General features: G+C 21.5%; 66 protein-coding genes and 2 other RNA genes. 26 read left to right on the forward strand and 42 right to left on the reverse strand.

Annotated features, from left to right (window positions below):
• From N3A58_03715 to miaB, 12 genes are all read right to left on the reverse strand, one after another.
• Positions 1–1,331, reverse strand: a 1,331-nt coding sequence (locus N3A58_03715) for a hypothetical protein (GenBank protein MCX8058504.1), incomplete at its 3' end; no start/stop codon positions are given.
• Positions 1,328–4,180, reverse strand: a complete 2,853-nt coding sequence (locus N3A58_03720; GenBank protein ID MCX8058505.1) for a tetratricopeptide repeat protein — start codon at positions 4,178–4,180, stop codon at positions 1,328–1,330. The genes N3A58_03720 and N3A58_03715, both read right to left, overlap by 4 nt.
• Complete coding sequence (locus N3A58_03725) at positions 4,155–6,638, reverse strand: ATP-dependent Clp protease ATP-binding subunit (protein MCX8058506.1); 2,484 nt, start codon at positions 6,636–6,638, stop codon at positions 4,155–4,157. The genes N3A58_03720 and N3A58_03725 overlap by 26 nt, the downstream gene beginning before the upstream one ends.
• Positions 6,639–6,720: 82 nt before the next feature.
• Positions 6,721–7,416 carry an ABC transporter ATP-binding protein gene (locus N3A58_03730; protein MCX8058507.1) on the reverse strand — a complete coding sequence of 232 codons (696 nt, stop codon included), beginning with the start codon at positions 7,414–7,416 and terminating at the stop codon, positions 6,721–6,723.
• Entirely contained in the window at positions 7,409–8,707 is a 1,299-nt protein-coding gene (locus N3A58_03735) for an FtsX-like permease family protein (GenBank protein ID MCX8058508.1), read from the reverse strand. The genes N3A58_03730 and N3A58_03735 overlap by 8 nt, the downstream gene beginning before the upstream one ends.
• Before the next feature lie 163 nt (positions 8,708–8,870).
• Positions 8,871–9,071: a hypothetical protein gene (locus N3A58_03740; protein ID MCX8058509.1), complete on the reverse strand. Its 201-nt coding sequence runs from the start codon at positions 9,069–9,071 to the stop codon at positions 8,871–8,873.
• A 175-nt stretch (positions 9,072–9,246) separates the two neighbouring features.
• On the reverse strand, positions 9,247–10,464 hold the full coding sequence (locus N3A58_03745) for a LysM peptidoglycan-binding domain-containing protein (GenBank protein ID MCX8058510.1): 1,218 nt from the start codon (positions 10,462–10,464) through the stop codon (positions 9,247–9,249).
• 120 nt (positions 10,465–10,584) lie between these two features.
• On the reverse strand, positions 10,585–12,672 hold the full coding sequence (gene recG, locus N3A58_03750) for an ATP-dependent DNA helicase RecG (protein MCX8058511.1): 2,088 nt from the start codon (positions 12,670–12,672) through the stop codon (positions 10,585–10,587).
• Between the two features lie 51 nt (positions 12,673–12,723).
• Positions 12,724–13,206: a hypothetical protein gene (locus N3A58_03755; GenBank protein MCX8058512.1), complete on the reverse strand. Its 483-nt coding sequence runs from the start codon at positions 13,204–13,206 to the stop codon at positions 12,724–12,726.
• 21 nt (positions 13,207–13,227) lie between these two features.
• Positions 13,228–14,325 carry a hypothetical protein gene (locus tag N3A58_03760; GenBank protein ID MCX8058513.1) on the reverse strand — a complete coding sequence of 366 codons (1,098 nt, stop codon included), beginning with the start codon at positions 14,323–14,325 and terminating at the stop codon, positions 13,228–13,230.
• 19 nt (positions 14,326–14,344) lie between these two features.
• Positions 14,345–14,674: a hypothetical protein gene (locus N3A58_03765; GenBank protein ID MCX8058514.1), complete on the reverse strand. Its 330-nt coding sequence runs from the start codon at positions 14,672–14,674 to the stop codon at positions 14,345–14,347.
• Positions 14,655–16,028, reverse strand: coding sequence for a tRNA (N6-isopentenyl adenosine(37)-C2)-methylthiotransferase MiaB (gene miaB, locus N3A58_03770; protein ID MCX8058515.1), 1,374 nt, complete (start codon positions 16,026–16,028; stop codon positions 14,655–14,657). Before miaB ends, N3A58_03765 begins: the two co-directional genes overlap by 20 nt.
• 126 nt (positions 16,029–16,154) lie before the next feature.
• On the opposite strand from miaB, the gene N3A58_03775 reads away from it, so the two are divergent.
• On the forward strand, positions 16,155–17,099 hold the full coding sequence (locus tag N3A58_03775; protein MCX8058516.1) for a hypothetical protein: 945 nt from the start codon (positions 16,155–16,157) through the stop codon (positions 17,097–17,099).
• A gap of 80 nt (positions 17,100–17,179) precedes the next feature.
• On the opposite strand, the gene ssrA is transcribed toward N3A58_03775, so the two are convergent.
• From ssrA to N3A58_03810, 7 genes are all read right to left on the reverse strand, one after another.
• Positions 17,180–17,531, reverse strand: a transfer-messenger RNA (tmRNA) gene (gene ssrA, locus N3A58_03780).
• Between the two features lie 253 nt (positions 17,532–17,784).
• Entirely contained in the window at positions 17,785–20,232 is a 2,448-nt protein-coding gene (leuS, locus tag N3A58_03785; GenBank protein ID MCX8058517.1) for a leucine--tRNA ligase, read from the reverse strand.
• A gap of 137 nt (positions 20,233–20,369) precedes the next feature.
• A complete protein-coding gene (locus tag N3A58_03790; protein MCX8058518.1) occupies positions 20,370–22,472 on the reverse strand; it encodes a transketolase in 2,103 nt (700 codons plus the stop codon).
• Between the two features lie 170 nt (positions 22,473–22,642).
• Complete coding sequence (gene glnA, locus N3A58_03795) at positions 22,643–24,076, reverse strand: type I glutamate--ammonia ligase (GenBank protein MCX8058519.1); 1,434 nt, start codon at positions 24,074–24,076, stop codon at positions 22,643–22,645.
• A 388-nt stretch (positions 24,077–24,464) separates the two neighbouring features.
• Positions 24,465–26,096, reverse strand: a complete 1,632-nt coding sequence (locus tag N3A58_03800) for a Na+/H+ antiporter NhaC family protein (GenBank protein MCX8058520.1) — start codon at positions 26,094–26,096, stop codon at positions 24,465–24,467.
• Between the two features lie 73 nt (positions 26,097–26,169).
• Entirely contained in the window at positions 26,170–28,122 is a 1,953-nt protein-coding gene (locus N3A58_03805) for a DUF115 domain-containing protein (protein MCX8058521.1), read from the reverse strand.
• Positions 28,123–28,159: 37 nt separating this feature from the next.
• On the reverse strand, positions 28,160–29,566 hold the full coding sequence (locus N3A58_03810) for a peptidylprolyl isomerase (GenBank protein MCX8058522.1): 1,407 nt from the start codon (positions 29,564–29,566) through the stop codon (positions 28,160–28,162).
• A gap of 141 nt (positions 29,567–29,707) precedes the next feature.
• Here N3A58_03810 and N3A58_03815 point away from each other — a divergent pair, with 141 nt between their 5' ends.
• From N3A58_03815 to N3A58_03855, 9 genes are all read left to right on the forward strand, one after another.
• Complete coding sequence (locus tag N3A58_03815) at positions 29,708–30,607, forward strand: tetratricopeptide repeat protein (protein ID MCX8058523.1); 900 nt, start codon at positions 29,708–29,710, stop codon at positions 30,605–30,607.
• 23 nt (positions 30,608–30,630) lie between these two features.
• Positions 30,631–31,638 carry a rod shape-determining protein gene (locus tag N3A58_03820; protein ID MCX8058524.1) on the forward strand — a complete coding sequence of 336 codons (1,008 nt, stop codon included), beginning with the start codon at positions 30,631–30,633 and terminating at the stop codon, positions 31,636–31,638.
• 5 nt (positions 31,639–31,643) lie between these two features.
• Positions 31,644–32,495, forward strand: a complete 852-nt coding sequence (gene mreC / locus N3A58_03825; GenBank protein MCX8058525.1) for a rod shape-determining protein MreC — start codon at positions 31,644–31,646, stop codon at positions 32,493–32,495.
• Complete coding sequence (gene mreD / locus N3A58_03830) at positions 32,492–33,007, forward strand: rod shape-determining protein MreD (GenBank protein ID MCX8058526.1); 516 nt, start codon at positions 32,492–32,494, stop codon at positions 33,005–33,007. The genes mreC and mreD overlap by 4 nt, the downstream gene beginning before the upstream one ends.
• Before the next feature lie 25 nt (positions 33,008–33,032).
• Positions 33,033–34,844 (forward strand): penicillin-binding protein 2, encoded by a 1,812-nt coding sequence (mrdA, locus tag N3A58_03835; protein MCX8058527.1) that lies wholly within the window; start codon positions 33,033–33,035, stop codon positions 34,842–34,844.
• Positions 34,837–36,165 (forward strand): rod shape-determining protein RodA, encoded by a 1,329-nt coding sequence (gene rodA, locus N3A58_03840; GenBank protein MCX8058528.1) that lies wholly within the window; start codon positions 34,837–34,839, stop codon positions 36,163–36,165. The genes mrdA and rodA overlap by 8 nt, the downstream gene beginning before the upstream one ends.
• A gap of 121 nt (positions 36,166–36,286) precedes the next feature.
• Entirely contained in the window at positions 36,287–38,773 is a 2,487-nt protein-coding gene (locus N3A58_03845; GenBank protein ID MCX8058529.1) for a DUF2344 domain-containing protein, read from the forward strand.
• Positions 38,774–38,831: 58 nt separating this feature from the next.
• The gene (locus tag N3A58_03850) at positions 38,832–39,446 is read left to right on the forward strand and encodes a hypothetical protein (GenBank protein ID MCX8058530.1); all 615 of its coding nucleotides are present in this window, start codon (positions 38,832–38,834) and stop codon (positions 39,444–39,446) included.
• A gap of 75 nt (positions 39,447–39,521) precedes the next feature.
• Positions 39,522–40,169: a hypothetical protein gene (locus N3A58_03855; protein MCX8058531.1), complete on the forward strand. Its 648-nt coding sequence runs from the start codon at positions 39,522–39,524 to the stop codon at positions 40,167–40,169.
• A 58-nt stretch (positions 40,170–40,227) separates the two neighbouring features.
• Here the strand turns inward: N3A58_03855 and N3A58_03860 are convergent, their stop codons facing one another.
• The 15 genes from N3A58_03860 to N3A58_03930 all read right to left on the reverse strand — a co-directional run bounded on the left by N3A58_03860 (position 40,228) and on the right by N3A58_03930 (position 54,249).
• Positions 40,228–40,911: a response regulator transcription factor gene (locus N3A58_03860; protein ID MCX8058532.1), complete on the reverse strand. Its 684-nt coding sequence runs from the start codon at positions 40,909–40,911 to the stop codon at positions 40,228–40,230.
• Positions 40,901–42,868, reverse strand: a complete 1,968-nt coding sequence (locus N3A58_03865) for an ATP-binding protein (protein MCX8058533.1) — start codon at positions 42,866–42,868, stop codon at positions 40,901–40,903. The genes N3A58_03860 and N3A58_03865 overlap by 11 nt, the downstream gene beginning before the upstream one ends.
• A complete protein-coding gene (locus N3A58_03870; GenBank protein ID MCX8058534.1) occupies positions 42,868–43,569 on the reverse strand; it encodes a hypothetical protein in 702 nt (233 codons plus the stop codon). The genes N3A58_03865 and N3A58_03870 overlap by 1 nt, the downstream gene beginning before the upstream one ends.
• On the reverse strand, positions 43,545–45,197 hold the full coding sequence (locus tag N3A58_03875; protein ID MCX8058535.1) for a hypothetical protein: 1,653 nt from the start codon (positions 45,195–45,197) through the stop codon (positions 43,545–43,547). The genes N3A58_03870 and N3A58_03875 overlap by 25 nt, the downstream gene beginning before the upstream one ends.
• The gene (locus N3A58_03880) at positions 45,172–45,774 is read right to left on the reverse strand and encodes a hypothetical protein (GenBank protein MCX8058536.1); all 603 of its coding nucleotides are present in this window, start codon (positions 45,772–45,774) and stop codon (positions 45,172–45,174) included. The genes N3A58_03875 and N3A58_03880 overlap by 26 nt, the downstream gene beginning before the upstream one ends.
• 4 nt (positions 45,775–45,778) lie before the next feature.
• Positions 45,779–46,765, reverse strand: coding sequence for a VWA domain-containing protein (locus N3A58_03885; GenBank protein ID MCX8058537.1), 987 nt, complete (start codon positions 46,763–46,765; stop codon positions 45,779–45,781).
• Between the two features lie 14 nt (positions 46,766–46,779).
• Complete coding sequence (locus N3A58_03890; protein ID MCX8058538.1) at positions 46,780–47,763, reverse strand: VWA domain-containing protein; 984 nt, start codon at positions 47,761–47,763, stop codon at positions 46,780–46,782.
• On the reverse strand, positions 47,760–48,599 hold the full coding sequence (locus tag N3A58_03895; GenBank protein MCX8058539.1) for a hypothetical protein: 840 nt from the start codon (positions 48,597–48,599) through the stop codon (positions 47,760–47,762). Before N3A58_03895 ends, N3A58_03890 begins: the two co-directional genes overlap by 4 nt.
• Before the next feature lie 17 nt (positions 48,600–48,616).
• A complete protein-coding gene (locus N3A58_03900; protein MCX8058540.1) occupies positions 48,617–49,450 on the reverse strand; it encodes a DUF58 domain-containing protein in 834 nt (277 codons plus the stop codon).
• Between the two features lie 27 nt (positions 49,451–49,477).
• The gene (locus tag N3A58_03905; GenBank protein ID MCX8058541.1) at positions 49,478–50,452 is read right to left on the reverse strand and encodes a MoxR family ATPase; all 975 of its coding nucleotides are present in this window, start codon (positions 50,450–50,452) and stop codon (positions 49,478–49,480) included.
• Between the two features lie 13 nt (positions 50,453–50,465).
• Complete coding sequence (locus N3A58_03910; protein ID MCX8058542.1) at positions 50,466–51,143, reverse strand: C40 family peptidase; 678 nt, start codon at positions 51,141–51,143, stop codon at positions 50,466–50,468.
• 105 nt (positions 51,144–51,248) lie between these two features.
• Positions 51,249–51,767, reverse strand: a complete 519-nt coding sequence (gene thpR / locus N3A58_03915; GenBank protein MCX8058543.1) for an RNA 2',3'-cyclic phosphodiesterase — start codon at positions 51,765–51,767, stop codon at positions 51,249–51,251.
• 103 nt (positions 51,768–51,870) lie between these two features.
• Positions 51,871–53,187, reverse strand: a complete 1,317-nt coding sequence (locus N3A58_03920) for a radical SAM protein (protein ID MCX8058544.1) — start codon at positions 53,185–53,187, stop codon at positions 51,871–51,873.
• A 108-nt stretch (positions 53,188–53,295) separates the two neighbouring features.
• Positions 53,296–53,664, reverse strand: coding sequence for a response regulator (locus N3A58_03925; GenBank protein ID MCX8058545.1), 369 nt, complete (start codon positions 53,662–53,664; stop codon positions 53,296–53,298).
• A 12-nt stretch (positions 53,665–53,676) separates the two neighbouring features.
• Positions 53,677–54,249, reverse strand: coding sequence for a CheB methylesterase domain-containing protein (locus tag N3A58_03930; GenBank protein MCX8058546.1), 573 nt, complete (start codon positions 54,247–54,249; stop codon positions 53,677–53,679).
• Between the two features lie 149 nt (positions 54,250–54,398).
• Here N3A58_03930 and N3A58_03935 point away from each other — a divergent pair, with 149 nt between their 5' ends.
• The 5 genes from N3A58_03935 to N3A58_03955 all read left to right on the forward strand — a co-directional run bounded on the left by N3A58_03935 (position 54,399) and on the right by N3A58_03955 (position 60,648).
• Positions 54,399–55,925 carry a hypothetical protein gene (locus N3A58_03935; GenBank protein ID MCX8058547.1) on the forward strand — a complete coding sequence of 509 codons (1,527 nt, stop codon included), beginning with the start codon at positions 54,399–54,401 and terminating at the stop codon, positions 55,923–55,925.
• Positions 55,915–56,727, forward strand: coding sequence for a hypothetical protein (locus N3A58_03940; GenBank protein MCX8058548.1), 813 nt, complete (start codon positions 55,915–55,917; stop codon positions 56,725–56,727). The genes N3A58_03935 and N3A58_03940 overlap by 11 nt, the downstream gene beginning before the upstream one ends.
• 26 nt (positions 56,728–56,753) lie before the next feature.
• Positions 56,754–58,823, forward strand: coding sequence for a putative glycoside hydrolase (locus tag N3A58_03945; GenBank protein MCX8058549.1), 2,070 nt, complete (start codon positions 56,754–56,756; stop codon positions 58,821–58,823).
• A 108-nt stretch (positions 58,824–58,931) separates the two neighbouring features.
• Positions 58,932–59,495 carry an AmmeMemoRadiSam system protein A gene (gene amrA / locus N3A58_03950; protein ID MCX8058550.1) on the forward strand — a complete coding sequence of 188 codons (564 nt, stop codon included), beginning with the start codon at positions 58,932–58,934 and terminating at the stop codon, positions 59,493–59,495.
• Positions 59,496–59,580: 85 nt separating this feature from the next.
• Positions 59,581–60,648 carry a hypothetical protein gene (locus N3A58_03955; protein MCX8058551.1) on the forward strand — a complete coding sequence of 356 codons (1,068 nt, stop codon included), beginning with the start codon at positions 59,581–59,583 and terminating at the stop codon, positions 60,646–60,648.
• A gap of 97 nt (positions 60,649–60,745) precedes the next feature.
• Here the strand turns inward: N3A58_03955 and N3A58_03960 are convergent, their stop codons facing one another.
• A complete protein-coding gene (locus N3A58_03960) occupies positions 60,746–61,054 on the reverse strand; it encodes an STAS domain-containing protein (GenBank protein ID MCX8058552.1) in 309 nt (102 codons plus the stop codon).
• 274 nt (positions 61,055–61,328) lie between these two features.
• Here N3A58_03960 and N3A58_03965 point away from each other — a divergent pair, with 274 nt between their 5' ends.
• From N3A58_03965 to N3A58_04000, 8 genes are all read left to right on the forward strand, one after another.
• Entirely contained in the window at positions 61,329–62,492 is a 1,164-nt protein-coding gene (locus N3A58_03965; protein MCX8058553.1) for a methyl-accepting chemotaxis protein, read from the forward strand.
• Positions 62,489–63,442, forward strand: coding sequence for a TIGR01212 family radical SAM protein (locus N3A58_03970; protein ID MCX8058554.1), 954 nt, complete (start codon positions 62,489–62,491; stop codon positions 63,440–63,442). Before N3A58_03965 ends, N3A58_03970 begins: the two co-directional genes overlap by 4 nt.
• A gap of 92 nt (positions 63,443–63,534) precedes the next feature.
• Positions 63,535–65,211 carry a hypothetical protein gene (locus N3A58_03975; GenBank protein MCX8058555.1) on the forward strand — a complete coding sequence of 559 codons (1,677 nt, stop codon included), beginning with the start codon at positions 63,535–63,537 and terminating at the stop codon, positions 65,209–65,211.
• Positions 65,212–65,236: 25 nt separating this feature from the next.
• Positions 65,237–66,247, forward strand: coding sequence for a dipeptidase (locus tag N3A58_03980; GenBank protein ID MCX8058556.1), 1,011 nt, complete (start codon positions 65,237–65,239; stop codon positions 66,245–66,247).
• 83 nt (positions 66,248–66,330) lie between these two features.
• The gene (locus N3A58_03985; protein MCX8058557.1) at positions 66,331–66,810 is read left to right on the forward strand and encodes a ferritin family protein; all 480 of its coding nucleotides are present in this window, start codon (positions 66,331–66,333) and stop codon (positions 66,808–66,810) included.
• Positions 66,811–66,838: 28 nt separating this feature from the next.
• Positions 66,839–67,318, forward strand: a complete 480-nt coding sequence (gene nuoE / locus N3A58_03990) for an NADH-quinone oxidoreductase subunit NuoE (protein ID MCX8058558.1) — start codon at positions 66,839–66,841, stop codon at positions 67,316–67,318.
• 191 nt (positions 67,319–67,509) lie between these two features.
• Complete coding sequence (locus tag N3A58_03995) at positions 67,510–69,351, forward strand: 4Fe-4S binding protein (protein ID MCX8058559.1); 1,842 nt, start codon at positions 67,510–67,512, stop codon at positions 69,349–69,351.
• Between the two features lie 72 nt (positions 69,352–69,423).
• Positions 69,424–72,615 carry an FAD-dependent oxidoreductase gene (locus tag N3A58_04000; protein MCX8058560.1) on the forward strand — a complete coding sequence of 1,064 codons (3,192 nt, stop codon included), beginning with the start codon at positions 69,424–69,426 and terminating at the stop codon, positions 72,613–72,615.
• Positions 72,616–72,713: 98 nt separating this feature from the next.
• Here N3A58_04000 and N3A58_04005 read toward each other — a convergent pair whose 3' ends face one another.
• Together N3A58_04005 and ssrS are read right to left on the reverse strand one after the other, a co-directional pair.
• Complete coding sequence (locus tag N3A58_04005) at positions 72,714–74,375, reverse strand: nucleoside kinase (GenBank protein MCX8058561.1); 1,662 nt, start codon at positions 74,373–74,375, stop codon at positions 72,714–72,716.
• Between the two features lie 126 nt (positions 74,376–74,501).
• Positions 74,502–74,691, reverse strand: a non-coding RNA gene (gene ssrS / locus N3A58_04010) — 6S RNA.
• Positions 74,692–74,913: 222 nt separating this feature from the next.
• Here ssrS and N3A58_04015 point away from each other — a divergent pair.
• Genes N3A58_04015 through N3A58_04025 form a run of 3 tightly spaced genes read left to right on the forward strand, consistent with a single transcriptional unit; the run spans position 74,914 to position 76,726 of the window.
• On the forward strand, positions 74,914–75,264 hold the full coding sequence (locus N3A58_04015) for a transcriptional regulator (protein MCX8058562.1): 351 nt from the start codon (positions 74,914–74,916) through the stop codon (positions 75,262–75,264).
• 5 nt (positions 75,265–75,269) lie between these two features.
• Entirely contained in the window at positions 75,270–75,782 is a 513-nt protein-coding gene (locus N3A58_04020; protein ID MCX8058563.1) for a DUF4416 family protein, read from the forward strand.
• A gap of 20 nt (positions 75,783–75,802) precedes the next feature.
• The gene (locus tag N3A58_04025; GenBank protein MCX8058564.1) at positions 75,803–76,726 is read left to right on the forward strand and encodes a prohibitin family protein; all 924 of its coding nucleotides are present in this window, start codon (positions 75,803–75,805) and stop codon (positions 76,724–76,726) included.
• A gap of 12 nt (positions 76,727–76,738) precedes the next feature.
• Here N3A58_04025 and N3A58_04030 read toward each other — a convergent pair whose 3' ends face one another.
• The 5 genes from N3A58_04030 to N3A58_04050 form a co-directional block, all read right to left on the reverse strand.
• Positions 76,739–77,065: a hypothetical protein gene (locus N3A58_04030; protein ID MCX8058565.1), complete on the reverse strand. Its 327-nt coding sequence runs from the start codon at positions 77,063–77,065 to the stop codon at positions 76,739–76,741.
• A 122-nt stretch (positions 77,066–77,187) separates the two neighbouring features.
• On the reverse strand, positions 77,188–78,822 hold the full coding sequence (locus N3A58_04035; GenBank protein ID MCX8058566.1) for an ATP-binding protein: 1,635 nt from the start codon (positions 78,820–78,822) through the stop codon (positions 77,188–77,190).
• A complete protein-coding gene (locus N3A58_04040; GenBank protein ID MCX8058567.1) occupies positions 78,823–79,491 on the reverse strand; it encodes a response regulator transcription factor in 669 nt (222 codons plus the stop codon). It lies immediately after the preceding gene.
• Between the two features lie 139 nt (positions 79,492–79,630).
• Positions 79,631–82,321 (reverse strand): transporter substrate-binding domain-containing protein, encoded by a 2,691-nt coding sequence (locus N3A58_04045; protein MCX8058568.1) that lies wholly within the window; start codon positions 82,319–82,321, stop codon positions 79,631–79,633.
• Positions 82,322–82,527: 206 nt separating this feature from the next.
• The coding region (locus tag N3A58_04050) for an ATP:cob(I)alamin adenosyltransferase (GenBank protein ID MCX8058569.1) at positions 82,528–82,736 on the reverse strand (209 nt) is incomplete at its 5' end.

An 82,736-nucleotide genomic window follows, 5' to 3' on the forward strand; every position in this document is an offset into this window, starting at 1 on the left:
TTAAAAATATTTAAAATTGGGAAATTATAAATCAATTTATCTCCAAGATTAAGAATTAAATTATTTTTAATATAAAAATCTTTTTTTTCATTAAAATAAAAATAAAATTTTAAATCAAATGATAATAAATTCAAATTTTCTATTTGAATAATATTAAAATAGCTAAAATTATTAATATCTAATATATAAGTTTGAGGAAAATTTTTATAAGAAATCTTCATATTAAAAGAAAATATACTAAAATCTATATTTAAAGTTAAAATAAAACTATAAAATTTTGAAATTGTTTTTAAGTTATTTAAATTTAAAAAACTAACATTATAAAAATAATCATTAATATTAGTTAAATTGTTATTATCATCATCAGAAGATATAAATTCAAAAAAATTAAATGGATAAAGCCTATAATATTGGTTTATATATACTAAATTAAAATTTTTTGATATATTAAATTCAAAAAAGTTATTATTTTTATTGGTAATTTTAAAATAAATCATACCCTCAAAATCAATACCACCATTTGATAAATAATAAGGTGAAAATTTTATATCAAAATATGTATTTTCATTTATATAATAGATACCTTCTATAAAAAAACTTATTAATAAATTTTTAAAAATAAAATAAATAAAACTTGTACCTGCATTAATATGCTCAAAATATTTTTTATAAACTATAAATAAATTATAATAATTTGAAAAATTATTTTTAAAAAAATCAAATCTTAATATTAACAAATTCTCATAATCTATTAAATTAAAATTATTATTAAAATAAAATAAGTTAAAATATGATGAGTTGTTTTTAAAAACTTTTGAATATAGAGTAAAACTATTGTTAAAAGTTAAGATATTATTATTGTTTGAATTATTAGATAAAATTTTTGTGGATAATAAAAAATCATTAAAAATATTATTTTGCTCTAACTCTATATATAAAGGGTTTTTCCTTATATCAAAGATTAAATTTAAAATATAATTTCTCATTAAAAAAATTGTATCAAGATAAAAATAATAAGAATTTAAGAATATATAAGAAAGTTGAAAAATACTTCTATAAAACTTAGTTGAAAATGAAAAAATATTTATATTTAGCTGTTCATCAGATTCAATAAAATTTTCTTTTAATTGTAAATCTTGTATTAAAAGTTCATCATCTATCGGAGCAAATTCTAACTCAATATATTCCAAAGTTGGAACAAATATTTCAATTTTTTCTATATCTATAGTCTCTTGCTCGCCACTCTCTTGACCAAATAAATTCGTAAAAATAAAACTATTAAATAAAAAAATAATAAAATAAATCAAAATAAGATAAAATTTTTTTTTCATAATAAATTTTTCTTAATTATTTCAATTATAAATGAATCTTTCAAATATTTATTAAAATCATTATATTTGTTTGATTTTACATAACCTTTTTTTTCAAGGAAATAAAGATAATAATAGACTATTTCATTTTCAGGACTCAAATTAAAATCAATAATAGCTTCAAAAACTTTATATGCATTATTGTAATCTTTTTGTTTATAATAGAAAAGAGCAAAAAAATACCTTGTCCAAAAAGAGATATAATTATCTTTGCTCTGTATATTTGACCTAAATTCTTTTGTAAATTTTTCAAAATTGTTGTTATAATAAAACTCATTTATATAAATTGCTAAAAAATATGTTCTATTACTTATTTTATTTTGAATAAAATAATATAATATATTTTTAAAAGTCTCTTCTTCTATTAGATCAAATTCTTTAAGAAAATATAGATAAATAAAACTTATATATTTTATTTCTTCAGATTTATTATTATAAATGTTAAAAATTCCTTTTTCTTTAATCTTTTCAATATTTTTTAATTTCAAATAAATGTAAAAAAGAAAGTTATTAATTACAAATTCATTATATTGTCTATTAATTAAATCCTCAAGTATTAATGCTGAATTTTCAAGTAAATTTAATTCATAAAGTATATTTGCTTTATTAAACAAAATATTATTTTTAGAATCTTTATCTTCCACATAATTTAAGCAATAATCAAGATAAATAAGAGCTTTATCTAATTCTTTTTCTTTATAATAATAAGAATATATAAGATAGGATGCATCAAAAATTAACTTCTTATTTTCAAATTTTATTAATGAATTAAAATAATTTACAAAAACATTATCCTTAATTAAAATATTTAACTCTACTAAATAATAGTAAATTAAATCTTTTTTATAATTTGAATCTATGTTTAGAGCCTTTTTTAATTCACTTAAAGCTTTTTCATAATTTTTTAAATTATAATAAATTAAATATTTCTTTATTAATACATCAACTTGTATTTCACTTTCTGAATTACTATTATAAATAAGATCACAAAACTCTAAAGCTTTTATATAATTTTTTGTATTAATATAAGAATCTATAATATAAAAAGCAAGCGAATAATTTTTGTCTATCTGTAATACTTTCTCCTTATACAAAGCTGCTGCTTCATTTATATTTTTTTTACCTATAATTTTTATTGAAGAATATATTACATTTATATATAATTGATCCTCCAACTTAACTCCATTCAAACATTTTTTAATAGAATTATAAGCTATATCATATTTCTTTAAATTATAAGATACAATTGAATGATAGTATAAAATCTCATAATAAATTGGTGAAGAAGGATTATTTTCAATAAAATTAGAAAATAATGTAAAAGCTTTATTAAGATCGTTTTTTTCAATATAGTAAAAACAAATTAATTTTATTGAAAGATCATAAAAAAGATCTCTTCTTTTTGCTTTTTCAATAGCATTATTTAAATAAACTATAGCTTCTTCATGCTTACCAAGTTCATATAAAGAATAACCTAAATAATAATTTAATTTATAATCATTTTGATTAATTTTATAAGATTTTAGAAAAAATTCTAAAGATTTTTCGAAATCTTTTTTTAAAGCAAAAACTCTTCCTAAGTTATATAAAATTTCATAATTATTCTCATAAAACTCTTTATTATTTAAATAATGTGTTTCATATATAGTTTGGAAAAAATCAAAGCTCAAATTATTATAAATCAAATTAAGAGCATAATTAAATATTTTTTCTTTATTTTCAATATTATTAATATATTTTAATATTAGATTAAGTTTTTCTTTATAATCATTTTCAAAATTTAACATATAAATTAAAGAGTTATAAGCAAGCATTTTATCATTAGTTTTATTTATGCAATTTTCAAAATAAATTTTGGCAAGATCTTTGTTGTCTTCAAGTCTTCCCAAATAATAAAAAACATAATCTATATTTTCGAAAGAAGGATTATTTAACAGAATATACTCAAAATATATCTTATTTCCAGTAATTTTTCCTAAGTAATAATATGAATAAAAAAAATATTCAGATTTAGGATAATTTTTTATTATTATATTAAATTCATCTTTAGCTTCTTTATATTTCTTTTGTTTATAGTAGGACTTCCCTAAATAATAAATAGTGTCATCAATAAGGTCACTTTCTGCGTATTTTAATAAGAATCTTCTAAATTCAATTTCAGCTTTATCAAATAAGGATAAATTAAAATATAGCCTTCCTAGAGTAAAAGATAAGTAAGGTTTATAAATTTCATCATTGCTATTTATACCTTTGTTTAAAAAGTAAAATGCAAGATCAAACTCTCCTATTTGAATTAAGGAAATGGAAAAATAATAGTAATACTTTCCAATTTCATTAATTTTATCTTCAAACTTAGAAATCTTATTAAACCATATGGTTGATTGTTTATAGTCTTGAAAAAAAAATGAAATAACTCCTTTATAATATTCACAATATTCATAATATAGCTTAAAGTATTCTTCTTTTATTTTTTCAAAATAACTTTTTGATAAATCAAAATTTCCAAGATAAAAATTTGAAACACCAAGTAAATAATAATAAAAATCTTTTTCTTTATCTGAAAGTGTCTCAAAATATATTTGTGAATTGACTATAACCAAACAATTTAATATAACTTTATAAAATAACTTATTTTTAAAATAAAAAAGAATCTCTTCTTTATTATAATTTAAATATTTATCTTGATTACTAAAATCATTACTTAAAAAATCATAAGCTAAAATATTAATTCTTATTAAAATAAATAAGATAAATATAATAGATAAAATAATTAATTTATGATTTTTACTTCTGTAATACTTTTTTACCATTTTTCTCAGATTTTTTTACATCTTCTATCTTAAATTTCAAAAGGCCTTTTTCACTAAAAAATTTTACAATACTATCTTCTTTTGCTTCACCTTTAAGGATTAAATCTGATAAAAGATCTTCTATTTCTTTTTGAATCAGTCTTCTCAAAGGCCTAGCTCCATATTTAGAATCAGCTCCTTTTTCAATTAAATAATCTTTTGCTGAATCACTTATTTCTATTTTAATTTTATAATTTTTCAAAGTAGTTTGAACTTCTTCAATCATAATATCAATGATTTTATAAAGGTGTTCTTTTTCAAGAGGATGAAAAATAATAAAATCATCTACTCTATTTAGAAATTCAGGATTAAAACTTTTCTTTAATTGATTTAATACTTTAGATTTAATATCTGCATAATTTAATTTATTATCTTCTCCAATATTGAATCCTGGAGCTTTATAACTTAATATTTCCTTAGCTCCAATATTAGAAGTCATTATTATAATTGTATTCTTAAAATCAACCCTATGACCTAAATTATCAAATAATTCTCCTTCTTCAAGAACTTGAAGCAACATATTAAAAAAATCAGGATGAGCTTTTTCAATCTCATCAAAAAGAATTAAAGAATATGGTTTTCTTCTTACTTTTTCTGTAAGTTCACCACCTTCTTCATAACCAATATATCCAGGAGGGGCTCCAACAAGTCTAGATACATTATGTTTCTCCATAAAATCTGACATATCAATTCTAATTAAAGCTTCTTGTGTTCCAAATAAAAATTCAGCAAGTCTTCTTGCTAATTCAGTTTTACCTACTCCTGTTGGCCCGAGAAAAATAAAAGATCCAATAGGTTTTTTTAATTTTTTAATTCCTAATCTTCCCCTCTTTATTGCTCTTGAAACTGCCTCAATAGCTTCATCTTGACCAACAACAAACTTTTTCAAAATTTCTTGCATTTTAACAAGTCTTTCTGTTTCAGATGTCTTTAATTTTTCAACATTAATGCCAGTCATTCTTGAAACTACTTCTGCAACTATATCCTTAGTTACAATATTATGTTCTTTATCCATTACTTTGCTTATTTCCCAGTTAGATTTTAATAAAATATATTTGTTATAATAATAGTTTAATTTTTCTTGTATTTGAGGTAATTTCTCATATTCTTTATTTCTGAAATAGTTTTCTTTAAGCTCTGTTAATCTCTTCATTTCTAATCTTATATCTTGTAATTCATTAGGTGGAATATTATAAATTATATTTATATATGAACCAGATTCATCTAAAATATCTATTGCCTTATCTGGAAGAAATCTATCATTTATATATTTTTTTGATAATTCAACAATATATTTTAAAACTTCCTCACTATATTTTACTTTATGATAATCTTCATATTTAGATGCTATACCTTTTAATATTTCAAGTGTTTCTTCTTCAGATGGTTCATCTATAACTATAGGCTGAAATCTTCTTTCTAAAGCCTGATCTTTTTCAATTCTCTTTTTATATTCATCAAAAGTTGTTGCTCCAATAATTTGGACTTCTCCTCTGGCAAGAAAAGGTTTCAACATATTTGAAGCATCAATAGCCCCTTCAGCACCACCAGCTCCAACTATAGTATGAATTTCATCTATAAATAATATACAATTTTTTGTTTTAGAAAGTTCCGATAATATTTTGCTCATTCTCTCTTCAAATTCACCTCTATATTTGGTACCAGCAACTATAGTTCCCATTTCCATCTTTAATATTCTTTTATTAAAAAGATTTTTAGGAACCTGTTCTGCTATAATCCTTTGTGCTAAACCTTCTACAATTGCTGTTTTACCAACTCCAGGATATCCTATTAATATAGGATTATTCTTCATTCTTCTTGAAAGAACTTGAATAACCCTTTCTATCTCTTTTTCTCTTCCAATTATCGGGTCAAGTTGTTCAAGCCAAGCTAGTTCTGTTAAATCCTTACAAAACCTATCCAAAACCATAGTAGAAATATTTGATTTTGGTTTTTTCTTTATTTTTGAGTAAGGATCATTTCCAAATTTTTTTAATATATCAGTAACCTTTTCTTCTGTAATGCCATATCTCATAAATATATCATATAAATCAGTTCCTTTTGAATTATATATAATTGAAATCAATAAGTGTTCAGGTGTAATCTGGTGATCATTAAACTTTTGCATTACAGTTTTAGAATATTTTAAACAAGCATTAGCATTAGCATTAAAATCATAATTTGATAATGGCGAAATTACAGGTGCTCTTGCAATAGTTAATGAAACTTCCTTTTCAAACTCATCCATATTATCTTGAACGATATTGCTTATCAAAAAGTAAGCAAGCCCTATCTTTTCTCTTATTATACCAAGAATAAAATGTGCAGGAGTAATTGCAAGAGAGTTTAAATCAGTTGCAATTTTTTTAGAAATTTTTAAAACTAAATTTTGTAGATCTTCTGAAAATAATTCTTCCATTAATATTCCTTTTTTATATTAATTTATCTTTCTATTAAAATATAACAAAATAATATTTTTTTGTAAAATCATAAAAATAGATTTAATATTCAACAAATTTATAGTTTTCTATTTTAAATTTATAGTCACATTGTGCAGCAATACTTAAATCATGAGTAACAATTATCAATAATTTATTTTTTTTTCTCACAATATTTAACAAGAGCTCTATTATAGTACTTCTATTTTTAACATCTAAGTTTCCTGTTGGCTCATCAGCAAGTATCACATCTGGATCATTAATTAATGCTCTTGCTAATGCTATCCTTTGTGCTTCACCTCCAGAAATTTCAGTAATTTTATTTTTCTTTAAATGACTTATATTTACTTCTTCCATTAATTGCAACGCTCTTTCATAAGCTATATTCTTTTTTATGCCCTTTTTCAAAGCTGGTAAAATTATATTTTCTATAATATTCAATTCCGGAAGAAGATAAAAAGATTGGAAAACATAGCCATAATTTTCATTTCTTAATTTTGATAATGCATATTCATCTAGCTGATTAATTTCATATTTTTCTTTAAATATTATTTTCCCCCTATCAATATAATCAAAACCAGAAACTAAATTTAAAAAAGTTGTTTTACCACTTCCAGAAACTCCAGTTATTGCATATGTAAAATTATTAAAAAAAGAAACATTTAAATTTTGAAATATTGTTATTTCCTTATCAAAAATAAAATAACTTTTATCAACATTCTCAATTTTTAATATCGGAATATTATTAATTTTATTCATTATGAATAACCTCTTTCGGTTTTAAAGAAGCAGCTTTTTTTGCTGGTAGATAGCTAGATATTAAAATTACAATAGTTGAAAAAAATATAATTGAAAAAACTTCAAAAAACTTTACTTTAACAGGAACTTTTTCAAAATAGTAAATTTCTCTAGAAAAAATTTGAAATTTTGGAATATAATATTTTATGTTAAACAATGTTAAAATCTCATTAATAAAACCTATAAAATTATTTATGAATTTTTCTAAAATATTAAAGAATAAATCAAGATTTTTTGTCAATAAAAGCCCAATAATTAAACCTATAGATACACCAACAATAGCAATAATCAAACCATAATATATAAATATTGATTTTATGTCATCAGGACTAAAACCTAATGCCTTTAGAATTCCTATTTCTTTTCTTTTTATCATTATTAACATTATTTGAGAGGATACCATATTAAAAGCAGCTACTATTATGATTAAAAAAATTATAAAAATTAATAAATTTTTTTCATTTTTAAAAGCTTCATATAAACTGCCCATGTAGTCCATCCAAGTTAAAGCTCTATACTCAAAACCATACAATTTCAATATTTCATTTTTTACATAATTCACATTTTTTAAATCATCAACAATAATGCTTATAGAGTAACAAGATTTTTTATCTAGATTAAGAATATATTGCGCAAGTTCAATAGAAGAATAAAAAATAGAAGAATCAACAGGATAGAACCCTGTCTTAAATATTGCATGAGCCTTAGTAATTTTAAATCTTGGAATTATATTATTACCTGTAATACTATATAGAGCAATATTTGAATTTAAATTGAAGTTTTTTAAATAAGCAAATTCACTACCAATAATTAGTATATCTTCTCTTTTATTTAAATTTCCCTCTTTAATTATAAAATTTTTTTTAAAAAATTCTGAATTAAAATAATCTTTTCCATAAGCTCGTAATAAAGTACTACCAATATTGCCATCTATATTATAGAGAATAGGAGTTTCAATAACTGGAAAAGCTAACTTTATATTTTCTATTTTATATAATTGGTTAATAATTTGTTCATAATTATCAATTTTTTCATCAAAAACTTTTTTTAAGGTTATATGAAATGATTGTAAACTTATTGTTTTTTCAATTGTATTGTCTTGAAATCCATTCATAACAGATACTACTGTTATTAAAACTGCTATACCAAGAATAACACCTACAATTGAAAAAATGGTAAATATAGAAAAAAAACCTTTTTGCTCTTTACCTGAAAGATATCTAAAAGTTAAAAAAATATTAACTTTATCCATATAAACCTTCTAAATAAAAATTTACCATTTAATTAAAATATATCAATTTATCAATAAAATAATTATATTTTATTTAACAGCATAGAAATCCTTCAGATTAATAATAAATTCTTATTTTAGATTATCAAATTATATAATGAAAAAACTAGAAAAAAAGAAAAATCTAAAATGTTTCATCAATATTTTGAGTACCACAAATTGGACAATGTATTATGAAATTTTCTCCTTCGAATTCTTCAAAATCATAATCATCCAAATCTTTATAAATAATCCATTTATAGCCACATTCATTACAAAAAAGGTGAATTTCATTCTTTACTGTATTTTCATTTAACCTTTTCCCCAACTCATATATTTTTCCCATTTTTTACCCTTTTAAAATTAACATATTACTATATAATAATATAGCCTATTTTATAATAAATTCAACACTTCAATATAAACCTTTGCCCACTATTGTATTTATATAAATATTATTAATTACAAACTAAATTAAAAATATATCTTAATCATCATAAATAAAATTTTATACTTTTTTATTAATCACTACTTAATTCTGGAATTAAAAATACTTGGCCAGGGAAGATTAAATCAGGATTTGAAATCTTATCTATATTTGCAATCCATATTAAAGGCCATAAAAATGGATTTTTATAAAAATATTCAGCTATTCTCCATAAACAATCTCTTCTTGCAGGATTTAATTTTACAGTATAATATTTCCCTTTTCTTTCGATAGTTCCAAAAAACTTAACACTTTTCATTAATATTTCTTTACAAATATTTATAGTGTCTATAAACTTTTTTTCCTTATAAAAATTTTCAGCTAATTGATATTTGTTCAATAAATCTTTAAATAATTCTTTTTCTTCAGAAGAAAATCCTTTCTCTTCCATTGCAAGATTATCTAATAATACTTTTGTTTCAAATAAATATCTTTGAGCTTCAATATCTTGAATTAACAAAAGCTTATCTTTTGTTGCTTGCTTTAAAGAATTTCCGAGTACTACTGCTGAATCAATCAAATCTTTAGCAGTAATATAATCGTTTTTTCTAATAGAATCTTCTAATGATCTTAATAAATTTTTAAATTTATCATAATCTTCTTTCAAATATAAATATGATTGTAATTCAAAAATTTCATCATTAAGTGCTAAAACTTCTCCGTATTTAAGCATCACATAATTTTTATAAGATTCCATAGTATTATATATTTGATTAGCTTTATTTATAGCTTCCTGGTATGAAACTATTGCATTAGCATAATCTTTTTTTTCTTCATACATCTTAGCTTTTTTAGTTAATTCTTCAATTTCTTTAAATTCTAGAGAAAAATTTTTCACATCTTTATAATCTTCTATTTTCTTTTTTTCTTCTTCAAGCTTCTTAGAAAGTTCTGCAGTTTTCGCTTTTCCAATTTCATTATAAGCAAATTCAGCTTTTGTTCTTGCTTTAGTAATAACTTCATTAAATTTTTGCATATTTCCTTCATTAAAATACTTTAATGCTTCCTGATAAACTTCTTTTGCTTCTTTGTATGATGTGTCTTGATCAGTAGCTCCTAGCTCTTCTGTTTTTACAATAATTGATTTAACTTCATCTAAAAGTTTTTTTGCTTCTTCCTTATTTGGTTCTTCTTTTTTCTGTTCTTCAACTTTTTGTTCTTGTTTTACTTCGCTTTTCTTAGTCTGACAAGATGTGAAAATTAATAAAAAAGAAATTATTATTAAAATAAATATCAACATTTTTTTATTCATATTTTCCCTCTTAATTTTTTTTTATTATAATTTTTATGTTAATTAAATTTTTCTTTCCATTATATTAATATGGTTTTTAATAATTTCAACTTTAAAAAATTATTTTTCTTAAAAATTTTGTTAACCAGATAAAAGATAATATGGATCAAAACTTTCATAATTAATTAAAAATTCTTTTAAATTTTTTACTTCATCATTATCTAATTCAGGATATTTTTCAATCAAATCTTTTGCATCATTAGCTGCTACTTTTAAAATTTTACTATGTTCTATGATATCTGCAACTTTAAACTCAAGTTTTCCAGATTGTTTTTCACCAAATATTTCTCCTGGCCCCCTTAATTTTAAATCAAATTCAGATATTTCAAAACCATCATCTGTTTCAACTATTTTTTTTAACCTTTGATAAGCTAAATCTGATATCTTATCATCTGATATTAATATGCACACACCTTCTTTGTCTCCTCTTCCTATTCTTCCCCTAAGTTGATGTAATGTCGACAGACCAAACTGTTGAGCTTCTTCAATAACTATAAATGTAGCATCTGGGATATCTATTCCTACACTTACAATTGTTGTAGAAACTAAAATATCTACTCTATTATTTTTAAATTTATCAATTATTTGCTTAACTTCATCCTCTTTCATTTTTCCATGGATTAACTCAACTTTATAATTGCTAAAAATATTTTTTATATATAAAAAATTCTCTTTTGCCGAATCAAGCTCAAGCAAGTTATCTTCTTCAATAACTGGATATATAAAGAAACCCTTACCTCCTTTTATTAAATTATCATTTATAATTTTTATTGCTTCATCAAATAAAGATTTTTTAAAAAGATAAGTTAAAACTTTTTTTCTACCTTCTGGTTTTTCTTTAATAATGCTAATATCAAGATCTCCATAAATTGTAAGGTTAAAACTTCTAGGAATAGGTGTTGCTGTTAAAACTATTAAGTCTACATTTTCACCTTTATTTCTAAGTAATAGTCTCTGATGTACTCCAAATTTTTGTTGTTCATCAATAATTATTAACTTTAAATTTTTAAATACAACATCATTCTGAATAATTGAATGGGTACCAAATATCAAATTAGTAAAACCTTCTTTAATATTTTTAATAATTTTGTTTCTCTCACTATTTTTAGTTGAAGATGTTAGTAGTTCAACTTTAATCCATTTTAAATCTTCACTTTTTAAAATAAAATTAATAAAATTTTGATAATGCTGTGTAGCTAAAATTTCAGTCGGTGCCATAAAGGCAACTTGATAATCATTTTCTATATAATTTAAAAGAAATGCAAAAGAAACTATCGTTTTACCTGATCCAACATCCCCCTGTATAAGGCGATTTATTAAAAAAACACCTTTATAATCATTGTTTAATTCATTAATAACTTTTATTTGATCTTTTGTTAAATTAAAATTTAAATTTTTTATAAATTTGTATTGTAAATTAAAACTTGAGCAATTTCTTTTAACTTTAATTTTTGAAGTTAACCTCTTTTTTAAATAAATTTGAATCATGTATATTAAAAATTCTAAATATGCAAAAATTTCTTTAGCTTTCCTATATTCTTCAAGATTATCTGGAAAATGCATTTTATATAGAACCTTAAAAAACGAGGGAAGATTATATTTAACTTTTAAATAATTTGGAATAATATCTTTTATATATTTATAATATTCTTTAAATGCTTCTTTAATTATATTGATAAGATTAAATAATGTTAAGTTTTTAGTTAAAGAATAATAGGGTAAAAATTTATAATTTTTAACTAAATATTCTGGAATTATTTTAAAATTAGAAGAACTATAAGAGTTTGAAAAGTAATCTCTTTTAAACTTACCATAAATAAAAATAATATCTCCTAAACTAATTCTATCATAGTAAAAATCTCTATTAAAAAATAATAATTTAAATATATTTTCCTGACTTACTCCTTTTATATAGAAAGAACCTCTTTTAGAATTCAAAAAGCTTTTTTCAATTACTTTTATTTTAATAAAGATCGACTTATTAATAATTTCTAGGTCACTTAAACAATTGTTTTCTTTTAATTCAATAAATCCTTTAGGAAAATAAGTTAGCAAATCATATATAGTCTCAATATCAAGTTTTTTTAATAATTGAGCTTTTTTAGGACCAACTCCTTTTATATATTGCACATTATTATTTAAAGGTTCTTTTTTTTCTATCTTATCCATAATTCATTAATTCAAAAGTATTCCAAGAAACAAAGATATTCTTAGCTAAAATTAACTAAAAAGTTCTTCTTTTATAATATTTTTATATTGCTTAATAATGTCTTCAAAAATCTCAAGATTAAATTTTTGATACTTAAAAGAATTTTTATCAGAATAGTTTAATTTATCAATAAAATTCTTTTCAAATTTGGAAGATTTCTCATTACTTATTGCAGGTAGTCCTTTAGAAATAAGCATTGAATTAAGTTTTCCATATATCTTTCCTTTAAATTCAAAAAATTCTTCAAATTCAGACTTTATTCCACGAACATCAAATCCTCTAATTAATGCAAAAAAGGATTTTTTCCTAAAGTAATAAACTATTGCATCTAGTATTAAATTTTTAGATAAGTTCTCATCACCAGCAATGATTGCATATGATATTTTTTTTTCGTATTTTTTTATTTTACCAGCAATTTTTAGTTTTTCACTAACCCACAAGTACGTAATAATAAGAGAAAGCAAAATAATAAAAATTAAAATATAAGAAAACATGATGATATTTCCTTTTTAATTTCAATAACTATAATCCATGCTTATTATAGTTCCAATTAAATTCTCTTTCTTTAAATTTTCTAAAACTATTTTAGCTTCTTCAAGAAAATGAAATGGCCCTACACCATATATAGTATATATCTCATTTTTATTAAAGTAAAGTGGATAATTATATTTGCTTATTATTTTGGAAAACTTTTCAAAAGAAACTTTAAATTCATCATTGTTAATATCTATATTTTTAACAACAATATAATATATATTGTAATAATTTCTTTTATAAATTTCATCAATATTACTAAATAATTTTTTTTTAATATTATCTAAATTATAAATATTCCTTTTAGAAAAAGCAATAATATTTTCTCTTAAATTTTCATCAATAAAATTCAAATTTTCATCTTTAAATAATTCTTTTGCAAAATAAATTTTATATTCACCTATTGAATTATTAAATAGCTCCAATAAATTTGTGAAATAAATTGTTGTATCTTTAAAATAATAATAACAATTTATAAAATATTTTAAAGAAATATCTCTATTTTTACTGAAATATAATGTTACTTTTCCTTTATAATAAAGAGCAATGGCTAATAATTCTTTATTTGACGCAGTTAATAGAATATTATCTAATTTATCATTTAAAATATCTACTTTTTTTGATTTATAAAGAGATTCTAAATAATTAATTTCAATTAAATATCTTAATTTTTTACTTTTACTAAATTTTAAATAATATTGATAAATTTCCTCAATTGCTTTATAATTTTCATTTAATAAATAAATATCTGTAATTCTTTTAACTGAATCTTCCCACCAAATTGAATCTTCATAATAAAAAATTACTCTTTTTAAATAAGATAGAATATTAAAATAATCAGAATCAACAAAACTTAAAAAAAATAAAATATCTGGAATCTTTTTTGAACCTGGAAATTTAACTAAAAAATCTTTGCCTACTTTAATTGCTTCCTGATCCTCAGTTATAACTTTATTTAAAAATATTTTATAATAAGACTCTTCATTTATCTGAGAATTTATCTTCTTAAAGTTAAATGGAGTAATTAATAAAAATAAAATAAAAATAAATAAAAAATAAATTTTAAATTTTATTTTCATATAATCTTTCTATCTCGATTCAAAAAGTATCTTTATCGTTTTTTATTATTTTCTTACTTAAAAGATTAATATCAATATTTTCTATACTCTTTTTTTTATTATTCTTAATTTTATTTTTTTCTATTTTATCTTTTAAACTTTTTATTTTATTACTTTCAATCTTATATATCAAATTAATTATAAAAAAAAGAATAAAACTAAAACCAAATGAAATAAAAACAATAGTAACAATAGAAACATCTTTATATATTTTACCATAAAAATTTATTTCTGTTTTATAGTTAATATTAAGAATAACAAATACTATTAATAAAACAAAAAATATAATATTAAATAATATTTTTAACATTTAATAATTCCCCTACAAAAGTTTTTCCTTTTAAGTTTTTTAATTTAACATCTACAATATTTGAAGGATTTAAATAACTTTTTTCTATTACACCATTAAAACCATCAAATGTTTTAAATAAATAATAATTATTTGAATATTTAGATTCTTTTAAAATAATAGCTCTTTTTATTTTATTAATGTTTTCTTTTCTCTTCTCTACTGATATACTTTGTACTAAATTAACTAAATATAGAAGCCTTTTATCTTTAACTTCTTCAGGAATATTATCATCAAACAATTTTTTCACAATTGGTCTTTTAGAGTATTTATATGTGAAAGCATCTATAAATCTAACATTTTTTACTATGTTTAAGGTTTCTTGAAAATCATCTTCACTTTCAAAAGGGAATCCAACTATAATATCAGTGGTAAAATTTATATCGTTTCTAAATTTATAAAAATTTTCAATAATGTTCATATATTGAGTTATAGTATATTTTCTATTCATTAGTCTCAAAATCTTATCAGATCCTGATTGTAAAGGTAAATGTATAACTTTTGTTAACTTTGGTAATTCACAAATTGTTTTTATAAGTCCCAAATCAAAATCTTTTGGATGAGGAGATAAAAATGAGATATATTCTATGCCATCAATATTGTGTAATTTGGTTATAAGTTCAGAAAAACTAATATCATTATTATCTTTCCCATAATATAAAACATTTTGCCCAAGTAATATAATATAGTTAACTCCTTGTTCTGCAAGTTTTTTCACATCATTAATTATATCTTCACTATTCCTTGAAACCTCTTTACCTCTTAAATAAGGCACAATACAATAACTACAATAATTAGAGCAACCATGAACTATACTCACATAAGCCAAAAATTGATATTCTTTATCAATACCAGAGTTTAAAAAATTAAAATCATCATACTCATTTGCACTTATAAAATTTACATCTCTATCTCTCTTATAATTTTTATATATTTTTTCATCAAATGAAAAACTACTTAATATATAATCTAAAATAATTTCTTGTCTTTTAGTTCCTACTATAAAATCTGCGTATTTTTTTTCAATGAAATACTCCCTATATTCTTCACTCATACAACCTGCAATTATTACTTTAAAATTTAATCCTTCTCTTTTTAATTTTTTAAAAAAAGATAACCTACCAAAAGCTCTATCTTCAGCAGATTTTCTTACTGAACATGTAAAAATAATAATAAAATCAGAATCTTCAATTTTCTCACAAATGTTAATATTATTCTTTTTTAAAATATTTATAAGAGAATTAGCTTGCGATTTATTCATCTCACAACCATATATTTCAAAATATACATTCAAATTCTTATTAAATTCATTCATGCTAGTAACCTCTTAAATAGAATAAAACTAATTTTACTTTTTTCAATTATTCTTTTGACATTTTAAATTTTATCGATAAAATATTTATAAGAAGATTTTATTTTTCTTTTCTACTTAGAGGAATATATGGAAAAATACATCATTTTAAAAGGAAGAGTTAGATCAGATTCCCTAAATTTTTACGGAGTTTTTGTGTTAATTATAGACAGAGATCTAAAAATATTAGATAAACTAGATGTTGTTGCTTCTAGAATACCAACTTTATTTAATACAGTACAAAGTGAAACATGGGATTCACTTCAGAAAGCAATTATTCAAAATATTTTTGATGGTAAAAATATTGATAATTTAAGCAAATCTATAACAATGGCTATAGATAAACTATTTCTTAATGAAGATGTTGATTATTTGATAAATTTAATTGAAAATGACATGACAAAATTTATCACAATTTTTGAAGAAAACCTTAATAGAACCTTTCAGAAAGGAAATATTAAAGTTGAAATTTTTAAAAATTACGCTCAAACACTTGAAACACAGAAAAAATTTGAAGAAGATATTTCTCAAAGTATAGCAGGACTAGACAATTCACTTTTAACTTTTGATATTCCACCTGGAGTTTCTGTAATTCCAGTTAAACCAGTTCTTGCTCCAGTTTCTGGTACTCCAATATATGAATTACAGAATGGAGATAATATTTATGTAAATCTAGATCCAAATTTTGATAAATATAGAGAATATGTAAATTATTTTAATTTAAAACAGGATGATAAAATTTTACCTATAAAAGCACAAATATTAGAAATACTTATTGATTTAAATAATAACTTTGTAATTCTTGTTAAATTGGATGATACAACTTATGGTCAAATAATTGAAGAAGAAAAAGTTAAAATTAGAAAAGTTGAAGAAAAAGATTTTTATGAAAATATAAATCAAAAAATAAAAATGTATGATCCACAACTTAAATATAACGAAAAGAAAGCAAAAAGAAATAATTCTGCTGCAATAGTTTTATTTGGAATAGCAATTTTACTAATAATTGTCTTAATTATATTACTTTTTACTTAATGTGCCACCATGAAACATGAAATATAAAATAATTCAATTGATTACAGCTTTATTTTCGAACTTTTCAATATTCTATTAATTTGGAGGTGGGGAGAGTCGAACTCCCGTCCGAACAGAAAGGAACATAAAAATTTACATGCTTAGCTTCTTGATTTATTTCTTCCTGAAAAGTTCAAGAAGCAAAACTCTTCAGGAAATATCACAGTAACTAATCTCTATATAACCTGTGATATTATATAGAGATGTCCGATAAGTATGACAGCTTTTTATAGATCCATCGGACAGAATCTATAAAAGCCGGGCTACTTTTTCTTAAGCAGCCATTGGTAATACAGAATTGTCACTTCTTTTGAAGTGTAGGGTTTAATGACTCCTACCGGTCAGCATGAATTTTATGCTCTTATCTGCCCGTCGAAACCAAAATTCACCCCCTTTATTTAAGAAAAGTTAAAATTATAAAAAATTATACTCAAAAAATTATAAATTTATTATTTTTATCAATTTAAAATTTAATATAAATTAATATAAAAATCAATAATAATTTTTTTGATGTTTTATATATAATTTATAAAGATTAAAAATTAAGTAAATAAGATTAGTTTTTAATAATATTAATATTTTATTTAAAAAATTTTAATAATAATATATAGTTTTTACTTGAATAAGTCTAATGTAACTATTTTAGTTACTTAGTTATTAAATTTAACAATTTATTTTTAACAAATACACTTTTCAAAACATTATCTCTACTTACATACTTTAAGATATTCTCTTCTTTAAAAGCTAACTCTAAAACATAACTTTCATCTGAATCAAAAGGTACCTCAATAACAGCTCTTTTCTTACCATTAACCGTAATAACTATTGGAATAATTTCATCTTTTATAAGATTGCTATTATATTGAGGCCATTTTTCGTTATTAAAAATGGAATTTTCGTAACCTAAATAGTTATAAAGTTCCTCGGCTAAATGTGGTGCAAATGGGGAAAGCAATATCAAATAAATTTTGGCTATATCTTTTGATATTTTTGGTTTTTCTTCAAGTTTATTTAAAAATACCATTAATTGAGAAATCGCTGTATTAAAGGCTGATATAGTTAAAATATCTTCAGTAACTTTTTTTATAGATTTGTGTGCTACTTTTAGTAATTCGTTATCTTTTTCTTCTCCTTCATAAACCTCCACTGTAACAAAGTAGTTAAATACTCTTTCGATAAATCTTCTAACGCCTTTTATAGAATTTTTATTCCAAGGTTTAGATGTTTCAAGAGGTCCCATAAACATTTCGTACATTCTAAAAGTATCTGCTCCATATTCTTTTATGATATCATCAGGATTAACCACATTTCCTCTTGATTTTGACATTTTTTGATTGTCTTCACCTAATATTATACCTTGATTTCTTAACTTTAAAAATGGTTCCTTTGTATTAACAACACCAATATCATATAAAAATTTATGCCAAAACCTTGCATATAATAAATGAAGTACAGCATGCTCTTTGCCACCAACATATAATGAAACTGGCATCCAGTATTTTTGTTTTTCTAAAGAACAGAGTTCTTTATTATTTTTTGGATCAAGATATCTTAAATAATACCAACAAGACCCCGCCCACTGTGGCATAGTATTAGATTCCCTCTTTGCTGGTTTTCCACATTTTGGACATTCAGTATTTATCCACCAATCAATATTAACAAGTGGAGACTCTCCTGTTCCAGATGGTTCATATTCTTTAATATCTGGTAAAACCAATGGTAACTGGTCTTCATTAAGTGGTACAATACCACATTTATCACAAATAACAACAGGTATAGGTTCACCCCAATATCTTTGTCTTGAAAATATCCAATCCCTTAATTTGTAACTTACTCCTTTTTTCCCTATACCTTTCTCTTCTAAAAATTTTATTATCTCTTTTTTAAATGTAGAAGTATCCATCCCATCAAATTGACCTGAATTTATTGCATATCCCTCTTCTTCAAAAGCTTCTTCAAGATTGTCAATTAATTTACCTTTTTCCTTTGCCACTACTTGGATTATTGGTAAATTAAATTTTTTAGCAAATTCAAAATCTCTACTATCATGACCAGGCACAGCCATTATAGCACCAGTTCCATATGTCAAAAGAATATAATCTGAAATATAAATCGGAATTTTTTTATCATTAGCTGGATTTATTGCATAAGCTCCAGTAAAACAACCTGTTTTTTCCTTATTAAGAGATGTTCTTTCTAAATCTGATTTTTTAGCAGCATATTCTTTATACTTTTTAACTTCATCCCTTTGGTCATTTGTTGTTATTTTATCAACCAATGGATGCTCTGGTGCAATTACCATAAAAGTGACACCAAAAATGGTGTCTGGTCTTGTAGTATAAACTTCAATATAATCATCATATCCAAATATCTTAAATTTAATGTAAGCTCCCTCAGACCTTCCAATCCAATTTCTTTGCATCAATTTAATGTCTTCAGGCCAATCTAATTCATCAAGATCTTCTAATAATCTATCAGCATATTTTGTTATTCTTAAAATCCATTGAGGAAGATTTTTCCTATATACCTCTGTACCACATCTTTCACATTTTCCATCAACAACTTCTTCATTTGAAATTCCAGTTTTACAAGAAGGACAAAAATTAATTGGAGCTTCAGTTTTATATGCAAGATCATTTTTTAAAAGTTGAATAAATATCCATTGAGTCCATTTATAATATTCGGGGTCAGTAGTTTTTATTTCTCTTGACCAATCATATCCCAGACCAATCATTTTTATTTGCCTTTTAAAATTTTCTATATTTTTGTCTGTAACAATAGCAGGATGGACTTTATTTTTAATAGCATAATTTTCAGCAGGTAAACCAAAAGCATCCCATCCCATAGGATGAAGTACATTGTATCCATTTAGTTTATAATATTTAGCAATAATATCAGTAGCAGTATATCCCTCTGGGTGACCTACATGTAAACCTTCACCAGATGGGTAAGGAAACATATCAAGAATATAAATCCTTTTTTCTTTTGGATATTTTAAATCTTCTTTAACTTCAAATGTTTTATCTTTATCCCAAAAATCTTGCCATTTTTTTTCAATTTCTAAATGATTGTAATTGATTTTTTTATCATTCATAATATCACCCTTTTGTAATCTTAATAATTTATCTTAACTTTTAAATATTATTAAATATTAATGATTATTTTAGTTTTTTTATTATTAATTAATCTAATTTTATTTAAATCTTTGATAATACATCTTTCTAAAGTATTTTAGTTAATACTTTTAATTTTTTTTACAATAGAATCTTTATCTATACCATATTTTCTATAAATTGATTTATAATCTCCAGATGGTGCATAATCTGTAATTCCAAAGTTATACTTTTTAACTTTTATATTTTTTTTAATAATAATATTATTTAATATCGTATTTAATCCATTTTTTATATTATGATCTTCTGTTACAATAATTATTTTATTGTTTATCATTTCTGAAAAAATATCCAAAAATTTTTCATCTATATAATTAGGAGTTGAAATATTAACTAAAGCAACATTTATATTATATTTAATTTCTTCATAAGCTAAATATGCTTCAGAAAATGCAGGTCCACAAGAAATTAAAAATATATCAGCTTTTATATCTTTATAATTCAAATCATTTTTAAATCTTTGATCAAATCCTTCATAAAAAATATCAAAAATACCAGGAGTAAATATATAATTATTATTAAAATATGAATTTCCATCTTTATCTAACACAATTGGAGATTTTGCTCTACCCATCACTACATAAAAATTTCCATCTCTTTTAGCAATATATCTTAAAACATGTTTTGTATGATTTGGATCACATGGCAATATTAACATCGAGTTGTAAAAACAAGATGTTAATGCTATATAATTGATACAATGGTGAGTTTTTCCATCTTCTCCTACATTTGTTCCAGCATGAGTATAAACAGCTTTTAAATTGCATTCATTAATATCATTGAGTCTTTGTTGATTAAAAGTCTCATCTAAACCAAATATTGCAAAATCTGAAAAAAATACAAGTGCATTTTCTTTTGATAAAAAACCAGCACATGTTGCTGCATGGTGCTCTTGGATTCCAGTTTGTATAAAATCTTCTTTAAATTCTTTTTCAAAAGAATTTGTTTTAACAGACTCTGCAAGATCACAATCAAAAACAAATATATTCCCTCCTACCTGCTTAAACTCTTTTGCTATTTCTAATAATTCTTCACCATAAGCAGACCTACAATCAATAGATTTATCTTTTCCATAATAATTAAAAGGTTTATCTGATAATTTTGAAATACAGTTATTAAAATAATCCCTTTTTTTTGTTCTTAAGGATCTATCCCATATTTTTAATAATTTATTTTTAACATTCTCAAAATTATACTCTTTTCTTAATCTTAAAAGCTCATCTAAATCATCAAATTCTTTTAATTCTTCTAAAGCTTTTTTTGCTAAATCTAAAGGTAAAGTAGCACCATGATATTTTTCTTTATTTTCCATAAAAGACACACCTTTGCCCATAACTGTTCTTGCAAGGATACAATAATTATTATTTTTATCATTATAACTAGTTTTTAAAACTTTATAGATCTCATTAAAATCATGACCATCTATTTCTACTACATAAAAACCCCCTGCTTCCCATTCACTTTTTAAATTCTGTGGCATAACTTTTTCTATATTACCTGATATTTGTAATTTATTGTAATCTATAATAACAGTTATATTTGTTAAGCCATACTTTTTAATGAATCTTCTAGCTTCTGAAATTTGTCCTTTTTGTTGTTCACCATCTCCCATAAAAACCCAAACATGAGAATTAAAACTTTTCTTTTTATAATACAAAGCTTTTGCAGCAGCAGCAGAAAGTCCCTGACCTAAATTTCCAGTATCCCATTCTACTAAAGGAATAATATTTTCAACATGCCCTGAAAATGGTGAATTTGAAAGCCTAAATCCTGAATTTACCTCTTTCTCATCTAACAAACCAAATACAACTAAAGCTGAATACCACCCTGGAGATGTATGCCCATGAGAAATAATAAAAGAATCTATATCTTTATCTAAAAAGAAATCTTTAGTTAAACTAAATATCTTGCTTTTTTTTTCATTTTCTTCAAAATTATATTCAGAAAAATCAATCTCACCTGAATTAATTTTTAAAAAATTATTAAAGATGTTTGAGAATAAAATTGTCGTAATATAAAAATCAATTGATGACATAGATCCACCAGGATGACCTGAATTTGCAACTGAAGTCATTTTGATAATGTTAGCTCTTGCTCTTTTTGAAACAATCTTAAGCCATTCTATATAATTGCTAGGTAAATTATTTAATATAAACCTCACAAATCACCCCTTATCATTTTAAGAAAATATTAAATAAATAATTTAGTCTTAATTTGATTAATCAAATCTCACTGAATTAAATTCATTATATTAAAAAATAAAATTAATATTAATAATAATATATATTCAAAATAGGAAGTTATATAATATTAAAAATCTATAAAAAAATTTTAACAATCAAAATACTCAATATATTCTAAAGGAGTAACTTCTCTATTTAGCAAATCTAATTCTTTTCTTTTCGTTCTAATATATGCATCAATAAAATTTTTAGTAAAAACATTACCTTGAAGAAGAAATTCATGATCTTTTTCTAATTCATCTAAAGCTTCTTTAAAAGAAGTAGGTATTGACTTTATTTTGTTTCTCTCTTCATCATTTAAATCATGTATATTTTTATCAAATGGTCCATAGCCATAAACTGTAGGGTCAATTTTATTTTTAACACCATCAAGTCCTGCCATTAAAATTGCAGGAATTGCAAAATATGGATTACATGTAGCATCAGGGGTCCTAAACTCAAATCTTTTTTCCTCTTCAGAAGTAGCATATTTAGGTATTCTTATTGCAGCAGATCTATTACCTAGAGAAAAGAAAAGATTTGTTGGTGCTTCAAAACCAGGAACTAATCTTTTATATGAGTTTGTAGAAGGATTAGTAAATGCTACTAAGGCTCTTCCATGATGTAAAATACCCCCCATAAAAAATAAAGCATCTTTTGATAAATTTGCGTATTCATTTCCATAAAAAATATTTTTACCATTCTTTTTTATCAACATATGCATATGAAGTCCAGATCCTGCATCTTGAGATAAAGGTTTTGGCATAAATGTAGCAAAGAGGCCAAATTTTCTTGCAACATTCTTGACTATATATTTAATTAAAACAGTGTATTCACATGCTTTAAATAACTCAACAAGAGGAATCTCTATCTCATGTTGAGATGGACCTGCAACTTCATGATGGTGGTATTTAAAAGGAATATTAAAATTTTTCATAGTATTTACAATTTCTTGTCTTACACAAAAATATCTATCATTTGGAAAACTTCGATGATATCCTTGTTGTTTAATCATTGGTAAATAAAAAACCTCATTCCCCTTCGCATCATTATTCCAATAACCCTCTTCAGAGTCTATATGATAAAAAGAATAATGAGATTTATTATCGTAAGATACTTTATTAAAAAGAAAAAATTCATATTCAGGAGCAACCATGAAAGTATCTCCAAATTGTAAAGATTTCATGTAATCAGTTGCTTTCTTTGAAATAAATCTAGGATCATCTTGGAATTGTTCTCTTGTATCAGCTTCCTTTATATAACACATAAAAGACAATATTTTATTTGTTGCGAAAGGTTCATAATGCAAAGTATCCAAATCTGGAATAAGAACAAGATCGCCAGCTGAAACTTTCCTGAAGCCTGTAACAGAAGAACCATCAAATCCAATACCTTCTAAAAGTAAATTTTCATCAAATTCTTCATTTGATATTGTAACTCTTCTAATTGAACCTTTTAAATCTATGAATTTTAAATCAATTGCTTCAATATTTTCTTGATTAATAATTTTTTTTATTTCACTGATTTTTTCCTTTACTCCCATTTAATACTCCTTTTGTGTTTTTAATTCATTAAACTAAATATTTAAAAATATATAAAAAATAGATCATATATTAAAAAAATATTTTTATAAAAAATACTTAAACAATTTTTAATAAAGAATATTCAATTAAAAACATCATTATTAATATCTTTAATTAAAATTATCTTATAAATATTAATTATCAAGTAATTTTTAATAATAATTAAATTTATCTTATAATTATTTCTAAAAAAAAATGGGAGACTTTTATTTATTTAATTTTTAAAAAAGCCTCCCATCTTATCTATATAAAAATATTTAAGAAAAATTATTAAATTTAATAATTAAAAATAATCAATATAATTTAATCTAAGGATAAATTTAATTAAAAACAATAATTATGAAGTCTTTAGATATTATCATACTTTTTATCAAAAAAAGAAGAAATTAATATATAACCCACTAAAAATAAAATAAAACTAATTAAACCAGAAACAAATACATTTTTAATTATTCCTGCAATAATGTAACCTATTCCTGAAATAAAAGCTACAAATAAAGCATATGGAATTTGAGTAGTAACATGCTCTAAATGTGGACAAGAAGCTCCAGTTGAAGAAAGAATTGTAGTATCTGATATTGGTGAACAGTGATCTCCAAAAATTGCTCCTGCTAGTATACCACCCACAGTAATTAATGAAATATTCAACATATTACTATACGAATAACCTAAAGATTGAGATAGAGATATTACTATTGGCAAAGAAATAGGAATCATAATTGTAAAAGTTCCCCAACTTGTACCTGTTGAAAAAGAAATAAGGCATGAAATTATAAATACAAGTATAGGTAAAATTGAAATTGGAAAATTACCTTCAACGAATATATTAGATAAATAAACAGGTAAACCAAGCCCACCTTCCGATTTTGGGGTTTTAATTAATCCTGAAATAGTCCATGCTAAAGCAAGAATAACCAAAGCAGGAATCATGGATTTTATTCCTTCAATTATAGCTTCTCCAGCTTTTCTCAAATTAAGGAGTTTTCTTACTATAAAATAAATATAAGATAAAACAATAGTAAATATAATAGCATAAAATAAAGCAGCAGAAGCATCAGTGTCTTTAAAAGCATCCCCAATACTTATTTTTCTAAAGCTTTCACTTAAATTTTTAATATTTTCTCCATTAATAGAATTTATGTAAGTAACCATTGGGAAGAAAACAACACATGAAATTATTAGAATTAATAATGGTATTATCATATCAAAAGGTTTAACATTATTGTTTTCATCTTTAGTTTCTATTTTTCCTGTTACTGGTCCATATTTATCTTCATTAAATAAAATGTTTTTATTTATAGCTAGCATCTCACTATCTCTCATAGGTCCAAAATCTTTATTATAAATAATTATAGCTAAAACCATAAGTATTGTTAATAATGCATAAAAATTTACAGGAATTAGTTTGATAAAAAAAGCAAACTCAGATATTTTTAAGTTTACAAATCCTTCAGAACCTCTTATAACACTCATAACAGTAACAACCCAACTTGAAATTGGTGCAATAATACAAACAGGAGCTGCTGTTGAATCAAGAATATATGAAAGTTTTGCTCTTGAAATCTTTTTCTCATCAGTAACTGGCCTCATTACAGTACCAATAGTAAGTGAATTGAAATAATCATCAATAAAAATTATTAATCCAAAAATCCATGTAACTAAAAGAGCTCCTTTTCTACTCTTAACATTTGAGGAAGCCCATTTACCAAAAGCATAAGCTGCACCAGTTTTTGATAACATACCAACAAATGCCCCCAGCAAAGCACAAAATAATACTATTCTTATATTCCAACCATCAGATAAAGCATTTGCAATTCTATCAGTTAATGCAAGTAAAGCACTAAAAGGATCACCATTAGCTACAATTAGAGTACCAGCAAATATTCCTACAAAAAGAGAAAAAATAACATCTTTTGTTATAAAAGCAAGAACTATAATTAATATTGGAGGAAGAAGTCCTAATATACCAAAACTATCCATAAAACCCCCATTCAAGTAATTATATGGTAATTATTAAATATTTTTTTTATATGTCAATAGAAATTTAATTTTATTAAATAAAATAAATATTTATTATTTTTTGGATCAGTTTGATATCTTTTAAATTGATCTCTTCGAGATTTCTTTTTTTATTATTAAAGTAAAATAAACTATATACTATTTTACTAAAAAGCTCATTTTCTCTATATAATTTTCGAATATAATTTATTAAATATTCTACATCATTTTTTCTTTCAATATTTATATTTTTAATTTCTTCTTTTAATTCTTTTATTTTATTTTTCAAATTATTAAAACTATTCTTTTCCAAATCTGTTATATAATTTTTTATAAAAATATTTTTATTATATTTTTTATCTATCTTGAAACTATTATTATTAAAATTTTCATTTATATAATTTATAGAATTTAATATAAAATCTTCATCAAAATATATTCTATTTCTATACGAATAAAATTCTGTTTCAAATAAATTTCTATTTTTTAATAACTCAAAAGATGATTTTGTATTTTTACTATCTTTTTTTTTCAAACAGAATTTAGTCAACTGACCAACTAAGGTATTTATAAAATTAGATTTAAATAGATTATAGTTATAATCTAAAGTTTCTTTACAATGATAAATGTATTTTTGAAAACCTGAATCAAAACCATAAACATAAACTTCTTCAAAAAACAAAAGGGCAAATACAATAGCTAAAAGAGAAACATTACCATAAGCTGGAATTCTGGAAAGATTTGTTTCTTTAATTATTAAGTATGATAGTGGATTTATTGCCGCCCATGTATTATTAACATCTTTTACAACTGAAGAAAAATAAATTTTAAGATTATTTTTAAATTTTAATGAAATCTTATAAATTGAAGAAATCTCTATAATAAATATTTCATTTTTTTTATTTTTTAAATTTAATTTTTTATAAGGTAAATTTATAAAGTCATAATAATTTAATTTTTGTGAATCAAGGACAATTACAAAATCTGGATTAATACCTTTTTTTAAAAAATATTTATAAACTGTATCTACAACAATTATAGCTACTCCATTTTTTTGAATATTACTTAAAATATCAAAGTTTATATTATTTATAGAATATCCTGCTCCAAATACAAAGGCTTTACTAAAGGGCCTGTTGATTGGGAAATTTTTTATAGATTTTTTAATAAAAAATAAATTATTCAATAGATTAATTAATTGTTGCTTTATTAATATTTCGTATGTTTTCTTATCTGAAAACTTATTTAATAATAATCTAATAAATTCAACTACTATAAAAAATTTTTCAAAATATGAATTTTTTAATGTCTTTTTATCAATATAAATGTTTTCTAAGTTAAAATTGTTTTGAATATTAAAATGTAAAAATAAACTAAAAAAATTAATAAAATTCTTATTTTTTAAAAATTTTGTAAAATTTAAATTTGTAATTCCATTAGAAGTATTATTTTTAGATTCTTCATCAAAACAATTAACTGAATCTATAATTAAATCTAATAAAATTCTATTTTTTTCTTTATCAAAAATAGGAAAAAAATAAAAACACTCATAAAGAAAATCAATTTCTTTTTCTATTGAAAATTCATCTATAGATAAAAAAAAATTTAAATAATTACTAATCGTATCTAATTTAATAAAAGGAAATACAAATAACCATTTATTGAAATTAACTTTCTCAAATGAATAATATTCCAGTATCTGTCTAAAAAATTCTAGGTCATCAAAAAAAAATATAAGATATTTATCAAAAAAAAGATTTATATTTTCAAAAATAAAAATTAAAAAATATTCTTCTAGGATTAAGTATATTTCTTTTTCTTTTATTGGCAAAATATTTATCTTTTTATCTTTAAAAAATTTATTAAAAGCAGAAATAATATTTTCATTCAAATTCTTACTCTTGACATCAAAATGTGAGAAAGAAGAACTATTTTCCTTTGAAACTAAAACATTATACAAGTCTTTCAAATTTTGCTGTATAATTATTAAATTCTTTTGATAAAACACTTTGAAAAATCCCAAAAAGTTAAATTAATTATATATTTTAACTTTTAGTGTTAAAAATATTATACCTTTTTATTTTTGATCTATCTTTAAGATTTTGTAAAAAGTCTGAATTAAACAAAAACTTAAATAATTCTTGAAATTTTTTAATATTACCAGCTTTTTTATCTTCAAAATCTTTTTTTGATTTTATATTAAATTTTTCAAGATAGAAAACAATATAACCATCTGTAATTTTTATAGGTCCAGTAATTTGTCCTTCTTTTAATTTTAAAACTGTATTAAAAAATTCATCATCAACTCTTGAAGAATATTTGTCAGAAAAATGGCCTTTATAATTAAATTCATTTGATTCATATATTTCTTTATTAGATTCTTTAGCAACTTTCTCAAAATCTTGAGTATTTATAAATTTATTAGTGAATTCAGTTGCTTTATCATAAGCTTTCTTTAGTAATATATTTTGCTGCATTTGAATATATTCCTTTTTAATATTTTCTTTAACTTTATCAAAATCTTGCTTATATGGAGGTTTTATACATTTAATAATATGAAAACCATATTGAGTTTTTACAGGTTTAGTTATATCACCAGCATTTTTTAAAGAAAATGCAGCATCTGAAAATTCTTTCACCATAGCATATTTATCAAATACTCCAAGATATCCTCCTTTTTCTTTTGTCCCTGGATCTTCAGAAAACTCTTTAGCTAAAGTTTCAAATTTATCTGGATTAGCAATAACAGTCTGATAAATCTGATTTGCTTTTTCCTCATCTTTAATCAAAATATGAGCTGCTTCCATTTCTATATATTTATCTGTTGAAGTTTCATAAATCTTTTTTAGTTCCTCTTCAGAAATAAAATCTTCTAATTCAAATACTACAAATTTTCCTTTAAAAGTATCTTCAGATAACTTGAAATAATTATAAGCTTCGAGATCAGAAAAAAGTACTGATCCAAATTCTATATCCTTGTTCATTATTTGAGTTAACAGATAATTTTCTACCCTTTTTAATATTTTGTATTTTTCAGATTCAGTATACTTATTAAATACAAACTCCCCTTTTTCATCATAAAAAATATTTTCACTCTTTATTTTATTTAAAATTGAAACCTCGCTGACATTAATTCCAAATTTTTTTGCAAATTGTAATTGAATTTTATTATCAATAACTTCATTTAAAGCCATTTGTAAAAGTTGCATTTGCATTTGTTCATTTATATCTTGAAAAAATTGAGAATAATATTTAAGATACATTTGATAATTATCATATAATTCTGAATCTCTTGTTAAATAAATATCTTCACCATTTACAGTTGCTACTACATTTTGATTATGAGATCTATTTATATATAGAAATGCAGAACCTCCAACAAAAGAAATTATTATAATAACAGCTAATATCCATGAAAATATTTTGTTTATCTTGCTATCCTTATAACCCATATTTATTCCTTACTATTTTTATTTCAAATGATTGTAGTTGTTAAATTTCTAACATAAAAATTATCTTTGTCAATATATACTATATTTTAAGTTTTTATTGACTTTTTATTTTAGTTAAATAAATTTTAGTAAGAATAACATATGTATTATAACAAAATTAACTATAAAAAAAGAAAGAAAAATACTAAAAATTTTTTTATTATTTTTTCTCTAACTGTTTTAATATTAATTTTAATTTATTTTATTGTCAGCTATTATTTTAATTTTTATTCCAAAATAAAAAAACTAATAGATGAAAAAAAGTTCCTAAAAGCAGAAAATCTTATAGAAAAAAAAATAAAAAAAGAAAAGTTTAATCCAATTTTATTTTATTATTATGGTTATCTATATTTTAATAAGAAAGATTTTTTTAATTCTCTATTATTTTTCAAAAAAGCTTTATTTTTCATTAATGAATATAATAATATTCCATTTGATGTTTATTATTATATAGGTTTTTCATATTATTATCTTGGCAAAGATTATTATTATTATTCCTATAAATATTTAAATTATTATTTTGAAAATATTAAAATTAAAAAAATTGATCCTGAATTATATTTTATCCTAGGTATATTAGAAATTAACATTGAAAATTATAAAGGTGCATATAATCATTTATCTAAAATATACAAAGATTATAAATCAAATTTTAATTACCTTTATTATTTTAGCATAAGCCAAAAAAATGCAGGTTATTTAAATGAAGCAATTGAAAATTTAAAATTTATTATCAATAAATCAAATGATATAGATTTGATAAAATCTAGTTTTTATTTATTAGGCAAGATTTATTTTGAATTAAAAGACTATAATGAAAGCCAACATTTTTTCTCAAAAGTTTTAGAATTAAACCCTACATCTTCTGATACTTATTATTATTTAGCTCTTATTGAATACAATAAAAAAAACTATGCTGATGCAAAAAGTTTGATTTTAAAGTCACTATTAATTAATCCAAACAATAAAGATTCCATTGAATTACTTAAAAAATTAAAATAATTTAAATAAATAAGGAGATTTTTATGAGTATTTTTAATTATTTTTCTTGTGATATAGGTATAGACCTTGGAACGGTCAACACACTTGTTTATGTTAGAGGTGAGGGAATTGTTGTTAATGAACCAACTGTAGTTGCTGTTGAAACTGGAACTAATAGGATTATTGCTACTGGCGCTGAAGCTAAAGCTATGATAGGTAGAACACCTGATGTTATAAGAGCAATTAGACCTATGAGAGATGGTGTAATTGCAGATTTTGAAATTGTAAATAAATTAATAAAAGATTTCATAAGAAAAGCTATTGGTAAAAGAATGTTTGTAAAACCAAGAATAGTTATAGGAGTTCCATCTTGTATAACAGAAGTTGAAAGAAGAGCAGTATTAGAATCAGCTGAACAAGCTAATGCAAGAGAAGTTAGGACCATTGAAGAATCTATGGCTGCTGCAATTGGTGCAAATATTCCAATAGATGAGCCAGCTGGACATATGATTGTTGATATTGGAGGGGGGACAACAGAAATATCAGTTATATCCTTGGGAGGTATGGTTGTAACAAATGCAATAAGAGTAGCTGGGGATGAATTTGATGAAGCTATAATTAATTATTTAAGGAAGAAACATTCTTTAATTATCGGAGAAAATACTGCAGAAACTATAAAAATAAAAATTGGAAATGCTTACCCAACAGGAGAAAAACAGACACTTGAAATTAAAGGGAGAGATTCCATTAAAGGATTACCTAGAACTTTAGTTGTTGATTCTGATGAAATTAGAGAAGCAATGAAGGAACCTCTAAATGCAATTATTGAAGAAATTAAGAAAACACTTGACCAAACACCACCTGAACTTGCTGGAGACATTGTTGATAGAGGAATAGTAATGACAGGTGGGGGTTCTTTATTAAAGGGACTAGATAAATTAATTTCAGAAAGCACCCTTGTTCCTGCTTTCCTTGCAGATAATCCTCTAACTTCTGTAGTTATAGGAACTGCAAAATACCTTGAAATTCTTGACCAGAAAAAATATTTATAAAATTTATGAGCTTATCCAATATTAAAAATAAAGTAAATTTATTAACAATAATATATTTATTAATCTCAATTATATTAATGATAATTTCATCTCCAACTATTAAATTTTCTCCTCAAATTTTTTTTGGAATGATTACATACCCTTTTATAATTGCATATAATAAATCTTCAGAATTTATAACAAACTTTTTTCTTTCTATAAAAGAAAATAAAGAATTAAAAGAAGAAAATGAAAAACTAAAACAAGAAATAAAAATGCTTAAAGAAATTCAATATAATTATGACTATATTTTAAAAGAAAATCTAATCTTAAAAAATCTCTTAAATCTTCCTCAAGAAAAAGAATATCAATCGATTATTGCCAAAATAATTGCTAAAGATCCATTAAATCTTTATTCTACAATATTAATAAATAAAGGATACACTTCTGGTATTAAAGTTGGAATGCCAGTTTATTATATCTTAGAAGGAGAAAAAGTAGTTGTGGGAAAGATAATTGAGATTGGTCCCTATTTTTCAAAAATAATTACAATTTTTGATCCAAGATTTTACATATCTGTAAAAGAGACAATTACAAACTTTACTGCTATATGTAAAGGAGAAGCTCCAAAATCTTTTGATTTAAATGTGTTATATTTAAGCAATGAAGCAAATATTAAATTTAATAGTATTTTTGTTACATCTGGTTTAGGAACTGAATTCCCTGAAGGTTATAAAGTTGGAACAGTCAAATATATAAAAAAAGATTTATATAATATTTACCAAGAAGTAAGATTAAAACCATTAATAAACCTTTCATCTATAGATTATGTGTTCATTCTTTTAAAAGAAAGTAATATTTGGGAAAAATTAAAATGAAAAAATTTTTGTTTTATATATTATCTTTATCTATAATAATTTTTCTTCAAGTTTCATCAATAATTCATAAATATTTGTCTATTAATAAAATAATTCCAGACTTTTTATTAATTTATCTTATTATTATCTCATTTTATACAGAAACTTATGAATCACTTACTGTAGGTTTTATTTCAGGATTATTTATAGATTTCTTTTCTTCTACCTTATTTGGATTTAGTTCATTTACTTATGTTACTATTATTTTTATTTTTAACAAAATAAAAAGATTTATAAATATTGAAAAAATTTCTTTTTTAATGTTAATTATACTTATTTCTTTGATAATTAAGCTTTTCTTCATATATTTCTTTGGAGTTTTATTCAAAGAAATATTTATAATATATAAAAATATTTTAATAAATTATATAATTAATATTTTTTATACAACTTTTATTTCGCCATTTTTATACTATATTTTAAACTTTATAATAAATAAATTAAATGTATATAAAAATCAGATTTTTGTATAACTTTTAATAAAAAAAATTAAAAATTATGGAATACAAAGTAAAGTCAGTTATTTTTTCAATAATTACTATTATAATCTTTTTAATTTTTACTATTAAACTTTTTTCACTTCAAATTATTTCAAATTATATTTATGTTATTAAATCATCTAAAAATCTAGAAGTAAATGAATATATAATTCCTTTAAGAGGAGAAATTAAAGATAGAAATGGAGAACTTCTTGCTAAAAATATTCCAAGTTTCAATATTTTTATAATTAAAAAGAAAAATAACATAAACTATATTTTAAATCAACTAATATTTCTTTCTAAAATTACTGATTTTAATATTGAAGATATAGTATCAAAATTCAATAAAAGTTATTTAAATCAAAAAATATATTTAAAATATCAAATTGATAAAGAAACCTTAACAAAGATTCTTGAAAATTACTTTTTATTCCCAGATATAAATTGGGAAAATAGTTTTATTAGATTTTATCCATATGGTGAAAATTATTTTCATACTATCGGTTATATAGGAGAAATTGATGAAAAAGAATTAAAACTACTTTCTGGTAAGGATTATAAATTTGGAGATTTAATTGGTAAAATAGGACTTGAAAAATATTATGATGAATATTTAAAAGGTATAAAAGGTATAAAAATAATAAAAACAAATGCTAAAGGTGAAATTATTGAGGAAATAATAAAAGAGGAACCTATTGCTGGGGATACTCTTATATTAAGTTTCGATAACAGAATTCAAAATGCAGCTAAAATATTACTTGAAAATTATAGAGGATCTGTAATAGTTCAAAATATTAAAACAGGTGAAATAATTGCCATGGCATCTAACCCTTCTATTGATCCAAATCTTTTTGTTAAAGGAATTTCTAAGAAAAAATTTCAAGATATTTTAAATAATCCAGATACACCCCTTTTATTTAGAGCTATTTCTTCAGAATACCCTGCTTCTTCTATATATAAACTACTTATAGCAATTGGAATACTAAATGAAAAATCCATGAACCCTTATGATAAAATATTATGTACAGGACAAACACAATTAGGAAATAGAATATTTAAATGCCATTCAATTCACGGCTATGAAAATCTTTTTAGCGGCATTAAAGATTCTTGTAATGTGTATTTTTATAATGCAGCATCAAGATTGGGAATTAATAACATTATTAAGTATTCTAAACTCTTCGGATTTGGTGAATTGACAGAAATAGATATTTTTGGTGAAAAGTCAGGATTTATACCCACACCAGAGTGGAAATTAGATAAAATAGGTGAACCATGGTTTGAAGGCGACACTTATAATATTGGTATAGGTCAAGGTTATTTACTTTGCACAGTTCTCCAAATAAATATGTTTACCTCAATTATTGCTAATAAAGGAATAAATTATAAGCCACATTTTCTAATAAGATTTATCGATCCAAAAACAAAACAGATTAAAATTAATTATATTCCTCAAATTTTTAAAAAAGTTGATCTTCCAGATGATGTTTGGAATTTCATTATAAATGCAATGATTGAGGTTGTTAAAACAGGAACAGCGTGGTGGGGAGCTACAACTTCAAAAGTTGAAATTGCAGGGAAAACCGGAACAGCTCAGAATTTAGGAGAAGACCATTCATGGTTTTCCTGTTTTGGACCTGTGGAAAACCCTCAATATGCAATAACTGTTATGTTAGAAAATGCCGGCTTTGGTTCTGCACATGCTGCTCCTATTGCTGCGATTTTATTTGATATGCTATATTCTGATAAATCTTTAGAAGAGATAAAAAAAGATATTGAAATTGCAAGATATAAAAAATATCTTAATAGAGGAAATAAGAAAAATGATTAAAAATAAATATGCAAATGAATTTTTTAGTAACTTTGATTATATTATTTTTATTACTTCAATTATTTTGATTGTTATGGGATTATTTGCTGTATATTCATCTACATATAATTATAAACAGTTAGAAGATAGATTTATAAAACAATTTATTTTCTTTTTAATAGGCCTTGCTTCTGGAATATTTTTATTATTTATAAATTACAAAAAAATAGCTGATAACTCTATGCTTTTATATATAGCTCTTATTTTTTTACTTATCATTACCTTAGTTTTTGGTAAAAGAATTAATGGTTCTAAAAGTTGGCTCTCAATTTTTGGTTTAGGTATACAATTCTCAGAACTTGGTAAAATAATCATAATTTTGTTTCTTTCAAAATATATTTCCTTATATGAAAAAGATATTAAATATAAATCATCTATTAATTTTTTTATACTTTTAATTTTATTCTTATCCATTCCTGTTTTATTGATACTAGTACAGCCAGATCTTGGAACTATAATTATATACTATTTTATTTTTATTTTTTTAGCTTTTTTTTCAGGTTTAAATTATTTTCTTACCATAAGTTGTTTAATATTACCATTTTTTTCTTTTTTAATTCCATTATTAAGATCATTCTTAACAACAACAAAATCTTTTACTCCATTAAATAACCTTATTTTTTCTAATAACTATTTTTTATTTATTTCTTTTATAATTTTTCTTATAGCCATTATATTTTTATTTTTGCATTTTAATCTAAAAAATAAAGCTTTTTTGTTTGTATTTTTTATTTTAATTAGTATTTCAATATCTTTTGTTGCTGGAATATTTCTTGATAAATTTCTTAAGGGTTATCAAAAGGCAAGACTAATAGTATTTGTAAATCCTGAACTTGATAAATTAGGTGCAGGATATAATATTATTCAATCCAAAATTGCTATAGGTTCTGGTGGACTTTTCGGTAAAGGTTATCTTAAAGGTACCCAAGCTCAATTTGGTTTTTTACCAGAAAAAAGTACAGACTTTATTTTTTCAATAATAGGAGAAGAATTCGGATTTATTGGAACATTTCTGTTATTATTAATATACGCTATTTTTCTTTTAAGACTAGCCTATCTAATTAACTCAATTAAAGACTATCTTGGAAAACTTATAATTACAGGAATATTCTCCTATTTTTTTACACAGTCTATACTTAATATTGGTATGACAATTGGTTTAATGCCAATAACAGGTGTGCCTCTACCTTTTATATCCTATGGTGGATCATCTTTATTAACTTCTATCTATTCAGTTTTTATTGTATTAAATATAAATTCAAGAAGATATAGTATAGATTAAAATAAAATATTTATTAAACATTTTTAGTTAAAAAAAATAATTTTATTTTTTTATTAATTTTTTTTATTTTACTAAAATATTGTTGCTATAAATCAATGAAATTAATATTATAATTAATTAAATGAAAATAAATAATAAAAACAACATTAATGATATAATTGATTTATTAGATAAAGTATACAAACCAGCTCGATATATTGGAATAGAACCAAATTCAATAAATAAATTTAACCTTTATAAAAAAAATAATATATATAAATTCTGTATAAGCTATCCAGATCTTTATGAAGTAGGAATGAGTAATCTTTCTATAAAAATTATCTATTTTTTATTAAATTCAATAGAAAATATTATTTGTGAAAGAGTTTTTTTGCCAGATGATGATTTGATAAAACTATTAAAAAATAAATCATTTCCTCTTTTTTCTCTTGAAACATGGAATTTTGTTAAAGATTTTAATATGGTAGGTTTTTCTATTCATAGTGAACTTACATATACTAACATACTCAAAATACTTGAATTATCCAAAATAAGTATATTTAGAAAAGAAAGAGATGATAACGAACCTATAATAATAGCTGGTGGATCTAATATATTAAATCCCTTCCCTTTATCTGAATTTATAGATCTTTTTTTCATTGGAGAAGTTGAAGAAATTTTACCTTCAATAATCAAAGAAGACAGAAATCTTATTAAAAATAAAATATCAAGAAAGGACAGAATAAAAGCTATATCAAAATTTGATGGTATTTTCAATCCAGAATTAAAAAATAAAACTTATAGAGTTTTTGTAAAAGATCTCAACAACAATTATATCCTTAAAACCGATTTTCTACCACTTGTTAAACCTATTCAAGATAGAGTTTCAGTAGAAATTGCTAGAGGATGTGTTAATGGTTGTAGATTTTGCCAAGCAGGCTACTTTTATAGACCCTATAGGGAAAAATCTCCAAAACTTATTATTGAACAAATAAAAGAAATAATTAAAAACACTGGTTATGAAGAATTAAATTTGACATCTCTTTCAATATCTGATTATACAAACATTATACAACTTGTAAAAATTCTTGATTCATTAAGTATTTTTAATATATCTATTTCAGTACCATCATTAAGATTAATATCCTTTCCATTGGATCTATTAGATTCTTTAAAAATTGTAAGAAAAGCTGGCCTTACTTTTGCAATTGAAGCAGGAAATGAATATATTAGAAACAAAATAAATAAATTTTTTGATGAAGAAAAGCTTTTTTATTTACTTGAGCTTATTTCTATAAAAGGATGGAATCTCATAAAGTTCTATTTTATAATTGGTTTTCCTAATGTAACCAATGAAGAAATATATATAGAAAATTTATTAAAAAATATAAATAAAAAGTTTCCAAAATTAAATATAAATGTCAATATTTCATTATTTATTCCTAAAGTAAAAACTCCCTTACAAGATTATGAACAAATAAATATATCAGAATATAATGCTAAGTGCTTATATCTTAAAAAATCTTTTGAAAAAAATAAAAGAATATCAATAAAATATTCTGATCCTTATAAAAGTTACTTTGAATATTATTTTTCTCAAGCGGATACCTATGCTTCAAAATTATTATCAGAAGCTTTAATTTATGATAAATATAGGGAAAGTTGGGATGAACATTTTGATAAAAATTTTTGGAAATATTTATTTGATAAATATCCTTTAAAAAAAGCTGATTTTTCACTAATAGAAAATAGAATAGATGACTCTTTTTTAAATAAAGAAAAGAGTTACTATGAAAAAGGTATTAAAACCAATAATTGTATAGAAAAAAAATGTAATAACTGTGGAGTTTGCACTGATAATTTTAAAAATATAATTATGGAAAAATTGAACGAACAAGAAATATCAAAATTAAAAAGTGAAATAGAAAATCTTACATTTATATATTCATTTAACAAAACCTCTGAACCACAAAATTATCTTCTATTGTTTAATAAAACTGATCTAATGAAATATATTGGACATATAGATTTTTATACATTAACTTATAGATTGCTTAAAAAAGTCGGTATTGATCTCATCTATTCAAAAGGTTATAATCCTATGCCAAAAATATCTTTTCCTTACCCAGCCCCAATAAATTTTGAAACTTATAATGATTTATTAATTTTAAGTTGCTTTTCAAAATTTGATGATAGTGATTTAGAATATAGAAAAACTATTTCAAAAATAAATTATTTCTTACCTGATGGTTTTAGAATTACTAAAATAATTAAAAAAAAACCAGAAGATATAAAAAATATTAATTTAAATATTTTCTATTTATTAGAACTTAAAAATTCTATATTAGAGCATAATATAGATATTTTTAAAATAAAAAATGAAATTTATGAACTTATTAAAACTAACCCAAATTTTATGAACTTTGAAATAATAGATAATGATGTTATTTTAAACAATTTTATTAATTCATACTTTGCCAATATAAATACAATTAATTTTAAAACTTGTTTTTTAATTAAATTTAAAAGCTATGTAAATATAAAAGAAAATATAAAAAACCCTTTCAAAAATTTTAATAATGAACTTATAAATTATTTTTCCATAAAAAGAATTTTTACATTTTCTTAAATAAAAAACGAACAAATTAGTTAGTGATTAAATTTTTCTTTATGTCGAATAATATAGTATGATGAAAAAAAACAATAAAATTTTTGTTATAATATTTCTTCTAATTTTACAAATTTTTAGTTTAAAAGAAATATTTTCTGAAGATTTTCCAAACAAAATAATATATTACCAAAATAACCAAGAAAATAAAAATAACCAAAAAAGTGAAGAGAATAAATTGCCAAGAAACTATAAAGATTTTTACCTTGGAATGAAACTAACTGATTTTATTAATTTAATAGAAAAAGTTGACTACTTATTATATGAAGGAAAAATCGATGTTTCGCTTTATGAAGTAGATAAAAATTTATTTAAGGCTTCTGTTCCCCCATACATAAGAAAACTGATATTTTTCTTTTATAAAGAAATATTATCTTTATTTACATTTTATTATGACAACAAATATGTTAATTTTTTTTCAAGATATAAGTCTTTATGTGAAAAATATGGCAATCCTAACCAAATGGATTCAGAAAGATTTATTTGGGAAGACGAATCTACCATTATAATTTTAGAACGAACAAATATATTAAAAGTTATAGATAAGAACTTTATTAATAATATACAAAATGAATACAAAAATATAGAAAATTTAATCAAAATCTCAATGGATCAAGCTTTTGATAATTTCTAATCTAAATTTGATTTAAAATAAAAAAAGATTAAATTTTATTGATGATTTTTTGACAATTTTATAAAGGAGTTATTTATGAAAAAACTATTTAATTTAAAATTAAATCATTTTCACTATCTATTAACTTTAAGTATTTTTTTAATAGCTCTTATAATATTTAATTTTTCGCATATTATTCTTGGACAAAGTGATACTGCTGATGCTAGTATAATTTTACATCAAAATACTCTCAATAAATTCCTCTCTTCTATTGGTACTTTAAGAAAAACAAACACATATAATATAATGGGACTTAAAGGGGAATATACATGGGAAATTATTAATCCTAAAATTGTTCTAACAAAAGATAAAGCATCATTTATAGGTGATGTGAATATAATTTTAACTTCAATAAATTCATCCTACAAAACACCTGTTAATGGAACCGTTTCAATTAAATATAATAAAGAGACAAATAAGATTTCTGTCAAAGTAGAAAAAGCTTCATTTGATATAAATATCAAAGTTCTAGGTAAAGATACTAAAATTGGAGAAGTTGATTTGGCTAAATATTATCAAATAAAATTTGAATTTCCTGGTCCAAAACCTTACGAAGCTCAAGTAGATGTTGAAATGCCTGATGGTAAAATCAAAAAAATTAAAATTGACACAAATCCAATTCTTAAAATAGAAGATGAAAAAATTGTAGTAGGAGCTGAATTAATTTATACTCCTTTAAATTAAAACTTCTATTAATAATTAATAATTCATTGTGATTATAATCTAATACAAAAATTATAAACTAAATTTCAAATTTATAACCGATTCTAAAAACTGTCTTTATATATTTAGGTTCTTCAGGATCTTTTTCTATAAGTTTTCTTAAACTAACTATATGTGTGTCTATGTTCCTTGGAGAAATTGAACCATCAGCTTTCCATATAGATTCTATAATTTCTTCTCTTGTTACTGGTTTATTTTTATTTAATATAAGATATTTAAGTATTTCAAATTCATAATATGACATTTCAACCTGTTGTCCATCCTTAAATAATACACCTTTTTCAAAATCAAGAGTAAAGTTGTCAAAAGAAAAAGTTTTAATATCTGAAGAAATTTTTGATGATCTTCGGAGCACAGCTTTTATTCTAGAAAGAAGTTCTCTAATTTGAAAAGGTTTAGTTATATAATCATCTGCTCCCAAATCAAAGCCTTTTATTTTATCAATTTCTTCACTTTTAGCAGAAAGTATTATAACAGGTAGAAGTTTATCAAATTTTCTTAAACCCTTTAAAAATTCAAATCCATTAACTTTTGGCAACATTAAATCAAGAATTATAAGATCAAAATTATTTTCTTTGACCATTTTTAAAGCAACCTCTCCATCTTCTGCTTCCATTACCTCATAACCTTCATATTCTAAATTGTCTTTCAATAATTCTCTAATATTTGATTCATCTTCAATTATCAATATTTTATTTCCCATGCAAAGCCTCCTCATCTAAATTTTTTTGAATTTTATTAAAAATTAAAGTGACTTTTGTACCTACCCCCTTTTTTGATTCAATTAGAACTTTTCCTCCATGATATTCAATTATATATTTAATTAAAGAAAGGCCAAGTCCAGTTCCAGGAATATTAAGAGTGTTTTTACCTCTGTAAAACTTTTCAAAAACTTTTTTCAAATCATCTTCATCTATACCAATACCATTATCAATAAATTCACAAACATATTGATTTGATTTTTCATAAATATTTATTTGTATAATTTTTTCTTCTCCTGAATATTTATATGAATTATCCAAAATATTATAAACAACTTGTTTTAATAGATCTTCATCTCCCAAAATAATCATATTTTTAAAAGAAAAATCAAGAATAAAATTAACATTTTTTTTACTAATCTTAAACAATTCTACAACTTCATCAATAATCAAAATAAAATCAACCTCTTTTAATATAATATACTTTTTGTTTTTTTCATTTTTAGTAAAAGTGAGTAAATTATTAATTAAATATAGTAATCTTTGAGATTCATTCTTAATTTTATTCATGTAGCCCATTTTTTTTTCTTCTGATATTTTATCATAGTTTCTTAAAATAGAATCAGTCACTAATTGTATAGTTGTTATTGGAGTTTTTAATTCATGAGAAACAATAGATATAAATTCTGATTTCATAATATTTAATTCATACTCTTTTAGAAAAAATAAAAAAATAACTGAAAAAGAAAAAATCCCAGTGAAAAAAAGCATTATAATTAAAATAAATCCAAAAAAAAACTGTTTTTTAGCTATAAAATTAACCATCTTAGATTTCTCAATGAATAAATTTAGAAAAATTGGATTATTTTCTTTATAAAAAGGTAAAGAAACTTTATCAAACTCACTAAATCCATCCCTATTTTCTAAAAAATAATCATTTTCAACCTGAAGATTAAAGTAGAAGAAATTATGGTTTTTATTTTCATTATTTAGTAATAATTTAAAATTTACAATTATTAAAACAAAATTTTCCCCAATATAGCTTTTATTCTTCTTAACAAACAAAATATTATTATCTTTAATCATTTGATAATAATTTAGAAAGTAATCTCTTATGCTAAATATGTTATTTCTCAAATTCGCATTTAAATCACTTAATATTAGTTCATTTTCTTTTTTGCAATACCTGTTATAAAAACTTAATACTTCACTTTTAACCAAATCATCTGAAACATTAAAATAGTTTTTTATAAAAATTATATTTATTGCAAAATTTTTTTTTAAATTAAAGTCATAAAATACATCAAAAAGTATTGTGTATAAACTCAATATAACTTCATCATAAACATTTTTCATTAAAATATATTTTATTCCTAAATAAGAAAATTTAATGGCATTTTCATTATTACCCAGTTCAAAGTAAATTTTAGCAAGATAATAATATGATTTTATTTTTATATAAATTATATCCTTTTCACTATTAATAAGATTTAAAAAATATGAAATAGACAACTCATATAAATTGTTTTCATAAGCTTTTTGACCTAGTATATATTTTTCAAATTCTATCAATTCCTTCTCTTTTTGATAATATTCATTTATATTCTGCAATAATTTAGAATAATTATTTAAAATAATAACAGAATCTATAAAATCAAGTTTTGAAAGTTCATTTATTATAAAATTGTCATAGTATGTATGGTAAAAGGAAAGAGCAATTATTTTATTTACATTATTTATTATTGAAATAATTTGATTATATTTTGATATTAATAAACTTTTATAATTAAAATCAATTTCACTTTTTAATACATTTTGTTGAAGCTTTAATAAATTAAAATAATTAATCATAAATATTATTGAAATAAAAAATGAAAATAATAATATAATTATTAAGATTTTTTTATCTTTTAAATAATTAAAAAGATTTTTAATTTTTTCTTTATTAAATATAAGCATTAAAAAACCTTTTCTATATTATTTTTATGTATCCATCCATTTTTACCATAAATAGTAAAAAAATAAATGTACTCATCTTTAATATATTTAATTTTAATAATATTCCCTGTTTTTATCTTATCTTTAATAGTACTATTTTCATTTGGGAAATTATAAATAAAAGAATCTTCAATTACAATAGCTTCATTATAAAATACCTGTGGATAAATTAAAATAACTAAAAATACAAATATTAATAATAAATTAAAAATTAAAAAATAAAACTTTTCAATTTTTTTTATCCTTTTCCAAAAAATAATAAACAAAAAATATAATATAAAAGTAGTTATAAAAATATATTTAATATTTATCTTATGAAAAAAAAACAAATTTAAATAAGTTAATTTAGCTTTTTCTTCAGTAATCAATTTGTTTATCAAATCTTTTATTTCTTTACTATTAGGATTATAAATGATTCCTTTTCTCAAAGTTTTAAGAACTTCTATGTAGTTATTTTGAGCATAATAAGATTTAGCTGCAATAATAAAAAATTTTTCATTCATTAAAAATTTATATTTATATTCTTCATAAAATTTTATTATTTTATCATACTGATTATTATTATAATATTTATATAATGTTTTATTGTTTAACAAATTATTTCTATTAAAATTAAAGAAAGCTAATAAACTTAGTATTAATAATTTAATTTTCCAAGCCATCTAATTAACCTTTTAATTTTATAAATTTCTGTTCTATTATATTTATAATTTGCTATTCTATACTTCTTTTTTATTAAATTATTTAGTATATACAATTTATTTATGTCTCTTTTATTAAAGATAAATTTTAAGTTTTCATAGAATATCAAAAAGTTTTTATCTATTAGATCAATATTTATATTATATTTATTGATAAGTTTTTCAATAAAATCAAGCCAAATTTTATAATAATTAGTTTCATAACTTTTTTGTTTAAAATTTAAGCTTTTTTTTAAGACTTTTAATGAATAAATGTCCCTAGATCCTACTAATAGATAAAAAAATAAAATAATATTAAAAATCATAATAAATTTGAAGAATAAAAAATCTAATTTAATTGATATATTTCCATCTTTTATTTTATAATAATTTAATTCCGACAAATTTATTATAGAGCTTTCTTTATCTATTTGTTTCTGTGTAATATTTATCTGTTCACCAACAATTATAAAATTTTTAAATGAATTTTCTTTTATATTAAAATAAGAAAAGTTAATAGAAGGAAGACTATTTATATTTTTATTTTTAATTAATATAAAATATTGTAACTCACATGTATTTATAGTTTTATTTTGATTTATTTTTACAATTTCATAATTTGGATTATCTGTTAATAGCTTTGAAAAATCTATTATACTATGATTACCTTCTCCTACAAAACTTATATTCAAAATATATGAAACATCATCATAATTATTTAATTTCTCATACCTATAATTAATATTATAATTTCCTACTAAATAAATAAAATTCACAGGGACTTCCTGAGGAAATGGAACTATTTTAAATTCTAATCTATCACTTTTTACAACTCTCTCTACTTTTACTTTTTCTAATCCTTCAAAAGAATTAAAAATAATATTGAATTCAATATCTGGAGTGAAAAAACTACCCTCTTTTTTGGGAATAATTTTTAATTCTGCTATTTTGTATTTCTTATATGGTTTGTTTAAAAATAACATTTGAACAAGTTGGCCTTCTTTTTTTAAAAATTCATAATAGTAATCTTTAATATCTTTAACTTTAATGTTTTTTATGCTATCATATTCATTGGAAGTATAAAGATAAAAATAAATTTTAACCTCCTCTCCTAAATAAAAATAATCTCTTTCCATTTCTGTTCTAATAAAATCATCAGCTTTATAACTTTCTACATCGCTAATAAATATTGAAAAATCGTTTAATATAATTTGCCCTAAATTTGTATTTAATTTTAAACCTGAAAAATCAATTTGACCTTTATTTAATGCCTTAAATTTATATTTAATAATTACTTTATAAAAACTGGTATAAAAAATTCCATTAAAATTATATGAATTTTCCTTTTCAATTATTGGTTTATTTAAATACAACTTAATTAAATTTGAAATTTGCAAATCAGGATATTTTAAAATCTCTAAATCTATATTTTTTGAAATTAAAATAATTTTGATTTCAAAATCATCTTCAACTTTAATAATATCAGGTTTTTCAATGTAATAAGAAATTGATGCTGAACTTGAAGAATTTAAAATAAAAAAAAGACAACTAATTATTAAAAGGGCAAGATATATAAATAAATTCTTACCAATTTTTTTTAATTTTATCATTTGTTTTATTTATCAAATTCTTTTGAAAATTATCAAAACCTTCTGACTTAATAAAACTATTAATATTTTTATTTATTTGTTCCAAATAGTTATTTTCATCAAATTTATTCTCTTCTGTTTCTTTCTTTTTACTTAATAATATTTCATAATTAATCTTAGCATTTAAATTTTTAGGATTTATTATCAAAATTTTTTTTAAACATTCACATGATTTTTCAATATTTTTTATATTTAAATAATACAATGATAAAATAAAAAGTAAATTTTCATCATTCAAATTATCTAAACTATAACCTAATTGTTCAAAAAAGTAATTTTCAAAGCATTTATTTTCATAAGTTTTTATGTATATATTTAGTAAATCCAAATTTTTATATTTATCAATTTTAATAATGATACAAATTTTTTCATTAAATCTTTGAAGGTATAGATAAGAATTAATATAATTTTTATTTTTAAAATTAATATAAGAAAAAAATATATCCAGAAAAAAATAAGCTATTAATACAAGAAAAACAAAGTAGATAAAAATCAAATATAATACAAAAACTTTTTTAAATGATCTATATTTTTTCATTTTATTAAAATTTTCTAAATTCTTCATTAATTTTTATTTTTATTAACATTGGCGAGTAAAATAGATAATAAAAAATAGTTAGTAAAAAAATAAAAAAAGCAAAAAGCCAGTAAAATTTATAAGTAACAATTATATACTTTTTTGGCATATCTTTAAAGCTAAAAATACTTTCACAAATTTTATTAAAATTATCAAAATCAACTTTGTCTATATTATAAAAAAAAACATTATTTATATTTCCGAGTTTTTTTACAATCTCTATATTTGCCTTAGTAATAACTACTTCGCCATTTTCATCTTTCAAGAAACCATTTTCAATTGGAATTTTACCACCTTCTATTGTACCAATAATAAAAAAATAGATCCTAATCCCTTCACCGGTAATTAATTTTATTAAATTTTTATCTATCTCTTCCCAAAATTCCATATCAGAAAAAATAAGAATATATTTTAATTTACTTGGTGTTCTTCTTATTAAAGAATATCCCTTGGAAATAGCATTATTTATTAGAGATGTTTGATTTGTTTCTATTCTTAAACCATTTAGAATAAATGAAAAATAATCAATATTTGTAGTAAATGGTATTTGTATATAAGGTTCTAAACTAAAAATAATTAATGAAAATCTATTATTTTTACTTTTCTTTATTAAATTATTTGTAAGGAGAATAGAAGCTCTTAATCTATCAGGATAAATATCCTGAGCTTTCATAGATGTTGAAACATCTATTAAAATTGCTGTATCTATAAATTCATCTTTAATCTCAACTTTTCTTTTGCCCCCTTTAAAATCTAGCATTAAAAGTAAAAAGAAAAAATTCATTATAAATAAAATAAAAACTCTAAATAAAAACAATTTATACTTATTATAAAAATAAAAATTAAACTCATTAAAATATTTTTCTCTTAATTGTTTTTGTCTTAAAAGTATTAATAAAATCATTATATTATTAATAAAAAATATAAAAATATATATTAGTTTTTTATCCATAAACATTATTAAATTTAATATTCAACTTTTTGATAAATTAAAAATAAAAATAAAAAAATGCTAAATAAAATATATGAAATATAAAAATATAATAAATAATTATCTAAATAATAAGTAAATAATTGTACTTGGTAAACAACAGAATTGAGTTTATCAATTTTCTCCAAAGTATTTTTCAAACTTAAATTATCAAATGGATTCATTACTATATTACTACCAGTTATTTTAGAGATATTATATAAAAGAGAAAAGTTTATTGGCATATCTATTTTTTTAATCATTATTTTCCCATCTTTATCTTTAAAAGGAAAAGAAACTTCATTTTGCTTACCTAAAGCAATAGGAAATATTAAAATATTATTTTTTTTTGCAATAATAGCAGCATCCTCAGGTGATACTAATCCGCTATTATTATTACCATCTGAGAATAAAATAATAACTTTTCCACTTCCTTCAAAATCTTTTATTTGATCAATAGCTAACATTATACCATATCCTATGGCTGTTCCATCATCAAGCATCTTAATTTTTATTTGAGATACTCTTTCAATAACAAATTGATTATCAAATGTTAAAGGTACATAAATAAAAGCATTTTTTGCAAAAATAACTACAGAATAATAATCAAAAGGTCTCTTTTTTATAAAGTCAATTATAAAATTTTTAGCTATATCTAATCTAGATATATCACCAAAATCTAAAGCCATCATAGAGGAAGAAACATCAATACAAAATACTATTGCTTTTCCTTTAGATTCAACAGGAATTGATGAAACAGGTTTTTTAGGATTTGATAGTCCTATTATAAGAAATATATTTGATAATATAAAAAATATATAAAAAAAGTAATTACCAAACAAATTATAAAATCTTTTTTTTTCATTTTTAATATTAATGGTTGTAAAAATACCTTCATAGTTCTTTTCATCTACAAAATAGATTTTTAGAACAATAATTAATGGAATAATTAAAATAAATACTAATAAATTAATTTTCATCTATCTTCTTTAATATATTTAATTAGTTTATCAATAATTATTTCAATAAATTTAATATTAATTTTCAAATCTTCATTTGTATATTTGTACTTTAATTTATCCAATTCTAGTTTATCATTATCATTCAATTTAAAATTAATTTTTTTAATATACTCAGAAATATCAAAAATGACTTTTTTGGGATTAATATGTAACTCATTTTTTAACTTATTTAAATAGATCAAATTTTCTCTTTTCATTATCAAAGTTTTATATTTATTCTTAATTTTAATAAAAAAAAGAATTAGAAAATAAGTTGCTAAAAATAAAAAAGACAAAAAAACTAAATAAATTATAAAGTTAAAAAAAGTTGGATTGAAAGTAAAAAATTTATTAACCTCATAAAAATTATACTTTTTTTTATTTTCATTATTTATTGATGAAATAAAAATTTTGTTACCAGTTAAATCATATTCTTCAAATGAAAAAATAAATTTTACATTTTTTAATTCTATACTTCCAATATTAAAAAATTGAAAGTCAACTTTACAATAATAAGAATAATTTTTATATTCTATTAAAAAGTTTCTTATATATATATCACTATTATTTGAAATAATCTCAATAGGTTTTTTATTAAAAACGAAGACAACTGAAACAACATCCCCTATATAATATACCTTATATTTTTCTATTATATTTAGAAGTTCAACAGACCTATAAATATCCTCATATAAAAAACTATAACCAAATAAAATATCAATATTAAAAAAGAATAGGTTCAATGTAAAAAAAAATATAAATAAAACTCTTTTTAATTTTAATAATGCAATTTGGACCATCATTAAAATAACCATAAATTTTAAAAATATTTCTATTTTATCTTTCTCTCAAAATAGTTTTTTAATACAAAAAAAACATTTTCTTCATTAGAAACATGAAAATAGTATTTAAAATTTTGGGAAAGATTTTTTTGTAAATTATAAAAGTATTCTTCATAATCAACATTTGAAATTGTATTAAACCCCTCTATTAATTTACAATTTCTTATAATCTTTTTAATTTTAATTTCAAATAAGTCGAAAATTTGAAATAAAAAAATATTGTGTTTTTTATCAATAATCTTTAAATTTTCAATCATTTGAATTTGGTTTTCTACAATAAAATCTGAAATAATAAAAATATTTGTCCTTTTTTTTAATATTTTATATAAATATCTAAGGATATCAACCAAAATAGAATTATTTGAATTTACATAATCAAGACCTAATAAATAGTTATATATTAGATAAAAATGCTTTTCTCCTTTTCCAAATGGAAAAAATTTTATTAGTTTATCTGAAAAAATAAGAAATGAAAATTTATCATTGCTTATTAAAGAAATATAAAGTATTGTTAAAGATATTTTTAAAGCTATATCAAATTTTGATTCATTTTGAGAATTAAAAAACATAGAGGATGAAAAGTCCAGTACAACGAGATTTAGCTCTCCTCTTTCTTCATCAAAAATTTTTGTATATGGCTTTCCAAATTTAGCCCACAAATTCCAATTAATATTTCTAATTGAATCCCCAAAGAAATAGTCTCTATTTTCAACAAAATCTACCCCTTCGCCTTTAAATCTAGATTTATAATTCCCAACAAGAAATTTATTTGAAAAAAACTTAATTTTAAAAAATAACTTCTTAAATAAAATTTTATCATTCATTTTTTTTTATTAATTAATATTTTGTTTTTATGGAATAATTCTATTTTCTAAAATCTCAGTTATTATGTAGTCTGTAGTTATATTCTGTGAAAGGGCTTCATAACTTAATATTATTCTATGCCTTAAAATATCATATGCAATATATTTTATATCTTCAGGTAATACATAGTCCCTACCATTTATTAAAGCTGTTGTTTTCGCACATTTAACTAAATAAATAGAAGCTCTAGGTGAAGCTCCATATTCTATAAAATTGGAAATATGAGATATCTTATAATCCTTAGGATATCTTGATGAAAAAACAATCTCTGTTATATAATGCTTTAATCTATCATCAATATAAACATTATCTTTAGCTCTAATAAGGGATATAATCTCGTTTTTATCTAAAATTGGCTTTATGTTTTCTGTAAAATCTGGTTTTTCATTCAATTCTATAATTTTAAGTTCCTCTTCAAAACTAGGATAATTAATGATTAATTTAAACATAAATCTATCCAGTTGTGCTTCAGGTAGATTATAAGTCCCTTCATGCTCTATTGGATTTTGAGTAGCTAAAACATAAAATGGTTTTTCTAATTTAAAATTTTTACCTCCAAGGTTTACCTCATATTCTGCCATAGCCTGTAATAGAGCAGATTGTACTTTTCCAGGTGCCCTATTTATTTCATCAGCCAATATTATATTATTAAAAATAGGTCCAAAAAATGGCTCAAATTTCATTTCTCTTGGATCAAATATCATGGTCCCAATAATATCAGCAGGAAGTAAATCTGGAGTAAACTGGATTCTTTTAAATTCACAGTTTAATAATTTTGCAAAATTCTTAATAATATAAGTTTTAGCTAAACCTGGCAACCCTTCAATTAAAACATGTCCATCAGCTAAAATTGAAATCAAAATTTTTTTTACAATATCCTTTTGTCCGATGATAAATTTTTCTGTTTCTTTTAAAATTTTTTCAATAAGCTCAAAAATTCTTTTTTCTACCCTTTCCACCATCCTATCCCACTAATTAAAATTTATAATAACTTATTATATTTATAAAAACATTAAATAAATTTCCAGCAAGATAATATATTTGTTCTTTTAAACTATCATATCTTCTTAAATATGAGTTATAGATTATATTTTCTTCTTTATAAACATTTTTTTTTAATAGACTCATATAATCTAATTTCCATTTTGATGAACCAATATGAGCAAAAGTATATATTTGATTTTTGGAATTGTAATCTATTAAAATAGCAGCATGTGTATATTCATCATCCCATTTATTGTTTTTATTTCTATCATAGGTATTATCAAAAATAATAATATCTCCCGGTAAACCAATCTCTTTATTTAATTTAAAATGATTTATCCCAATATTATATAATATATATACTCCATTATTTAATATAGAAAAGTTTATATAGTTTCGAAGATTAATTCCAGAAATTTCATATACATAAAAAACAAATCCTGAACAATCATAATTAAATTTTTTGCCATTAATTCTAAATTCCTTTATATTTTCTGCTTTCAAAGCATTTTCAACTACTGTTTTTCTTATAACCAATTCTCTTTCTGGTACACTAGTGGATGAATCCCCCTCACTTTTATTATAAACTTCCCTATTATAATTATATATTCCAGAACATGCTTCAAAAAATAATAGAAAAAATAAAAAAATAATAATTTTATTTTTCAACAATCAATCTTTAAAATAATTATAATTTTATTTTTAATTATAATTTTTAATTATATAATTTTTATTTTTATTATTATTATTAATTCCCATTTCTATATCAAATTATTAAAATTCATAAATTACATCATAAATTGGCCCATTTTTTGTTAAAGTAGATTTATAAAGTTTCAATCTATTTATTAAAAAATTTTCCTTATTAAAAAAAATTTCTTTCATCATTATAGGAAAATTTGTTCTTGCCAAAGTAATATGTGGAACAAAATCTCTATCCTCTTTTTTAATATTTAAATATTTTAAGTTTTCTTCTATAATAGAATAAATTTTATTAAGCTTATTATTTTCATCAAATTTACAAACAATAACTCTAGCATTAAAAATACTAGGAAAAGCTGTTATTATACTAGAGGTAAGATTAATGTTTGAAGAATTAATTGAATCTATACTTTTGATCTTATCTATAATTAACTGGTAATCGTCAAATTCTCCAATAAATTTAATTGTTAGATGTAAATTCATCTCTTTTGTTAATCTAATATTTTTAAAACTAGATAAATACATTTTTTGCAGTAAAATCAATTTATGTAAAGATTCTTTATCAAAATCATATGCAAAAAACAATCTCATATAGTTTTATTTTATAAAAAAATTTTATTTTTTCAATATTTCTTAAAAATATAAAATATAAAATTAGTCTTCTAAAATAAACTAATCAAACCTATTATAAAAACTACTTTAAAATTAAATTTCCTAAATATTCTTCAGTAAAGTTAAAATTCTCTTTTTTTATAAAATCTATTAATTTCTTATATCTTTCAGTAATTACTTCATCAGGAATTATTTCTTCTTTATCAAAATCTCCTTCTAAACTTTCATATAAAATAAATGGATTAATTTGTGCTATTTTAGGTATTAATTTCTTGTTTTCTTTTAAAAATTTTAATGTTAACTCAAAATCTTGTTCAGTCTCTCCTGGAAACCCAATTATTAAAGAGATCTCAAAAAAAATTTTATAGAAATTTAACCTCTTAAATACTTCTATAGCATCACTTGAATTAAATAATTTTTTCATCTTTTTTAAAACTCTATCTGAACCTGACTCAAGACCTATAAACAAATTTATACAACCTGTTTTATTAAATAAATTAATAGTTTCTTTGTCAACATCTGGTTTAATGCCAAATTGAGCATCCCAAAAAAAAGAAATTTTTTTACCTTTTTGAATATTATAAAAATTAATTAAAAATTCTTTTAATTTACATGGAGAAATATTAATCATAGAATCATAAAAAGTTATCCAATTTTTATTATAAGAAAAATAATAGAATAATATTCTTTCTATTAAACTTTCTGGACTAGTAGTTTTAACTTTAAATAAATATTTCTCAGTACAAAATTTACATTTTCCTATACAACCTAAATTAAAAACTATTGGTAAACAATTTTTTCTTAAATAAGTATTTAAATCAAATCTATCAAATTTAGGAATAATATTATCTATTAAGATGTTATTAAACTTATTTTCATTAATAATATTTCTAAAAAAATATACTATATCATTTTTTTTAATATTACCACTTAAAAATTTATTATCCGATCTATTTGAATACTCTTTTATTAATATTTTACAAAATATATCAAAATTATCGATAGAATCCCCAAAAAAAGGAATATCAATTAAATCTTTATATTTTTCAAAATTTAAAGTAATATCTGGGCCACCACCAATTATTATTTTTTCCTCAAATAATTCTTTAATTCTATTTATTACCTTAATAGAAATATATCTATTTGTAGAAAAAAGAGAAAAACCGATAATATCAAACTCCTGCAATTCATAGATAATTTTATCAATAATTGTTTCTTCATATTCTTTTAAATAAAATTTAAGAAAATATTTTGAAGAATTAAAATCATAAAAAGTCCACTTTTTTTGTAAATTTTTATCAACTTTCTTATAAAAAAAAATATTGAAATCTTTAATTGTATGCTCAATATTATTTATGCTTAAGATTTCTGATATATATGATAAACCTAAAGGAGGCAAATTTGGCCAAAGAGTAGGTAAAACTACTAAACAAACTTTTATAAATAATCCTGAATAATTTTTATTTTTTCTGTTAGGGTTATTTAGTTATCTTATATTAATTAATATTCATTCATTATTAAATAATTCTTTTATATCTCTAATAAATTCATTAAAATTAATAGGTTTTTTATAAAATTTTATAACCCCCATATTTTTTAGCCTATTAATTTCATCTTCTTTAAGATTTTCAATATCTCCTGAAATTATTAAAAATTTTTGTAAAGGATTTACTGAATATAAAGCGTAAATACATTCATCACCTCTCATTAAAGGCATAAAAATATCCATAATTATAAGATCATAGTTGTTTTCAATTGCTTTTCTAAAAGCTTCTTGTCCATTAAAAGCTTGATCGACAATAAAATTATTTATTTCAAGAATATCTTTAACCATTTTTGAAAATTCATAATTATCTTCAACTAATAATATATTCATAACTTATAACTCCTAACTAAGTTGCAAAATTTCATATATCTTTTTTGGAATATCAAAAATATCCAATTCATAATCAAAAAAACCCGCTTCTTTTATAATTTTTTGCATTCCATAAATTAAAGAACTATTTTTATCTTGTATTATTATGGGAAAATTTTTTAATTTTGCTAATTTGCAACCACTAAGTCCATCCTCCTTGGCAGACAAACCAGACAATATGCATATTATTGGTTTTAATCTAGCTTCAATAGCAGAAATTATAGTTTTTGAAATAGAAGGAGCAAAGTTTCCTATAGTATTATTTTCAATAACTTTTATCCTAAGGTTTTCTTGAAATTCAGTTTGATATCCTCCTTTAGTAACATATATAAAATTTGGTTCTAAAGTTATACCATCTTCAGCAATCTTAGTTGTTAAAATAGATTTATTGTTTAAAACTTCTACGAAAGAATTTTCAAATGATACAGGCAAATGTTGAACAATCAATATAGGAATATTTAAGTCCCTATCAAACTTATCAATTATATTATATAATGCTTTGGGACCACCTGTAGATGAACCAATTATTAATAAATCATATTTCATTTAATCCCTTTCAAACTAATATTTTAATTTAATAATTTCAAAAATAAGAATAAAGTATAGTAAATTTTTTTTAAAAAATATTTTAAATTTTAAATTTTAATACAATATTATAAAATTATAAAATAAAAATTCCGACATAAAGAATAACTATGGTTAAAATTAAGTATATTAATTTTTTAATATTTCTATATTTTATATTTAATTCAAGTCCAATATTTTGTCAAGAAGTCAAATTAAAAAAAATTAGTGATCCAAATAGTTATGATTTTAAGATTAAATATAAATTATTCAGTTATGTATTTTACAAATTTTTAGAAGATAATAAATATTTTGATTACAATAATTACTATTTTAAGTTATATAATCCATTCTTTATTTATGAAATAAAAAACTACTATAGTTTTGCAATACTTTTAAACATAAATCCTTTTTATCAATCAAATAATACTTCAAAAAACTTAATAAATCACATACAAACAAATTCATTTTTAACAGCAACAATAATAACAGGATATTTTACTTTTGACTATTCAACAAATTTTTTTTCAGGAATTAAATCTATCTTCCCTTTTGATTTAATAGAAAATATACCTAGAATTAACTTTGGATATAAAATATTCTATAACTTCGACCAAAATTTTAACAATATTTTTGAAACTATAAACAATTATAACATAAACTATTTTTTAAATATTAAATTTATTGATTTAATAAATATTTTTTTAGGAAATATTAAAAACAGTAATGGGCAAAATTATCAAATTTATGGCATTTATTTATCAAATGAAATTATAAAAACAATTATTACTTTTGAAGAACATAACTATACTATAAAAATCTTTAATAAAGAAATAGAAAAATTTAATAGAATAATCTTTGCTTTTAATATTAATTTAGAAAATATATCCTTTATTATAGAAACACCTTATGTATATTTTAATTATATGAATTACTATGTATATTATTTTGATGCATTTTTTTTTATCAAAATATACAAAATAAAGTATGTTTTCATATATAAAAACTTTAATTATAATTCAGAAAACTTCTTTAATGAAAATTTCATGCACAATATAATTTTTGAGTTTACCAAATCACTTATAATAAATTTTTATCTCCCATATAGAAAAGATGATTTTAAATTGATTGCTGATAAATTATTTATAAGAACAGTTGCTAATATAGATTTAATAAAAACCCCTACAATTTTAAAGATTTTAAGCTTAAATTTAGAAGGATATTTTTATCCGAAAAGTTTAATAAATAACACTAACTACTTTATAATTACTCAAAATGATTACTATTATAGATTTTATTTTTCTCCAATATTACTATTAAATTTTAGTAAATATAGTACATTAGAATTTTGTTTTTGTTACGATATCTATAAAGAAAAATTATATGAATTTAAATTAAAAGTCTCATATAAAAGTCAAAATAATATTATTAACTTTATCTATTACGAGAATAATGATATAAATAAACATATGTATATTTTCTCAAAATTTACTCAATATGATTTCAACTTTTTAAACATTTTACCAAAAGAAAAATTATTAGAAATCTCATTTGAAAATAGTTTAATATTTAACTCAATATTTTTAAAGTTAATATATATTTTTAACGATAAAAATAACAAAGTTTATTTAGTAGTCGGAATTTACTATGCTTACTAAAAAAATTAATAAGATGATATTAGATAAAAAAACTTTAGAAAAAATCATAGAAAATATTTTTAAACATTCTTTCTTTGATGGTGAAATAAGACCATTTATGTACCTCCCTTACATATTATCTTTAAAAATAATAAATAAAAATTTTAGCATAAATGAGTACGATATATCAGAATTACTTTTAAATTTGCCTGATAAATATTACCCTTACATAGATCCTATAGATAGAGAAATTTCAATCTTGTTAAAAGAAGGAAAAACTTTAATTGAGGCAAAAGAAATAGCTAATAAAAAAATAATTTTTTCAAATTCAAATTTTTGTCTTTTTTTAAGAACATTTCCATTAATTTTAATAGATCCTATAAATTCTTTAAAAAATCTTGAGAATTTAACATATCAAATTACATTTTTAACTCATAATGATGAAATAAGTAAATTGATGGTATATTACAATTTAATAAATATAGAGTATTTAAATGGATTAACTTTTATTGATCATTTAAGAAATTACCTCTCAAATCAAAACTTGAAATTAAAATATTTATTTAATAGTGAAAATAACCAACTAAATGGTGAGATAACTAATGAATATGTTCTTTATTATCTTATAGATTATTCATATTATCTACTACAAGATATGGATTTTTCATATAAAAATAATACTACCCTAAATGTAATATTAAGTTTAACATTTAATTTATTTAAAGAAAATCTTATTGTTGAAAGTTCAGAAAATATATATAATTTTAATTTGAATCAAGAGGAAAAAAAGCTTCTAAAATATATAAAAAAAAGAATAAAATAAATTTTTTATTTATCTTTTAAGATATTATGAAATTATTTATAAAAATTGATAAAATATTAAAAATTATCTTCCTTTTATTTTTACTTTACATGATAATATTCCTATTAACCTGTACTTCATACATATACCCAAATAAAGACATATTTAATAAAACTTCAAAACTCAATTTTAGAGAAAAAAATTATAATAGTATTAATATCCCTAATGATGATTATATATTAAATTTTTACAATAATTCAGAATTAAAAAATTCTTCATTTTATGAAATACCAAAACTTGTCAATTACAGTTCCTCCGAAATTAAAACACCTATTTATATATTAGACGAAAACTTGACTAAAGTTTATAAGATAGAAAACAATGAAAAAACAGAAATTTTTTCAGTAAATATAAATTATGAATATATTGTTAAATTTAAACCAAATATAATTACAACTAGCAAAAATATTTATCTACTTAATGAAAATGATAAAAACTATTACCCTATTCAATTAAATGGATTAAATAAAAATGCTACATTAAAATGTGCAGAACTTTTTTGTTATAATAATAAAAAATTTATTTTTATTGGCACATCTCATCATGGTCTTTATTACAAAGAAATTAACAGTCCAAAATTTTTACAGATTAATAAAAATATTGCTAGAGTACCATTTACATCTAAATCTACTTCATACTTTGAGACTATATCAGAAATTGTACAATATAAGAATATTCTAATTATTAGTTATAAATATTCTACAAGAATAGGTTTTTTATCTTTCAATCAGAATGGAGAAATTATAGTCAATAATTTTTTATATGACATTAAATTGAATAAGCAATTTATTAATTTAAACCCAGAAATAAATAAAATTAAAGATGATGATAATCATCATTTTGATAACATTTATCAAGAAAAGATTGAATCTTTAGAAAGTATGGAAATAAACAATAATACATTAAAATTTGAAACAAATAAAAATATATACTATTTTACAATTGAAGTTTTTGAAAAAAATTCTGATAATAATTATAAAAACTCTAAAAATCAAAATTTTCATAATTTTGAAATTTATTTTAATAATTTAACTATTTGTTTGCAACTTGATAACAAAGTTGAAAAAGAAAAGGTAAATGAAGATTATAGAGAAGATTTTACTAGGGGATTATATATTCCAGTTCATCACCTTTCTAATGATGAAAAAATATTAAAAAAAATAAACTTATTAAAATCTCTAAATTTAAATACAATAGTTGTTGATTTAAAAGATGATTTTGGATTTATAACTTATAATTCAAATTCGGAATATGCAAAAAAGATAAAATCTATAAAAAAAATTATTAATTTAGATAAATTATTATTTTTTTCAAAAGAAAATAACATAAAAATCATAGCAAGAGTTGTATGTTTTAGAGATCCATTATTGTTTAACTATGAGAATGGTAAATATGCCTTTTATGATAAAAGAACTAATTCTCCATGGATAGGTTTAGAAAAAGAGAGATGGGTTGATCCTGCATCAGAGTTCGTAGTTGATTATCTTTGTGATATTATAAAAGAATTAGAAGAAAAAGGAATTGAAGAAATACAATTTGATTATGTCAGATACCCTTCTGATGGGGGAGTTTCAAATATTTACTCAATACATAATAAAAATAATTATTCCAAAAATTGCGTATTACATAATTTTTTAAAAAAAGCAAAATCATCATTAAGTATTTCTAAACTATCAGCTGATTTTTATGGTTATCAATGTTTTTATAATATAACAAAACATATAGGACAAGATCTATTTATTTTATCAGATTTTATTGATATTATATATCCAATGTATTATCCATCTCATTTTACATTTGGATTCTATCAAGAAAATTTAAAAGAAAATGAAACCAACTTTTTTATTTATAATCATGGTGTACAAAGAGCTTTTTTAAATGCTAAAAGACCAATACTTGTAAGACCATGGATTCAAGTATTCAAAATAAAAGTTTCTATAGATTATAAGGACTACATTCAATCTCAAATAGATGGTATATTAAGTGCAGGCTATAATTCATTTATTTTCTGGAATCCTGCAGGAAAGTATGATATACTTAAAGAAATTAAATATTAAAGCTCTATCTTAAGAAAATTTTTAATTTTTATATTTTTTTATTGATTATTTTAATTAAATATACTATTATTACCTTAGTTTACCTATTAAAATATAGAAGAAGAATTTATGGATTTGAATTTATCAAAAGATGAAAAAAAATTTTTAATATATATTGTGAGAAAAACTATTGCTGATAAACTAAAAATTGATTATGAAGAAAAAAATCTTAAATTAGATCATACTAGTATTGATAATAAATTACTAGGAAATTTTGTTACTTTACATATAAAAAATAATTTAAGAGGTTGTATAGGTTATATTAAAGGAATAAAGCCATTTATTGAGCAACTCAAAGAAGTTTCTATTCAATCTGCATTTCATGATCCAAGGTTTCCACCTCTTTCAAAAGATGAATTTAATGATATCAAGATAGAAATAACAATTTTGTCTCCATTTCAAGAAATAAAAGATCTATATGATTTTATAATAGGTGAAGATGGTCTTTATTTACAGTATAAATTTTACTCTGGTCTATTTTTGCCTCAAGTAGCAACTGAACAAGGTTGGAACAAACAGCAATTTTTAGAAAATCTTACATATAAAGCTGGTCTTTATCCTGAAATTTTAAAAAACAAAGAAATTAAATTATTCAAATTCAAAGGTTATATTATTTCTGAAGATAATATTTAACAAAATTAAACAACATTTTATTTTGACTTTTGTTTTAATTATGCTATTTTCCTAAATAAGATATTTATATTAGGAGTTTAAAAATATGAGGAAATTATCAATTTTAATATTTATACTAATTTTAATGCCTTTTATAATTTTGGCACAAACCAGCACATCTTCTACTAAAGACAATTGGATCGTTGAAATTAATGGTCAGAAATATTATTATAGTGAATTTATTAACAAATTTAACATGTATATTGAATTAACTGTTCCTCCTGATAAACAACAAGAATATAAAAATGATAAAAGATTATTGAAAGCATTTTTAGAAAATTTTATAAATGAAATAATTTTATTAAATAAAATTAAAGCTGAAAATTTTGCAAACTCTTATAAACATGTTATTCTTTTTCAAAATAAACAAATAGTAGTAGAACTATATATTCAAAAAGTTATTTACCCTACTATTCCAAATCCAACTAAAAAAGAAATCGAGCAATACTATAATCAAAATTCAAAATCTTTTCAAAATATTGATATAGAGGTAGCTTTAAAACAGATAGAAGAATATTTGAAAATGATAAAATTACAGGAAAAAATCAATGAAATACTACAAGATAAAAAAGAATCAATGATTATTCAAAGAAATCAAGATTATTTTGAAAAAAACTTAAAAACTACCTGGGTATTAAAGATAGGCGATGATGTTATTGACTATGACTCATTTCATACCCTTTTTATGGAATTTTTAAATCAAATACCTGAAAATCAAAGGGAAAAAACAAAATATCTTTTATTAAAACAATTTACAGAATCTTTCATTAATACATATATTATGTACAAAGATATATCTAAGAATACAGATTTTGAAAAAAAATATGACGATTACATTCAGTACTTAAGCAACCAAAAATTAATAGAACTATACATTTCAATTAAATTAAAAAACAAATTTCAACCAGTTACTCAAGATCAGGTAGATGCATACTATAATATGAATAAAACCCAATTCGCTGGTTATCCTGAAGCACAAGCAAAACAATATATTTATCAAATGTTAAGTCAACAAGTATTAAATATGTATATAAATGATCTAGTTCAAACTATTAGAGATGAAAATATCATCAAAAGAAACAAAGAATTCTTGCAATCTATCGGCTTAGCATAAAAAAAATGGGGATTCTAATCCCCATTTTTTATTTTTAAAAACTCAATTTATTTATTTTTTATTTTTAAAAAAAATTTATGATTATTTAAAAAAACTACTAATCAATTATCTCTGATTCTTTATCATAAAAATCAAATAGCTTATCAATTAATAAAATATTAAAAAGTTTTTTTAAATTATCATTCACTCTTATAAAAGAAATTTTTCCATTTTTAGATGTTATTAAATTATTTAAAAATAATAATTTACCAATTGCAGATGAATTTATTGAATTTACCTGTTCAAAATCAAGAACAATATGCTTATTGCCTTTGTTTATAAGTTCTTTAATCTCTTCATAAATATTCTGAATTATTTCATAATTATTTAAATCAGACCTCAATTTATAAATTACATAATTAGCCATTACTAAAAACCTCCTATAAATATACACTTAAAAAATAATATATCTTATAAAAAATTGCAAGTAAATTTAAATTTTTATTGTTAAAAATGATTGTTTGTAGATTTATTTATATAATTTTTAATAACTAAAATAAATTTTTTTATAAAAATAAATTTATGTATATAATACTATTGAAATAATTTAAAAAAAATATTAAATTTCTTATAAATACTATAATCAATCCTTAAATATAAATTTTAAAATTTCGATAAATTAAATATAATTAGGAGAAGTGATGAGAAAAGATAAAAATATAGTAGGTTTTTTATTATCATTGCTTTATTCTTTGATTTATACTATAATTTTCACATTTTTGAATGTATTTATATTTGGTTCAAAAGTTGAGATTTTAAGAATTTTTTTAATAAATTTCATATTTTCTTTAATAATTTCTATTTTTTTCTTTTTTTCAATATTTAAACAATATAAAAAAGTTTCTCTAAAATTTTCTCAATTACTTCAAAATATCTCACAAGGTAATTTTAATATAGAAAAACCAGATATAGAAGGTGTTTCTTTTACAAATATAAATATTTATATCTCTAAACTTATAAATTATCTTTCAGATGTTATAAATAAAATTGAGTTATCAGTTCTTGATATAAATGGAAATGCATCGACTCTTTTTATGTTTTCAGAAACCATGATAAATAGAATTAACTCTGAAATGAATAATATTACAAATATTAACCAAAATATGGCTTTATTAAAAGATATATCAATTTCTATTAAAGAATTTACATCAGAGGCTTTGAAAATTTCAGTAGAAAATAAAAATAAAATTAATGAATCAATAGATTCTATCAAGAATTTAATAGAATCAATGAATCTAATTTCTCAGCACTCTACAAATATAATTGAGATTTCTGAATTTATTTCAACTGTAGCAGAAGAGACCAATCTTTTAGCATTGAATGCATCTATAGAAGCTTCAAGAGCTGGTTCTGAAGGAGCTGGTTTTACAATTGTTGCATCAGAAATAAGGCAACTAGCAGAAAATTCATCTTCAGCTATTAAAAATATTAGAAATACAGTAGAAAATATAATTAAAGCAGTTAATAATGGAGTTTTATATTCAAATGAAGCTCAAGAAGCTCTAAATTACATAATTAATGGTACCGAACTTATAACTAATAAAATAGAAGATATAAATGAAAAAATTAAAAATCAATCTGGCATTACAACTAATATCCATAATGATGTTGAAAATATAAATACACTTATAAATGAAAACTCATCACTACTTATAGAAATGATGACTTCAATAAAAAACCTTTCTAAACAATCCGATATTCTAAAAGAAATTTTATCTCATTTTAAATATTCAACTGAAGAACAAAATATTCATAGAAATATTTTTGGTGTAAATCAAGACTTAATAAATAATAAAAATAAATGAAAAAAAGATATTACTGTCTATCGGATTATTTTAAGAATAAATATAATAAAAAAGTTTATAAAATTTCAATAGATGGGGGCTTTTCCTGCCCTGGTAGATGTGCTTATTGCTCCTCTAATGGTTCTCTTGCCCCATACAATAGATTTTTTCAAAAAAAAATAGATAAAAATTTAATAACTAGATTTATTTCAATAGAAGAAAGAAAAAAATATATAGAAAATCAGATAATAAAATCTTTAGACTATTTTAAGAAAAAGAATATTTCAGATTTATATATTTATTTCCAAGCTTTTTCAAACCTCTTTGATACAAATGAGAATATTTATGAAATTTACAATTTTACCCTCTCTTTATATAATTTTAGAGGTTTGATTATAGGTACAAGACCTGATACAATAAATGAAGAAAAATTGGAAATTTTAGAAAATATTATTAATAAAAATAATAGAGAGATAGATCTATGGATTGAAATAGGTCTTCAAACCTCAAATGATAAAACATTAAAGTTAATAAATAGAAACTCAAAAGCAAAAGATTTTGAAAATGCAGTTAATATCATTAAAAAATTCAAAAATATTAATATTGGAACTCATGTTATTTTAGGTTTACCTTATGAAACAAAAGAAGATTTTATTAATACTATTAAATTTGTTAATAAAAATCAAATAAATGGAATTAAATTTCATTACCTATACATTTTGAAAGATACCCCAATCTATTATTTTTATTTAAAAAATAAATTTAATATGCTAAATTTTGATGAGTACATAGAATCTTTAGCTTTATGTTTAGGATACTTGGATAAAAATACTATTATATTTAGACTCTTTTCTGATCCTGAACCAGGAGAATATTTACCTAAATATAATATTCCTAAAAGTAAAGCAATTAAAACTTTAGATGAATATCTTGATAAACATGATATATTTCAGGGTAAATTTTTAATATAATTAAAAGATAAAAATAAAAAAGCTAATTAATAAAATAAATATTTAATAAGAAATAATTTTTATTATTAATATTATTATTTAGGAATTATTTTATGTTTTTTTTTAATTTTTTTAAAAAATATTTTCACAAAATACTTAAATTTTATATTCTAACAATTCCACTAATTTTTTTTAGCTGTACAAAATTAGAAGATAACTTTAATTCAAATAAAAAATTTAATATTTATAAAAATTGTGAAACCATATATCTTTCATTAAATAGATTTCCTGAAAATTTAAATCCTTTTATAAAAGGCAATATTAATGAAAATATTATTAAGAATTTATTATTTGATTCTATTATTTATATTGAACCTAAAAATTTGAAATTATACTCTAATTATCTTGAAAAAATTATATTTGATCTTGAAAATAATAAAGTTACAATTAAATTCTTAAACAATTCATTAAATATAAATTTATTTCTAAGACAAATCAATTTTCTAATAAAAAATATAAATAATTCAGAAGGAATAAAACTAGATTACTTAAATAAAATAAAATTAAATCAACTAGATGAAAATAGTTTAGAAGTAGAGTTTCTAAAAAAATTAGAAATTTTTGAAATAAATCAAACAATTCTAAATTTATTATCTTGTCCTATTTTAAGCGAAAATATTATTTTAGCATTGGAAGAAAAAAGTGATAATTTTTATAAAATATTTACGCCTGAAAAACTTAAAGGAAAATACTTAACTGGTCCTTATTTTATAGACAATGTATCTTCAAAAACTATAAGTTTAAAATTAAATAAAAATTTTAAAAATCCTTCATTTGAAAAAATTTTACTAGATAAATATATTGAATCAACCAATTTAGTTTTTACCATATATAAATCATTTGAAGAAGAGTTAAATGATTTTTTGATCGGAAATCTTGATATAATCTATTTTAATGATGAAAATTTATTGACAATTTTTAAAAAATTCCCTGCTTCAATAGGTCTTATAAAAATACTTAATCCATATAATAACTTGCATCTAATAAATAATTTAAATTTTAAACAAAGTATTCTATTTAATAAACTTAAATTAGATTTCTCTAAAGAATACGAAAAAAATAATTTTAAAATTTTTTTACCATATATAATTAATAAAAATAATAATAACTCAAGACATATAAAAGTATTAAATTCAAATAAGAATAATATCTTAACAATCCTTTCTCAAGAAAAGGAAGATAATAATAATAACCAAAAAGAAATTATTTTACTTACAAATAATGATGAAAAAATAATAAATTTGATTAATAATTCATTAAAAAACAAGAATATTAATTATCAAATAAGTATTGAAGATTCAATTACTTTTATTGCAAAGATATATGGAAACTTACAATGGAATATAGCATTTATATCTTTAAGTCATTCTTTATGGAATTTACCTGATCTAGATTTTTTTAATCCATATTCTTATGGTCATATCGTTAATCTTTCAAATACTAAAAAAGTTGAAGAAATAAATATATTTTCTTTAATTACTGAGTTATGGGACATTAGAAATTACTTTATTATTAAAAAAGGAATATTAATTCCTAACAATAAAAAATTAAATTCTATAATTAAAGATATACAAGAATACTTAAAAAAATCAGAAATGATCTATCCTATTTATTACAAACCAGTTTTCATAGCTTATAATAAAAAATTGAGAAATTTAAATCCTTTAATATATAACAATTTAATTGATTATTCATTTCCTAAAATGATATACCTAAGAAAGAAGAAATAAAAAAATTATAATGGAGCAAATTTTTATGAACAATCCAACGACAAAAAATATACCAATAATAGATTTGCATTCAGATACTTTTTACAAAAAGCTTTTTTTATCTGATTATGAGGAAGCTAAATTTTTATATATAAAAAAAGGGGACTCTTATATTAATATTGAAGAAAATTTTCATGTTACAGCTGAAAAAATAAGAAAAGGTAATATAAGAGTATCGGTTCAGTCCCTTTATCTTTCAAACAAAAATAATGAAGCACCATTAAAAAATGGCATGAAAATTTTAAGTTTAATAAAAAAGTTTATAAAAGATAATAACGATTTTTATCAAGTTTATAATATTAAAGATATCAATGAAAATATTAATAAAAAATATGGTATTCTTGTTTCCATTGAAGGTCTTGAAATAATTGAAAATAATTTAGAATTTTTAGAACTTTTCTATGAACTTGGTGTCAGAATTGTAGCACCAACATGGAATAGAATAACTCCATTTATGGGAAATGTAATAGAATCTTATGGGCTTTTCAATAAAGGAAAGGAATTAATAAATAAACTAAATGAACTAAAACTAATTATCGATGTTTCCCATATGGGAGAAAAAGAATTTTATGAAGTATGTAATTTAGCAAGAACTCCTGTTATTGCATCTCATTCTAATGTATGGAGTATTAATAATCATAATAGAAACTTAAAAGATGAACAAATTAAAATAATTAAAGAATTAAAAGGAGTAATCGGAATAAACCTTTCACCATCTTTTTTAAAACCAGATAAAGCAATAAATATAGAAAATTCAGAATTTCCAGAATCATATTATTGGATTTATAATATAATAGATTATCTAAGCTCTAAATTTGGAGATGAAATAATTTCATTTGGAGCTGATTTCGATGGAATATATTTACTTCCTAATGGTATCTATGGTATCGATTTTTATTCAGACTTTATAAATTTTTTAATATATAAAGGATTAAAAATTGAAACTATTGAAAATATATGTTATAAGAATTTTTTAAATGTTTTCTCAACTATTTAACAAATTTAAATATACTTGATTTTATTTTTTTAAATTGTACAGTAAGTAAAAATAATATCATTATATAATTAAACCTTTATTTTATGAATGATTTTATTCATATTATTAATTTTGCAATTGAAAGAGAAAAAGAATCTATAGAATTCTATAATAATTTAGAGAAAAAATTCACTGAACCAAATATTAAAAATTACATTAGTAATATAATTAATATAGAAAAAACCCATATTACTAAACTAAATAATATTAAAAATCAAGATTTTATAAATAATTTGAAATCTGAAATTGACAAAATCAAATTAGAAGAAAAATCTCTTATCGATTATTTAAATATTACATATATTTCAGATCAAGACAAAAATTATTACTCTGAACTTCAAGAATTGTTAATAATTGCTATAAAAAAAGAAAATTTATCTTTAGATTTATATTTAAAATTATCAGAAAAATTTAGTAATATTAAAGAGCTTAAAAACATATTTTTTATTCTTGCTAATGAAGAAAAAGAGCATAAAAAATATTTTGAAAATTTATATAATAATTACATATTAAAAGAATTTTAATTATTTATTAAATAAAAATATAAAAATTATGGAATTAGAAAAAGCTTGCTGTAAAAAAATTATTAAAAAAATATTGAAAAAATATAATGAAAATTACATTGAAAATATTTTACCTATTTTACAAGAAATAAAAGATCATTTCGGTTATATTTCAATGGATTTTATAAAAATAATTTCAGAAAATACATCAATACCTGAAACTGAAATAATAGGTGTAGCTTCATTTTATAGCAGTTTTAAATTCAATAAATCTGGCAAATATAACATTAAAATATGTCATGGCACAGCTTGTCATGTCAATGGAGCAGAACAGATTAAAGATGCTATTATTGAAATTTTAAAAATAAATACAGGTGAAACTACTAATGATGGTTTATTTTCAATTGAAGAAGTTGCTTGTCTTGGTTGCTGCTCACTTGCACCAGTTATTATGATAAATGAAAAGGTTTTTGGAAAACTTGAACCACAAAAAATAAAAAAAATAATTGATGAACTTAAAAATAAATAAATTATTATTTTTATCAAAAAATTATTAATTAAACATTAAAAATTAAATATAAATTAAAAATAAAATATTTAAATTTTATAATTTAATTAAAAAAAATAAAAAAACTTTTTAAATTTTAAAAACTAATAAATTAGGTTTGAAATATTAATTAAATTAAATATTTAATACACAAAATTTTATAAAATATTAATATGGAAAATTTTGAAAAAAATTTAACTGATCAATTATTATATTTTAGTCCAGAAAAACTAGACTCTATAAATATTGTAATGGCCTCATGTAGTATATCTGCTGGTGCAAACGAAGTTTATTCATTTTTTTATGAAAAATTGAAAAAAATAAATAAAGTAAATATTCTTAAAAAATCGGGATGTAATGGTTTTTGTCATAAGGAACCAATTTTAGAAATATTCTTATTAGAAAATGAGCTTGATAAAGAAAAAAAATATAAATTATCTTTTACAAATGTCGATTTAAACCTTTCATCATTAATTTTTGATTATTTATTTATTAAAAAAAAGTTTGAGAAAGAAGATATTATTAAAATTCAAAGTAGAATTGACTTTTTACCAATAGAAAACCAATTTAGAATAGTTTTGAGAAATTCAGGAAATATTGATCCTGAAAATATTGAAGATTATATAAACAAAATGGGTTATGAAGCATTAAAAAAAGTATTAAAAACAATGTCTCCAGAGGAAGTTATTCTTGAAATAAAAAAATCAGGATTAAGAGGAAGAGGAGGTGCTGGTTTCCCAACTGGTTTAAAATGGGAAATAACATATAAAAATAAGAATAAAACAAAATATATAATATGTAATGGTGATGAAGGTGATCCTGGAGCATTTATGGACAGAGCAGTTCTTGAAGGAGATCCTCATTCTGTGCTTGAAGGATTAATTATTGGAGGTTATGCCACAGAAGCCAAAAAGGGTATTTTCTATATTAGAGAAGAATACCCTCTTGCATTAAAAAGAGTAAGCATTGCTATAGAGCAAGCATATAAAAAAGGTTTTTTAGGAAATAATATTTTAGGAAGTAACTTTTCTTTTGATGTTGAAATAAAGAGAGGAGCAGGCGCTTTTGTGTGCGGAGAAGAAACTGCTTTAATACACTCAATAGAAGGTAAAAGAGGAATTCCAAGAAAAAAGCCACCATTCCCTTCTGAAAGAGGAGTTTATAATAAACCAACAACTATTAACAATGTAGAAACTTTTGCAAATATTCCATGGATAATATTAAATGGTTCATCTAAATTTAATTCTATAGGAACAGAACATTCCAAAGGAACAAAAGTCTTTTCTTTAGCAGGTAAAATTAATAATTCAGGTCTTGTAGAAGTACCTATGGGCATAACACTCTATGATTTAATTTTTAAAGTTGGGGGTGGTTTACCAAATAATAAAAAATTTAAAGCTATTCAAATAGGAGGACCTTCTGGTGGATGTTTATCTGAAGAACATTTAAACATTAAAATTGACTATGAAGAACTTATAAAAACTGGTGCAATAATGGGATCTGGAGGAATTATTGTTTTAGATGAAGAATCTTGTATAGTTGATGTTGCAAAATATTTTCTTAATTTTACTCAAAATGAATCGTGTGGTAAATGTACATTTTGTAGAATTGGCACAAGAAGAATGTTAGAAATCCTTCAAAAAATTACTGATGGAGAAGCAACCCTTGAAGATATTAATAAATTAGAAGATTTAGCATACAAAATTAAAAATTCATCATTGTGTGGATTAGGCCAAAGTGCACCAAATCCAATAGTAACTACTCTGAAATATTTTAGAGATGAATATATAGAACATATTACAGATAAAACGTGTAGAGCAAAGAAATGCAAAAAACTTTTAAAATATGATATAATAGAATCTATTTGTACAGGTTGTGCACTATGTTATAAAATTTGCCCTGTTAAAGCCATAACAGGTGATAAAATTAATAAATACACTATTGATCCAAATAAATGTATAAAATGTGGTTTATGTTATAAAGCATGTAAATTTAATGCAATCAATTTAAGATAAAAAATTAAGAAATAAATTTATTTTTAATATAAATAATATTATCATTTTTATTCTAATATTTTGGAAAATAATATGGAAGAAATTTCACTAAAAGAGAAAAAAGAAAAAAAAATAATAAAAATAAAAATTAACAACAATGATTATGAAGCTTTTGAAAATGAAACAATACTAAATCTATTAATCAGAAATAATATTAATGTACCAAATTTTTGTTATGATAAACACCTTAATCCATTTTCTTCATGTTTTACATGTATTATAAAAGTTAAAAATATGAAAGGATTTCAGCCAGCTTGTTCTACATATGCTGTAGAAGGGATGGAAATAATTACTAATTCTGATGAAATTTTTAATACAAGGAAAACAAACCTTGAATTACTATCTTCTAATCATTTTGCTGATTGCTTCGGTCCATGTAAAATTGAATGTCCTGCTAATGTTGATATACAAACATATATTTTACTTGCTAAATTAGGATTATTTAGAGAGGCAATAAAAGTAATTAAAGATTCAATCCCCTTACCAGCAACTATAGGAAGAGTTTGCCCTTCTTTTTGTGAAAAAAATTGTAGAAGAAACTATATAGATTCATCAGTAGGAATTAACAATATAAAAAGGATAATAGCAGATAATGATATCTTCTCAGATAATCCATACATCCCAGAAATAAATAAAGAAAGTGGTTTTAAAGTTGCTATAATTGGTTCTGGACCTGCTGGTTTATCAGCTGCATATTATTTAAGACAGCAGGGCCACAAAATTGATATTTTTGAGAAAATGCCCCTCCCTGGAGGAATGTTAAGATATGGAATACCAGAATATAGACTTCCTAAAGAATTATTAGATAGAGAGATTTCACAATTTTATAAAATGGGAATAAACTTCTTTTTTAATACGGAGTTTGGCAAAGATATTACAATTGATACATTAAAAGAAAACGGTTATGATGCTATCTTTATTGGAATAGGTGCACAATCTGGAAATTTTATGGGAATTGAAGGAGAACAACTTGATAATATAAGAATTGCAGTAGATTTCCTTAGAGAAATTGCAACAAACAACTTTAAAAATAATAACAATTATAATTATAAAAATGTAGTAATTATTGGAGGAGGAAATACAGCTTTTGATTCTGCAAGAACTATTTTAAGATTAGGAGCAGAAAATGTTACTATTATTTACAGAAGAACCATAAACGAAATGCCTGCAAATAAAGAAGAAATTGAAGAAGCAATTGAAGAAGGTATAAAAATTTTAGAGTTATCTGCTCCAATTAAATTTATTGGTAATAAAAAAGTCGAAAAAGTTGAATTAATTAAAATGAAATTAGGAGACCCTGACTCATCAGGAAGAAGATCTCCTATCCCAATTGAAAATTCAAATTATATTATCGAATGTGATCTTGTAATTGAAGCTATCTCACAAAAAATAGAAACAAAATATATTAATTTTTTAAGTTTAAATTTAGATGGAACAATAAAAGTAAATTCAGATACTTTTGAAACATCAATTCGTGGAATATTTGCTGGAGGAGATGTAATTAATGGTCCTGATACCGTTGTTAAAGCTTTAGCTGATGGTAAAAAAGCTGCAATAAATATAAATAAGTATCTATATGGATTAAATAAGAACAATAATAATGAAAACTATAATTTCGTTAATACAACTTTAACACCTAATCAAAATTTATTAAACTTTTATATTTCCAAGGATGTTTTTTTCAAAAGTGAAAAAGAAAAAAATGAATATTTTAAAAATTATTATAAAAATTTTCCAACTATTGAAAAAACTAAACCTCAAAAAATAAAAGCTGAAGAAAGAAAATTAAACTTTATTGAATTTAATAAAGGAATTAATTTAAATGATTTAAATATTGAAATTGAAAGATGTTTACAATGTGGTTGTAATGATATTAATGAATGTAAACTAAAAAAATATGGGGAAGAATATAATGTAAATATTAAAAATTACCTTGGGAAATATAAAAATGAGAATATTGACTCATCATCATATTTCTTATTATTTGACAAAAATAAATGTATAAATTGTGGTAAATGTATAGAAGTGTGTTCAAATATCTTAGGACAAAATATTTTAGGATTTTTCAGAAGAGGTTTTGAGACAAAAGTACAAACTGCATTTGATATCCCTTTTTCTGAAACTCAATGTATAAAATGTGGCAATTGTATTAATCTTTGTCCTGTTGGCGCTTTAACAGATAAACTAAATAATACTTCAGTAGGAACATTTTATAGAGAATATGAGAAAAATGTTGAATGCTATTATTGCTCTAAAAAATGTAATTTAAGAATAAAATATATCCAAGATGAAATGATAAGAATAAAATCTGATGATATCATTTGTAAAACAGGTAAAACTGACATAATTTTACTTAATAAGTTTTATAAATTATTAAAGATTAACTTTAACAAAAAATATAAAATTAAAAATATTAATGCTACTCTATTAAATTTTGATGATTTTATATCTTCAATAGAAGACAAAAAAGATATAGAAAAAACAATTTTCCTTTTTACAAAATATATTTCATTAAGCAAAATAGAAAAGCTATTCCCCAAAATTAGGATTTCTTTTGAAAATAATAATTTATTATTTATACCATTTTTTGACCAAGATAATAAATTAAATTACCTTAGAAAGCATAAAATAAAAAATAATTTTATTGATTTGCAAATTTATAAAAATAAAAAAATAACTTTATTTTCAAAAATAAAAAATTATGGAGTTTCTACAGCATTGTTTTTATCTGCACCATATGAAAATATTTTCTACTTAGATAAAAAAAATAGTTACAAAAAATTTTTTAGATATACATTAATAGAACATATTGATAAATTATTTAATATTAAGATAAAAGATGATCTAATTTCAATTTTTAATATTGATGATTATAAAATAAGTGAATTAAAAAAAATATTAAAGTACTTTAAACTATTTAATGAAATAAATATTATTTCTTCCTTTCCCGACTATAAATCCAAATATGAAATTTCAAAGAAATCAATAAACAATTTAATAACAAACAACAGCAATAAAATTAAAAATATTTTTTACTTTATAGATATTCTCGATATTATTGAAATAAACAAAATAAATTTAAACAACATTAATTTATTAAATAATAAAAATATAGTAATTTCACAAAAAACATTAGAAAATTTAATTTACCAAAATATTACAAAGAATAATTTCATAAAAAACTTAGAAAATATAGATATCATCTTGCTTCCCTTTTTTATATAATTTATTTTTATCAAATTTATTATATAACAATTTTAAAACAAAAAAACATTGGAATAACTAAAAATAAAATAATATAATTTTTTATATTTTTATTAATATCAGTGAATATTTTGTAAATATAAAGATCCACCGATAAATTCTCTAAGAATTGAAGTATTTGGAACAAGATCTGGTGGTATAGGAATAAAATGAATTAAATAATCAAGTAACATTTGAGCCATAGGATAATAATCATCATCCTGATCAATAGATTTTAGAAGTGGTTCTGCAAAAGTTTTTAGTACAGATAATTCATAGGATAAACTTGAGTTAAAATAAACATTTGCATTATTTTGATATGGGAAAATATAATTATCTTCCCCCTTTCTAACAGAATTCCATCTTTTTAGAGTCTCAATAGCAGAAATCCCTCTATATCTAAAATCTCTAACAAGTCTTCTATAAAGCCTACTAATTGTTGTAGGAATTCTTATAGAATTTGTTAAATTTAGTTGAGTCAAAGGGGAAATATATATTCTAAATTGATATTTTGGATCTATATTATATGTTAATTTTGGATTAAGTCCATGTATTCCCTCAACTATTACAACAACATCTTTTTCTGGCTTATAATATAAACCTTCAGAAGCTCTTTTACCTTTTTTAAAATCATATATTGGTAAGACAGTTTCTTTTCCTTCAAATATACTATTTAAATTATCATTAAAAACTTCTATATCCAAAGCCTCAATAACTTCATAATTATAATCACCTGTTTCATCTCTAGGGGTTTTTTCCCTATCAACAAAATAATTGTCAAGAGATATTTGATAAGAATTTATACCCATCGATTTTAAATATGTCATTAATTTAATTGAAAAAGTAGTTTTTCCAGAAGATGAAGGTCCTGCTATTAATATAAGTCTTTTTTCTCTATCTTCTAAAATTTTTTTTACAATATCAGATATTTTATTCTCTTGCAAAGCTTCTGAAATTAATATAATATCAAGTAATCTATTGTCAGAAATCTGTTTATTTAAATTACCTACATTATCAAACTTTAATATTTTCCCCCAATCTTCTTGATCTTTATATACAAAAAATAATTTTTTTTGATCTTCAAACTTAACAAATTCTGGGAAATTTTTTTGTTTTGGATATCTTAAAATAATTCCATCCTTATATTTAGATATTTTATAATATTTAAGCAATCCAGTATTAATAACAATTGGAGTAATTATAAAATCACTAAAATCTTTCAATTTTGCTAAAAGAATTGATGTAGAAGATGAGTATTTCAATAAATTATATTTATCATATTCATTTTGAAAAATTTTTTTTGCTTCTTCTTTATCAAAAGAAACTATCTCTATTTTTAATTTTTCACTTACAATACTATCGAACATAAAATTAATTCTTTCTATATCGTTTTCATTTATCTCTTCTCCATCTTCTTTATAAAAATATAAACCATCTGAAAGAGAATGTGATATTATTAAATTATTTTTTTTAAATATACTTTTCCATACATAAAATAATAAAAAAGTAAGTGAATTTACATATATCCTAAAACCAAAATCCTCATTAGGATAAATAAACTTAATTTCCCCTGATGTTTTTAAATGATAATCAAGAGAAACAACTCTATTATTTAAAATAGCTCCCATTATATTATCATTCAATATATCTAATCCAAATTCATCCACAATATCTACTATTTTTGAACCGTACGGTACAATTAATGTTTTACCATTGTAGGTGATATTTAAATTATTAATCATATTTTCCTCTCAATTTTTTAAATAAAAAAATATTATAAATAAAAATTCAAAAATATTTAAACAATAGCTATTAATTAATGTACTATTAAAATATATTGAATATTAATAAAATAATGATTTAAAAGATTAAAACCCAGGATACCGATATATGGGAATAAGGGTTAGAACCCTTTTTTTAAAGTGGGTATCCGCAATCCAGTTATCAGGAAACAAGGGGATTCCCCAAGTCTCTCTTAAACTGGATAATGTAGGATTCCCCTACTATGTATGTGTAGATTCCTTTTTTTTATCCCCAACTCGTATATCCCAGGCTAATTAAATTTTAATATATAAATTTTAAAAATCAATATTGAATCAAATTTAATCTAATAATGAATAACTATTAAATTAAAATTATTAATAAAAATAAATTTAAATAACAAAAAACTAAATATAAAAAAAATCTTTAAATAAATTTCATTTGACTAAATTTATAAACTAAATATTATGTAAGTGTAATTAAAAAATAAATAAAAAGATATAAAATAAGAAATAAAAAATGAAAATAAAAGAAGTAATACATATTACTCAAGCAACTATATACAATTGTCCTAATTTTGAGTTTGAAGTTCATTATGGGTTTTGTTCTGATTTAATGAGTGATGTATTATTAAATATGAATGAGTATGGAGATATGGCTCTTCTAATTTCAGGGCTTGTTAATACCCAGTTAATTAGAACTGCTGAAGTACTTGATTTAAAAGCTATTTTGCTTGTAAGAGGTAAAAAACCTTCAATTGAGCTTATTAACCTTGCTAAGGAAAATGATATTATTTTACTTGGAACCAACATGTCTGCCTATAAAGCATGTGGTGAACTATATAAAAATAATTTAAGTGCTCTATTCTAAATTTTATGTTAAAAGTAAAACTATTTTGTGGAATTTTAATAAATAATTTAATCTTAAAAGATAAACTAATTAAAATATTACAGAAAAAATTTGGAAAGATTGATTATATAAGTGAACCTTACATTTTTAACTATACAGATTATTATAATAATGAAATGGGGAATCAAATTTATAGGTTTTATGTATCTTTTGAAAAACTTATATACGGTTTTTCTCTTGGTAAAATTAAACTTATTACAAATAAAATAGAAAAAAAATTTTCAAAAAACAAAAAAAGAAATGTCAATATAGATCCTGGATTTATTTCTCTCGCAAACTTATGCTTAGCAACAACTAAAAATTTTTCACATAGAATACCATTAAATCAAAAAATTTATGCAGAAGTAACTTTAATTTATAGAAACAAAAAGTTCAACATTTTACCATGGACATATCCTGACTATAAAGATGAAAAAAATTTTATTCATTTTGAAAATATAAGAAATATATTAAAAAACCAATTAAAATTAAAAAACTAAAACTTTTTAAGGAGGAAAATATGTCATTAAAGAACAATATAATTCTTACTATTATTATTATTTTGTTTATTTTTATATTTATTATGTTTGTTGCTAATCCTTTCGTTATTATTAAATATGGAGAAGCTGTAGTTGTTGAAAACAGAATTATTGGGACTATTAGAAAAATTACAAAACCAGGTTTTCATTTTCTTGTTCCTTTTATGGAAGTCTATCAAAAATATAATTTAAAAGTACAATCTTACACCATGGTAGCAATAAAGGATGAAGTTGATAAGTCAAAGGATGATGCTTTAGAAGTTCTAACCTCAGATGGACAACCAGCTTGGTTAGATATTTCTGTTTTATATAGATATGACCCAGAGAAATTAATAGATTTTCATAAAAGTTTTAATGAAAAAACTTTTGTAGAAAATATTCTAAGACCAATTTTAAGAAGCTCAATAAGAAACATTATCTCTAAATATTCATCAATAGAACTATATTCATCAAATCCTGAAGATATTGCAAAGACACTCGGTAAACCTTTGAATGAATTAACGAAACAATACATAGGAAGAATTGGGATCCAAAATGAGATTTTTGAGACATTAAAAAAAGAACTTGCAGATAAATATATTATACTTGATGATTTTAAAATAAGAAATGTTAAATTCTCAGAAATGTACCAAAAAGCTATTGAAGAAAAACAAATAGCTCAACAACAGGTTGAAAAAGCAGAAAGAGAAAAACAGAGAATTATTATCGAATCTGAAGCATATAGAGAATCAGTACTCATTAAAGCTAAAGCAGATTCAGAAGCAATTGCACTTATAGGTGAAATGCTAAGAAGATATCCTAATTACATAACTTATTCATATGTCCAAAAAATTGCTGATGATATAAAAATTATTATTACTAACGAAAAAGCAATATTAAATTTAAGTCAATTTTTAACAGAATAGGTACTTAAAGTATTAGTTTTCATTATCAGTTTTTTTTATAGATCCCTTTATAAAATTTAGTAAGTCTTTTTTAGATTTTTCTAATTCTTTATCTATTTTTTTTATTAAATTTTTTTCTTCATATAAACCAAAATTCGAATTTGACCAATTTTTTAATATATTTAGTTCACTATAAGAAAAATAAATTTCAGATTCTCCTTTATTGTTTTTTATTTTATCTAACTTCTGGAAAATAGAATTTTCTTCACCTATATAAAAAATATTATCCCCAAACCTGTTTTTAGTATTTTCATCATACCATCTTAAAATTATTTTTACTTCTATATTATTTAAAATCATAATCAATACACTTTTAAATAATTAATAAAACTTAATATAAAAATTTATTAAACAAAATATTTATTTAAGCTTTATTATTAAAACATTTAATTGGTAAAACTTAGAAAACATTTTTGTTATAATTATTTTAAATACAATATAAATGTTGTTCCTATATTTTTTTTATAATTTATTTCAATTACTATATTATAAACTTTACAAATTTTTTTTACTATTTCAAGACCATATCCGTGTATTTTGTCAAAATCCTTTTCATCCCTCTCTATTCTTTTAATATTATTAAGAAAAATATTTTTTAATTTTTCTTCATCAAAACTGTTTCCATTATCATTAACTATTATAACATATTTAATTTTATCTTCTTCATAATTTATTCCATTGCTATAAATAAATTTATTTAATTGACTCAATTCTAAATTTTGTTTTATTTGATTAAATTTATCTTTATTTTGGTACTCCAATAGAAAAATTTTAACAATTTTTTCCAGTTTATTATTATGAATAATAGAATTCTTTAATAAATTTTCAATAAGGGATCTTAAATGGTTTTTTGAAATTTTATAATACAAATCTTTCCCTAAATCATATTCAATAAAAATACTATTATTTTCAAAATATTTCTGCACTTTTTTTATACATATTTCAATTTCAGATGTTATATTAATATTTTCTACAATTTCGTTTGAATAAGATATATTCCTTGAATATTTATTTATTTCATTAATTAACTCTGTTATTCTCTCTATTTCAGAATCTATCTCATTTAAAGTTTTAATATCAAGCTTAATAACTCCATCATATATTCCATAAATATAAGATTTTATTATATTTATGGGAGTAGTAATATCATGAGTTATACTTTTAATCATACTTTTTAAATATTCTTCTTCATTTTTTAATTTGCAAGCTAATTTGTTGAATTCTTCTATTAAAAGCCCAAGTTCATCGTTTCTCTTTTCATTTAAATTAACATCATAATCTCCTCCTGCTAATTTAATTGTCTGCTTTGCAATTTTTCTTATAGAGTTTGAAAAATTTTTAGTAATTAAGTAAATTAGAGGAACAGATAAAATAACTAAAATAATATAAATATATACAAAATATGTTTTTAATCTAGATAAAAATTTTTTACCATCTTCATTATAAATAATATAGTTTATAATATAAAATCTATTATTAAACCTTAAAGTAAAGTTTTCTAAAATAAATCCTTTTTTTAATTTTGGTGGAGTAGGTTGTTTTAAAGGGTTAAAATATTCCGAAAAAAACCTATCTTTTATAGCTTTTCTAGCTCTTTTAATAAAATCATTTTCATTTCTAAAATCATTTTTTCTCATTTCATCAATAAACTCTGGAGGCCAAGGAAAAGGTAGTTTAATTGTATCCGACTTAGCATAAAAATATAATAATCTTCTATTAAGGAAAATATTTAAGCTTACTACAAAGTAAGATTCATTTATTATTTTATTAATTTTTAGAACTTTCTCTTTAATTAAATCATTATCTTTAGTAATAGAAAGCATAAAATCATTTTTTAAGAAATAAGCTTTAATCTGATTATCAATTTCAACAATTACAGATTCAATACTTTGGATAAACTTTTGCTTTTGTTCATTTATATTATTTAAAAGAAAAAGACCAAATTCTTTCTCTATTAAAAAAATAAATAAATTATATGATAAAATTATAAATACCAATAAGAATAAATTAATAGCAAAAAACAATTTAAAAAATATCGGAATTTTTATATTTTTCATTTATTCTTCTACTTTATATCCAAGACCAAACACTGTTTTAATATAATCTCTCTTAATTTTTTTTCTAATATTTTTTATGTGAGCATCAACTGTTCTTTCTGATATATATGAACCATCATTAAAAATAGAATTTATTATCTGATCTCTTGTAAAAACAATCCCCTTATTCTTAATTAATTTATATAATATCTCAAATTCAACTTTGGTTAGCTCAATTTTCTCATTTTCTATAAAAACTAAAAACCTTTTTTTATCAATTTTTAAATCTTTATAAATTATTACATTTTCATCTAATAAATCTTTTCCTACTCTTTTAAGTATATTCTTAACTCTTAAAACTATTTCATAAGGAGATACTGGTTTTACAACATAGTCATCAGACCCCAGGAGCAATCCCTCAATTCTATCCTGTTCCGTTCCTCTTGCAGTAAGCATCAAAACTGGAATATTCATACTGTTTTTTCTTAAATATCTTAATAAATCATCTCCTTCCCCATCTGGAAGTAATCTATCAAGAATAATTATATCAATATTATTTGATTTGTTTGAAATAATTTCTAAAGCTTTTTTTAAATTATTCGACTCTAATACTTGAAATGATTCTTTTTCAAAATAAAGCTTCAGAATATTAAGAAACTTTTCCTCATCCTCAACAATCAATACTTTCATAATTAATAAAAATTAAATAATAATAATATAAAATATTATAATATATAAATAATAAATATTTTTTTATTAAATTAAATTAATTTTCAATCAAATAAATAATCTATAGAATTGAAAAATTTATGAATTTTTTATAAATTTTTTAAATATTTTTATTTTCCAAATATTTAATCAATAACTCTTTAATATCTTCAAAATTAAAAGGTTTAAGCAATAAATAATCAAAACCATACTCTTTATAATTTGATAGAACCGGATTAGAAGAATAACCACTTGAAACAACAAAAAATATCTGAGGATATCTCAGTTTAAGAATATTAATTATTTCTGCTCCACCAAGAGAATCTGGTAAAATTAAATCAAGAATACATATATCTATCTTATTCCTATTTAATATATTAAAAAGTTCAGAATCATTCTTCGATATTAGAATATTAATTTTAAAATATCCAAATAATTTTTTAACTGTATTTAATACAACTTCATCATCATCCATAATAGCAATATTTAAATTTTTGAAGTTTAATTTTTCATAAATATTTTCATTATCATTTCTCTCTTCTGAAATTATCAATTCTTTTGTTGATGGAAACAAAAGATAAAATATTGCACCATTACTTCCTTCTTTATTTTTAAAATAAATGTAGGCATCATGGTTTTTACATATTGTTTTTACAGATGATAAGCCAAGCCCACTTCCAAAATTTTTTGTTGTAAAAAATGGATCAAATATTCTATCAGCAAATTCTTCTTTTATTCCAGGACCTTCATCTTCAACTGAAATTATAATATAGAAATTTTCTTTTATCTTTTCATTATTGAAACTACCTAAATTAGAATAGTTAATATTTATTTTAATTTTGCCTTTATTTTCATTAGCTTGAATTGCATTTATAACAATATTATTTAATGCTTGAAAAAATTGATTTTTATCAGCATAAATAAAATATTTCTTAAGCTTTTCCCCATTTTTATTGATTGATTCATTATTAATTATATTTTCTTTATTTATAAGGCTATTTTCAAAATAAATTTCATAACTAACAGGAGAACCTTTAATTGTAAAATCTATAACAGAGTTTATAACATTTATTGGATCAAAAATTTCTTTAACTGGTTGCCCACTTTTTGCGAAAGCAAGCAATTGAGAAGTTATTGATTTTGCATGGTTTGTAACATTCAATGTATTTTCTATTAATTCTTTAACTTCATCAATAGTTTCCTCTTTTAAATATAACCTTGCAAGACTTAAATTACCACAAATACCAGTAAGAAGATTATTAAAATCATGAGCTATTTTACCTGCAAGTAATCCAACAGATTCAATTTTTTGATATCTTAATATCTCATTTTCAGTTCTTCTTTCTTCTGTTATATCCTTAATAATTGCAAGAACATTTCTTTTAATATAACCTTTATAATTTACTTCTATTGGTATTTTGGTAATATGGAATAATCTTCTTGTTTTTTGAGAATCTATTATTTCACATTCTCTTTCTTTAATTATTTTACTTTTAAAAACATCTTCATCATCATATGCAAACTCATAAAAAATTATAAAATTATCTTTATTTAAATGCTCTAAAATGTTTAAATATTTTTTTGAAAAATTGTAGTTTTCAAAAAATGTTTTATTTAATTTATAAAATTTCTTATCCTTTATATATTGAAAAATTGAATTTATATCTTTATTCTTTATTTCATGATATGTTTTTTTTAATTTATTAAAATCAATATTAAAAAAATTTATAAATTTTTTATTTACTTCCTCTACTATAAAATTTTCGTTTATAAGATATATAATAAATGGAATAGAATCTATAATTTTTCTTAACCTTTGAACATTAGTTTCTTTATATATATTTATTTGCTCTTTAGATTTTATAAAAATTATTATAAAAATAAAAATTATTAAAACAAAAAAAATAAAAATAATTAAAAAACTTTTAAAATTTTCTTTTTCTTTTTCTTCAATAAAAGAATAACCTATCCATTTTTTTTCTAAAGTTTTAAGTATTCCCAATCTTTTTGCCCTTTTTATACCTTTATTTATTATTGATAGAAGAACTTTTTCTTCTCTATTTATTCCAAAACAGTTCGACCCCACATAGAGAGGTTCCCCAATAACCTTTACTCTATCTTTAAAATTTTTATTATAAATATGAGTCCAAACAACCTGTTCATCGCCAATAACTGCATCAACTTTTTCTTCAACTAGAATATCAACTGCTTCATAAAAATCATTTACATAGATAATTTCACAAATAATATTATTTTTTCTTAAAAATTCTTCTGCAAAATCTCCTCTTTGCATCGCTATCTTTTTATAAAAAAGATCATTTAAATTATTAATGTCATACCTATTCTTTGAAACAAAAATATAAGCTGGCACATGAAACACATTTTCCGTAAAATTAAATTTTCTCTCCCTATCTTCAGAATAAAATAAGGAAGTTATTCCATCATAATTATTATTTAAGACAAGTTCTTGAGCTTCTTTAAAATTGGTCGAAAAAAATTCAATTTCAAAGCCATAATAAGTTGAAATCCATGTTAAAAGATCAACCATCATCCCTTTTACATTGTTATTTGAATCTATAAACTCAAAAGGAGCATAATTTTTTTGAGTTACAAATTTTATCTTTTTTTTATTTCTAATATACTCTTTTTCACTCTTATTTAATGATAAACTATAAAACAGTTCTTTATTATATGAATGTAAAAATTCCTTATTAAAATTTTTTCTATTAATATTTAACAAAGTAAATAATAATATTAATATTATAATAAAAAATGGAAAGAAAAGAATTAATAAATATTTTACTCTATTCATACAATACTTATTTAAAATTTAATTAATAGACTTAACCAAATAATTTTAAAATAATTAGGTTAAGTTTTGTTAATTATCGAATAAAATATTAAAAAATATTCGGACAAAAATCTAAATATAAAATGTAAAATTAAATCTAATATTTAATTATATATTTAATCTTAAATTAATTTTTCTAATTTTACAAACAATTTTTCAAACAAATGTTATGTTTTATATTTTAATTTTCCATTTTTAAATTCTTCATACCTTGCAAGAATATATAATAGATCAGAAAGTCTATTTACATAAGATATAATATTTGAGTCTACTTTTTCTTCTTTACTTAGTTTAACAATTAATCTTTCTGCTCTTCTAGCAATAGTTCTACAAATATCAAGCTTTGCAGATCCAACAGTACTACCTGGTATTACAA

It is taken from the genome of Spirochaetota bacterium (assembly GCA_026415295.1).
In the GTDB taxonomy this organism is placed as follows: domain Bacteria; phylum Spirochaetota; class JAAYUW01; order JAAYUW01; family JAOAHJ01; genus JAOAHJ01.

Bases quoted from the DNA above. Each gene is read 5' to 3' on its own strand.
- leuS (MCX8058517.1), bottom strand. From the start codon at position 20,232: ATGAATGATAAAAAAATCAATTACAATCATTTAGAAATTGAAAAAAAA.
- N3A58_03860 (MCX8058532.1), bottom strand. From the start codon at position 40,911: ATGGGAAATAAAATATTGATAATTGAAGATGAATCAAATATTAGAGAA.
- N3A58_03725 (MCX8058506.1), bottom strand. From the start codon at position 6,638: ATGGAAGAATTATTTTCAGAAGATCTACAAAATTTAGTTTTAAAAATT.
- N3A58_03875 (MCX8058535.1), bottom strand. From the start codon at position 45,197: ATGATAAAATTAAAAAAAATTGGTAAGAATTTATTTATATATCTTGCC.
- N3A58_03900 (MCX8058540.1), bottom strand. From the start codon at position 49,450: ATGAATGATAAAATTTTATTTAAGAAGTTATTTTTTAAAATTAAGTTT.
- N3A58_04035 (MCX8058566.1), bottom strand. From the start codon at position 78,822: ATGAAAAATATAAAAATTCCGATATTTTTTAAATTGTTTTTTGCTATT.
- N3A58_03965 (MCX8058553.1), top strand. From the start codon at position 61,329: ATGAGAAAAGATAAAAATATAGTAGGTTTTTTATTATCATTGCTTTAT.
- N3A58_03935 (MCX8058547.1), top strand. From the start codon at position 54,399: ATGGTTAAAATTAAGTATATTAATTTTTTAATATTTCTATATTTTATA.
- N3A58_03740 (MCX8058509.1), bottom strand. From the start codon at position 9,071: ATGGGAAAAATATATGAGTTGGGGAAAAGGTTAAATGAAAATACAGTA.
- N3A58_03970 (MCX8058554.1), top strand. From the start codon at position 62,489: ATGAAAAAAAGATATTACTGTCTATCGGATTATTTTAAGAATAAATAT.
- nuoE (MCX8058558.1), top strand. From the start codon at position 66,839: ATGGAATTAGAAAAAGCTTGCTGTAAAAAAATTATTAAAAAAATATTG.
- N3A58_03800 (MCX8058520.1), bottom strand. From the start codon at position 26,096: ATGGATAGTTTTGGTATATTAGGACTTCTTCCTCCAATATTAATTATA.
- mrdA (MCX8058527.1), top strand. From the start codon at position 33,033: ATGGAATACAAAGTAAAGTCAGTTATTTTTTCAATAATTACTATTATA.
- N3A58_03865 (MCX8058533.1), bottom strand. From the start codon at position 42,868: ATGCTTATATTTAATAAAGAAAAAATTAAAAATCTTTTTAATTATTTA.
- N3A58_03955 (MCX8058551.1), top strand. From the start codon at position 59,581: ATGAGGAAATTATCAATTTTAATATTTATACTAATTTTAATGCCTTTT.
- N3A58_03885 (MCX8058537.1), bottom strand. From the start codon at position 46,765: ATGGATAAAAAACTAATATATATTTTTATATTTTTTATTAATAATATA.
- N3A58_04005 (MCX8058561.1), bottom strand. From the start codon at position 74,375: ATGATTAATAATTTAAATATCACCTACAATGGTAAAACATTAATTGTA.
- N3A58_03980 (MCX8058556.1), top strand. From the start codon at position 65,237: ATGAACAATCCAACGACAAAAAATATACCAATAATAGATTTGCATTCA.
- N3A58_03905 (MCX8058541.1), bottom strand. From the start codon at position 50,452: ATGGTGGAAAGGGTAGAAAAAAGAATTTTTGAGCTTATTGAAAAAATT.
- N3A58_04000 (MCX8058560.1), top strand. From the start codon at position 69,424: ATGGAAGAAATTTCACTAAAAGAGAAAAAAGAAAAAAAAATAATAAAA.
- N3A58_04045 (MCX8058568.1), bottom strand. From the start codon at position 82,321: ATGAATAGAGTAAAATATTTATTAATTCTTTTCTTTCCATTTTTTATT.
- N3A58_03895 (MCX8058539.1), bottom strand. From the start codon at position 48,599: ATGGTTATTTTAATGATGGTCCAAATTGCATTATTAAAATTAAAAAGA.
- N3A58_04030 (MCX8058565.1), bottom strand. From the start codon at position 77,065: ATGATTTTAAATAATATAGAAGTAAAAATAATTTTAAGATGGTATGAT.
- N3A58_03995 (MCX8058559.1), top strand. From the start codon at position 67,510: ATGGAAAATTTTGAAAAAAATTTAACTGATCAATTATTATATTTTAGT.
- N3A58_03820 (MCX8058524.1), top strand. From the start codon at position 30,631: ATGAGTATTTTTAATTATTTTTCTTGTGATATAGGTATAGACCTTGGA.
- miaB (MCX8058515.1), bottom strand. From the start codon at position 16,028: ATGAATGAATTTAATAAGAATTTGAATGTATATTTTGAAATATATGGT.
- N3A58_03775 (MCX8058516.1), top strand. From the start codon at position 16,155: ATGGAAAAATACATCATTTTAAAAGGAAGAGTTAGATCAGATTCCCTA.
- N3A58_03735 (MCX8058508.1), bottom strand. From the start codon at position 8,707: ATGGATAAAGTTAATATTTTTTTAACTTTTAGATATCTTTCAGGTAAA.
- N3A58_03730 (MCX8058507.1), bottom strand. From the start codon at position 7,416: ATGAATAAAATTAATAATATTCCGATATTAAAAATTGAGAATGTTGAT.
- N3A58_04015 (MCX8058562.1), top strand. From the start codon at position 74,914: ATGAAAATAAAAGAAGTAATACATATTACTCAAGCAACTATATACAAT.
- N3A58_03815 (MCX8058523.1), top strand. From the start codon at position 29,708: ATGTATTATAACAAAATTAACTATAAAAAAAGAAAGAAAAATACTAAA.
- N3A58_04025 (MCX8058564.1), top strand. From the start codon at position 75,803: ATGTCATTAAAGAACAATATAATTCTTACTATTATTATTATTTTGTTT.
- N3A58_03940 (MCX8058548.1), top strand. From the start codon at position 55,915: ATGCTTACTAAAAAAATTAATAAGATGATATTAGATAAAAAAACTTTA.
- N3A58_03880 (MCX8058536.1), bottom strand. From the start codon at position 45,774: ATGAAAAAATATAGATCATTTAAAAAAGTTTTTGTATTATATTTGATT.
- rodA (MCX8058528.1), top strand. From the start codon at position 34,837: ATGATTAAAAATAAATATGCAAATGAATTTTTTAGTAACTTTGATTAT.
- N3A58_03850 (MCX8058530.1), top strand. From the start codon at position 38,832: ATGATGAAAAAAAACAATAAAATTTTTGTTATAATATTTCTTCTAATT.
- N3A58_03945 (MCX8058549.1), top strand. From the start codon at position 56,754: ATGAAATTATTTATAAAAATTGATAAAATATTAAAAATTATCTTCCTT.
- N3A58_03985 (MCX8058557.1), top strand. From the start codon at position 66,331: ATGAATGATTTTATTCATATTATTAATTTTGCAATTGAAAGAGAAAAA.
- N3A58_03845 (MCX8058529.1), top strand. From the start codon at position 36,287: ATGAAAATAAATAATAAAAACAACATTAATGATATAATTGATTTATTA.
- N3A58_03720 (MCX8058505.1), bottom strand. From the start codon at position 4,180: ATGGTAAAAAAGTATTACAGAAGTAAAAATCATAAATTAATTATTTTA.
- N3A58_04020 (MCX8058563.1), top strand. From the start codon at position 75,270: ATGTTAAAAGTAAAACTATTTTGTGGAATTTTAATAAATAATTTAATC.
- glnA (MCX8058519.1), bottom strand. From the start codon at position 24,076: ATGGGAGTAAAGGAAAAAATCAGTGAAATAAAAAAAATTATTAATCAA.
- N3A58_03760 (MCX8058513.1), bottom strand. From the start codon at position 14,325: ATGAAAATAAAATTTAAAATTTATTTTTTATTTATTTTTATTTTATTT.
- N3A58_03930 (MCX8058546.1), bottom strand. From the start codon at position 54,249: ATGAAATATGATTTATTAATAATTGGTTCATCTACAGGTGGTCCCAAA.
- N3A58_03810 (MCX8058522.1), bottom strand. From the start codon at position 29,566: ATGGGTTATAAGGATAGCAAGATAAACAAAATATTTTCATGGATATTA.
- thpR (MCX8058543.1), bottom strand. From the start codon at position 51,767: ATGAGATTGTTTTTTGCATATGATTTTGATAAAGAATCTTTACATAAA.
- N3A58_03890 (MCX8058538.1), bottom strand. From the start codon at position 47,763: ATGAAAATTAATTTATTAGTATTTATTTTAATTATTCCATTAATTATT.
- N3A58_03870 (MCX8058534.1), bottom strand. From the start codon at position 43,569: ATGGCTTGGAAAATTAAATTATTAATACTAAGTTTATTAGCTTTCTTT.
- N3A58_03960 (MCX8058552.1), bottom strand. From the start codon at position 61,054: ATGGCTAATTATGTAATTTATAAATTGAGGTCTGATTTAAATAATTAT.
- N3A58_03745 (MCX8058510.1), bottom strand. From the start codon at position 10,464: ATGAATAAAAAAATGTTGATATTTATTTTAATAATAATTTCTTTTTTA.
- N3A58_03855 (MCX8058531.1), top strand. From the start codon at position 39,522: ATGAAAAAACTATTTAATTTAAAATTAAATCATTTTCACTATCTATTA.
- mreD (MCX8058526.1), top strand. From the start codon at position 32,492: ATGAAAAAATTTTTGTTTTATATATTATCTTTATCTATAATAATTTTT.
- N3A58_03755 (MCX8058512.1), bottom strand. From the start codon at position 13,206: ATGTTTTCTTATATTTTAATTTTTATTATTTTGCTTTCTCTTATTATT.
- recG (MCX8058511.1), bottom strand. From the start codon at position 12,672: ATGGATAAGATAGAAAAAAAAGAACCTTTAAATAATAATGTGCAATAT.
- amrA (MCX8058550.1), top strand. From the start codon at position 58,932: ATGGATTTGAATTTATCAAAAGATGAAAAAAAATTTTTAATATATATT.
- N3A58_03925 (MCX8058545.1), bottom strand. From the start codon at position 53,664: ATGAATATATTATTAGTTGAAGATAATTATGAATTTTCAAAAATGGTT.
- N3A58_03975 (MCX8058555.1), top strand. From the start codon at position 63,535: ATGTTTTTTTTTAATTTTTTTAAAAAATATTTTCACAAAATACTTAAA.
- N3A58_04040 (MCX8058567.1), bottom strand. From the start codon at position 79,491: ATGAAAGTATTGATTGTTGAGGATGAGGAAAAGTTTCTTAATATTCTG.
- N3A58_03765 (MCX8058514.1), bottom strand. From the start codon at position 14,674: ATGTTAAAAATATTATTTAATATTATATTTTTTGTTTTATTAATAGTA.
- mreC (MCX8058525.1), top strand. From the start codon at position 31,644: ATGAGCTTATCCAATATTAAAAATAAAGTAAATTTATTAACAATAATA.